The 113,140-nt window shown below is 62.4% G+C and carries 110 protein-coding genes and 1 tRNA gene (1 of these 111 only partly in view); 71 read left to right on the forward strand and 40 right to left on the reverse strand.

The genetic code is table 11. The features are described 5' to 3' along the window. Positions 1–108: 108 nt before the first annotated feature. The 11 genes from ABRA89_RS01320 (at position 109) to ABRA89_RS01370 (ending at position 10,744) form a co-directional block, all read left to right on the forward strand. Positions 109–528 (forward strand): tripartite tricarboxylate transporter TctB family protein, encoded by a 420-nt coding sequence (locus tag ABRA89_RS01320; RefSeq protein ID WP_349939643.1) that lies wholly within the window; start codon positions 109–111, stop codon positions 526–528. A 13-nt stretch (positions 529–541) separates the two neighbouring features. Beyond that, positions 542–2,071, forward strand: a complete 1,530-nt coding sequence (locus ABRA89_RS01325; protein WP_349939644.1) for a tripartite tricarboxylate transporter permease — start codon at positions 542–544, stop codon at positions 2,069–2,071. Between the two features lie 23 nt (positions 2,072–2,094). After that, entirely contained in the window at positions 2,095–3,147 is a 1,053-nt protein-coding gene (locus ABRA89_RS01330; protein WP_349939645.1) for a LacI family DNA-binding transcriptional regulator, read from the forward strand. 376 nt (positions 3,148–3,523) lie between these two features. Continuing rightward, a complete protein-coding gene (locus tag ABRA89_RS01335; protein ID WP_349939646.1) occupies positions 3,524–4,273 on the forward strand; it encodes a GntR family transcriptional regulator in 750 nt (249 codons plus the stop codon). A 19-nt stretch (positions 4,274–4,292) separates the two neighbouring features. Then, entirely contained in the window at positions 4,293–5,480 is a 1,188-nt protein-coding gene (locus ABRA89_RS01340) for a cytochrome P450 (protein ID WP_349939647.1), read from the forward strand. A gap of 79 nt (positions 5,481–5,559) precedes the next feature. After that, complete coding sequence (locus ABRA89_RS01345) at positions 5,560–5,883, forward strand: 2Fe-2S iron-sulfur cluster-binding protein (protein ID WP_349939648.1); 324 nt, start codon at positions 5,560–5,562, stop codon at positions 5,881–5,883. Position 5,884: 1 nt separating this feature from the next. Continuing rightward, positions 5,885–7,135, forward strand: a complete 1,251-nt coding sequence (locus tag ABRA89_RS01350; protein ID WP_349939649.1) for an NAD(P)/FAD-dependent oxidoreductase — start codon at positions 5,885–5,887, stop codon at positions 7,133–7,135. Between the two features lie 71 nt (positions 7,136–7,206). Continuing rightward, the gene (locus ABRA89_RS01355) at positions 7,207–8,226 is read left to right on the forward strand and encodes a TRAP transporter substrate-binding protein (protein WP_349939650.1); all 1,020 of its coding nucleotides are present in this window, start codon (positions 7,207–7,209) and stop codon (positions 8,224–8,226) included. 19 nt (positions 8,227–8,245) lie between these two features. Next, a complete protein-coding gene (locus tag ABRA89_RS01360; protein ID WP_349939651.1) occupies positions 8,246–8,737 on the forward strand; it encodes a TRAP transporter small permease in 492 nt (163 codons plus the stop codon). Next, complete coding sequence (locus ABRA89_RS01365; RefSeq protein ID WP_349939652.1) at positions 8,734–10,038, forward strand: TRAP transporter large permease; 1,305 nt, start codon at positions 8,734–8,736, stop codon at positions 10,036–10,038. Before ABRA89_RS01360 ends, ABRA89_RS01365 begins: the two co-directional genes overlap by 4 nt. 145 nt (positions 10,039–10,183) lie before the next feature. Further along, positions 10,184–10,744 (forward strand): invasion associated locus B family protein, encoded by a 561-nt coding sequence (locus tag ABRA89_RS01370; protein ID WP_349939653.1) that lies wholly within the window; start codon positions 10,184–10,186, stop codon positions 10,742–10,744. Positions 10,745–10,854: 110 nt separating this feature from the next. On the opposite strand, the gene ABRA89_RS01375 is transcribed toward ABRA89_RS01370, so the two are convergent. Next, the gene (locus tag ABRA89_RS01375) at positions 10,855–12,231 is read right to left on the reverse strand and encodes a diguanylate cyclase domain-containing protein (RefSeq protein WP_349939654.1); all 1,377 of its coding nucleotides are present in this window, start codon (positions 12,229–12,231) and stop codon (positions 10,855–10,857) included. 615 nt (positions 12,232–12,846) lie between these two features. Between ABRA89_RS01375 and ABRA89_RS01380 the strand changes: the two genes are divergently transcribed. The 3 genes from ABRA89_RS01380 to ABRA89_RS01390 all read left to right on the forward strand — a co-directional run bounded on the left by ABRA89_RS01380 (position 12,847) and on the right by ABRA89_RS01390 (position 16,280). After that, positions 12,847–13,170 (forward strand): hypothetical protein, encoded by a 324-nt coding sequence (locus ABRA89_RS01380; protein ID WP_349939655.1) that lies wholly within the window; start codon positions 12,847–12,849, stop codon positions 13,168–13,170. Between the two features lie 28 nt (positions 13,171–13,198). Continuing rightward, entirely contained in the window at positions 13,199–13,633 is a 435-nt protein-coding gene (locus tag ABRA89_RS01385; protein WP_349939656.1) for a hypothetical protein, read from the forward strand. Between the two features lie 427 nt (positions 13,634–14,060). Then, the gene (locus ABRA89_RS01390; RefSeq protein ID WP_349939657.1) at positions 14,061–16,280 is read left to right on the forward strand and encodes a methyl-accepting chemotaxis protein; all 2,220 of its coding nucleotides are present in this window, start codon (positions 14,061–14,063) and stop codon (positions 16,278–16,280) included. Positions 16,281–16,347: 67 nt separating this feature from the next. On the opposite strand, the gene ABRA89_RS01395 is transcribed toward ABRA89_RS01390, so the two are convergent. Both ABRA89_RS01395 and ABRA89_RS01400 read right to left on the reverse strand, forming a co-directional pair. Further along, a complete protein-coding gene (locus ABRA89_RS01395) occupies positions 16,348–16,722 on the reverse strand; it encodes a response regulator (RefSeq protein ID WP_349939658.1) in 375 nt (124 codons plus the stop codon). After that, the gene (locus ABRA89_RS01400; RefSeq protein WP_349939659.1) at positions 16,719–20,129 is read right to left on the reverse strand and encodes a chemotaxis protein CheB; all 3,411 of its coding nucleotides are present in this window, start codon (positions 20,127–20,129) and stop codon (positions 16,719–16,721) included. The genes ABRA89_RS01395 and ABRA89_RS01400 overlap by 4 nt, the downstream gene beginning before the upstream one ends. Positions 20,130–20,283: 154 nt before the next feature. On the opposite strand from ABRA89_RS01400, the gene ABRA89_RS01405 reads away from it, so the two are divergent. After that, positions 20,284–20,829 (forward strand): PAS domain-containing protein, encoded by a 546-nt coding sequence (locus ABRA89_RS01405; RefSeq protein WP_349939660.1) that lies wholly within the window; start codon positions 20,284–20,286, stop codon positions 20,827–20,829. Positions 20,830–20,915: 86 nt separating this feature from the next. On the opposite strand, the gene ABRA89_RS01410 is transcribed toward ABRA89_RS01405, so the two are convergent. Next, positions 20,916–20,990, reverse strand: a tRNA-Gln gene (locus tag ABRA89_RS01410). Between the two features lie 309 nt (positions 20,991–21,299). After that, positions 21,300–21,764 (reverse strand): phasin, encoded by a 465-nt coding sequence (locus ABRA89_RS01415; protein WP_349939661.1) that lies wholly within the window; start codon positions 21,762–21,764, stop codon positions 21,300–21,302. A 284-nt stretch (positions 21,765–22,048) separates the two neighbouring features. Here ABRA89_RS01415 and ABRA89_RS01420 point away from each other — a divergent pair, with 284 nt between their 5' ends. Next, complete coding sequence (locus tag ABRA89_RS01420) at positions 22,049–26,101, forward strand: sensor histidine kinase (RefSeq protein WP_349939662.1); 4,053 nt, start codon at positions 22,049–22,051, stop codon at positions 26,099–26,101. Between the two features lie 142 nt (positions 26,102–26,243). On the opposite strand, the gene ABRA89_RS01425 is transcribed toward ABRA89_RS01420, so the two are convergent. Then, positions 26,244–26,897 (reverse strand): class I SAM-dependent DNA methyltransferase, encoded by a 654-nt coding sequence (locus ABRA89_RS01425; protein ID WP_349939663.1) that lies wholly within the window; start codon positions 26,895–26,897, stop codon positions 26,244–26,246. A 719-nt stretch (positions 26,898–27,616) separates the two neighbouring features. Here ABRA89_RS01425 and ABRA89_RS01430 point away from each other — a divergent pair. Beyond that, positions 27,617–28,660: a Fe(3+) ABC transporter substrate-binding protein gene (locus tag ABRA89_RS01430; protein WP_349939664.1), complete on the forward strand. Its 1,044-nt coding sequence runs from the start codon at positions 27,617–27,619 to the stop codon at positions 28,658–28,660. 97 nt (positions 28,661–28,757) lie between these two features. Then, positions 28,758–30,446 carry an ABC transporter permease gene (locus tag ABRA89_RS01435; RefSeq protein WP_463671231.1) on the forward strand — a complete coding sequence of 563 codons (1,689 nt, stop codon included), beginning with the start codon at positions 28,758–28,760 and terminating at the stop codon, positions 30,444–30,446. Positions 30,447–30,469: 23 nt separating this feature from the next. Here ABRA89_RS01435 and ABRA89_RS01440 read toward each other — a convergent pair whose 3' ends face one another. Both ABRA89_RS01440 and ABRA89_RS01445 read right to left on the reverse strand, forming a co-directional pair. Then, entirely contained in the window at positions 30,470–31,033 is a 564-nt protein-coding gene (locus tag ABRA89_RS01440) for a TadE/TadG family type IV pilus assembly protein (protein ID WP_349939666.1), read from the reverse strand. Then, complete coding sequence (locus ABRA89_RS01445) at positions 31,033–31,569, reverse strand: TadE/TadG family type IV pilus assembly protein (protein ID WP_349939667.1); 537 nt, start codon at positions 31,567–31,569, stop codon at positions 31,033–31,035. Before ABRA89_RS01445 ends, ABRA89_RS01440 begins: the two co-directional genes overlap by 1 nt. Positions 31,570–31,773: 204 nt before the next feature. Here ABRA89_RS01445 and ABRA89_RS01450 point away from each other — a divergent pair, with 204 nt between their 5' ends. From ABRA89_RS01450 to ABRA89_RS01510, 13 genes are all read left to right on the forward strand, one after another. Then, positions 31,774–32,715 carry an NUDIX hydrolase gene (locus ABRA89_RS01450; protein WP_349939668.1) on the forward strand — a complete coding sequence of 314 codons (942 nt, stop codon included), beginning with the start codon at positions 31,774–31,776 and terminating at the stop codon, positions 32,713–32,715. A 179-nt stretch (positions 32,716–32,894) separates the two neighbouring features. Further along, positions 32,895–33,896: a quinolinate synthase NadA gene (gene nadA / locus ABRA89_RS01455; protein ID WP_349939669.1), complete on the forward strand. Its 1,002-nt coding sequence runs from the start codon at positions 32,895–32,897 to the stop codon at positions 33,894–33,896. Positions 33,897–33,970: 74 nt separating this feature from the next. Continuing rightward, positions 33,971–35,587 (forward strand): L-aspartate oxidase, encoded by a 1,617-nt coding sequence (locus ABRA89_RS01460; RefSeq protein WP_349939670.1) that lies wholly within the window; start codon positions 33,971–33,973, stop codon positions 35,585–35,587. 30 nt (positions 35,588–35,617) lie between these two features. Beyond that, positions 35,618–36,490 (forward strand): carboxylating nicotinate-nucleotide diphosphorylase, encoded by an 873-nt coding sequence (gene nadC, locus ABRA89_RS01465; protein ID WP_349939671.1) that lies wholly within the window; start codon positions 35,618–35,620, stop codon positions 36,488–36,490. A gap of 221 nt (positions 36,491–36,711) precedes the next feature. After that, the gene (rplU, locus tag ABRA89_RS01470; protein ID WP_349939672.1) at positions 36,712–37,014 is read left to right on the forward strand and encodes a 50S ribosomal protein L21; all 303 of its coding nucleotides are present in this window, start codon (positions 36,712–36,714) and stop codon (positions 37,012–37,014) included. A 112-nt stretch (positions 37,015–37,126) separates the two neighbouring features. Further along, positions 37,127–37,396 (forward strand): 50S ribosomal protein L27, encoded by a 270-nt coding sequence (rpmA, locus tag ABRA89_RS01475; protein WP_349939673.1) that lies wholly within the window; start codon positions 37,127–37,129, stop codon positions 37,394–37,396. 134 nt (positions 37,397–37,530) lie between these two features. After that, positions 37,531–38,103, forward strand: a complete 573-nt coding sequence (locus ABRA89_RS01480) for a GNAT family N-acetyltransferase (protein WP_349939674.1) — start codon at positions 37,531–37,533, stop codon at positions 38,101–38,103. A gap of 4 nt (positions 38,104–38,107) precedes the next feature. After that, positions 38,108–38,662, forward strand: a complete 555-nt coding sequence (locus tag ABRA89_RS01485; RefSeq protein WP_349939675.1) for a DUF3833 family protein — start codon at positions 38,108–38,110, stop codon at positions 38,660–38,662. 44 nt (positions 38,663–38,706) lie between these two features. Next, entirely contained in the window at positions 38,707–39,762 is a 1,056-nt protein-coding gene (obgE, locus tag ABRA89_RS01490; RefSeq protein WP_349939676.1) for a GTPase ObgE, read from the forward strand. After that, positions 39,759–40,913: a glutamate 5-kinase gene (proB, locus tag ABRA89_RS01495; RefSeq protein WP_349939677.1), complete on the forward strand. Its 1,155-nt coding sequence runs from the start codon at positions 39,759–39,761 to the stop codon at positions 40,911–40,913. The genes obgE and proB overlap by 4 nt, the downstream gene beginning before the upstream one ends. Further along, positions 40,913–41,419 (forward strand): DUF6653 family protein, encoded by a 507-nt coding sequence (locus ABRA89_RS01500; protein ID WP_349939678.1) that lies wholly within the window; start codon positions 40,913–40,915, stop codon positions 41,417–41,419. The genes proB and ABRA89_RS01500 overlap by 1 nt, the downstream gene beginning before the upstream one ends. A 68-nt stretch (positions 41,420–41,487) precedes the next feature. Then, on the forward strand, positions 41,488–42,780 hold the full coding sequence (locus ABRA89_RS01505) for a glutamate-5-semialdehyde dehydrogenase (protein ID WP_349939679.1): 1,293 nt from the start codon (positions 41,488–41,490) through the stop codon (positions 42,778–42,780). 53 nt (positions 42,781–42,833) lie between these two features. After that, positions 42,834–43,433 carry a nicotinate-nucleotide adenylyltransferase gene (locus ABRA89_RS01510; protein ID WP_349939680.1) on the forward strand — a complete coding sequence of 200 codons (600 nt, stop codon included), beginning with the start codon at positions 42,834–42,836 and terminating at the stop codon, positions 43,431–43,433. A gap of 43 nt (positions 43,434–43,476) precedes the next feature. Here the strand turns inward: ABRA89_RS01510 and tilS are convergent, their stop codons facing one another. Together tilS and ybgF are read right to left on the reverse strand one after the other, a co-directional pair. Next, complete coding sequence (gene tilS / locus ABRA89_RS01515) at positions 43,477–44,859, reverse strand: tRNA lysidine(34) synthetase TilS (RefSeq protein WP_349939681.1); 1,383 nt, start codon at positions 44,857–44,859, stop codon at positions 43,477–43,479. 13 nt (positions 44,860–44,872) lie between these two features. Then, the gene (gene ybgF, locus ABRA89_RS01520) at positions 44,873–45,793 is read right to left on the reverse strand and encodes a tol-pal system protein YbgF (RefSeq protein WP_349939682.1); all 921 of its coding nucleotides are present in this window, start codon (positions 45,791–45,793) and stop codon (positions 44,873–44,875) included. A 552-nt stretch (positions 45,794–46,345) separates the two neighbouring features. Between ybgF and ABRA89_RS01525 the strand changes: the two genes are divergently transcribed. Together ABRA89_RS01525 and ABRA89_RS01530 are read left to right on the forward strand one after the other, a co-directional pair. After that, a complete protein-coding gene (locus tag ABRA89_RS01525; protein WP_349939683.1) occupies positions 46,346–47,902 on the forward strand; it encodes a putative bifunctional diguanylate cyclase/phosphodiesterase in 1,557 nt (518 codons plus the stop codon). Between the two features lie 250 nt (positions 47,903–48,152). Further along, positions 48,153–48,293: a hypothetical protein gene (locus ABRA89_RS01530; protein WP_349939684.1), complete on the forward strand. Its 141-nt coding sequence runs from the start codon at positions 48,153–48,155 to the stop codon at positions 48,291–48,293. Positions 48,294–48,355: 62 nt separating this feature from the next. On the opposite strand, the gene ABRA89_RS01535 is transcribed toward ABRA89_RS01530, so the two are convergent. From ABRA89_RS01535 to ABRA89_RS01545, 3 genes are all read right to left on the reverse strand, one after another. After that, positions 48,356–48,850: a hypothetical protein gene (locus ABRA89_RS01535; RefSeq protein ID WP_349939685.1), complete on the reverse strand. Its 495-nt coding sequence runs from the start codon at positions 48,848–48,850 to the stop codon at positions 48,356–48,358. Between the two features lie 105 nt (positions 48,851–48,955). After that, positions 48,956–49,288, reverse strand: a complete 333-nt coding sequence (locus tag ABRA89_RS01540; protein ID WP_349939686.1) for a hypothetical protein — start codon at positions 49,286–49,288, stop codon at positions 48,956–48,958. A 172-nt stretch (positions 49,289–49,460) separates the two neighbouring features. Then, positions 49,461–50,495 (reverse strand): acyl-CoA desaturase, encoded by a 1,035-nt coding sequence (locus ABRA89_RS01545; protein WP_463671232.1) that lies wholly within the window; start codon positions 50,493–50,495, stop codon positions 49,461–49,463. Positions 50,496–50,654: 159 nt separating this feature from the next. Here ABRA89_RS01545 and ABRA89_RS01550 point away from each other — a divergent pair, with 159 nt between their 5' ends. Further along, positions 50,655–51,014: a metalloregulator ArsR/SmtB family transcription factor gene (locus tag ABRA89_RS01550; RefSeq protein ID WP_349939965.1), complete on the forward strand. Its 360-nt coding sequence runs from the start codon at positions 50,655–50,657 to the stop codon at positions 51,012–51,014. A 105-nt stretch (positions 51,015–51,119) separates the two neighbouring features. Then, on the forward strand, positions 51,120–51,779 hold the full coding sequence (locus ABRA89_RS01555; protein ID WP_349939687.1) for an RNA-binding protein: 660 nt from the start codon (positions 51,120–51,122) through the stop codon (positions 51,777–51,779). Between the two features lie 118 nt (positions 51,780–51,897). Here ABRA89_RS01555 and pal read toward each other — a convergent pair whose 3' ends face one another. The 5 genes from pal to tolQ all read right to left on the reverse strand — a co-directional run bounded on the left by pal (position 51,898) and on the right by tolQ (position 56,448). After that, positions 51,898–52,428 carry a peptidoglycan-associated lipoprotein Pal gene (gene pal / locus ABRA89_RS01560; protein ID WP_349939688.1) on the reverse strand — a complete coding sequence of 177 codons (531 nt, stop codon included), beginning with the start codon at positions 52,426–52,428 and terminating at the stop codon, positions 51,898–51,900. Between the two features lie 333 nt (positions 52,429–52,761). Then, positions 52,762–54,027, reverse strand: coding sequence for a Tol-Pal system beta propeller repeat protein TolB (tolB, locus tag ABRA89_RS01565; protein ID WP_463671243.1), 1,266 nt, complete (start codon positions 54,025–54,027; stop codon positions 52,762–52,764). Between the two features lie 114 nt (positions 54,028–54,141). Next, a complete protein-coding gene (locus ABRA89_RS01570) occupies positions 54,142–55,221 on the reverse strand; it encodes a hypothetical protein (RefSeq protein ID WP_349939690.1) in 1,080 nt (359 codons plus the stop codon). Between the two features lie 9 nt (positions 55,222–55,230). Continuing rightward, a complete protein-coding gene (gene tolR, locus ABRA89_RS01575) occupies positions 55,231–55,686 on the reverse strand; it encodes a protein TolR (protein WP_349939691.1) in 456 nt (151 codons plus the stop codon). 36 nt (positions 55,687–55,722) lie between these two features. Further along, entirely contained in the window at positions 55,723–56,448 is a 726-nt protein-coding gene (gene tolQ, locus ABRA89_RS01580; protein ID WP_349939692.1) for a protein TolQ, read from the reverse strand. A gap of 1,448 nt (positions 56,449–57,896) precedes the next feature. Here tolQ and ftsH point away from each other — a divergent pair. The 9 genes from ftsH (at position 57,897) to ABRA89_RS01625 (ending at position 66,676) form a co-directional block, all read left to right on the forward strand. After that, the gene (ftsH, locus tag ABRA89_RS01585) at positions 57,897–59,831 is read left to right on the forward strand and encodes an ATP-dependent zinc metalloprotease FtsH (RefSeq protein ID WP_349939693.1); all 1,935 of its coding nucleotides are present in this window, start codon (positions 57,897–57,899) and stop codon (positions 59,829–59,831) included. 118 nt (positions 59,832–59,949) lie between these two features. Continuing rightward, positions 59,950–60,876 (forward strand): histone deacetylase family protein, encoded by a 927-nt coding sequence (locus tag ABRA89_RS01590; RefSeq protein ID WP_349939694.1) that lies wholly within the window; start codon positions 59,950–59,952, stop codon positions 60,874–60,876. 33 nt (positions 60,877–60,909) lie between these two features. Further along, positions 60,910–61,182 (forward strand): exodeoxyribonuclease VII small subunit, encoded by a 273-nt coding sequence (locus ABRA89_RS01595; protein WP_349939695.1) that lies wholly within the window; start codon positions 60,910–60,912, stop codon positions 61,180–61,182. A gap of 184 nt (positions 61,183–61,366) precedes the next feature. Then, a complete protein-coding gene (gene dxs, locus ABRA89_RS01600) occupies positions 61,367–63,286 on the forward strand; it encodes a 1-deoxy-D-xylulose-5-phosphate synthase (RefSeq protein WP_349939696.1) in 1,920 nt (639 codons plus the stop codon). 105 nt (positions 63,287–63,391) lie between these two features. Beyond that, positions 63,392–63,475, forward strand: coding sequence for a DUF4160 domain-containing protein (locus ABRA89_RS01605; protein WP_349939966.1), 84 nt, complete (start codon positions 63,392–63,394; stop codon positions 63,473–63,475). Between the two features lie 61 nt (positions 63,476–63,536). Further along, the gene (locus tag ABRA89_RS01610; protein ID WP_349939697.1) at positions 63,537–63,932 is read left to right on the forward strand and encodes a DUF2442 domain-containing protein; all 396 of its coding nucleotides are present in this window, start codon (positions 63,537–63,539) and stop codon (positions 63,930–63,932) included. Positions 63,933–64,002: 70 nt separating this feature from the next. Next, positions 64,003–64,803 (forward strand): TlyA family RNA methyltransferase, encoded by an 801-nt coding sequence (locus ABRA89_RS01615; RefSeq protein ID WP_349939698.1) that lies wholly within the window; start codon positions 64,003–64,005, stop codon positions 64,801–64,803. Continuing rightward, the gene (locus ABRA89_RS01620) at positions 64,800–66,038 is read left to right on the forward strand and encodes a class I SAM-dependent RNA methyltransferase (RefSeq protein ID WP_349939699.1); all 1,239 of its coding nucleotides are present in this window, start codon (positions 64,800–64,802) and stop codon (positions 66,036–66,038) included. The genes ABRA89_RS01615 and ABRA89_RS01620 overlap by 4 nt, the downstream gene beginning before the upstream one ends. Next, the gene (locus tag ABRA89_RS01625) at positions 66,035–66,676 is read left to right on the forward strand and encodes a DedA family protein (RefSeq protein WP_349939700.1); all 642 of its coding nucleotides are present in this window, start codon (positions 66,035–66,037) and stop codon (positions 66,674–66,676) included. Before ABRA89_RS01620 ends, ABRA89_RS01625 begins: the two co-directional genes overlap by 4 nt. Before the next feature lie 12 nt (positions 66,677–66,688). Here the strand turns inward: ABRA89_RS01625 and trmD are convergent, their stop codons facing one another. Further along, positions 66,689–67,378: a tRNA (guanosine(37)-N1)-methyltransferase TrmD gene (trmD, locus tag ABRA89_RS01630; RefSeq protein WP_349939701.1), complete on the reverse strand. Its 690-nt coding sequence runs from the start codon at positions 67,376–67,378 to the stop codon at positions 66,689–66,691. A 266-nt stretch (positions 67,379–67,644) separates the two neighbouring features. On the opposite strand from trmD, the gene ABRA89_RS01635 reads away from it, so the two are divergent. Continuing rightward, entirely contained in the window at positions 67,645–69,234 is a 1,590-nt protein-coding gene (locus ABRA89_RS01635) for a solute:sodium symporter family transporter (RefSeq protein WP_349939702.1), read from the forward strand. A 91-nt stretch (positions 69,235–69,325) separates the two neighbouring features. Here the strand turns inward: ABRA89_RS01635 and ABRA89_RS01640 are convergent, their stop codons facing one another. The 4 genes from ABRA89_RS01640 to ABRA89_RS01655 form a co-directional block, all read right to left on the reverse strand. Continuing rightward, positions 69,326–69,460, reverse strand: a complete 135-nt coding sequence (locus tag ABRA89_RS01640; protein WP_349939703.1) for a hypothetical protein — start codon at positions 69,458–69,460, stop codon at positions 69,326–69,328. Positions 69,461–69,505: 45 nt separating this feature from the next. Then, positions 69,506–69,631 carry a hypothetical protein gene (locus ABRA89_RS01645; RefSeq protein WP_349939704.1) on the reverse strand — a complete coding sequence of 42 codons (126 nt, stop codon included), beginning with the start codon at positions 69,629–69,631 and terminating at the stop codon, positions 69,506–69,508. A gap of 221 nt (positions 69,632–69,852) precedes the next feature. Next, the gene (locus ABRA89_RS01650) at positions 69,853–72,168 is read right to left on the reverse strand and encodes an FdhF/YdeP family oxidoreductase (protein WP_349939967.1); all 2,316 of its coding nucleotides are present in this window, start codon (positions 72,166–72,168) and stop codon (positions 69,853–69,855) included. 138 nt (positions 72,169–72,306) lie between these two features. Next, positions 72,307–72,822 carry a L,D-transpeptidase family protein gene (locus tag ABRA89_RS01655; RefSeq protein WP_349939968.1) on the reverse strand — a complete coding sequence of 172 codons (516 nt, stop codon included), beginning with the start codon at positions 72,820–72,822 and terminating at the stop codon, positions 72,307–72,309. Positions 72,823–72,937: 115 nt separating this feature from the next. Here ABRA89_RS01655 and ABRA89_RS01660 point away from each other — a divergent pair, with 115 nt between their 5' ends. Beyond that, a complete protein-coding gene (locus tag ABRA89_RS01660; RefSeq protein ID WP_349939705.1) occupies positions 72,938–73,621 on the forward strand; it encodes a response regulator transcription factor in 684 nt (227 codons plus the stop codon). A 24-nt stretch (positions 73,622–73,645) separates the two neighbouring features. Further along, positions 73,646–74,101, forward strand: a complete 456-nt coding sequence (locus tag ABRA89_RS01665; RefSeq protein WP_349939706.1) for a cyclic nucleotide-binding domain-containing protein — start codon at positions 73,646–73,648, stop codon at positions 74,099–74,101. 6 nt (positions 74,102–74,107) lie between these two features. Here ABRA89_RS01665 and glmM read toward each other — a convergent pair whose 3' ends face one another. Further along, on the reverse strand, positions 74,108–75,454 hold the full coding sequence (glmM, locus tag ABRA89_RS01670; RefSeq protein ID WP_349939707.1) for a phosphoglucosamine mutase: 1,347 nt from the start codon (positions 75,452–75,454) through the stop codon (positions 74,108–74,110). A 250-nt stretch (positions 75,455–75,704) separates the two neighbouring features. Next, positions 75,705–76,808: a chorismate synthase gene (aroC, locus tag ABRA89_RS01675; protein ID WP_349939708.1), complete on the reverse strand. Its 1,104-nt coding sequence runs from the start codon at positions 76,806–76,808 to the stop codon at positions 75,705–75,707. A 319-nt stretch (positions 76,809–77,127) separates the two neighbouring features. Here aroC and ABRA89_RS01680 point away from each other — a divergent pair, with 319 nt between their 5' ends. Beyond that, the gene (locus ABRA89_RS01680; RefSeq protein WP_463671233.1) at positions 77,128–77,379 is read left to right on the forward strand and encodes a DUF1344 domain-containing protein; all 252 of its coding nucleotides are present in this window, start codon (positions 77,128–77,130) and stop codon (positions 77,377–77,379) included. Between the two features lie 25 nt (positions 77,380–77,404). Here the strand turns inward: ABRA89_RS01680 and ABRA89_RS01685 are convergent, their stop codons facing one another. From ABRA89_RS01685 to ABRA89_RS01695, 3 genes are all read right to left on the reverse strand, one after another. Beyond that, positions 77,405–77,998 (reverse strand): histidine phosphatase family protein, encoded by a 594-nt coding sequence (locus ABRA89_RS01685; RefSeq protein WP_349939709.1) that lies wholly within the window; start codon positions 77,996–77,998, stop codon positions 77,405–77,407. A 60-nt stretch (positions 77,999–78,058) separates the two neighbouring features. After that, on the reverse strand, positions 78,059–78,880 hold the full coding sequence (gene fabI / locus ABRA89_RS01690; protein ID WP_349939710.1) for an enoyl-ACP reductase FabI: 822 nt from the start codon (positions 78,878–78,880) through the stop codon (positions 78,059–78,061). 285 nt (positions 78,881–79,165) lie between these two features. Next, positions 79,166–80,155: a DnaJ C-terminal domain-containing protein gene (locus tag ABRA89_RS01695; protein ID WP_349939711.1), complete on the reverse strand. Its 990-nt coding sequence runs from the start codon at positions 80,153–80,155 to the stop codon at positions 79,166–79,168. A gap of 215 nt (positions 80,156–80,370) precedes the next feature. Here ABRA89_RS01695 and pdxH point away from each other — a divergent pair, with 215 nt between their 5' ends. Both pdxH and ABRA89_RS01705 read left to right on the forward strand, forming a co-directional pair. Further along, positions 80,371–81,009 carry a pyridoxamine 5'-phosphate oxidase gene (pdxH, locus tag ABRA89_RS01700; RefSeq protein ID WP_349939712.1) on the forward strand — a complete coding sequence of 213 codons (639 nt, stop codon included), beginning with the start codon at positions 80,371–80,373 and terminating at the stop codon, positions 81,007–81,009. 25 nt (positions 81,010–81,034) lie between these two features. Beyond that, positions 81,035–81,724 (forward strand): TIGR04283 family arsenosugar biosynthesis glycosyltransferase, encoded by a 690-nt coding sequence (locus ABRA89_RS01705; protein ID WP_349939713.1) that lies wholly within the window; start codon positions 81,035–81,037, stop codon positions 81,722–81,724. Between the two features lie 18 nt (positions 81,725–81,742). On the opposite strand, the gene ABRA89_RS01710 is transcribed toward ABRA89_RS01705, so the two are convergent. Next, positions 81,743–81,934: a hypothetical protein gene (locus ABRA89_RS01710; RefSeq protein WP_349939714.1), complete on the reverse strand. Its 192-nt coding sequence runs from the start codon at positions 81,932–81,934 to the stop codon at positions 81,743–81,745. 105 nt (positions 81,935–82,039) lie between these two features. Between ABRA89_RS01710 and ABRA89_RS01715 the strand changes: the two genes are divergently transcribed. Together ABRA89_RS01715 and ABRA89_RS01720 are read left to right on the forward strand one after the other, a co-directional pair. Beyond that, the gene (locus ABRA89_RS01715; RefSeq protein WP_349939715.1) at positions 82,040–82,951 is read left to right on the forward strand and encodes a LysR substrate-binding domain-containing protein; all 912 of its coding nucleotides are present in this window, start codon (positions 82,040–82,042) and stop codon (positions 82,949–82,951) included. A 50-nt stretch (positions 82,952–83,001) separates the two neighbouring features. Further along, the gene (locus ABRA89_RS01720) at positions 83,002–83,607 is read left to right on the forward strand and encodes a TIGR04282 family arsenosugar biosynthesis glycosyltransferase (RefSeq protein WP_349939716.1); all 606 of its coding nucleotides are present in this window, start codon (positions 83,002–83,004) and stop codon (positions 83,605–83,607) included. On the opposite strand, the gene ABRA89_RS01725 is transcribed toward ABRA89_RS01720, so the two are convergent. The 3 genes from ABRA89_RS01725 to ABRA89_RS01735 form a co-directional block, all read right to left on the reverse strand. Beyond that, on the reverse strand, positions 83,604–84,323 hold the full coding sequence (locus ABRA89_RS01725) for an NAD-dependent deacylase (protein ID WP_349939717.1): 720 nt from the start codon (positions 84,321–84,323) through the stop codon (positions 83,604–83,606). The two genes, ABRA89_RS01720 and ABRA89_RS01725, sit on opposite strands and share 4 nt — an antisense overlap. Positions 84,324–84,327: 4 nt before the next feature. Continuing rightward, the gene (tldD, locus tag ABRA89_RS01730) at positions 84,328–85,743 is read right to left on the reverse strand and encodes a metalloprotease TldD (RefSeq protein ID WP_349939718.1); all 1,416 of its coding nucleotides are present in this window, start codon (positions 85,741–85,743) and stop codon (positions 84,328–84,330) included. Between the two features lie 102 nt (positions 85,744–85,845). After that, positions 85,846–86,427, reverse strand: a complete 582-nt coding sequence (locus tag ABRA89_RS01735) for an invasion associated locus B family protein (protein ID WP_349939719.1) — start codon at positions 86,425–86,427, stop codon at positions 85,846–85,848. Positions 86,428–86,934: 507 nt separating this feature from the next. On the opposite strand from ABRA89_RS01735, the gene coxB reads away from it, so the two are divergent. The 12 genes from coxB (at position 86,935) to rnhA (ending at position 96,794) form a co-directional block, all read left to right on the forward strand. Continuing rightward, positions 86,935–87,855, forward strand: a complete 921-nt coding sequence (gene coxB, locus ABRA89_RS01740) for a cytochrome c oxidase subunit II (protein ID WP_463671234.1) — start codon at positions 86,935–86,937, stop codon at positions 87,853–87,855. 34 nt (positions 87,856–87,889) lie between these two features. Further along, a complete protein-coding gene (gene ctaD / locus ABRA89_RS01745; protein ID WP_349939720.1) occupies positions 87,890–89,491 on the forward strand; it encodes a cytochrome c oxidase subunit I in 1,602 nt (533 codons plus the stop codon). A gap of 209 nt (positions 89,492–89,700) precedes the next feature. Further along, the gene (locus ABRA89_RS01750) at positions 89,701–90,633 is read left to right on the forward strand and encodes a heme o synthase (RefSeq protein WP_349939721.1); all 933 of its coding nucleotides are present in this window, start codon (positions 89,701–89,703) and stop codon (positions 90,631–90,633) included. Then, positions 90,630–90,776, forward strand: a complete 147-nt coding sequence (locus ABRA89_RS01755; protein WP_349939722.1) for a protoheme IX farnesyltransferase — start codon at positions 90,630–90,632, stop codon at positions 90,774–90,776. Before ABRA89_RS01750 ends, ABRA89_RS01755 begins: the two co-directional genes overlap by 4 nt. A 14-nt stretch (positions 90,777–90,790) precedes the next feature. Then, the gene (locus ABRA89_RS01760; protein ID WP_349939723.1) at positions 90,791–91,399 is read left to right on the forward strand and encodes a cytochrome c oxidase assembly protein; all 609 of its coding nucleotides are present in this window, start codon (positions 90,791–90,793) and stop codon (positions 91,397–91,399) included. 111 nt (positions 91,400–91,510) lie between these two features. Then, on the forward strand, positions 91,511–92,380 hold the full coding sequence (locus tag ABRA89_RS01765; protein WP_349939724.1) for a cytochrome c oxidase subunit 3: 870 nt from the start codon (positions 91,511–91,513) through the stop codon (positions 92,378–92,380). Between the two features lie 87 nt (positions 92,381–92,467). Further along, complete coding sequence (locus ABRA89_RS01770; RefSeq protein WP_349939725.1) at positions 92,468–92,878, forward strand: DUF983 domain-containing protein; 411 nt, start codon at positions 92,468–92,470, stop codon at positions 92,876–92,878. Further along, complete coding sequence (locus ABRA89_RS01775; RefSeq protein WP_349939726.1) at positions 92,875–93,675, forward strand: SURF1 family protein; 801 nt, start codon at positions 92,875–92,877, stop codon at positions 93,673–93,675. Before ABRA89_RS01770 ends, ABRA89_RS01775 begins: the two co-directional genes overlap by 4 nt. 31 nt (positions 93,676–93,706) lie before the next feature. Beyond that, positions 93,707–94,735, forward strand: a complete 1,029-nt coding sequence (gene ispH, locus ABRA89_RS01780) for a 4-hydroxy-3-methylbut-2-enyl diphosphate reductase (RefSeq protein ID WP_349939727.1) — start codon at positions 93,707–93,709, stop codon at positions 94,733–94,735. A 90-nt stretch (positions 94,736–94,825) separates the two neighbouring features. Continuing rightward, positions 94,826–95,200 (forward strand): VOC family protein, encoded by a 375-nt coding sequence (locus tag ABRA89_RS01785; protein ID WP_349939728.1) that lies wholly within the window; start codon positions 94,826–94,828, stop codon positions 95,198–95,200. A 155-nt stretch (positions 95,201–95,355) separates the two neighbouring features. Next, positions 95,356–96,336, forward strand: coding sequence for a homoserine kinase (locus ABRA89_RS01790; protein ID WP_349939729.1), 981 nt, complete (start codon positions 95,356–95,358; stop codon positions 96,334–96,336). Next, complete coding sequence (gene rnhA, locus ABRA89_RS01795) at positions 96,333–96,794, forward strand: ribonuclease HI (protein ID WP_349939730.1); 462 nt, start codon at positions 96,333–96,335, stop codon at positions 96,792–96,794. Before ABRA89_RS01790 ends, rnhA begins: the two co-directional genes overlap by 4 nt. 19 nt (positions 96,795–96,813) lie before the next feature. Here the strand turns inward: rnhA and ABRA89_RS01800 are convergent, their stop codons facing one another. Further along, positions 96,814–97,614, reverse strand: coding sequence for a protein-disulfide reductase DsbD domain-containing protein (locus ABRA89_RS01800; RefSeq protein WP_349939731.1), 801 nt, complete (start codon positions 97,612–97,614; stop codon positions 96,814–96,816). Between the two features lie 197 nt (positions 97,615–97,811). On the opposite strand from ABRA89_RS01800, the gene ABRA89_RS01805 reads away from it, so the two are divergent. Further along, entirely contained in the window at positions 97,812–98,414 is a 603-nt protein-coding gene (locus tag ABRA89_RS01805) for a YqgE/AlgH family protein (RefSeq protein WP_349939732.1), read from the forward strand. A gap of 83 nt (positions 98,415–98,497) precedes the next feature. Here ABRA89_RS01805 and ABRA89_RS01810 read toward each other — a convergent pair whose 3' ends face one another. The 5 genes from ABRA89_RS01810 to thrC form a co-directional block, all read right to left on the reverse strand. After that, positions 98,498–98,806, reverse strand: coding sequence for a hypothetical protein (locus ABRA89_RS01810; RefSeq protein WP_349939733.1), 309 nt, complete (start codon positions 98,804–98,806; stop codon positions 98,498–98,500). 275 nt (positions 98,807–99,081) lie between these two features. Next, positions 99,082–101,976: an EAL domain-containing protein gene (locus tag ABRA89_RS01815; protein WP_349939971.1), complete on the reverse strand. Its 2,895-nt coding sequence runs from the start codon at positions 101,974–101,976 to the stop codon at positions 99,082–99,084. Positions 101,977–102,077: 101 nt separating this feature from the next. Next, positions 102,078–102,680 (reverse strand): GNAT family N-acetyltransferase, encoded by a 603-nt coding sequence (locus ABRA89_RS01820; protein WP_349939734.1) that lies wholly within the window; start codon positions 102,678–102,680, stop codon positions 102,078–102,080. A 9-nt stretch (positions 102,681–102,689) separates the two neighbouring features. Continuing rightward, positions 102,690–104,000, reverse strand: a complete 1,311-nt coding sequence (locus ABRA89_RS01825; protein ID WP_349939735.1) for a M16 family metallopeptidase — start codon at positions 103,998–104,000, stop codon at positions 102,690–102,692. Next, on the reverse strand, positions 103,997–105,406 hold the full coding sequence (gene thrC, locus ABRA89_RS01830; protein ID WP_349939736.1) for a threonine synthase: 1,410 nt from the start codon (positions 105,404–105,406) through the stop codon (positions 103,997–103,999). Before thrC ends, ABRA89_RS01825 begins: the two co-directional genes overlap by 4 nt. Positions 105,407–105,576: 170 nt before the next feature. On the opposite strand from thrC, the gene ABRA89_RS01835 reads away from it, so the two are divergent. Next, positions 105,577–106,155, forward strand: coding sequence for a hypothetical protein (locus tag ABRA89_RS01835; protein ID WP_349939737.1), 579 nt, complete (start codon positions 105,577–105,579; stop codon positions 106,153–106,155). Positions 106,156–106,211: 56 nt separating this feature from the next. Here the strand turns inward: ABRA89_RS01835 and ABRA89_RS01840 are convergent, their stop codons facing one another. Continuing rightward, on the reverse strand, positions 106,212–107,165 hold the full coding sequence (locus tag ABRA89_RS01840) for a formate/nitrite transporter family protein (RefSeq protein ID WP_349939738.1): 954 nt from the start codon (positions 107,163–107,165) through the stop codon (positions 106,212–106,214). Positions 107,166–107,417: 252 nt separating this feature from the next. On the opposite strand from ABRA89_RS01840, the gene ABRA89_RS01845 reads away from it, so the two are divergent. The 4 genes from ABRA89_RS01845 to ABRA89_RS01860 all read left to right on the forward strand — a co-directional run bounded on the left by ABRA89_RS01845 (position 107,418) and on the right by ABRA89_RS01860 (position 112,173). Then, positions 107,418–108,644, forward strand: a complete 1,227-nt coding sequence (locus tag ABRA89_RS01845; protein ID WP_349939739.1) for a lytic murein transglycosylase — start codon at positions 107,418–107,420, stop codon at positions 108,642–108,644. A gap of 134 nt (positions 108,645–108,778) precedes the next feature. Next, positions 108,779–110,158 (forward strand): ChaN family lipoprotein, encoded by a 1,380-nt coding sequence (locus ABRA89_RS01850; protein ID WP_349939740.1) that lies wholly within the window; start codon positions 108,779–108,781, stop codon positions 110,156–110,158. Positions 110,159–110,322: 164 nt separating this feature from the next. Beyond that, positions 110,323–111,177, forward strand: a complete 855-nt coding sequence (dapD, locus tag ABRA89_RS01855) for a 2,3,4,5-tetrahydropyridine-2,6-dicarboxylate N-succinyltransferase (protein WP_349939741.1) — start codon at positions 110,323–110,325, stop codon at positions 111,175–111,177. Between the two features lie 192 nt (positions 111,178–111,369). Beyond that, complete coding sequence (locus ABRA89_RS01860; protein WP_349939742.1) at positions 111,370–112,173, forward strand: phosphodiester glycosidase family protein; 804 nt, start codon at positions 111,370–111,372, stop codon at positions 112,171–112,173. Positions 112,174–112,179: 6 nt separating this feature from the next. Here the strand turns inward: ABRA89_RS01860 and ABRA89_RS01865 are convergent, their stop codons facing one another. Continuing rightward, entirely contained in the window at positions 112,180–112,902 is a 723-nt protein-coding gene (locus ABRA89_RS01865) for a lytic transglycosylase domain-containing protein (RefSeq protein ID WP_349939743.1), read from the reverse strand. A 151-nt stretch (positions 112,903–113,053) separates the two neighbouring features. On the opposite strand from ABRA89_RS01865, the gene dapE reads away from it, so the two are divergent. After that, positions 113,054–113,140, forward strand: the start of a protein-coding gene (gene dapE / locus ABRA89_RS01870; RefSeq protein ID WP_349939744.1) for a succinyl-diaminopimelate desuccinylase. Its footprint extends 1,125 nt past the window's final position; the window shows 87 of its 1,212 coding nt (coding positions 1–87); it begins with the start codon at positions 113,054–113,056; its stop codon lies beyond the right edge, outside the window.

Here is a 113,140-nt window from a genome sequence, read left to right on the forward strand (position 1 = left end):
CCATCGGCGTATTCCGGCCGATCGGCTCGGCCTGGAGGTCGCGGGCCCGGCTGCGCAAAGGCGATACGTAATCCCTGGCCGACAGCGACATGCGGGAGGAGGAGCCCCATGGGGGGACTGACCCAAGTCAACATCGATTTTTCCACGTCGCATCTGGTGTTTCCGATCATCATCGGCTCGATGCTCGCTTTGATGGGCCTTGCGATCCTCCTGCGCGATCGCCGCCGCATCGCGGGTGCCGGGCGGTACTGGGCGGATCTCCTCGGGACGATGGACAAGCTCCGCTTTTTCGGCACTATCGTCATCACCGTCGTCTATTTCATGACGATGGATCCGATCGGCTACCAGTTCCCGAACACCGGGCTCGGCTTCCTCATCACCTCGATCCCCTACGTCTTCCTCGTAGGTGTTCTCTATCTCCATCACCGCACGGCCCGCGCGCTGGTGCCGATCGCGATCATGGCGCTCGTCGCGCCGGTCCTGGTCTGGTGGCTCTTCACAAATGTCTTCTACCTGACCCTTCCCTGAGGACCTGCCGACCATGGAACTCCTCGAACTCCTGACGCCACTCTTTCTTGGCCTTGTCGTCGCCGGTACGGTCGTCGGCATCGTCTTCGGTGCCGTTCCCGGCATGACGGCGACCATGGCCGTGGCCGTCTGTCTGCCGCTCACCTATTCGCTCGGTCTCGAAAATGGCCTCGCTCTGCTCCTCGGCCTTTACGTCGGCGGCATTTCAGGCGGCCTCGTGCCGGCGATCCTGCTCGGCATTCCGGGCACTCCCTCCTCGATCACGACCTGCTTCGACGGCTATCCGATGAGCAAGCAGGGAGAAGGCGAGAAGGCCCTTCGCATCGGCATCTTCTCATCGCTCGTCGGCGGCCTCGTCAGCCTTCTGATCCTCTATCTCTTTGCGCCGCCGCTCGCCGATTTCGCGATCAAGTTCTCCTATGTCGAGAAATTCCTGATCATCCTCTTCGCGCTCACCGTCATGGCGGCGCTCTCGAAGGACATGCTGATCGGCATCTTTTCCGGCTTCCTCGGCATCTTCATCAGCCTGATCGGCACCTATTCGGTGGATGTCGGCGGCAATGGCGAGTACCGGCTGATCCCGCCGGGCATGGAATATTACCTCGACCGTGGCTTCTCGCTGCTTCCCGTCCTCATCGGCCTCTTCGGCCTCGCCGCGATCCTCGAGGAAGCCGAAGCCGGGGTGCCGGAGGGCCAGAAGGCCGAGGATGTGAAAATCGGCAAGGAGAGCAGTTTTTCCTTCAACATCTTCCGGGGTCAGATCACCAATCTCGTACGCTCCTCGTTCATCGGCACCTTCGTCGGCATTCTGCCCGGCGTCGGCGGTTCGGCCGCCTCGATCCTTGCCTATTCCAACGCCAAGACCTTTTCGAAGACTCCCGAAAACTTCGGCAAGGGCGAGCCGGCTGGCATCATCGCTTCCGAATCCGGCAATAACGGCCTCACCGGCGGCGCGCTCGTCCCGCTCCTGTCGCTCGGCATTCCGGGCGATTCCACGACCGCACTGCTCATCGGTGCCTTCACGCTGCAGGGCATCCAGGTCGGACCACTGTTTATCGGCAACAATCCGACCACCTGGAACGCGATGATCGTCGCGATGCTGCTCGCCAATCTGGTGATGTTCGCAGTCATGTATTTCGCGATCCGCCATGTGGCGATGATCGTGACCGTGCCGAAACAGATCCTCTTCCCGATCATCCTCATGATGTGCGTGATCGGCGCCTATACGATCAATTACGGCATCATGTTCGACGTCTGGACGCTTCTGATCTTCGGCGTCTTCGGCTGGCTTGCGATCAAGCTCAGGCTGGAGATCGCGCCCTTCGTCATCGGCTTCATTCTCGGGCCCTCGGCGGAGGTCTATTTCGTCAAAAGCCTGGAATCTTTCGGCGACCTGACAATCTTCTTCACAAAGAGTTGGATCGCACTGGTGCTCTGGGTTCTCATCGTCGCTTCCATCGCGGGCTCGATCATTCTATCGAGACGCGCACGGCGTGATGCCGAAACCCTGAAGGACCCGGCCGGTGGGAGTGCGATCCGCTGACCGAAGGCTGACGAAGGTCGCGCGTGGACGGAATAGAAACGGTATCGAAATCGAAGCAGCCGCGCACTCGGCCCAACCGGAGCCGCGGCGGCGTGACGATGGCGATGGTCGGCCGCATCGCGGGCGTCTCCCAGGTTACGGTATCCCGCGCGCTCAGCGATCCGACGAAGGTTTCGGCCGAAACCCTGCGGCGGATCGAGACAGCGATCGAGCAGACAGGATTCGTGCCGAACGCGCTGGCAGGCGCGCTCGCTTCGCGAAAAAGCCAACTCATTTCGGCCTTCGTCCCGTCGATCACCAACATCGTCTACACCATGATGATGCAGGCCTTTTCCGAACGTATGCGCGCAGAGGGCTACCAGATTCTCCTCTCCGAGACCGGCTTCGAGCTGGAAACCGAGGAGAAGCTGATCGCGACCCATCTGGCGCGCCGGCCAGACGCCGTGCTGCTAACCGGCATTCATCACAGCGCCCGCACGCGGCGCATGCTGCTTGCGATGGACGTTCCCGTCATCGAGATCTGGGACATGACGGACACGCCGATCGATGCCTGCGTCGGCTTCTCGCACAAGGAAGCGGGCGAGGCGGTCGCAGCCTTCGCCGTGGAGGCCGGCTATCGCAGGGCCGCGTCGATTGCCGCAACGGACGAGCGCGCCAAGCGCCGCCAGAGCGGCTTTGCCGGCGCTTTCGAGGCCGCCACCGGACAGAGCGTGCCGACGATCGATTCCGGCTGGCAGAGCAGCATCCGGGCCGGGCGCGACGCACTTTCCAGATTGATCGATGAAAAAGGCTTTGAGAGCGGCCTGATCGCCTGTAGCTCCGACCTCCTCGCACACGGTGTTCTCGTCGAGGCAACGGCTCGCGGCCTCAAAGTCCCCGACACGATCGCGATCTTCGGCTTCGGCGACCAGGACTTCGCCGCCCACATCGCGACTCCCCTTACCACGATCAAGATCGACCGCTCCGAACTCGGCTATGCCGCCGCGAGCATCATGCTCGACCGGCTGACGGCGAAGACCTCGGGTCCGGTCATCCGCGATATCGGCTTCGAAATCATCCGCCGCGCCTCGGCATGATCTCTGATTTCAGTCACTGCGCATAGTCTGACCAACAGGTTTGCCCGTTGCTGGGCGCGTAACCGGCCATCGCTGGACCGAAACGAGGTCTCGGTGCCCGCGATGTCGATCAGACGCGTCGCGCCGTGATCAGTTTTGGATACATTTTTTGACTTCGTGGCTTGGCGTGCACTCTGGGGCTTCGTCGAAGCACCCCAGTTGTTCCGGCAAGACAAAGCATTTAGTCGAATTTGGACTGATTCCAAAAAATCTATGGCTCTCGTCTTGAAAAATCGATTGCCTGAAATGTATACATAATGACGCCTGACTTGGGAGGGTCATGCACTGTTGCCTTGCGACATGTGAGACGCCTCTTGCTTTGAAAGGACGTTTTCACGTGCGGCAGCGCGGAACCAACCAGAACCAGCCGCAGGCCCAGTCGCAGAGCGCGATCATGGAATTGCGCGATCTGATCCTGACTGGCGAGCTTGCAGCCGGCGAGCGGCTCTACGAGGTCAAGCTTGCCGAGCGTCTCGGCATTTCCCGCACCCCGCTTCGCTACGCCTTCTCACAGTTGGAACTGGAGGGGCTGCTCGAGCGCAAGTCGACCACCGGCTATGTCGTCCGCAGCTTCACCTTCGATGACGTTGCGGACGCCATCGAACTGCGCGGCGTTCTTGAGGGGACGGCCGCAAGGCTCGCGGCCGAGCGCGGCGTTTCCAAGGATGATGCGGCCGCCGTGGCCGTACTTCTGTCTCGTATCGACGACGCCCTTGGCGCGGACGAGAGCGAACTCGATCTCGACGCCTATCACGATGCCAACGAGGCCTTTCATCACCACCTCGTTTCCCTTTCGCGCAGCGATATCCTGCGCCGCGAGGTGGAACGGTCCGCCCGACTGCCCTTCGCCTCGCCCAGCGCATTCCTGCAATGCCAGCGAGCCGTGCCCGAATTTCGCCGGTCCCTGACCGGTGCGCAGATCCAGCATCGCAGCGTTATGGACGCGGTGATGCGCCGCGAGGGCGCACGGGCCGAGGCCCTGATGCGCGAGCATGCGCGCCTTGCCCGCACCAATCTCGAATATGTCATCAATCGCGACCGCAGCCTGATGAAGACCGTACCCGGCCTCGCGCTGGTGGTCGGCTGACCGTTTGGAAGGAAGTCCAATGCTCAAGGAACTGGACCATGCGCCGATCGACGAAGACATCACGATCGAGCAGCTGACCGTCGATCCCTATCCGATCTACAAGCGCCTCAGGGCCGAGGCGCCGGTCGTGCGGGTGAAATCGGTGGGGCGGACCTTCCTTACCAAATGGGCCGACACCAAGCATGTGAAGGACAATCCGGAGCTGTTCTCGTCGAACGATCCGAACACGCCGATGAAGCCAGCCTTTCAGGCTCACACCCTGATGCGCAAGGACGGGCCCGAGCACATGGCCGAACGCATGGCGATGGCGACGTCCTTCATGCCGAAGACCATCAAGGACCATTGGGGGCCTCTCTATGAGGAGATTGTCGCCGACTATATCGGGCGGCTTCCGCGCGGCGAGACGGTCGATCTCTTCTCCGATCTCGCGGGGCCGGTCGCGGCGCGCATTCTCGCTCATATCCTCGGCATTCCGGAAGCCACCGACGAGGAAATGCAGCGCTGGTCCCAGACGCTTATGGATGGCGCCGGCAATTTCGGCTGGAAGCCGGAGCCCTTCGAGGCGACCGACAAGGCCAATGCCGAGATGAACGCGCATTTCGACCGGATGATCGAGAAGCACAAGGCCGATCCAAATCCGTCCGCCCTCTCCACCATGGTCAATGCGGAGAAGCCGATCCCGAAGTCGCAGATCGTCGCCAACATCAAGATCGCCATCGGCGGCGGCATCAACGAGCCGCGCGACGGGCTTTCGACAATCCTGTTCGGTCTTCTGACGAACCTCGACCAGCTCGAAGAGGTGAAACGACAGGAAGCCTGGGGTGCCGCCTTCGAGGAAGGCATCCGCTGGGTGGCGCCGATTTCAGCGAGTTCGCGCCTCGTCACGGAGGATACCGAAATCCGGGGTCATCTCATCCCCAAGGGCGACACGGTGATGACCATCCAGGCCTCGTCGAACCACGACGAGGAGGTCTTCGAACACGGTGACCGCTTCGACGTCTTCCGTAAGAAGAACCCGCACCAGTCCTTCGGCAGCGGTCCGCACCATTGCGCGGGTGCCCACATCGCCCGCCGCACCGTCGGCAAGATCATGCTGCCGATGCTGTTCGACCGCTTTGCCGACATGAGACTGACCGACCCGGACGTCGTCAAATGGCGGGGATTTGGCTTCCGCGGGCCAATCAACCTTCCGGTGCAGTTGAACTGACCGCCGGTCATCGACCGGGACGGACTTTCACCGAACCTGGACCGATACAAGAAATGCACTGAACGGGAGAAATGCAACTATGACGAAGATCATCTATGTCACCGCCGACGGCACGCGCACCGAGGTCGATGCCAAGGACGGCGACAGCGTCATGCAGACCGCCGTTGCCAACGACATCGACGGTATCGTTGGCGAATGTGGGGGCTCCATGATGTGCGCGACCTGCCATGTGTATGTGGATGAGGCCTGGGCAGAAAAGGCCGGCGAGCGCAACGACGGGGAGATCGATCTTCTGGAATGCGCGGCCTCCGAAATGTCGGAGACCAGCCGTCTTTCCTGCCAGATCAAGATATCGCCAGAGCTCGAAGGCCTCGTCGTTCACATGCCCGAGGCGCAAATCTGACATGGCGGATCGGATCGTCATCGTGGGCGCCGGTCATGCCGCCGTTCAGCTCGCCGCGAGCCTGCGCCAGGAAGGGCACGAGGGACCGATCACGATGATCGGGGACGAACCGGGTCTGCCCTATCAGCGCCCGCCGCTTTCCAAGGCCTATATGAAGGACGGCGATCCCGACCGGCTGATCCTCAAGCCGGAAAGCTTCTTTGAGAAGAACGATATCGACCGGCGTGAGAGCACGCGCGTCGTCTCTGTCGATCGAAGCGCCCGATGCGTTGTCATCGAGGATGGCGAGCGGCTCGACTACGATCATCTCGTCCTCGCGACCGGCGCGCGGAACATGCGCCCGCCCATCGAGGGCGCCGATCACGAGAGCGTCGTGGAACTGCGCAGCCTTGCCCATGCGATGGATATCCGCGAGCGTCTCGAGAAAGCCAAGCGCGCAATCGTCGTCGGCGGTGGCTTCATCGGTCTGGAATTCGCCGCGATGGCCGAGGCCGCCGGCGTATCGACGACGGTAATCGAGGCAGGTCCGCGGCTGATGGCTCGCGCGGTGTCGCCGGCGATTTCCGAGCGCTTTCTCACTCATCACCGGGCAAGCGGCACCACAGTGCTGCTCGATGCTGCGGCGACGAAAATCTCCGCGCCCGAGGGCGGTGCGGCCGATACGGTCAGCCTCGCGGACGGCTCCGAGATCGAGGGCGATCTGGTGCTTGTCGCGACCGGTGTCCGGCCGAATTCCGAGCTTGCTGCCGAGAGCGGCCTCGAAGTTGGAAACGGCATCGTCGTCGATGAAGGGCTTGCATCGGATGACCTTGCGATTTCGGCGATCGGCGACTGCGCGGCAGTGCCGGGCCCGCTTGGCGCTCATCAGCGGCTGGAATCGGTTCAGGCCGCGACCGATCAGGCCCGGCACCTCGCCAAGCGACTGATGGGCAAGGCGGATGGCGGCTACAGCGCGGTTCCCTGGTTCTGGAGCGACCAGGGCTCACTCAAGCTGCAGATCGCCGGCCTGACCGCCCACGCCGACAGCTGGCACGTGATTGGCGAAGCGGACACCGTGATCGGCTTCCGCGAAGGCCGGCTCGTTTCGGTCGAAACCGTCAACCAGCCGGGTCCGCATATGGCCGCCCGCAAGCTGCTCGCCTTGGAGGAAATTCCGTCGCGGGACGACGTCGCAGCCGCCGGTTTCGATCTGCGCGCCCTCTCCAAGGGTGAAGCGAACACCAGACTCCAGGCGTCGACGGCGTCTGGGTAGAGGAAAGCCGCGATCGGCCCGGGCCGGTCGCCTATCGCGTTTCGAAAACGCTCAATCGGGAGGACAATCGCATGCTGTCATTGAATACGAAAATACTTGGGGCCGCGGCAATTGCCGCCAGTCTTATCGCAGGCCCCTCGCTTGCCCAGGAGACCCATCTCAAATTCGCCCACTGGGCGGCTCCCGAACACACCCTGAAACCCACGATCATCGACCCGCTGTCCGAAGGGCTTACGGAAGCAACGGACGGCGAGCTTGTCGTCGACGTCTATCCGGGCGGCGAACTCGGCCCCGGCCCGGCAGAGCAATACAAGCGCGCGCTGACCGGCGTCGCCGACATGGTATGGGGCCTGCCCGGCTACACTTCCTCGCAGTTCCCGCTGTCGATGATCGTCGAATTGCCCGGCGTCGTCGAAGAGGCCGGCTCAGGCTACGAGGCGGTCTGGAACGTCTATGACGACTATCTCACAAGCGAATTTCCGGGCACGCGTCCGGTCGCGCTCTGGGCAAGCGAGCCGAACATTCTCATCCTCGGCGACAGGCAAGTACGCACGCTGGACGATCTCGCTGGCCTGAAAATCCGCGTCTCCGGCTCCAATCCCGGTCGTCTGATCGAAGCGCTCGGCGCGACGCCCGTGCAGATGCCGGCGACGGAAATGTACACCGCCCTTCAGACCGGCCTTATAGACGGGGTTCTCACCGGCGCCTCGGCGGTCGGCGACTTCCGCCTTAACGAGATCGCGGACGTTTATGTGGAAGGCCCGCAGCTCGGCAATATCCTCTTTTACGTCGTCCTCAATCAGGCGAAATACGACAGCCTCACCGATGCCCAGAAGCAGGCGATCGACGCCACCGCCGGCAAGGAGCTTTCCCGCTCCGGTGAAGAGGGCTGGAACGCCGCCGCCGACCGGGTGCTCGACGAACTGCGTGAGACCGAGGGCAAGACCGTGATCACGCTTTCTGAGGAAGAAAGCGCGCCCTTCGATAAGGTCGCAACCGAGGTCCGCGAGAGCATCATCGCCGATCTCACAGCGCAGGGCCTGCCGGCCGAAGAGGTGCTCGCGGCCATGACCGGCCAGTCGAGCCAGTAAGACGCGAGGTCGCCGGCAGATGTTTTCCCTCATCGAACGCGGGGTCGGCCTTCTGGTCGGCCTCGCGGCGCTGCTCGGCGGCGTCGCCCTCGTCGTCATCACGGCGGTCGTCTGCATCGACGTCGCCGGACGCTATTTCGGCTCCCCGCTCTTCGGCGCCCGTGACATCGTCCAGGTCGCGGCTGTCTTCGCCGTCTTCGGCGGCATGGCCTATCTCGACCGGAGGGACGGCCATATCCAGGTGGACGTTCTGCAAGGCGTCTTTCCGGCAGCGCTCAACCGTGTGCTGACAATCGTAGGCTATGCCGTCGGCGCCGTCGCGTTCGGCCTCATCGCCTGGCAGATGTGGGTCGCGGCCGGCTATTCCGTCATGCTGAACTCCGCGACCAACCTCCTGCGCATTCCGGAGGCGCCGTTTCAGATCGCGCTGGCGGTCCTCAGCGCTATCGCGGTGCTTCAGATGCTGCTGCGCATCGTGCAGATCCTCACCGGACGCAAGGACGGCAAATGAGCCCTGAACTGATCGGCGTCACGGGTCTCGTTATCCTGCTCGCCCTCCTCGCGCTCCGCATTCCGGTCGCTTTCGCCATGTTCGCGGTCGGTCTCGGCGGGCTGTTCATCCTCAACTCGCCGACTGCGGCTCTCAGCCTGTTGTCGAGCGAGACCTATTCGCTCGCCACCTCCGCCGATCTGGTGATCATTCCGCTGTTCATCCTGATGGGCAATATCGCGACCGAATCCGGCATGAGCCGAAAGCTTTATGACGCGGCTTATGCCTGGGTCGGCTGGATCAAGGGCGGGCTTGCCTCGGCGACCATTCTCGGCTGCGCCGGCTTTGCCGCCCTGTCGGGCTCGTCCGTCGCCTCGGCGCTCACCATGGGCCGGGTCTCTCTCGCCGAGATGGAACGGTTTAACTACTCGCCGCGCCTCGCGACCGGCGCGGTCGCCGCCGGCGGCACGCTCGGCATCCTCATCCCGCCCTCCACCGGCTTCATCGTCTACGCGATCCTTACCCGGCAATCGATCGGCCAGCTCTTCCTCGCCGGTGTCGTTCCCGGGCTCATCCTGACCGCTCTCTTCATCGCGACGATCTGGCTGCTCTCGACCATCAAGCCCCATTACGGTCCGGCGGGGGAGAAGACGTCCCTTCGCCAGAAGGCAGAGGCGAGCCTCGGCGCACTGCCGATCACCCTCGTTGTCCTCATCACCATAGGTGGCATCTATCTCGGTGTCTTCTCGCCTGTCGAAGCGGCCGCCGTCGGCGTCGCCCTCGTGTTCGTCTTCGGCTTTGCGACGCGCGGCCTGTCGATGCGCGGCTGCTTGAACGCGGTCATGGATTCCGTGGCAACCTCCGCCGCCGTCCTCCTCATCCTCGTCGCGGCGAATGTCATCGGCCCGTTCCTGGCGCTGAGCCATATCTCCACGACCATCGGCAACGGCCTGACCGCCCTCGATCTCGGTCCGTACGGGACGCTCGCCATCATTCTGGCGACCTATCTCGTACTCGGCTGCTTCCTCGAAGGCTTCGCCATGCTGGTCCTGACGATGCCGATCTTCTTCCCGGTCATCACGGGTCTTGGTTTCGACCCGATCTGGTTCGGTGTCGTCGTCGTGCTGACGCTCGAAATGGGCCTCATCACACCGCCGGTCGGCATCAACGTCTTCATCGTCAAGTCTGTCGCGCCAAAGGTCCCGTTGAACGAGATCTTCGCAGGCGTTCTTCCGTTTCTCCTGTCGATGATCGCACTGGTCGTCCTCCTGACGGTCTTTCCATCGCTCGTTCTCTTCCTGCCCGAAACCATGCTGAGATAGGTGGCTGGCTGTCGCATCACGTGTTTGAAATGACGAGCCGGAGATACAAGCGCACGTACAGCCAACCGCAAATCCGTGACCGGACAAGACTGTTCGTTTCTTGGAACATCTTGTTGTAAGCCCTCTCCGAACAGGGGAGCCTCCGATGAAACCGCACAATCTTCTCGTCCGTATCGTCCTCGGCCTCACGCTGACGGCCATGGCCGGACCGGCCTTCGCCGCAGACGGTCCCGAGCGGTCCTGGTCGCGCAACGCCTGGACAGCCGAATTCGAGGCGGGGGAATGCCGTCTGCGAACCGGCAGCGACGGCAAGGGCGATTTCGTGATCTCATTCCAGATGGGCGGCTTCGACGGTGCCGCGGACTATCTGCCGATCGTCTACAGCAATCTGCCGCTGCCTCTGAGAAAGGATGACACCTACGAAATCCTGATCGACGGGCGTGCTACGGAATTCGGCTCGGAGATGTGGTTCTATGACGGGCAGGACGCTTTCGATCGCTACATGGTCGGCGCCTCGCTGACCGGCGGCTTCGTGCCCGATCTGGTCGATGCGTTCCGACAGGGCGATACCGTTGCATTCCAGGTCGAGCCGAACGGGAAAGCGCCGTACATCGCAGACGACTTTTCGCTTTCCGGGTTTTCCGCGACCTATCTGAAAATCTCGGAATGGTGCCATTTCGACCCCGACAACCTGTTCCGCTCCTGAGAAGGAGCGGATGCCTTCTTCTGGCTGTAGCCGATTGGGCCATCACGAGATGTTCGACGACCGGGCGCCATTCCCAACGATGAAGACTTCGGAGTGACCGCTCGGAACGGCTATTGGTTGAAAGCGCGATGTGCGGCCCGTGGCTTAGACGCTTCGACGGTCTTTTCGGCCAGGCGGTCTTCATCCGCCGGCGATGGGAAGTAGACGCGGCCCTTGCCGTTTTTCTTGCCGAAGTAAAGCGCGGCGTCTGCGTGGCGCAGCAGGTGTATCGGGTCGGCCTCGTTGCGGGTCGCGGTCGCAACGCCGATGGTTGCGCTGACCTCAACCGTAAGTGTGTCGTCGATCTGGATCGGGCTTTCGATCGCCGCGATCAGCCCCGTCGCGAGTGCATGGATCGGACTTGGTTCGGTCTGCGCAAGCAGGATGATGACGAACTCGTCGCCGCTGAGGCGTGAGGCATAGCTGAGATCCGAGAGCGTATAGCGCATCCGGTTCGCGACGGCCTTCAGAACCCGATCGCCGGTCTCGTGACCATGGGTGTCGTTGATCGTCTTGAACCCGTCGAGATCTAGATAGAGGATCGAGAATCCCCCACCGTTCGCCTCGCACATCCGCGCGGACGTCTCCAGGCGGTGGATGAGACCGGCCCGGTTGGGAAGACCGGTGAGCGGATCATGGCTGGCGCGGTGTTCGCTCGCTTCGATCATCCGGGTAGCGGTATTGGCCTGCCGGACGATCTGCCTCATCAAAAGCGCAAAGCCGACGGCAAGAAGCGCCCAGAGCGGAACCGCGAAGTGCATCATCGTATCGCCCGGCCGGTTGCCTTCCCAAGACAGCTCGCCGATGGTCTGGCCGTTCTCGCTGACCAACGGGATCGATACAGTGCCGCTCGATCCGAATGCGAGATCGGGCAATCCGTGTGTCTCTGCAAGAGTATCGAGAACCGTGGGGCGGAGAAGCTGGACCAGCAGAAGAAAATGCGGGGCGACCCCCGGCGGCACGGTTCCCTCGTCCGAGGCGACGGGTGCGATCGCGGCGATGGCCGGCGTTCCTTCAAAACTGACGAGACCGCTCATCGAGGCGGTTCCGGGTCTGAGTGCGTCCAGCGCGCTGGCGATATCGGCGCTGAATCGGGGGCTATCTGCGCTTTTGTTCGCGGGCACATCCGCACTGACGAAGACCGGCCTGCCATCCGCATTGATGATGAAGGCCATATCGATGGCGAAGTTCTTGCGTAACCATTCGCCGATATTCCTTTCTGCCCAGTCCGCATCGAATTCGATGACCATATGCTGGAGCGCGTCCGTCCAGGTGCTGTAGTCGACGGCGATCGCCGCTAGACTCAGCCCCTGTGCGTCGAGGGCGTTCCGCGCCAGCTCCATCTCGCGATGCTGGGCGGAGCGGGTCTCGTAGTGGCCGACGGCGATGATGACGGCGAGATGAACGACGAGCAGCACGCCCACGAGCCCCGCGGCCAGCTTCGTCACTCGAGCAAGAATGCGTCCGTAAGCGTCTTGGGTTTGGAACATGATGCGGCCGAAAAGAGACGTTCGGTGCTTAGCCAGAAAAAGCTGAACGAGTCGTAAGAGGTTTCGCGGGAAATGCGAGGTGATCAAACAGCTCGGACGTTTGCTGCTTTTTGGGAATGGAGATTTGCGCGCGGACGGTCTCTTGCGTGATCGAGTAGGTTTTTACTGCCGCAAGTCTCACGCTCCTGAAGCGATTTGCCATGACTTGCAACGTGACGTCGTTTGTCAGCGCTGGAGATCTTCAAACATCATGAAATTTGCGTTTCTTCTCCGATGTCGGCGGACATGACCCTGTTCGACGAAATTACTCCCGTGCGGCGAAACGCGGGAAGCGATCCGGTTCTCTGGCTTTTGTTGGATGCCTTGGAGACCGATCTCACCCTCACAACGTCGGTCCTCCAGAATATTCGCTCCGGTAATTCGCACCCGTCGAGGGCCGGTTCCTGTATCTCTCAGTGAAATTCTTAGAAAAAACCGCTCGCTTCATCAGGATGGATGATGCCGGGAGGGCGGAGAGCAGTGCATCTTTCCACCATGGAGGGTTTGAGGCTCTTTCAGGGAAAGGAAATCCAAATGCGAACCAGGACGCTCTTCATCCGTGCCATCGGTGCCGTCGCTCTTTCGGCGGCTGTCGCCATGCCCTCCAATGCCAACGCCCAGAATACGTTTCAGGGCTGCGGCTGGTACGCGATCTTCGCCTGCTCGAAGTCCCAGTCGGTCGCCCGGCGGGCCGCCGGCAACGGGTTCCTGACGATCCGCACCAACGACTATCCGAACTTCCGCAACGGTTTTTGGTGCGCGGTGGATGGGCCGTTCGATCGCGGCACCGCCCTGTCGCTCGCCAACAGCGCGAAGCGTGACGGCATTCGCGACGCCTATGCCAAGCGCGGCTGTTGAGTTGGCGGCGAGATCGGGCGGAACGACGATGACATCATTCCGAAGCCTCATGGCCGCAGCGTTTTCGTTCGGCTTCATCGCCTTCGTGCCGGAAGCCCGTGGCCAGGGCTGCGATACGGCGGTCTATCAACACAACGGCTCACGCATGTTGATTCATGCTTGCAGCAGTGGCGGCATCACGATCGGATATGATCGGCCAAGACAGGGAATGCGCGCCCAGGGCGTTCGGCCGGGAACGATGCTGTTCCGGGGTCGCTTTTGGGGTTCCGGAGGCCCGAACCTTAGGCGGGTCAGAGGGACGGCCCATCTCTTCAAGCGGGGCTGCAATCCCGCCGGTTACGAAGTTGAGGGCTACTGGATGGAGAACAACACCCTGCAGATAGGCGGTTGGGCACCGGTCCGAAAGAACGGGTGCAGGGTCTCCGGCACCCGCATGGACGACCTCGTCTTCACGCCGCGCTGATGGACAGGAACAACGGCTTGGGTGGCGCTTGGCGACCCGGCCGTTTTTCCCATCGCGCATCGGCTCGAATCAAGCCTTGCCTGCCGGGTTTGAACGCGCATACCGAGGCACCCAGCGGGTGGATTTCGGCCTTCTCGCCATTTTTTTTTGATCGACAGGTCCGCCGGGCTGGCCGGACTTGCCGAAGCCCGCAATTCCGCCGAGATGCCAAGAATTGCTTGCATTCAATAACAATTTGCCCTCGCCGTCGACGATGTTCGCGCACCTGGTGCATCTGTCCGGTGCTCTCGGCCTCAAGCTTCACTAACCACATGTAAACAATTGTAGATTAGCTGGTAAGCGATACGGGTTGGGCCATCGCTTCAGTCCATCTTTGGTTCGTGTTCGCGGACGCCGCTTGCTCCGTCCGCACTGGAGATCTCTGACTGTGCGTGTCCGCTCTCTCTCCGCCAAGTTGATGCTGGTCGCCGGCGGGTCCGTCGCATTGATCCTCGTCGGCTCGATCGCTCTCTCAGGCTGGCATGCCAGCGAAAGCACACGCGAACTCGTCTTCGAGCAGGCACAGGCGCAGGCCGACTCGGTGGCCAATTCCATCTCCACTCAGGTTGCCCTTGCCGCTTCCGCCGCCAAGGCGACCAGCGGCGCGATCGGTGCCGCGAACGCGGTGGGCATGCGCGAGCGTGAGACCGTGATGGCCATGCTGCGCGCCAATGTGGAAAATTACGACGTCGTCTTCGGCAGTTGGATGGCCGAACGCCCGAATGCCTTCGACGGTGCGAGGCCGGAGGAGGGCGCCGCGCCGCTTCCTGGAGCCAACGAAGACGGCGTCTTCGCGCCATATTGGACGCGCGCCGCCGATGGCGGGATCGAATTCTCCACCTTCGCAGCCGATTACGAGGCGGCCTGGTACAAGCTCGCTTCCGAAAGCGGCAAGGGCGCGATCACCGAGCCCTACATGGCCTCCGAGGTCAAGAAGCTCATGACCTCCATCGCCTTCCCGGTCTTTGTTAAAGGACGCGAGATCGGGGTTGCAGGTGTCGACATCAGCCTCGATACGCTGAGCAAGCGACTGGAAGCGATGCAGCCTTTCGGCGACGGGCGTGTGCTGCTCGTCTCAGGGGCCGGCAACTGGCTGGTTCCGCCAGAGCCGGACCTGATGATGAAACCGTATGAGGGCGCAGGCGCGAAAGAACTGACTTCCGCCATCGCCGACGGAACGCCCCGTGTTCTCAACGGGGTGCAAGGCACTGGCGGTACTTCGGTGGAGCGCATCATCTTCCCCTTCGCGGTGCCGGAAGGTGGTGCGGTCTGGGCGACGGTCATCGACATCCCCACCGAAACCATCGCGGCCCCGATCCGCACCGAGGTGCTTTCCATGGTCGGCGGTGGTCTTCTGATCCTGCTCGTTGCTCTCGGCGCGATCTATGCGGCTTCCGTGCTTTTCGTGCGCCGTCCACTCGGTCAGCTTCTGGGCTCGGTTTCGCGGCTCGGCGAAAAGGATTACACGACGCCCGTCGCCGATCAGGCGCGCAATGACGAGGTGGGGGCCGTCGCGAAGGCCCTGGAAGGGTTCCGCCACGCGCTTGCTTCCGGCGAGGCGGCAGAAGGCGCCGCCCTTGCCTCTCGGATCGAGACAGAGCGCGAGCGAGAGGCCAGGGCCGGTGCGGAAAGGGCCAAGGCGGAAGAGCTCGAGCAATTCGTGGCGCAGATCCGAAGCGCCTTCGACAAGCTGGCTCTCGGCGATCTCACGGTCAGGATGACAGGGCGCATCGCTCCCGAATACGAGGCGATCCGCGATCAGTTCAATCATTCGATCGAACGGTTGGAAGGAGCCGTTGGCGCTGTCGTGACGTCGATCTCCTCGATCCGCGGCGGCCTCGACGAGATCAACATGGCGTCCAACGATCTCGCCAAGCGCAGCGAGCAGCAGGCGGCGGGGCTTGAAGAGACCACAGCAGCGTTGACGGCGGTCGCGCAGGCCATCCACGAAACCGCCGAAAGCGCCGAGAGAGCGCGCTTCTCGGCCGAAACCGCCTGCGGCAATGCAGAAAAAGGCAGCCAGGTCGTCGGCAAGGCTATCCAGGCGATGGCTGCGATCGAACGATCCTCCGAGGAGATCGGGAAGATCATCGTGGTGATCGATGAGATCGCGTTCCAGACCAATCTGCTGGCGCTCAATGCCGGCGTGGAGGCGGCGCGCGCAGGCGAGTCCGGTCGCGGCTTTGCCGTCGTGGCACAGGAAGTGCGGGCTCTCTCGCAGCGCTCGGCTTCGGCAGCGCAGGAAATCAAAGCGCTCATTTCCCAATCGGGCGATGAGGTCGGAAGAGGGGTCGAGCTCGTAACCGCCTCTGGCAAGAGCCTCGAAGAAATCGTGGGACAGGTCTCGGCGATGACAAAGGAAGTGGCAAGTATCGCGCGCACAGCGCATGATCAATCCGTCAGCTTGCGCGAGGTCTCCACCGCTGCCGACCAGATGGATCGGATGACCCAGCAGAATGCAGCCATGGTAGAAGAGACCACGGCGGCGACCCAGACGCTGAGCTCGGAAACCAATACGCTGGGACGCTTGGTTGATCAGTTCCGGACTGGGAGCTCCAGGAATAAGATCATCGAGGAAAGCCGGCCTGTTCGGCGCAGGGCTGCATGACGCAGCCGTCCTCTTGATGGCGGACCATCGAGCCTCTCAAGCTTTCCCTGAGCATTTCGAGGCGGCGCTATTTCGTCTCCTGGACGGCCACGAGGATGCTGACCAATCGCTCAGGCGTCGATGGTTTTGCGCAGAAGCCGGCATTCGGATAGCGCTTGGAGAGTTCTGCCGGATTGATGTGACCGGAATGGAAGACGATCGGAATATTGCGGTCGCGGATCACGTCCGCCACGGGAAAGACCTCGCCGTCCTCCAGCCGTACATCGAGAATGGCGATGTCGAAGCTTGCCGAGCCTAGTGCATCCGCCGACTCACGCGATGTCGCGAATGGACCGATGACCTCTCCACCCGCCAGTTCGACCGTGTCTGTCAGATCCATGGCGACCAGCGCCTCGTCTTCGGCGATGAGGACCCGTAGACCTCTCAGATGACCGGCGCTCAAGCCACACCCGGGACGACAAGTTTCATACGGCGTTCCTTCCTGTCTGTTTCGACCTCATAGGTAGCGCGCAGCTGGCTGATCGAAAACTGCACGAGCCGCGATCCGAATCCCTGCGGCGTCGCGCCCTCCGTTGGCACTGCGGACTGAAAGCCCTCGCACCAGTCGAGCAAGAGCTTGCCGTCGTCGGTCGTCATCCACGAAATCTTGAGGCCAGTGCCATCATCGCTGAGGCCACCGTACTTGGTGGCGTTGGTCGCCCATTCGTGGATCATCAGGGCGAACGCCGTCAGCTTCTCGACGGTTACCGTCACATCCGGCCCCTCGATGGTGACGTTCTCGCCCGTCTTGAACGGTTCGAGCACAGCCGTGATCAGGTCCTTCAAAAGGACGCTGCTCGCTCCCGCCGTCGACTGGGTCAGGGAATGGGCATTGCCCAGAGCGGTGATGCGCTCGCGCACGTTGCGGGCGAGTGCTTCGACGCTATCGGCGTTTCGCGCGGCTCCCGAAACCATGCTCGCGATGACCGCAAAGAGGTTCTTCACCCGATGGTTCATCTCACGCAGCATGAACTCACGCTGCTCGGAGAAGCGCGCTTCGCGAGTGACGTCGATCGAGACGCCGAGGATCCGGCCTCTTCCCGGCCCGGCGACCAGGCGACCAGAGCCCTTGAGGTGGACGAGACTTCCGTCCTCGCGTTCCACGCGAAACGACTCTTCGAACGGGCCCCCTGCGGACACCGTGCGCTGGAGCGCGTCTGCCACCCGCTTTCGGTCCTCGGAGTGGATCATCGACATCATCGATTCGAGGCTTCTGGTTTCTTCCGCTTCGATACCGAAGAAGCCGAATTCGGTTTCGTCCGCGACGATGCGCTCTTCGTCGATCCGGTATTCCCATATGCCGATGCCGCCCACGCGCACTGCCAGCCTCAGCCGTTCGCGCTGTTCTTCGAGCGCGGCCTGCATGTTGAGGATTTCCGTCACATCGGTCAGCACGATGGACGCGCCGTCGATCGTCCCGTCGATCAGGCGGTAGGGCATGATGCGCATGGAAAAGCGGGCCGACCCGTCCTTCAGCGCCACCGAACGCAGGACCGGTTCTCCACTGGCGAGGACCGAACGGGCCTCTTCCAGAAAGCCTTCTTCCGAAAGATGGCTCGCGACATCGGACAGGTGGCGGCCGCGATCGCCGTCCTGAAGCGGAAAGGCGTCGATCGCCGCTTTCGTGAAGCTTCTGATCCGAAGATCGGAATCGACCACGACGACGGCGAGGCGGGTCGATTCGAAGAAGTTGCGCAGGTCCGAATTGGCTGTCGTAAGCTGGTCGACCTTGGACTTGAGCTCGTCGTTGACGGTCGAGAGTTCCTCGTTCGTCGACTGAAGCTCCTCGTTCATCGACATCATTTCTTCGTTGGAACTCTTCAGTTCCTCGTTCGCGGTCTCAAGTTCTTCCACCGCGCCGCGAAGCTTGTGGCGTGTCTGCCTGAGTTCTTCTTCGAGTTCGTGGGTCGCATCCTCCGTCGACCGCAGTTCTTCCATGTCCTCGTCGCTCGGATCGAAAGCCGAGGTGTCACGGAAGACGATGAGCGCGGTCCCGTCTGGCAAAGGGTCCGCTATGACCTCGAGCCGTTGCTGGCCGAACTCCGCCTGTACGGTTACGTCCCGTGCGATCGTCCGCTTCTTGTCGTCGATCGCCTGACGCAGGAGCGATGGCAGCACGTCCCGCAGCCCGGGACGCGCGACCGATGTGACAAAGATGCTTCCTGCATTGGAGTGGGGGAACTCCAGATATTTCGACAGTCGGCCGGTCGAATACAGCATCTCGCCATCCCGGTCGGCGACGACGGTGGCCGGGGCATATCGATCGAGGATGCGCCTTGCCGACGAACTTTCCTCCGGAACGTCCGACGAGTGTTCTTCCGACCGTGTCCGCGATGGCGACGGAAAGGAACTGCGCCGATCGGGTGCCAGACGGATGGGGTAGGGGGTTCGCCCTTCCAGCCGCCGGAAAATCCGTGCCGGACGGTCGAGGTCGGCGAACATGTCCTCGTGGCGGCCGATACTCTCCGAAGGGCCGAGGAAAAGCGTGCCACCGGGCTTCAGCGCATAGTGGACGATCGGAAAGACCTGTCGCTGCAGCTTGTCGTCGAAATAGATCAGGACATTCCGGCAGGACACCAGATCGACACGTGAAAACGGGGGGTCCTTGATCAGGCTGTGCAAGGAGAAGCGGATGATGTCGCGAACCTTCGCGCTTATCTGCAAGTAGCCTTCGTGGGCGATCGTATGATTCTCGCGCAGCTCCTCGGGAATATCCGCCATCGCCGAGAGCGGATATTTGCCTTCCCGGGCGATCGCGAGCATCCGGTCGTCGATATCGGTGGCGAAGACCTGCACGAAGGGGCGATCGCTGCGCCCGCGCAGGGCGTCGGCGAAGAGGATTGCGATCGAATAGGCTTCCTCGCCGCTGGAACATCCTGGCACCCAGATGCGGATTTCATCGTTCGCCCGTGTCGACTCGACGAGGGGAAGGACGACCTTTTCCTTCAGGACCTCGAACATTTCCGGGTCGCGGAAAAACCGCGTCACGTTGATCATCAGGTCGCGGAACAGGGCGTCGCATTCTTCCGAAGACGAGCGGATCCGGTCGAGATAGCTCTGCGGCGTTTCGATCCCGAGAACCTTCATCCGCCTTTCGATGCGGCGAACCAGCGTCGTCCGCTTGTAGCCGGAAAAATCATGGCCGATGACGTCGCGAAGCGCCCCGCACATGTCGTCCACATGTTCGGCGACGACCGCCGCTGCGCCTTCATTCGGTCCCTCGGCACCGTCGCGTTCGAAGAATTCCTTCAGGCATCCGATGATCGAACCGGGCGCGCGCACGAAGTCGACGAGGCCCGTTCCGACCGCCGAAACCGGCATGCCGTCGTATTTTGCGGTATCGGGATCCTGCGCGATGCAGAGGCCGCCGTGCTCCTTTACCGCTCTCAGCCCGGTCGTGCCGTCCGCGCCGGTCCCCGACAAAATGACACAGGCCGCGTTCGGGCCTTGATCCCGCGCCAGCGATTCGAAGAAATCGTCGATCGGCCGGCGCAGGCCCCTCGGCTGAACAAAGTCCGTCAGTTCGAGGCGGCCGCTTTTGATTTCGAGCCTGCGGCCAGGTGGGATGACGTGAACCTCGCCGGCGCGCACGACTTCCCCGCCCTCGATCTGCCGGACGGGCATAGAGGTACAGCGGCCGAGAAGCTCCGAGAGCAGGCTTTCATGCGTGGGATCAAGATGCTGGACGATGACGAAAGCGAAGGGCGTGTCCTGGCCAGCTGCCGTCAGCATCTCGCGGATCGCTTCAAGGCCGCCGGCCGAAGCTCCCACGCCGATCACGGGAACCGCGACCAAGGTCTGTGCGTCCACGCAAAAATCCTTCTTGATCGTTCCAGAGGAGCGGTAATGACGCGCCGCGCCTGTTCCAGGTGCTGACGCGCACTACCATCTCGCACCTTAAGGGGCGGAGCTAAAAGGTTTTTTCGCTGCCCGGCCAACGAACATCGAGATAAGAGGAAAGGCCGTGACCGCAAGCCTGGAGTCGTCGCTGGCGAAATTCGCCGAGGAAGCAAGGGTCGCGGTCACGATCGCCGAAACCGGCGCGCCGGATCTGCCACTCAATCTCGTCAATCCGCGGTTCTGCGAGCTCTCCGGATACGAGGCGGACGAACTCATCGGCAAAAACTGCCGTCTTTTGCAGGGCACTCTGCGCGATCAGCCGGGCCGTCACGAAATACGCCGTTTCCTGACCGATCCCGCGACGACATCGATCCGCACGACGCTGATCAACTTCCGGAAGGACGGAACTCACTTCGTCAATCTCGTCCTGATGACAAAGCTCTCCGATTCACGCGCCCGGGTCCGCTACATCTTCGCCTCTCAATTCGATGTGACCAAGATCGCGGAAGAGCAGATGCTGGGTCACGACGAGACGCTTCAAGAAGAGGTGCAGCGCATCGGCTCGCTCGTCCGCGAGCACCGGCACATGATGAACACCTCCTTCGAGACCATCGCGAACTCCATGGCGCAGATTGCGAAGTCCCGCATGGCTCTCGACGAAAGCGTCTGATGCTCTGACCAACGGTCGGCCAGAATTCGCGCGTTGCGACCCGGTGAGCCGCGCGCGTCATTAAAGCGCATGTCTTGAAACGAGCCTGGCTGGGGCGGCAGGATTCGAACCTGCGAATGGCGGCACCAAAAGCCGCTGCCTTACCACTTGGCGACGCCCCAACGGTCATGGCCGCTCAAGAGAGCTTAAGCGGCTGCGCGGCCTCTATAGGAAAGGTGCGCGGTCTTGTAAATCGCTTCCGCTGCCGTTCGACTGGCAGGGATGCCGCATGGGCTAAACTGAAGTTTCTTGAATGCCGCCCGGTTCGAGCGCTCAGGAATGGGCACAAGAAAAATCCGTCCCCAAAATACAAAATCCCGGCAGTAGGCCGGGATTTCATGCGATCTCTAAAGCGGCCGGCCCGACCATGGGGCCGGGTATGGCCGGTCGTCCGAAGGCCGCCGAGAGAAACCGATAAAGTGTCGGCTGACTTACTTGGAACCCTGCTTGGAAGCCTTTTCGAAAGCTTCCTTGCCCGGCTTCATCATTTCCTGCGCGACGCTCTGCGTCAGCGTCTGGATTTCCTTGGCCTGGGTCGTGTTGAGCTCGGCCTGCTGGCGCAGATAGGACGTCTGCATCTCGATGACTTCCGAGAACGACTTCGCGCCCATCATGGCGTCGAGGTGCTTGAAGCCGAGATCGGCGTTGGCGCGCATGGCGTCGAGAGCCTTCTTCGAAAGCTGAAGCGAGCCCTGATGCGCGTTTTCCATGGTGGATTCGAGAGCCTTCGTCGCCTCGTCCGCTGCGGAGCGCATGCGGCCATAGGCTTCCTTCGACTGCTCCATGGACTTCTGGGTCATGGCGCGGAAGGTTTCGGTCATCTTGGCCGGGTCCATGCCCATCATCGCCTGCGCGTTGCCGAGGCCGAACGGATCGTTGTTCTTGGCGTCTGCCATCGAGTCTCTCCTGTCTTCATGACTAGTTGTAATTCAACATCGTTAGCCGGGGTATGTTCCTTACCGGCCATCTCTGCCTATTCTTATAGCAACCATTTTTGTGCATTGCAACATAGATCGTCGGCATTTTGCTCAAACCCCACGCGTTAAGACTGATCCCGGGAAAACGGCGGTCTGTCGTCGCTCAGCATGGCCTTTGAGCGGTGTGCCTATTATGAATCATTCGTTAAGCACACACCTCAAGTCGAGCCCGGCATGATGAGATCAGCGGAGGCCAAGAGACCGTGACGTCCGGAGACCCAAGCCGCGAAACTCTGCCAGATACCCTGGCGGTGATGACGCACCCCCTCGTGCGGGATGCGCGGCGCTCGGGCGGCTGGGTGCTGGCGGCGAACGCCGACCTGTCGCATATCGTCTGGGCGAGTGAAGCCGCCGCGACCCTGTTCGGCCTCGCGCCCGGTCCGCAGATGGATGGAAACGCCGAACTCGCGCAGAAAATCTCTGCTGCACTGCAAAATGACGTGAGCGTGCGTCTCCATGACGCTGAGTTCGGTGCCGGAACGGAAATCTCCACCCAGCGGATCGTCGTCGGTTCAGGCGGCCGCGAATGCGTACTCGTGATTTCGGCCTCCGGAGACGCTCCGGCTCGGAGCCGCGAAGCCCTTGTCGCGCTTTCCGAGATCGGAAATCAGCCGATTGCGATCTGGAGTTCGGAGCGATCCTGGTTTGATGCAGGGTTCGGTGCGACCGAACAGGTCTACCTGGAGGATCTGTATGATCTGAAGGATGGGGACGCCGATCTCGATCTGGCCTTTCTGCCGAACGGGAAGACGGCCGGCCTCGCGAAGATCAACCGGCGGCTCATAGCGGTTTGGCACAAGGATGACAGCCGGCTCCTGAGCTTCGATTTGGAACCGGCTGCAAAGGGCGACCAAGACACGGGCGCTGAAGGCCACGTGGACGAGACCGGACAAAGCATGGCCGGACACCACGATGGTACGGAAGCGGACTGGGCTTCGACAGAAGGCGGTTCCTTCACCCGCGAGATCGAGACCATCAAATCCGTCAGCGGATCGCTTCTGAGTGCAGCCGGTGCTGCGCTCGGCGGAGCTGCTCTCGGACGGCTGGCCGGCGCCGGGGAAAAGAATGAAGACAATGACGTCGACGACGCTCTTCATTCTCCGGCTGACGACACGCCTGAGAGCTCGCAGCCATCCGAGGAGATGGCCGGCGCGCTTCCCGTATCGTCCAGCGATGAAGCCATCGAAGAGAACGCCCGTGAGAACGCCGAGCCGACGGAAGCGCATCCCGACGAGGTGATCAGCCAGCACGCCGTCTCTTCGGAAACCGACGAACAGGAAAGCGGTACTCCGTCGATCCCGTCTTCCAACACGGAACAGCCATCAGGCGCGCCGGTGTCCATTTTGACCTTTATTGCCGGCGGGATCGGCGCTGCGGCGGCCTATCACTATTCTCAGAAGGAGCGAGAAGAGACGGCCGGCATCAGTGATGAAGCCGTTGTGCATCAGCCAAGCCCGGAGTCCGGCGATGCCGATCTCCCGGTCATTGCCGACGATGCCGAAGCTGAAGGCCGCGACGCGAAAGCATCGGAAGCAACGACGGAGCCTGCGGCAGCTGTGGTCGCAGGTGATGTCTCGACCGACGACACCGCGCCATACCAGCAGAGCCCCGGCTATCAGACCGAGCAGACCGCCGCGGAAATATCGAAGCGCCAGGACCCGGTCCGTTCGAACTGGTCGATGCCCGATGCGGCAACCCTTGCCGCTTCAACCAGTGTTTCCGGTTCTGAATTCGGTGCGAATGCCGAGAATGACGAGAAGGTCGAACCCACCGGCGACAAGGCGGCAGCCGAACCCGCTGCAATGGATAACTCCGCCGAGCCAATGTCAGAGCGCGCGGGCGACACGTCCGAAGCTCTGCCCGACGAAGGTGAGGGAGTGGTTTCCGAATTCGTCCCCGACTTCTCCGCCGATCCGACCCGCTTCGTCTGGCGCCTCGATCACGAGGGTCGCTTTCACGCCCTGTCGCAGGAATTCGCGGCGGTGGTCGGGCCGCGCGCGGCAGATGTGATCGGCATTTCCTTCGCCGATCTGAGCGAGGCTCTCGACCTCGATCCGCATAACGAGATCGCACCGCTTATTGACCGGCGCGAGACCTGGTCGGATCGCTCCGTGTTCTGGCCGGTCGAGTCGAGCGACAAGCGCGTACCGATCGACCTCGCCGCATTGCCGGTCTTTTCCCGTGACCGCAGCTTTGATGGTTTCCGTGGTTTTGGCGTCGCTCGACCCGCTGATGCGCAGGACGATCCCGAGGCCTGGGGCTGGCAGCTTGCGACCGGTGCGACCATGCACGAGATCGTCGCGGAGGCGGTGCGCAGCCGTCCGAGCGAGGAGCTCGATTTCGGCGTCGATGAAGACGCCGACCCATCGAGCGAAGAGATGACGTCCGAAACCGGCCGCAGTCTTGAAAATGACGACGATCACGTCGTCCAGCTCGCCGAGCGACGGATGCGCCGTGACGCGCCCCTCAGCGACGAGGAGGCAGCCGCCTTCCGCAAGATCGGGGTCGCGCTGTCGGGTGGTGAACGCAGTGCCGATCTCGACGAAGCGATCCAGATCGCCAAGCAGAAGATCGCGCTTTTCGGTGGCACTGCGCCGTCCCCTGCCGACATTCATCCGGACCCAGCAGACGCAGCGGGTTCGGCGCATCGAGACGAGGCCACTCAAAAAGGCCGGCCAAACAGATCCGTCGCGGCCGATCTTCAGGCCTATTACGGCCGGCTGCCGGTGCCGATCCTCGTCCAGAGCGGCGACCATACGGTCTTCACGAACGACGAGTTTGCCGATCTGACCGGCTACAGGGATGCGACCTCTCTGGCCGCTGCCGGCGGGCTCGATCATCTCTTCGAAGAAGGTGCGCGCAGCGAGTGCGTGCGCCTTCTCCGGGCGAACGGCAAGACGATCGATGTCAGGGCCCGCATGCAGCGCATCGCCATGGGCGGCAAGTCCTTCCTGGTGATTTCGTTCTTCGCGACGCCGCGCCTTACCGTCACCGATCTCGCCTCTGTTCCGGCGCCGGAGCCCGACGAAATAAGGGCCCCGGAAACGCCACAGGCCTACGACCCGCAGGATCGGTTCGCCGACCTGATAGCGAGTGTAGAAGCCGCGGGCGCGGCGGTTCTGGTGCTCGATCATGAAGGTCAGGTCGAGGCCGCCAATGATCTTGCCAGCGAATTGTTTGCCGCGACCACCGAGCTCGAAGCTGTCGAAAAGGACGCCGAAACCGGAGCGGAAGGGCGCGGTCAAGACGCGGCTCCGATTGGCCTGCTCTTCACGGAACTCTTCGAAGGCGAGAGCCGGTCTCGCGCCCGCGATCTCATCCGAGAGGCCTCGCTCGGGTTTCAGGAGGCGCGAGCCGGCGGTGATGTCGATCTGACGATACGTCTGAAGGATGGTGGGACGCTCGATCTGACAGCCGTTGCCGAACCGCTGGAGGCCGGCGGCTGGTGCGTCGTCATGCGCGATCTCAACGAGACCGCCGCAAAGGCGGCAAAACCGCGCGAGATCGACAACGATGCTGAGGCGGCCCGTCTTCGCGCCGAGGATGAGTCCTTGCGCAAGACGCAGTTCCTTGCATCCGTCAGCCATGAAATTCGCACGCCCATGACGGCGGTCCTCGGCTTTGCCGATGCGATCGAGAGCGAGGCCTTCGGGCCGATCGGCAATCCGCGCTATCTCGATTATATCGCCGATATCAAGCGATCGAGCCGCCATGTGCTCGACCTCGTGAACGATCTTCTGGAATTGTCGAAGGCCGAAGCTGGCCGGCTGGAGCTCAACTTCAGGACCGTCGCGCTCAATCAGGTTGCGGGCGAGGTCGTCTCGATGATGCAGCCGGTCGCGGGCAGCGCGCGCGTGGTCCTGCGCTCCAACCTGCCGCCATCGGTGCCGCCGGTCATCGCCGACGAACGCTCGCTGCGCCAGATCGTGACCAATCTCATCCAGAACGCGATCAATTCGACGCCGGGCGGCGGCCAGATCATCCTGTCGAGCCAGTATCGGGAGGATGGCAGCGTTACGCTGCGCTGCCGCGACAATGGTGTCGGAATGACCGAGAAGGAATTGGAGCTCGCCAAGCAGCCCTATGGGCGGGTGAAAGCCGAGGGCGGTATGGATCGGGTCGGTACCGGGCTGGGCCTACCGCTCGCCTATGCCATGGCCGAGGCGAACGGCGCCGCGATCTCGATCGAGTCAGTGCCGCAGCACGGAACCATGGTGGAACTACGCTTCACGCCAGATCGTGTGGTCACGGGCTGACGAGCGGCCTCGATCGATCGAAAGAGGTAGCCACCACGGATATCCAGGCACGACAAAGCCGCGAAGCGTCGTGAACGCTCCGCGGCTTTGTCGTTATAATCGACCGATCAGTCGGGCAGTCTGGACTCTGCCTTGCCGTGAGTCAGGTGCTCGCCGGCTTGCGGTAGATCCAGTAATGGGCGCCTTCTTCCTCGATATAGTCGGCATTCGGCAGGCAGCCGAGGCTTTCCAGCTTGCCGTCCTTCACGAAGCGGTCGGCGGTGCCGCGATAGTCGCAGCCCTCGAGATAGCTGTTGCGCGTGGAGACCACCATCACGCCGCCCTCGTTCAGATAGTCGGCGAGACGCAGGAGCGCGTCCGGTTCGACATGGCCGAGGGTGAGGACGCCGCAGCAGACCATGAGATCATAGCGCCGCTTGAGCGGGTTCTTGTGATCGACATTGAGATCGACATCGGCGGCGAGCTTGTCGTAGGCGCCGGTCTCGTCGGCGATTTCCGTCATCTCGGCCGACAGGTCGAAGCCGTCGACGTCCACGAAGCCGCGCTTCTTGAGCTCGATACCGGCGAGCCCCGTGCCGCAGCCCGCGTCGAGAACGCGGATATCGGCCAGTGGACGCTTGATGTAGCCGCGCGCGACAGTGGTTGCGACATCGGCGATGACGCCCGGCCCACCATAGCGCTCGGACGCAACGTCACTATCGTATTCGCGCGCCCAGTCGGCATAATATTCGCGCAGGGCCTCGGTGTCTCCATCGAGCTTGTGGGATGTCTTGATGCTTTCGACGCGTTGATCCAAAATGCCGTCTCCTGGAAATGTCCATTTGGGTTCTCCAGCGACATAGCACCCTAAAATTCAAATGAGAGCCTTGAAAATAAATTATCTTTCGACTATCCGATATGAATGCTTTTTTGAGTACGAAATCAAGAATCCTTTTTTAAAATAATGTTCTCGTGATCACCGTTTATTAGTTTTTGAGACGCGAATGTTTTCTATCTTTTATTTACTAGGTTTTGAAGTATAGAGTGTAAGAAAATCTATTGTTCGTAATCAACGCATATCAGCGGGTTCAACTTGCGAGTGCCGCGTCCCCATGCCGATTTTCGGTTGCTTTTTGCGCTGTCGTCGGTTCCCAACCGGTCGCACGGTCGGGGTGAGCGAAGCCGCATTGAGTCGTTATGGTTCTTTAAGGGCAACTTGCTTCCCCTTGACCCAGGCCGCGTTGAAAGATCGCTGTGGCCGTCGAGCGTGACAAGAAGATACGCGTCTGTGTTCCCGGCTATCATCCTCTATTCGCTAAAGTTTCGCCAGAAAGTTAGAACAGTTCAAGTTTAGAACTGTTCTAAACCGTTGTTTTTGCTGAATTTTTCTGGCCGGAGTGCTTGCAAGGCGCGCTTTGGTCAGGCAAATCCGTCCAAAGGAATACGCTTCCGGCGCCGGGCTCCCGCCCGCGCGCACGACGTGTTCCATCATGCCCGCACCCAATCGTAGTTTGACCGCAAGGACATGACGACCCCATGAGATTCAACACATCCATCGGCGCCGCCGCACTGACTGCCGCCAGCATCGCCGCCCTTGCCCCGAGCGCCGCTTCTGCCGCCGACGTCAACATTTACACGTCGCGCCAGCCGGAGCTGATCCAGCCGGTGCTCGACGCCTTTACCGAAGAGACCGGTCTGACGACCGCGACGATCTTCATCGACAAGGGGCTCGAACAGCGCATTTCCGCCGAGGGCGCGAACTCACCGGCCGACCTCATCATGACCGTCGATATCGGCAATCTCGATGCCGCCAAGCAGGCCGGGGTCACCCAGGCCGTCACCGGCGAAGAGATCAACGAGAACATTCCGGCCGAATTTCAGGACGCCGATCACCAGTGGTTCGGCCTGACCGCCCGCGGCCGTGTCGTCTACGCCTCGAAGGAGCGCGTCGAGACCGACGAGATTTCTTACCAGGATCTGGCCTCGGAGGAATGGCGCGGCCGCCTCTGCACCCGCTCGGGCCAGCATCAGTACAATGTCGCGCTGATCGCCGCCTATATCGAGCATTACGGCGAGGATGCCGCCCGCGAATGGGTCGCCGGTCTGCGCGACAATCTTGCCCGCCGGCCCGAAGGTAACGACCGTGGTCAGGCCAAGGCGATCTTCGCAGGCGAATGCGATATCGCGCTCGGCAACACCTATTATGTCGGCAAGATGATCACCAACGAGGAAGAGCCCGAGCAGAAGGAATGGGCTGATGCCATCAAGGTCATCATGCCGACCTTCGACAACGGCCTCACCCATGCCAATATTTCGGGTGTCGCGCTCGCCAAGAACGCGCCGAACCGCGACAACGCCGTTCAGCTGATGAATTTCCTGTCCTCGGACGAGGCACAGAAGATCTATGCGGACGACAATTACGAATATCCGCTGGAGCCGGGCATCCAGGCCTCGGAGCTCGTGCAGGGCTTCGGCGAGTTCAAGAAGGACGACATCTCGCTGTCCGATATCGCCTCGCATCGTGACGAAGCCTCGCGCATCGTCGACGAGGTCGCCTATGACTCCGGTCCGCAGAGCTGATATCAGCCAGCCTCCGTTACCTGGCGCCTCGCTCGGATTTCCGGGCGGGGCGTTTTCCATGTCTGGCCCCTCGTTCCAACCCCAGCACCGCTGATCGATGTCCGCAATTGCCCCGTTCTTGAAACCGGACCTCAGAATCCGTCGTCGCCTGAGACGCGGAACGGGAACGCGCTGGCTTGTGACCGCGGGCATAGTCGCGCTTCTTACCGTATTGCCGGTTTTTGCCCTTGTCGTTATCGCACTCTCGTCGGGCGCGAGCGACAACTGGAGCCATCTTCTTTCGACGGTCCTTCCCGAGGCGACCCGCGTCACGATCCTTCTGATGATCGGCGTTGCGCTCGTCACAGGCACTGTCGGCGTCGTCACCGCATGGCTGACGGCGAGCTTCGATTTTCCCGGACGCCGCTTCTTCTGCTGGGCACTCGTCCTGCCGCTCGCGGTTCCGACCTATATCGCCGCTTATTGCGTGACGGAGTTCTTCCATTTCGCCGGGCCCGTCCAGACCGCGATCCGGGACATCTTCGGCTTCACCTCCAGCCGTGACTACTGGTTTCCAGACGTGCGCTCGCTCTGGGGCGCGGTGCTGATCCTGTCGAGCGTCCTTTATCCCTACGTCTTCCTCACGGTGCGGATCGTCTTCCTGATGCAGGGACGCAAGGCGGCCGATGTCGCGCGCACCCTCGGCGCGGGGCCGGGCGGAGCCTTCCTCAAGGTTCTCCTGCCGATGGCGCGGCCGGCGATCGCCGTCGGCGTGGCGCTCGCGCTGATGGAAACGGTGAACGATATCGGCGCGGTGGAATTCCTCGGCGTGAGAACGCTGACCTTCTCGGTCTATTCCACATGGCTCAACCGGGGTGATCTCGCAGGCGCCGCCCAGCTCGCGCTCGCAATGCTTATCGTCATCGTGGGGCTCGTCATCCTGGAACGTGCGGCTCGGCGCGACCAGCGCTACAGCCTTGCGCGCGGCGACAACGCGGCTGTCGGTCGCCTGACCCTCGGCGGTTGGGCATCCGGGCTCGCGGTCGTCGCCTGTACGCTGCCGATCGCCTTCGGCTTCGGCATCCCGGCCTATATTCTGGGCGATTACGCCTCCCGCCGGCTCGATCAGTTTGCCGATCCCGCGCTCTGGTCGGCGCTCGAAAACACGGTGATCGTCGCGGGTTCAGCCGGTCTCCTCACCGTCGTCGCCGCCTTCATGATGGCCTATGGAGTCCGGCTCACCCGCTCGCGGCGCCTTCTCGGTCTCGTGCGGCTCGGCTCGCTCGGCTACGCCGTGCCGGGCACGGTGCTGGCGATCGGCGTCCTCATTCCGCTTGCGGCCTTCGACAATGCGCTCGACGCCTATCTGCGCGCGAATTTCGGCATCTCGACCGGCCTGCTGCTCTCCGGCTCGGGCGCGGCGATCGTCTATGCCTGTTTCGTGCGGTTCATGGCGATGGGCTACGGCGCGATGGAGTCGGGCTTCGCGAAGCTCTCGCCGCATCTCGATCATGCCGCGCGCACTCTTGGCCATGGACCCGGCAACACCTTGCGGCAGGTCCTCCTGCCGCTGATGACGCCGGCGCTTCTCACTGGCTTCATGCTGGTTTTCGTGGATTCGGTGAAGGAGCTGTCGGCGACGATCCTGCTCCGGCCGTTCGACTTCGAGACGCTCGCAACCTTCGTCTATGCCAGCGCCTCGCGTTCGGCCTTCGAGGATGCCTCGATCGCAGCTCTTCTGATCGTTATCACCGGTATCCTCCCGGTCATCGCGTTGACGCGCACGATCCTCAAACAGGCATCCTGATCCCGGTTTGGTGGCCGGTCCACTCAGCAGTCGCTGCAGGGAATATCCGTGGAAAGCCGGGGCACGACCGCGAACTGTCGGTCGATATCGAGGCTGGAAGCGATCACGCTATGCAGCAGCGGGGACTCGTGCGTGTAGCGCGTGTCCACGATGATGAGGAACTTGCTCGGATTGTCCTTCAGTTCATCCGGCAGCTGATAATCCGAATCCTTGGCCAGTCCTCCGCCGCCGTCCTTTTTCGACCAGGCCACCGTGCCCTTGCCGTTCTCGTCGATCGCGATGCCGGAAATCGTCACCTCGAACTTGGTATAGTCGAGCGGATACATGATGGCCTTCGAGACCGTGAAGATCTTGTTCAGTTCGGACGACGAAACCGAGCGTGTGCGCGAGACGAGATCGCCAATGGTCTCGGCGGCGGTGTTCGCCTTGGTTGCTCCCTCATAGATCTTGGAGCCTTCGAACATGCCGAGATAGATCAGGACGAAGAGCGGCAGGACCATTACGAATTCGACGGCGGCTACGCCTGTGTTGTCGCGCCGTAGGCTGGCAAGCGCGGATCGAAAGCGTGGCAGGATCGGGCGGGTCATCAGAAGGGCTCGTTTCTGAATGCGGCAACCGAGGAGATGATGAGCTTGCCGTCGTCATCACCCGAAATGCCGTGGAGGATCGAGGTCAGCCATTCCCATTTGTAGTAGACCCGAAGAACACTGATCTCCTCGCTGTCGCCGAGGTTGTACCCGAACTTGTCCGGGTCGTAGGTGAGGTCGATGTCGGAAAAGGTGTCGAAGGTCTGGAGGTCGATCTCGAGCTTGTCGCAGGCAAGGTAGAAAGAGACCTTGTCACAGACGAGAGTGCGAAACTCTTCTTTGTCCGGCGCATCCTCGCCCTTGCTCTGCAACTGACCGGTCAGGATCTGTCGCGCGACGCCCTGAACCCCGTTCTCGAGCACGATACCGGCGGCGAAGACGATCGCCGTCTCCAGGATCGCGAAGACCAGTGTAAAGAACGGCAACGCGCACAGCATGAATTCGATTGCTGCGACACCCTCTTGGTCGTCGCGCAAGCGTTTGAACAGGCTGCCGATCGTTCGGACGTTCTTTCGATGACAAGCGGTCTCTTGCATGGACCTCTCCGTGGATTCAGCCCGTTTATGGCCGAAAGGCCTCAATGAGCGGTGAATCCCCCTGCCGCAAAGGCCGCGTCTTGAATTCGTCGTTACCGGAGAATGAATGCCGCGCCCTTTGTCGGGCTTCTTTACCAGCACCATCATTGCTATCTGCAAAAAGGAGAACGGGGCGGCGGAACAGGCGATCAGATTCCGATGAGCATGGCTGAACGAGCGGACGGAGCTTTGGAGCTTCAGCCCCATCAGGGGCAGACCGTCGGCGTCGGGCTCAACGCTGTCGTGATCGCCTTCGACGATGCCGGTCCGCGCGTGCTTCTGGCCAATTCCGGAGAGGACGGAGCCTCGGCGCTTCCTGCCGGTCCGCTCGAAGCCGAACACCGCACCCTCGAAACCGGCGTCCGAAGCTGGGTGGAGCGCCAGACCGGCCAGCCGCTCGGTTTTGTCGAACAGCTCTATACCTTCGGTGACAAGAGCCGGCCCGGCACACGACGCTTCGTCTCGATCGCCTATCTGGCGCTCGTGCGTGGTGCGGCCGAGGAGCGCCGCGCCGCCGGTTGGGCCGATCTCTATGCCCACTTTCCTTATGAGGACTGGCGCGAAGGCGCACCGGGATCGATCGCCCTCCTGCGCGAGGACCTTCAAGAGTGGGCGGAAGCTGCCGGCCCGGGATTGAAACGCGGCCGTCTCGCTCGCATCGCCTCGGCGTTCGGCGACGATGGCGATCGTTGGAACGAGGAGCGTGTGCTCGAGCGCTACGAGCTCCTTTATGAGGCGGCCCTCGTCGCCGAGGCCGGACGCGACCGGGGCTGCGAAGTGCGGGCGAAGGGCGATACCGGCGCGCCGCTCGCCCTTGACCACCGCCGCATGCTGGCGACGGCGATCGGGAGGCTGCGCGCGAAGATCAAGTATCGTCCTGTGCTCTTCGAGCTGATGCCCGACGAGTTCACCCTGTTCGATCTCCAGCGCATCGCCGAAGCGCTCTCAGGCGTGCGACTTCACAAGCCGAATTTCCGCCGCCTGATGGAGAGCCAGGGCCTGATCGAGGAGACCGGCCGGCTTTCGACCCAGACCGGCGGGCGTCCTGCCAAACTCTTCCGCTATCGTCCCGAAATCACGATGGAACGTCCCGCCAAAGACGCCTGAAGCCAAGGGCTCGAATCGGCGATGAGGCGGGTGTCGAGGCAGCACCTCGTGCGCTTTCCAGCCTTTCGGCTTGCATTCCGGTACTTATGCTCATATGTAGCATAAGCCGGCTCGGGAAGGGCCGAATGGTAACCCGCGTCCCAAGGCTCCGGTCCGGTCGCGGATGGAGGTGACCCGCGATGACCGAACTCGTTCTCGAACGACCGACTGCCAGAACGACGGATGCGCTCTACGACAAGGTGAGCCGCTTCATTCCACGGCCCGAATGGTCGACTATGGAAGACGATGTTCAGGCGATCCTGGATCTAAAGCGCGAGAAAAACGCCGTCATCCTGGCGCACAACTATCAGACGCCGGAAATCTTCCACACGGTCTCCGACATCGTCGGCGACTCGCTGGCGCTCGCCCGCGAGGCGGTGACGACCGATGCCGACGTCATTGTCATGGCCGGCGTCCACTTCATGGCCGAGACGGCGAAGCTCCTCAATCCGGAGAAGACGGTGCTCATCCCGGACATGCGCGCCGGCTGTTCGCTCGCCGATTCGATCACGGCCGAGGACATCGCGCTCCTTCGCCAGAAATATCCGGGCGTTCCTGTGGTCACCTATGTGAACACCTCGGCCGAGGTGAAGGCGGCCTCCGATATCTGCTGCACGAGCGGAAACGCCCATGCCGTCATCCGCTCGCTCGGCGTGCCGCGCGTCCTGATGCTGCCCGACGAATATCTCGCCCAGAACGTCCAGCGCGATATTCCGGAGGTCGAGATTCTAACCTGGGCCGGCCATTGCGAGGTGCATGAGCAGTTCACCCCGCAGGATATCCGCGACATGCGCGAGGCCTATCCGGGCGTGACGATCCTCGCCCATCCGGAATGCCCGCCGGAGGTGGTTGCCGAGGCCGATTATGCCGGCTCGACGGCGAACATGTCGGATTTCGTGGCCGAGAAGAAGCCGGCCCGCGTCGCGCTCATCACCGAATGCTCGATGAGTGACAATGTGGCGGCAGCGAACCCTCAGACCGAATTCGTCAAACCGTGCAATCTCTGCCCGCACATGAAGCGGATCACGCTCAAGAACATCCGTTCGGCGCTGGAGAACATGGAGCACGAGGTCATCGTGCCGCAGCATCTGATGGCCCCGGCGCGCCGGGCCGTCGAACGGATGCTCGAAGTTCGGAACTGAGCCATAGGCTCTCCGGCGGCGCTCGATCCCGCGCCGCCATCCCTTCCTTGTCCAGCCTCGAGGAGGCAAGCGACATGACCTTTCATCACATCCCCAACCACTTCGACGGCGTGGCGCCGAAGCGCGAAACGCCGGCCCTCGTCATCGGTGCGGGCGTCGCCGGCCTCACCACGGCGCTGAAGCTTGCCGAGCACGGTCCCGTCACCCTCGTCACCGCAGCGCCGCTCGGCCTTGAAGCCGCGACCGACTGGGCACAGGGCGGCATCGCCGCTGCGTTTGGCGAAGACGACGGACCCGAGGCTCATGCCCGCGATACAATAGCCGCCGGTGCCGGCCTCACCGCTCCCGAAATCGCGCTTCTCGTTGCGACCGAGATCTGCGATGCCGTGCGCTGGCTGGACCGCCTGGGCGTGCCCTTCGACCGGAATGGTGAAGGTCACCTCGCGCTCGGGCTGGAAGCTGCCCATTCGGCCCGCCGCATCGTCAAGGCGGGCGGTGACGGAACGGGCCATGCGGTTCTGAAGACGCTGGTCGAGACGGCGAAAGCCGAGCCGCAGATCACGATCCTCGAACGCGTCGTAGCGACCTCTCTCCTTATGGATGGCGAAGGACGCGTGTCAGGCGCGCTCTGCCGCGCGATCGATGGCGATGCCTTTGGCATTGCAGCCAAGGCGACCGTGCTTGCGACCGGCGGGCTGGGCGCACTCTTTGCCCAGACGACGAACCCCTCGGGGGCCACCGGCTCGGGCCTCGCGCTCGCGGGCCGCGCCGGCGCGGTGCTGCGCGACATGGAATTCGTGCAGTTCCATCCGACTGCGATCGACATCGCCGCCATGCCCGACGCGCCGCTGCCGCTTGCAACCGAGGCCCTGCGCGGGGAGGGGGCGATCCTCCTCAATGGCAAAGGCGAACGCTTCATGGCAGATGTGCCCGGTCGCGAGCTCGCTCCGCGCGACGTGGTCGCCCGCGCGATCTTCGCCGAGCGCGCAAGGGGCGAGACCGTCACGCTCGACGCCACCCATCTCGGCGTTTCGATCGCTAAGCGCTTTCCGACCGTCACCGCGCTCTGCCGCGCCAACGGCACCGATCCGGCGGTCCAGCCGATCCCGGTCGCGCCCGCCGCGCACTATCACATGGGCGGGATCGAGACGGATGCCCTCGGGCGCTCCTCCGTGCCGGGCCTCTGGGCAGCTGGCGAATGCGCCTCGACGGGCCTGCACGGCGCAAACCGGCTCGCCTCCAATTCGCTCGCCGAGGCGCTGGTCTTCGGCGCGCGGATCGCTGCCGATATCGCGGGCTTCCGGCGCAAGGCACTGCCGCACCGGCTGTCGCTCGCAGGTAGGCCCCTGCGTTCGCCGAAGGAGCGCGAGGCGAGCGACGCGCTCTTTGAAGTCCGCGCGATCATGGCCCGCGATGTGGGCGTCTCGCGAGATGCCGAAGGGCTCGACCGCGCGATCGAGGATCTGACCCCGCTTGCGGCGCAAGGCTTCGCGACCGCGGAGATCGGTCTTGCCATCGCAAGGGCCGCAAAGGCGCGCGAGGAGAGCCGGGGCGGCCATTTCCGCACCGACCACCCAGAGGAAGGCCCAGCGGTTCACAGCCGCACGCGCCTCGGCGATGCCGTATCCCACGGTGATCCGCATCCGGCCGCCTATCCGGCAGAGGTCCGCCTACCCGAACTCGCACGCTGAGCACATTTTTTCGGAAGAGACTTCAATCCCATGTCAGCATCGTATTCCGCCGCCATGACCGGCCCCTCGCGCTTTCTGATCGAGCCGATCCTCCGCGCGGTGCTCCACGAAGACCTCGGCCGGCGCGGCGATGTCACCTCGGAGGCCGTCATCCCGGCTGATGCCCGCATGCGCGGACAGATTGCAGCCCGCAAGCCCGGCACGCTCGCCGGTATCGAGGCCGCTCGCCTTGCCTTCGAACTGGTCGATCCGTCTATCAGCGTCGAATTCGTCTCGGCGGATGGCGCCTCCTTCGAGCCGGGCGATGCCGTCCTGCGCATGGAGGGGCCAGCCCGCTCGATCCTCACGGCCGAGCGCGTCGCCCTCAATCTCCTCTGCCATCTGTCCGGCATCGCGACGGCGACCGCCGATCTCGTGACGGTCGCCAAGGCCCACGGCAAGGCCGATATCGTCTGCACGCGCAAGACGACGCCGGGCCTGCGCGCTCTCGAAAAGCACGCCGTGAAAGCCGGTGGCGGCGGCAATCACCGCTTCGGCCTCGACGACGCGATCCTCATCAAGGACAACCACATCGCCGTCGCGGGCTCTGTCTCCGAGGCGATGAAGCGCGCGAAAGTCTACGCCGGCCACCTGCTGATGATTGAGATCGAGGTCGACACGCTCGAACAGCTCGAAGAGGCGATGGCGCATAAGCCGGGAGCGGTCCTTCTCGACAATATGAGCCCCGAAACGCTGCGCGATGCCGTGCGGATCGTCGACGGCCGCGCGATCACCGAAGCCTCGGGCGGCATGACCCGCGAAACCGTCGGCCCGGTCTCGGCTGCCGGCGTCGACCTCATCTCGGTCGGCTGGCTCACCCATTCCGCCCCGATCGTCGATCTCGGGCTTGATGAAATCGGGTGATGTGCACCCACTTGCGGTAAAACCTGCCGGCGATCGACCTCTCGCGCTTGACGTGCCGGTATGTCGCGCTTATAGCACGACCTGAACGAAAGGCTGGGGCGCAATCTGCGCGGTCCAGCCTTTTAGTGTCTTAAACGTCAACCGACTGAACAAGAAGACGGCCCGGCCGGCCTGCCTCGGCAGGATCAGGCATGAGAGCCGATCAGACGAACGGAGATAAAATGTTCGCAGTCATCAAAACCGGGGGCAAGCAGTATCGCGTTGCCGCCGATGATCAGTTCACCATCGAGCGTATTCCGGGCGAAGCCGGCGACAAGGTGGAACTGGCTGAAGTCCTCATGGTCGGCTCCAAGATCGGAACGCCGTTCGTGGACGGTGCCAAGGTCACCCTGGAAATCGTCGAGCAGACGCGTGGCAAGAAGGTCATATCCTTCAAGAAGCGCCGTCGCCAGAATTCCAAGCGTACCCGTGGCCATCGCCAGGACCTGACCAAGGTTCGCGTCGCCGACATCGCAGGCGCGTAACCGGAAATTTCGTCGAGGCGATCCAAAAACGGGTCGCCTGAACTGATCAAACGCATAGTCTGGGCTGAACACGAGCCCATCGGCCTCGCAAGCGAGGCAAGGAGAGTTCGAAATGGCACATAAGAAAGCTGGCGGTTCCTCGCGCAACGGACGCGACTCAGAATCGAAGCGCCTTGGCGTGAAGAAGTTCGGCGACGAGCAGGTCATTGCCGGCAACATCCTCGTGCGTCAGCGCGGTACGCGATGGCACCCGGGTGTGAACGTGGGAATGGGCAAGGACCATACGCTTTTTGCAAAGGCGGATGGCAAGGTCGTCTTCCAGAAGAAGGCGAACAAACGAACCTACATCTCGATTCTCCCGGCGGCCGCCGCCGCTGAATGACCGGTGTTCTCCTGAACGCCGGCGTCCCACCGACCCGGCGTTTCTAGGAAGCCCGCCAAAGGCGAATTCCGACAGAAAACGAAAGGGGAGATGGGCCGCCATCTCCCCTGATTTCGTTTCTGCTGGAGGCCAAGATGAGAGACGAACTGACATGCGCAGGCGATGACGACGAAGAATTAAGAACCCGGCGGCTCGTCCTGCGTACGCCCTCGATGGTGGATGCACCGGCGATCGCGCGGCATCTGTCGGATTACGACGTCGTTGCGATGCTCTCGCGGGTCCCATGGCCCTACGAGATGGAAGATGCCAAAGACTTCCTCCGCGAGATTGCGAGCCGTCCGGAGAACGCGATCTTCGCCATAACCCTGCGCGAGAGCGGCGAGCTCATCGGGATCGGCGGCCTGCACCGGGCGCAGAATGGTCGCGCCGAACTCGGCTACTGGCTGGGACAGGACTACTGGGGCGCTGGATACGGCACGGAGGCCGTGCAGAAGCTGATCGATCACGGCTTCGAGGTCCTGAAGCTCGATCGGATCGACGTCTCCTGCCGGGTGGTCAACGATGCCTCACGGCAGCTTATCCGCAAGTGCGGCTTCGCCTTTGTCGGACCGGGCATGATCGATTCTCTCGCCTCGGGCCGGGTCGCCAGTGAGCATTATATGCTCGACAAGAGCTCATGGCGCTCGATCCGGATGTGGGGACGTTGAAGATATGAAGGCTGTCGAGCTTCTCGTTCTGGCGGGCGTCGCGATGATTATCGCGGCATCGGCCCCGTCGGTCGAGGGCGCGAGAGCCGCATCCGATGACAGGAAGCATTCGCCTCTCTCCTTTTTCGACGGAAAGTCGTCGTCGAAGGGGACGGTCACCACGCTGTTCGTCTCGACCGAGGCCTTCACGGCCCGCTTCGATGGCAAATACAGCGAAGGGGAGCTGAAACTCGACGAGCGGTTCACCTTTTCGGATGGAGAGGCCCTGCAGCGCTGGGATCTCTTCGCACACCGCGACGGCTCGATATCCGGCACGGTGACGACGGGCATCGCAGACGGGACAATGACGGAGCCGAGGCCGGTCTCCGGCGAATACGACCGGCAGCGCCTCGTCCTCGACTATGACGGCTTCGCGCCCAACGGTTCTGACACGCTGTTCCACTTTCATCACGTCATGCAGCGCGAGCAAAATGGCACGATGACAAACGACGTGACGGTTTCGAAATACTATCTGCCGCTCGCAAGTTCGGACGTCACCTTCTATAAGCCGGGTCGCTGAGCGCGTCCGAACAGACCACCACACCGAAGGACTGAAGAGCCGCCATGAAATTTCTCGACCAAGCCAAAGTCTACGTCCGCTCGGGCGATGGCGGGGCGGGATCCGTCTCGTTCCGGCGCGAAGCGCATGTTGAATTCGGCGGACCGGACGGCGGCGATGGCGGCCGCGGCGGCGATGTCTGGGTGGAGGCCGTCGAAGGCCTCAACACCCTCATCGACTATCGCTACCAGCAGCATTTTAAGGCCGAGACCGGCGTCCACGGCATGGGCCGCAACCGGCACGGACGCAACGGTGAAGACATCACGCTGAAAGTGCCGGCGGGCACCCAGGTCTTTGCCGAGGACAACGAGACACTGATCTGCGACCTCGAAAAGGTCGGCGAGAGGAAGAAGATTGCTGCCGGCGGCAATGGCGGTTTCGGCAATGATCGCTTCAAATCTTCCGTCAATCAGGCCCCGCGCCACGCCAATCCCGGCCAACCCGGCCAGGACCTGACGATCTGGCTGCGGCTGAAGCTGATTGCCGATGCCGGTCTCGTTGGCCTGCCCAATGCAGGCAAGTCGACCTTCCTCTCGACGGTGACCCGCGCGCGGCCGAAGATCGCCGACTATCCCTTCACCACGCTCCATCCCGGCCTCGGCGTCGCCAAGATCGATGCGACCGAATTCGTCATCGCGGATATTCCTGGCCTCATCGAAGGCGCCCATCGCGGCGTCGGGATCGGCGACCGTTTCCTCGGCCATGTGGAGCGTACCAGCGTGCTTCTGCATCTCGTCTCCGGCAACGAGGAGGACGTCGCTCTCGCCTACCGCACCGTGCGCGGCGAGCTCGAAGCCTACGGCCACGGCCTGACGGACAAACCCGAAGTCCTCTGCCTCAGCCAGGTCGACACGCTCGACGAGGAGGCCCGCACCGAAAAGCTCGCAGCCCTCAAGGAAGCCTCCGGCAAGACGGCGCTTCAGCTCTCGGCCGTCAGCCGCGAGGGACTGACCGAAGTGCTCCGCCGGCTCGCCGCCGAGATCGCCGCTGACCGACAGGCTCCCGAGGAAGAACCCGACGAATGGCGGCCCGACCTTGCCTATGGGGACCCCGACCGATGACTTTTCCGCTGTCCAAATACAAGCGGATCACCATCAAGATCGGCTCCGCGCTGCTCGTCGATCGCGGTCGCGGCCTGCGCCGGGTCTGGCTGGAATCCCTTTGCGAGGACATCGCACGCCTTGCCGAACGTGGGCATGAAATCCTCGTCGTTTCCTCCGGCGCTATCGCCATGGGCCGCACGCTTCTGAAGATCGCGCCCGGCCCCCTGAAGCTTGAGGAGAGCCAGGCGGCGGCTGCCGTCGGCCAGATCGCGCTGTCGCGCACCTATTCGGAAATGCTCGCCCGGCACAATTTTGAGGCCGGCCAGATCCTCCTCACCTTCAACGATACCGAGCATCGCCGTTCCTATCTCAACGCCCGCGCGACCATCGGCACGCTGCTCTCCATGCGCGCGATCCCGGTGATCAACGAGAACGATACCGTCGCGACAGGCGAGATCCGCTATGGCGACAACGATCGCCTCGCCGCCCGCGTCGCGACCATGATGGACGCCGATCTCCTGATCCTCCTCTCCGATGTGGACGGCCTCTACACGGCGCCGCCGGCCAACGACCCAAACGCTCGCCATATTCCGGTCGTGGATCGGGTCACACCGGAGATCGACGCCATGGCGGGTTCCGCCGGCTCGGAGCTCTCACGCGGCGGCATGAAGACCAAGATCGACGCCGCCCGCATCGCGACCGCCTCGGGCACCGACATGGTGATCACCCTCGGCAAACGGCTCTATCCCCTGTCGGCGATCGAGGACGGCGAGCGGCTCACCCATTTCAAGGCGAACGGCAATCCGCAGACCGCGCGAAAGCGCTGGATCGCCGGGCACCTGTCCACCAATGGCTCGGTCACGATCGATGCCGGTGCACTGAGAGCTGTCCGCTCCGGCAAGAGCCTTTTGCCCGCCGGCATCGTCAAGGTCACCGGCACCTTTCGCAGGGGCGATGCCGTCGCCATTCTCGACCAGAAGGGAAGGGCGGTTGCCTGCGGTCTGATCGCCTATGATTCCGAGGATGCGCACAAGATCGCGGGCCTTCGCTCCGACGCCATCGAGGACGCGCTCGGCCATGAGGGGCGCGGCGCGATGATCCATCGTGACGATCTGGCGATCACGGGAGCAGAGGGTGCCACGAACACGGAACTGGAAGAGGCCCGGTAATGGACGTCTTCCGGGCCAGCGAACGGCTGATGGGCATGGACGATGCCGCTTGGGCCCGGCACGCGAACCCGCTCAGCGTCTGGAGCCGTGTCGCAATTCTGCCGGCGCTCGCGCTCGCCGTCTGGTCGCGGGAATGGATCGGCTGGTGGGCGCTTATCCCGGTGGCGCTGGTCATCGCCTTCATCTTCGTCAATCCTCGCCTCTTCCCGCCGCCCGCCTCGACGGACAACTGGGCATCGAAAGGCACTTTCGGCGAGCGGGTCTTCATCGCCCGCCGCAAGCACGCGATTCCGGCCCATCACGAGAGGATGGGGCTGGTTCTTTCGGCCGTCAGCGGGCTTTTCGCGGCCGTCCTCGTCTATGGCCTCGTCGTCCTCGATGCCTGCGCCACCGTCATCGGCATGCTCGGAACCGTCGCCGCCAAGCTCTGGTTCGTCGACCGCATGGTCTGGCTCTACGAGGACATGAGGGATACCATGCCGGCCTACCGAAACTGGCTTCGATAACCGAATAGTTTTGAACGACAATGCGCCCCGAACGACGAGAAGGCGCGAGAACCAACGGACCGGATACCATGCTCGACACCGTCAAACGTGAGGCTCAGGACGCCTCGATCACCGATCTGATGCACGACATGGGCGTGCGCGCCCGCGCAGCCGCCCGCGTGCTCGCGACCGCCTCGACGGAGCAGAAGAACACCGCGCTCCAGAAGATGGCGGATGCGCTGGTCGGCTCGCTCGGCACCATTCTCGCCGAAAACGAGATCGATGTCGCGCGGGCTCAGGAAAAGGGCTCGCCGGCCTCCTTCATCGACCGGCTGACGCTGAATGCCGCCCGGGTCATCGCCATGTCCGAGGGCCTGCGCTCGATCGCCGAACTCCCCGATCCCGTCGGCGACGTCATGGCGTCCTGGACCCGGCCGAACGGCCTCGACATCAGCCGCGTGCGCACGCCGCTTGGCGTCGTCGGCGTGATCTACGAGAGTCGGCCCAATGTCACGGCCGATGCCGGCGCGCTCTGCCTCAAATCCGGCAATGCCGTCATTCTGCGCGGCGGCTCGGACTCGGCGCATTCTTCCGCCGCGATCCATGCAGCGCTCCGCGCCGGGCTGATCGAGGCGGGCCTTCCCGAGCACGCGATCCAGATCGTGCCCTCGACGGACCGCGCTGCTGTCGGCGAGATGCTGGCCGGCCTTTCCGGCAATATCGACGTCATCGTGCCGCGCGGCGGCAAGAGCCTCGTCGCCCGCGTCCAGTCCGAGGCGCGCGTGCCGGTCTTCGCCCATCTCGAAGGCCTCTGCCATGTCTATATCGATGGCTCCGCTGACCGCGACATGGCGGTGAACGTGGCGGTCAATTCCAAGATGCGCCGCACCGGCATCTGCGGCGCGGCCGAGACGCTGCTTGTCGATCGCAAGGCGAAGGACACGCTCCTTGCTCCCGTGCTCGATGCGCTGGCCGAGAAGGGCTGCGAAATTCGCGGCACCGACGAAGTTTGCGCGATCTACAAGGGAGCAAACGCGTCTTCGGAAGAGGATTTCGCGACCGAATACCTCGACTCGATCATCTCCGTTGCGCTCGTCGACGGGGTCGAGGATGCGGTCGAGTTCATAGAGGCCCATTCCTCCCACCACACCGAGGCGATCATCGCCGAGGACGAGGCGGCGGTCGAGACCTTCATGAACGGCATTGACTCCGCGATCCTCCTCCACAACGCATCGACCCAATTCGCCGATGGCGGCGAGTTCGGAATGGGCGCCGAGATCGGAATCGCGACCGGCAAGATGCACGCGCGCGGGCCCGTCGGCCTCGAACAGCTGACCAGCTTCAACTACCGCGTTCGCGGCTCCGGGCAGACAAGGCTCTGAGCACCATCACAGGCGCTTCGACCAGCGATCCATTGGGCGGCTTTAGCGGCCTGATGCCCTACGACCTGAAGATCCCCATGGCTGGCCGCGGGCAGGCGATCGGCCTTTACGGCGGCTCGTTTAACCCGCCGCACGAGGGGCATCTTCTGGTCGCCGAGCGGGCAATCAAGCGGCTTTCGCTGGATGCCGTCTGGTGGCTGGTCACGCCCGGCAATCCGCTGAAGGATCATGGCGAGCTCGAGCCGCTCGCCGCTCGTCTCGATGCCGTGCGCAATCTCGCGCTCGGGCCTCGCCACCGGGCGACCGCCTTCGAGGCGGCCTATCATGTGCGCTATACGGCCGACACGATCCGCATAGCCCGTGAGCGCGCGCCGCATATCAACTTCGTCTGGATCATGGGCGCCGACAGCCTGACGAGCTTTCACCGCTGGCAGGACTGGCAGACGATAGCAGAGACGGTTCCAATCGCCGTCATCGACCGTCCGGGCGACACGCTCTCCACGCTCTCCTCCAAATTCGCGATCCGCTACGAACGCTTCCGCGTGCCCGAGCACGAAGCCGGCACACTCGCCTTCCGTCCAGCACCGGCCTGGACGTTCCTGCACGGGACGCGAACCGCGATGTCATCCACGGCACTGCGGGGCAAGGTCTGACGCCCAGCTCGCCTATTTGAAATCGAGACTTGCCGGCGCGCAGTCAGACGGTCCGATTGGCCGTCTCGTTATCCATCGGAAGGTCGGCGAGGCACCGCCATCGGACCCGGCACCGGACGTGCCCGAACGGCCTTGTATCCATTCCGCGCCTTTGCTCCCGGTCCGCGACTTCGGCAGTCGTTGCGAGAACCGCGCCATCCGCCGCCACAAGGGCAGGCATCGTGCGATGCCGGGAATTGCCCCGGCCTGTGGAGCCATACGATGCAAGAACTGCGTTTCGCGCCGCCGCCAGCTTCTTTTCGTCCTCCGACAATTCAATATCGAAGCGCTCGTCGAAGACGAGGCGAGGGGGCAGCCAGGCTTCGGCGATCACCGGCGGACCGGCCCGTCCGAATTCGCGCTGAAAGAGGATTGTCGCTCCGTCCGAGCGGACCAGCGTACCGCCGAGCGTAGTGGCGAGTGCTGAATTCTCCTGGTTGAGCCTCTCTGCCAGCCGCCCGATCGCGGCGCGCTCCGCCGGGTGCGCGTTGCCTCCGATGGCGCGGACGATGCGCGCCAGCAGGTCCTCCCCAAGATCGTTCGGCAGGTTTCGGAACCCCGGCTCAGCCAGGGCCACGCTGCCCGCTTCGTCGTCGAAGACAAGCTGATCCTGCTCCATCATGACCGTGATTTTACGGGCCAGCTCCTGCTCGCCGCGGCTCCTGCGACCCTCTGCCTCGCGCTGGATCGCGACGATCTCCGCAATCCGCTCCTCCGACATTGCTGCGATGTCCTGACGATGCCGCACGCGCGCGAAGCGACGGTCCTCGTTCGAGGGATCGGCGACCGCCGCGATGCCGGCCTCGACGAGAACTTTCCGCAGGCGGTCTGGTGTTTCCTCAAGAAAAGGTCGGACGAGCGCCAGACCGGGTTCCAGATCACGGCATCCCCGCATTCCGGCAAACCGGCTCTGCCGATGGCCCCGCTCCATCGCATGAAGCACGGTCTCGATCTGGTCGTTCAAATGATGCGCGGTCAGAATGGCGGTCGCACCGATGCGATAAGCCTCATCGGCCAACAACCGGTACCGTGCCGTGCGCGCGGCCGCCTGAAGATTGCTGGCTCTGTTCCAGCCTGCCCAGACCAGGACTTCATGCGGTATGTCGAAGCGTTTGCAGACCTCGGCGACATAGACCGCTTCCTCGCGTGCCTCGGGCCGCAAACCGTGATCGACTGTCGCCGCATGGATCGCAAAACCGGAGCGCGACAACCGACTCGCCAAGAGAAGAAGCGCGAGAGAATCCGGCCCGCCCGAGACGGCGACAAGAAGCCGAGTGGGCGCCTTTTTTTGACCCGCCAGCTGGCATTGAAACCGCAGCAGATCTTCAAGATCGCCCGGCGACAGCGGTTCCGTGCCGGGCAGCGCTTCCGGATGATAGAGTTTCAACGACCGGGAGCGGTCAGCACTGTGCGTTTTTCTGCTCTTCGCCGAGCTTGCGGCGCACGGAATCGCTCATCTGCGGATAACGATCGCCGACTTCGCGATAGGTGATGCACGCTGTTTCGTCATTACCGAGGGCGGCCAGCGACATGCCGAGCTTCAGCATCATATCCGGCGCCTTGTCGGCTTCCGGATTGTCTTTTTGTCCATTCAGGAAGACTTCGGCCGCGTCGGCATAGAGCTGCTGCTGATAGAGGCTTTCGCCCAGCCAGTATTGCGCGTCGGCGGCGTCGGGCGCATCCGGGTAGGTCTGCACATATTGCCGAAACGACTGCTCTGCGTTCGCATAGTCGCCGGCAAGAAGCTGATCATAGGCCTCGTTGTAGACCGTGCCGGCATCGCCCGAGGCTGCGGCGACAGGCTGGTTCGAGGTCGCAGGCGGCGTGTTGCCGCGGTCTCCCGATCCACCGGAATCGCCGATGATCCCGGCGATATCCTCATCCGAAAATCCGTCCGTCGGTGCGGCTGCGGTGTCCGATCCCGCGCCACCGTCAGCGCCGGTACTCGTCCCTGTATCAGTGCCGAGATCGCCGCGCTGATCGGGAAGACCGTCGCCGGAGCCCGCCGAGCCTGCGCCTTGCTCAAGGTCCTGAAAGCGGAACTCGTTGTTTTCCTGGGCGCGGCGCATGTCCTCCTGGGACTGCAACAGCTGGAAGGAAAGTTCCTCGACCCGTCCGTTCAGCCGGCGAACCTCGTCCTCCAGCCGCTGGATACGCGACAGGACATCGCCGGACTGCGCCAGTACGACCGGAGCATTGCCGGCCTGCGAGCGCTCAACGGCTTTGGGAGCGGCTGGCATCGTAAAGGCCGATGCCGCGGCAGGTGCTGTCAAAAACGCTGCCGAAGCGAGAACCGCAACGAGGCTCGGACGGCGAAACATGGGTGAACTCCTTCAGGTGAATGGCTTGTGGTCACCGGGTGAACGGGCGATTCTCAGCTTGTCCCGTTCATACTAGGTCGGACCTTTAGCAGTTCGACGGAATTCAAGCCAAATTCAGGCGAAAAGCGGCCGGTCTTCGGATGCCTCGCTATTCAGCGATCGTCGATCTTGCGGAATTCACGCTCTCCAAATGGAAAATGGGGTTGTTGAAACGCCAGCCTCCGTCCCACCGCCAGTCTGTCGGCCTTGTCCGAAAGTCAGTCGAAATTGAGTAAACTTGAATATTCGGCATGTTCTTTCTCGTATCGGCTTTGAAATGTAGCGGAGAGTTTTCCAAAAATTGCTGATGCAGTCTGTGTAATAATTGCATACAGAAGCTCCGGCCAACAACTGCGCTCATACTACGAAACTGGCCCATTAATTTTTGTCAGGTCGGAGGCAATGTCGAGGGGCTAATTATTATAGCGATTTCATCTCTCGTCTTCCTAAAAGAAAGAAATCATAAGCACTTTAGTGTTTTCATGCTCCGATCGCGCTGACTCCGGGATCATCATGAAGATTTTTCAGAATGCGGCCTCACGAGAGATTTTGATTCTGTCCGTCTTTGGACTGGTGATCTGGGGGCTTGCCCACAACTACGACGCATTTGATTTCCTGGCTCAGTTTCTTGAGAAGCACGAGCGCTGGGAACTCGACGAGATCATCTTTGCTATCCTGTCGGCAGGTCTCATGGGTTTCGTCTATGCTTGGCGCCGCCTGAGAGAACTCCGAAAGGAAACAAGGCAGCGTAATGCGGCGGAGCTCGAGGCGGCATGGTTTGCCTATCACGACCCACTGACACAGCTTCCAAACCGCCATTTCATCGACGCGCGCCTCGCCGACGGGAACTGGGGTATCGCGGAGGTCGGGTCGGTCATTGCCGTCGATCTCGACGGCTTCAAGAAGGTCAACGATCTCGTGGGCCACCATGGCGGCGACGAATTGCTCGTCGTCGTCAGCCAGCGCTTGCGGAGCGCGTGTCCGACAGAGGTCATTATTCGGCTCGGCGGCGATGAATTCCTGCTGCTCACATCGGCTATCGGTGAGGACGCGAACGGTCTCTGCGATCAGATCATAGAGATCCTCGCCGCGCCGATCGTGATCTGCGGTATCCAGGTCGATGTGGGTGCCTCAATCGGGTTTGCACCCTATTGCAAGGTCCGTGGTTTCGAGGAGGCGATGCAGCAGGCCGATATGGCGATGTATGCCGCCAAGCGTCGGGGCCGTAACACAGTCTGCGCTTTCGAACCCAGCCTTCAGGATGCGCAGGTCGAGCGTGTCGAAATCGAGCGCGCGCTCCGCCATGCGATCGACGAGCATCAGATTCGCCTCCACTACCAGCCGCTGATCGACCTGGGAACGCAGCAGGTCCGGGGCTTCGAAGCACTGGCCCGGTGGACTCTCGAAGACCGCACGTCGATTCCGCCCTCGAAGTTCATCACAATCGCCGAAGAGGCGGGGTTGATCACCCGTCTTTCCGAGCAATTGCTGAGACAGGCATGCCTCGACGCCCTTACTTGGCCAAGCGATTTCTACGTCGCCTTCAACCTCTCTCCGATGCAACTTGCCGACCACCTTCTCGGTCTGCGGATCATTCGCATCCTGTCGGAGACGGGCCTGCCGCCCCATCGTCTTGAGGTGGAAATCACGGAAAGCGCGTTGATCCAGAATCTTCAGACCGCGAGGACGATTATCGATGAGCTTCGGACGGCCGGTATGACTGTCGCCATAGATGACTTCGGTACTGGCTTCTCCAGCCTTTCGCAGCTCGCCAATATCCCGTTCGACAGGATCAAGATCGACCGCAGCTTCATCGGTTCCTTCGAAGCCAACGCCAAACAGGCGAAGATCATGCGGTCGATCGTCGAACTCGGCCAGGGGCTGAACGTGCAGACGACGGCGGAGGGGATAGAACTCAAGAGTCAGTATGAACACCTGAGCCAGATCGGCTGCGTGCACGGGCAGGGTTACCTCTTCAGCAAGCCCCTACCAGCCGACCGTGTACCCGCTTTTCTTAAAGAGGCCGGTCAGCACAACGGATCTGCGAGACAACGCCAGATCGCCGGATAGGCGATCTCGGAAACTGTCAAAACATAGTCGCCACGATGACGCGACCTGACTGCGGATGATCCGCGGAAGCGCTTGCTGAACGGCGCAGGTTTGCCGCTGTTGACACCCGCGGCAGCCGTGCGCATCGGCGCGCGATTTTCAGGTTGACGATAAAAGCAAAGTATCCCCGACGAGTTGAAACTTTGCCGGATTCGGATCGTACGGTGTTGGCCATAAAAGGTGTTAAATCCTTGACTTGGAAGGCGAACCCATGCGTTCCCCGGCCAATGACAATCGCACGTTCTTCTCCAGATCGATTGCCGTCTTCGTTGCTCTCGCCTGGAGGGCGATCACTATTCAGCTCGCCGTCTTCTGGTCGTTCGTCGGCATGTGGATCTACGATTTGTTCTGAAATGAGGACGCGATTTCAGCACAAGCTCGCCCGTTGATTGCCGGACGCATTCTCCCGGCGCTTCAGAGAAACAAAAAGCGCAAGACAAAGACGACCGCGATCGGCACGGTCAGCAATGTCCACCATTGCCTGTGAAGGCGGATCGCCTCCAGAACGAGAAGGCTGTGGATGATCGGCATGAGATTGAAGGGGCCGAAAAGCTCGCCCTCAAATCCGCCGAGCGTTTCGATGGCAACGACCAGCGTCATCGCTGCGGCTAGCCCCACAACCCCGATCGCCGCCTTGTTCCCGTCATATGCCGGCACCGGCTCGACCGCATCCGGAGCAACGCCCACGTCCTCCATGATCGTTTTGGCCGTCTCGTAATCGCTTGCCCGCACCATGACCGCGATTCCGCCAAGCTGGATCTGTTGCCGCATCGCAAGGGCGCCGGCCTGCTTGGAGACGTGAACGAAGAGGCCATAGGCTTCGAGCCGGGACGCGAGCACCAAGGCGTCGCTGCCATGCTCAAAAATCTCGAGATTCACCAGGCGATCGCCCGAGGGTTTCGCTCCCATTCCGCCTTCTTCTTCCAACTCTGCGGCCCGAATTTTCCGCCGGACGAACCACGCGAGCCTATCGCTCGGCATTTGGAGCGGTGGTTTGTGCCATCGTGCATCCCCTCAAATATCGAGAAGGGACGGGACGAAATAGAGGATTGTAACCGCAGCGACCGCGACCAAAAGGACACTGCCGATCACCACCAGTGAAAGCTGGCGGGTCGTCAAACCGATACCCCACCGACCGCCAATGAGCCCGACGGCTATCAGATAGACAAGGGAGGAGACGAGAGGCTGCTGAATATCCGCCAGCTCTCCGGCAACCAGCTGCACGATCGAGGCAAGTCCGGCGGCGAGCGCGCCTTTCCACACCGGCGCGCCTGAAAGCCGCGCGCCAAGCGCGGCGCCGGCAGTTCCGCCAACCAGGCTCACAGCCAGGATCGCATACTCATTCATTCGAAAATCGTTTGTCGGAGAGGGGTGGCGAGCTGATCGGCACACTGCCTTCACGGTCGGCACGATGCGATATTTTGGTCGCGAAATTCAACCTCAGAGATGCCAAAAATTGCCAGCGGACGAAGTGCCAAATCCATCCACTGCGCCATCGACATCTGCCGAAATCCCTCGTTCACTGGCCGCAGGCAGCTGTGCAGCATGCGTTTTGGAGCGGCCCCTCACTGACGGCGCGCCGACATCGGACAGCCCCCTTGCAGGTTCGCAGACATGTCCGCGAAACATACGGCCCGGCCTCTGGCATCCGTTGCAACCCGTCGCGAGCCTGCGTGTTCTCGGGCAGCTTCACTTCAGCGGCGAGACCGAGTGCGATCAGCGCCTGGATGAAGGTCCATCCGAGATCGATCTGGCCGTCTTCCAGGCCAAGGCGCGCCGATTGCGGGAAGGCGTGGTGGTTGCCATGAAAGGCTTCGCCGAAGGTGACCAGCCCGAAAGAAGGCAGGTCGTAGCCCTGAACCGCGACGTCGTCGACACTCCAGCCCTGGTGGCCGCGGCGATGGGCGAAATGGCCGATCAGCCAGTGGCCGGTCAGCGAGACCGAAACGCGGACCGCAATCCCCCATACCAGCCAGCTCCAGCCGCCGATGGCGAAGAACAGGACGGCCCAGGGCAATTGCTGCGCCATCCAGGTCCGTTCGAGGAACCGATAGAACCGGTCGTCATGCACGGGTTTTTCGATGACGAAGGTGGGCGGATGGCGCAGGCTGACCGCGCAATGCATCTGCCACCACGCATCGACGAAGAACGAGCGACGATGCGCATGCAGCGGGTGGCAGTCGCGTTGACGCTGTGCCCAGTCGCGGATGTCATGCGCATGGATCATGCCGAACGGCCCGGCCATGCCGACGAGCGTACCGAGATAGACGAGGATGTATTCCACCGTCTTGCTGGTCTTAAACGAGCGATGAATGAGGAGGCGGTGCATTCCGACGGAATGGCCGGCGCAGATGGTGATCGCCGTCGTGACGACGAAGAGGATGAACGCGTCCCAGCTGAAGGTGAGGGGGCCGAGAACCAGCGCGCCCAGCGTCATGAGACCGGTCCAGATGGATTTTGTCGGCACCCAGATCACATCGCCATCAGTGGCACTGCTCTTCGGGCCTGCGATCATGCGTTCGGTTGAAAGGGTTTGCGTCGTGACCGCGGTCATCGTCACCTCCAGGTGTCACATCGCTCCGCGCTTGCAAAATGGCTGGCCAGAGAGCATTTAGGCCATAAGCTAAATATCTATTCGCCTAAATTAGATAATTAGGCAATAGTCTAATTATGCATTGAGGTGGACGTGGCAGAGCGGAACCCGGACGAGTTGATGGAAGAAGCGTTGAGTTCGAACGGCTCGTTCCAACGTGTCTTCGAAGCGCTGGCATCGGCCCCGCGCCGGCGCATTCTGGCCTATCTGGCCCATACGTCGATGACAGCGGGCGAGATCGCGGCGCGCTTCGACATATCGAAGCCCTCAATCTCTCAGCATCTAGGGGTGCTGGAGAATGCCGGCCTGATCGCCAAGAAGCGACAAGGCCAGTTCATTCATTATTCGATCGTGCCCAACAACCTTGCCAATACGCTGAACGGCTTCGTGCAGGACGTCTGCCCGGTGGCGCGCCCCCTCAAAAAGGAAAGCCGGCAGATTGCAAATACGAACGTCGATGGGCAGGAAGAAAACGGCTAGCATCAACTCGATCGCTCCGACGTCGGACATCTCCCAAAAGGGCCCCAAAGCGGACACCCGGTAAGAGCCTCTGCTCGTGGATTCGAAACCGCGGGACACCATCGAATGAACGACGAACTTGATTTCAGCAGGGCTTGGACGCTGCACAAGCCTGATGGGCTCGACCAGCTTTGCCTCGGCCAATTGCGACTCGGCATGACGCGCGAGGAGGTGGCGGCCGTTGCCGCCCCCTACGGCCCGGTCGAGCGGGTGGAAGATCACGCGACCCTCTCCGCTGGCATGGCTGCCGGTTTCGAGGATCTTGCAAAGTTCGGTTTCGCACCGGAAGAAATCGCCGACGCCAAGGCGGCCTGGGAGGCTGGGGCGGACACAACCGCCGACCTGATCATCGAAGACCGTGGTCTCGGCGCGCCCTCCCTCGACTATGTCGGCGGTCGTCTGTCGCGGGTCGCGACCGACCATCATTGCACGCAGCTCACACTGCTTGGCCGCCCAGTCTATGAGTGGGACGGGTTGGAGCTGCTTGCCGCGCTGGAGTCGATGGAAACGGGCGAGCCGCTCAGGGAAGGCGATACCGTCTTGTTCCCGCGTCTGTGCGTAACGGCGATGGGCTTTTACGGAGATCGGAATGACGGCACGACTGGCCTTCTGGACGATCCCGACGATCCCCGTATCCGCCATCTCATTCTGGAAGCCTATAAGCCGGTTATCGGTGCCCCAGCGCCTATATCCGTCACGTTCCGCAGCCCATCACCAGCGACATGAACCCGTGGCACGGTGCCGTTGAGGAGGGAGCGCCGTTCGCCAACCCTTACACGAAAAACGGGCGCCTCCCGAAAGAAGCGCCCGCTGAGAGTCGTGTGAAGCTGTCGAACGTGCCTGATCAGCTGCCGGCGCCGCCGAGGACCGTTACGGCGCGCCGGTTCTGCGACCAGCAGGAGATGTTGTCGCACACCGCCACCGGCCGTTCCTTGCCGTAGGAAATGGTGCGCATGCGGCCCGCATTGACGCCGAGCTGGGAAAGATAGTCGCGCGTGGCGGCGGCGCGGCGCGCACCGAGCGCAAGGTTGTATTCGCGGGTGCCGCGCTCGTCCGAATGGCCTTCGACGGTGATCTGATACTGCGGATACTGGTTCAGCCACTGGGCCTGGCGCTGCAACGTCTGCTGTGCGTCGGCTGTGATCGCCGAAGAATCCGTCTCGAAAAAGATGCGGTCGCCGACATTCACGGTGAAGTCCTGCGAGGAGCCCGGAGCGCCGCCTGCGCCACCCTGACCGTTCATCCCGGCCCCGCCAAGGCCAAGTCCTGCGGCGTTGTCCGGCAGGGCGTCCTGCTTGTTGGCGCAGCCCGCGACCATCAGCCCGGCAAGGGCGACAATTGCAAGGCGGCTCTTCAGAATGCGCGAGAGGCTCATGGCCAACTCCTTCGAAGGCTGTCGTTTCTCTTAACCGGAGGCTTACCGCGTTTTCGCTTAACGCCCCCTTAAAGCAGACCGGATCGCGACCTGCTTTCACCCCTTGGTTAACGGCCCCCAAGCCATTGGCGGGATTGATTGTCTTCCCTATGCCTAAGGCATTGTGCTGCGTTGCGAAAGGCAAAAACCGTTAGACGATTCGCGATGCGTGCCCGCAACAGCCAAGAGTTTAGTGCGACGAGGCTTGCGCGAGCCTGACACTGCCGCGCCGCAAAAAGGAAGGCCGGCGCCTATCGGCACCGGCCTCGTTTCATCAAGATCACGTTCTTGCGATCAGCCGAGAACGGGCGACCAGGCCGGATCGGACGCGAACCCGTTGGTCGGCACCTTCTGCTCGTTGCGACCCGACAGGTCGATCGACCACAGCTGCGGTCCGCCGCCACCCTTCTGGTCGCGGAAGAACATCAGCACGCGGCCGTTCGGTGCCCAGGTCGGGCCCTCGTTGTGATAGCCCGTCGTCAGAATGCGCTCGCCCGAACCGTCCGGCCGCATCACGCCGATCTGGAACTGGCCGCCCGACTGCTTGGTGAAGGCGATCAGATCGCCGCGCGGCGACCAGACCGGCGTCGAATAGGAGCCGTCTCCGAAAGAGATGCGCTGCTGGTTCGAGCCGTCGGCATTCATCGTGTAGAGCTGCTGGCGCCCGCCGCGATCGGATTCGAAGACGATCCGCCCGCCGTCCGGCGAATAGGAGGGCGATGTGTCGATCGCCGCCGTGTTCGTCAGCCGCTGCGTGGCGCGTGAGCGAAGGTCCATGGCGTAGATATTGGCGTTGCCGTCCTGTTGCAGGCTCATCACCACCTTCTGGCCATCCGGCGAGAAGCGGGGCGAGAAGGTCATGCCCGGGAAGTTGCCGACGATCTCGCGCTGGCCTGTCTCGAGCTGGAGGAGATAGACCCGCGGTTCGCCGTTGCCGAAGGACATGTAGGTGATTTCCTGCCGGTTCGGCGAGAAGCGCGGCGTCAGCACCAGGTCCTGGCCCTCGGTCAGATAGCGCAGGTTCGCGCCGTCCTGATCCATGATGGCGAGGCGCTTCACCCGGTTCGCCTTGTTGCCGCTTTCCGACACGAAGACGACGCGGCTGTCGAAATAGCCGTTCTCACCGGTGATCTGCTTGTAGATAGCGTCCGCGATGATGTGCGCGATGCGCCGCCAGTCGTTCGGATCGGCATAGAACTGCTGCCCGTCCATCTGCTGGCCGGCGAAGGTGTCCCACAGGCGGAACTCGACGCGCAGCCGGCCATCGGCTTCCCGCGCGACCCGGCCAACGACCAGCGCCTGGGCATTGATCACGGTCCAGTCCTGGAAGCTCGGCGAGGTGTCTGGCGTCAGGCCCGTCTGGATGAAGGCGGCCTTGTCGATCGGCTTGAAAAGACCAGAGCGCTTGAGATCCGCTTCGACGACGCTCGAAATCTGGGCGCCCAGGCCGTCCTGCGACTGAAAATCGGTGATGGCAATCGGCAACGGCTCCACATTGCCGCCCGTAATGTCGATCGTCACCCGCGCCTGTGCGGCTCCAACCGCCATGAAGCAGGCCATGCCGAGGGCGACCAGCGCCGCGGAAAGGGTCCGCATGATGCTCGTCCGGGAGAAGTCCATTGTCGTCCTGTCCCTAAAAAAGGTTGTCGTTCTGGCGCCTGTCGCGGCGCGTCGTCAGTAGCTGTCGCCGGGCCGGAACTTGAAGGCCAGCTCCGACCAGTCGTCGTAGTTGTCGGCGGAAAGCTGGTAGCGTCCAGTTTCGGCACAAATGCGAACGGCGCGCACGGCACTGTCTTCATAAGCGCGCCGTGTTGCAGGATCGCCACCCGTCGCCGTGGCGCGGGGCCGCGACTGCAGCGTTCCATCCCGTTCCAGTTCGAGAGAGATCTCGATGACGATGCCCTCCGAACCGAACGAGCCGGTGGGCTCGTACCAGCAGTCCTTGGTCGCCCGGCGAAGGGCGTCTATCTCGCTGGCGCTCAGCGTCGTCCCTGTCGTCTGGCGCCCGCCGAGCGCGGCCGTCTGCTGCTGGCGCTTGGCGCCACCACCGGCCGACTTCTCCTTGTTGAGAAGCGCGGCGATCTGGTCGGCATCGAAGGTTTTTTCCTCGGACTTCGTCTCGGTCGGCTTTTCCGGCTCCGGCGTTTCCTTGGGCTCCGGCCGCTTCGGCGGTTCCGGCTTGGCTTCGGCCACCTCAACCGGCTTCGGGCGTTCTGGCTTGTTCTTCGGGCGCGGCACGTTCTGCGGCGGAGCCGGCTCCGGATCGGGTTCCTCGGCCGCCTGCTCGATCGCCTCGCTCACGGGGTCCGGGGCGGGCGCCTCGGGCTCGCTTTCCGCTTCCTGCGGCTCGGGTTCCGGTGCAGGCGTCGGTGCCGGCTCGGGAACGGCCTCTGGCTCCGGCACCGGATCGGGCAGGGCCGGCTCCGGCTGGGCTTCGGCCGCCGCCGTCTGAACCGTCTCGCGCGGTGCCGCTCTTGGAGCCGGCGCGGAATCGAGATCGACTTCGTTTTCGCCGACATTCTCGGCTTCCGGCACGGGTTCGGAGGTGTCCTCGGTCGACTCCGGCGCGCTTTCCTCGGCCATCGGTGCGTCTTCCGCACCGCGCACCATCTGCGAGAACTCCTCGACCGAGATGATATCGACCGGCATGCTGTCGTCGGCAATCGTCATGGGGTCAGGCGCCGACAGGGCCCAGAGACCCCAGGTCAGCACGACCCCGTGTACGAGTGCGGATGCGGTGAGCCCGGTCTTCATCGAGGGCCTTTACGCGTTTCTCTCTTGATCGGTCACGAGACCGATATTGCGGAAGCCTGCGGCGGAAATCCGCGCCATGATCTTCATGACCGTCCCGTACTCGGTCGTCCGGTCGCCGCGCACGAAGATGCGCTCGTCATAGCCGGTTTCCGCGATCGCCTTGAGCTGATCGACGATGTTGTCTGGATCGACCTCGTTGTCGTTGAGATAGACCGTTCCGGCCTCGTCGACCGCGATGGTGATCGGCGTCGTCTCCGAATTGATCGCCTTGGCCTGGGTCTCCGGCAGCTTGATCGGCACGCCGACGGTCAGCATGGGCGCCGCCACCATGAAGATGATGAGCAGCACCAGCATCACGTCGACCATCGGCGTCACGTTGATCTCGCTCATCGGCGCGCGGCGGCGTGAGCCCCGTCCCCGGCGGCGCGAGCCGCCTGCGCCTGATGATCCTGTCGACATGCCCATGATTGTTCGCCTCTCGAAGCCGAGATTGGGTTGGGATTAGGCCGCGTTACGCACGTTCTGCCGCTCGTCGATCTGCCGCGACAGGATCGAGGAGAACTCGTCGGCAAAGGACTCCATTCGCAGGCCGATCTTGCCGGCATCCGCGGAGAGCTTGTTGTAGGCGATGACGGCCGGGATCGCGGCGACGAGGCCGATCGCGGTGGCGAGAAGCGCCTCGGCGATACCGGGGGCGACGACCGCAAGCGAGGTCTGCTGCGAGCCGGCGATCGCCTGGAACGAGGTCATGATACCGATGACGGTGCCGAAGAGGCCGACGAAGGGCGCTGCCGAACCGATGGTGGCGAGGAAGCCGAGCCGGGACTCAAGATGGTCCATCTCGCGGGCGAGCGTCACGTCCATCGCCTTCTCGATGCGCTGCTGCAGGCCGATCGGCGAGCGCGCACCTTTCTCGAAGCTCTTCTTCCATTCGCGCATGGCGGCGACGAAGACCGCGCCCATGCCGGACGGTTTGCGGTCGACCAGCGCCTGATAGAGCTCTTCCAGCGAGCGGCCCGACCAGAACTGGTTCTCGAAATTGTTGAGCTGCCGGCGCATGGCGGCGTAGCGCATCGTCTTGTCGACGATGATCGCCCAGGTCCAGACCGAGGCGGCGATAAGCCCGATCATGACGAGTTTGACGATGAAGCCGGCTTGCCAGAAGAGATCCCACATCGAGACCCCGGCTGCATGGTTCAAGCCTTCGGTGACGATATTGTCGCCCATAGTCCCCAATTACCCCTTGCCGGCGGCTGGTCTTCGCGTCTCGCGGTTGACGGTGCCCGATGCTGCCGGGCGAGACCGTTCGCCGCTTCAGGACCGTCCCAGCTCCCCCCGAGCTGAGCCGTCCATGTCCCGCGAAGTGTTTCGGTCGGTTCGAACTTCTGATCCGGCGCGAAAACTGCCGCTTGTCTCAAATGCCGTTCATCCACCCCTGCCATTCCCTTATCGAAACGAATTCGGTGAAAGAATGGCGGGCAGCCGGACGCCCGGCCCCGCCGCGATTATGAAATGATTATGGTTAACGGGTGGTTAGTCGCGGATGGAAGCTGCCCCACGTTCCTCATTCACTAACTCAAAAGAAGAGAGGGCGCATGGCGCAGGCAGCCCGGCACGGTAACTCACGATGGGAATGCCGTCCTATCCCTCTCGTCATTCCGGGCTTCCAAACGCGCCTATCGCCCGTCCTCCATGAATCTCACATCCTTGTCGAAGGCAGTGAGCGGAAACGCCCTTACCTCCTTCGTCATCCCGGCCCACGAGCCGGGATCCATTCCTCTTGCCTCTCCGCGAGTATGGTGGTGCCGCCGCCACCGAAGTCAGGGAGGGCAGGCCTCCGGCATGGATCCCGGATCAAGTCCGGGATGACGAAGCTCACTGAAATCGAAAAATCCAAAAATCTTATCCTCACCCTCTGAGCCACCCGCATAATCCCCCTCGCCACGCACCCAGGGGGCACGGGTGATCGCCGGGATCGCTTCGGGTGCATGGCTTGCGGGTCTGCGGCGGTGTTCCTTCCGGAGGAACAGCGCCCCGGACGCCTCGCGGCTCCGTTGGTCCCTCGCGTATTACGGCGCGGGTGCGGATCGGTCCGCTTGAACGGGAAGCCGGCAAGGCTCCCCGTGAAGCACCAGCAGCCGCCGATGGTTTGGGCCAAGCCCGACGCGAAATCGTCCGAACGGCACCTGCACCTCGGAGCGAGGCGGGCCAGCCGACGGAGGAGGACGCATCGGGCAAGGCAGGAGCGATCGGCGAAGCGAGCGCGACAAATCCCGTGCGGAGCGCCGGAGGTGAGCCGCATACAAAAAGTTTCGGAGGGCTTGCCTCCGGCGCTTCGCCGCCCTCTTCGGACGGCATGGAAGGGCGTGTTGAGAACTCCGGTCGTAACGGGCGCGGAGAGGAACGGCATGTCTTCATTCCAAGGGGCTGGACAAACGGCGAGAAGCCGGGCCGAACCGGCTTCAATTCTGCGTCAGACCGCTTGGTAACCCCGTTGCCGACTTCGGGGTGACGCGCGTCATCTTCGTGTTATGCCTTGGGTTCGATCCGGCGTTGGGCTCGCACTCGGCCATTTCGCCGCAAAACCGCCGCTTGCCATTGGCAAGAGGAGGGGGAATACTTATTTCCGAGGACGTTGCGCGGGCGGTACTCGCGCCGCCAGGCCAGGACGACTGATGAATCAGAACTTCCGTAACTTCGCGCTGTGGGCCATCATCGCCCTTTTGCTGATTGCGCTGTTCCAGCTGTTTTCCAACGGCTCGCAGACCGCGAACTCTCGCGAAATTCCCTATTCGCAGTTCCTCTCGGACGTCGATTCGGGCCGCGTCACCTCGGTCACCATTCAGGGTCAGAAGATCACCGGCGCCTATAACGACGGCAGCCAGAACTTCCAGACCTATGCACCCGACGATGCCAATCTCGTCGAGCGGCTGGAAAGCAGTCAGGTGCGGATTACGGCTGCGCCCCCCGGCGACGATACCAATCCGATCTGGTCGATGCTTCTGTCCTTCGGCCCGATTCTCCTGATACTCGCCGTCTGGATCTTCCTGATGCGCCAGATGCAGGGCGGTGCCGGCGGCAAGGCGATGGGCTTCGGCAAGTCCAAGGCCAAGCTCCTGACCGAGGCCCATGGCCGCGTCACCTTCGCGGACGTCGCAGGCGTGGACGAGGCCAAGCAGGACCTCGAAGAGATAGTCGAGTTCCTCCGGGAGCCCCAGAAGTTCCAGCGCCTCGGCGGCAAGATTCCGCGCGGCGTGCTGCTCGTCGGCCCTCCGGGCACAGGTAAGACGCTGACCGCACGTGCCGTCGCGGGCGAAGCGGGCGTGCCCTTCTTCACGATTTCCGGTTCGGACTTCGTCGAAATGTTCGTCGGCGTCGGCGCGAGCCGCGTCCGCGACATGTTCGAGCAGGCGAAGAAGAACAGCCCGTGCATCATCTTCATCGACGAGATCGACGCGGTCGGTCGTCATCGTGGCGCCGGTCTCGGCGGCGGCAATGACGAGCGCGAGCAGACCCTGAACCAGCTTCTCGTCGAGATGGACGGCTTCGAGGCGAACGAGGGCGTCATCCTCATCGCCGCGACGAACCGTCCGGACGTTCTCGACCCGGCGCTGCTGCGTCCCGGCCGTTTCGATCGTCAGGTCGTCGTGCCCAACCCGGACGTCACCGGCCGCGAGAAGATCCTCAAGGTCCACACCCGCAACACGCCGTTGGCACCGAATGTCGATCTGAAGACGATCGCGCGCGGTACGCCGGGCTTCTCAGGTGCCGATCTCGCGAACCTCGTCAATGAGGCCGCGCTGATGGCGGCCCGCCGCTCCAAGCGCCTCGTCACCATGCTCGAACTCGAGGATGCCAAGGACAAGGTCATGATGGGTGCCGAGCGCCGGTCCATGGCCATGACCGAGGACGAGAAGAAGCTGACGGCCTATCACGAGGCCGGTCACGCCCTCGTCGGCATCCATGTTCCGGGCAACGATCCGCTGCACAAGGTCACGATCATTCCGCGTGGCCGCGCCCTCGGCGTCACCATGAACCTGCCGGAACGCGATCGCTACGGCATGCGCAAGAACGAGATGGAAGCCCGTCTCGCCATGATCTTCGGCGGCCGCGCGGCCGAGGAGATCATCTACGGCGAAGAGAACGTGACGACGGGTGCCTCCAACGACATCCAGCAGGCGACCAACATGTCGCGTGCCATGGTCATGGAATACGGCATGTCCGACAAGCTCGGGCGTCTGCGCTACAAGCAGAATCAGGACGAGGTGTTCCTCGGCCATTCTGTCGCCCAGCAGCAGAACATGTCCGAGGAGACGGCAAAGCTGATCGACTCCGAAGTGCGCGGGATCGTCGAGGTTGCCGAGAACAAGGCGCGGCAGATCCTTAACGACAACATCGACCAGCTGCACCTCCTGGCGAAGGCGCTGCTCGAATACGAGACGCTGTCGGGCAAGGAAGTCGACGATCTGCTTCACGGCCGTCCTCTGACCCGCGATATGGGTGACGACACGCCGCCGAGCCGTGGTTCCTCGATCCCCAAGGCCGGAACGTCCCGTCCCAGCCACGGCGGCGAGACCGACGAGGGCGGTATGGAGCCACAGCCGACCTGATCCAGACTTGGATGTTCCTATTTAAAGATCACGCGATGCCGAACCTCTCGGCATCGCGTTTCTGTTTGAACGCGCGGAAAAATTGCCAAGCGCCCCTCTGCGGGCTAGGTCTCGTAACATGCTGACGCGCTACTATCATCATCCGATCTTCGTCGAGCATCTCACCGGTCCGGGCCACCCCGAACGGCCAGAGAGGCTGGTCGCTGTCGAACAGGTCCTGGAAGACGAGAGCTTCCAACTTCTCGACCGCGAACTCGCCCCCGAAGGGGAATTGGAATCGATCACTCGCTGCCATCCGCACAAGTTCGCCGAAGCGGTCGCCAAGGCGATCCCGGAGGAGGGCCTTGCGCGGATCGATGGCGACACGATCATCAGCCCGAAGAGCTTCACGGCCGCGCTGCATGCCGTCGGCGCCGCGACCGCCGCAGTGGACGGAGTCGTTGCCGGTAAATGCAAGAACGCCTTCGTCGCGGCCCGCCCGCCCGGCCACCATGCCGAAAAGACGACGGCGATGGGCTTCTGCCTGTTCAACACCGCCGCCATCGCCGCCCGCCACGCCCAGTCGGTTCACGGCCTTGGCCGCGTTGCCATCATGGATTGGGATGTCCACCACGGAAACGGCACGCAAGACATCTTCTGGTCCGATCCGAGCGTGATGTACTGCTCGACCCATCAGATGCCGCTCTATCCGGGTACGGGCGCGAAATCCGAGACCGGAGCCGGCAACATCGTCAATGCGCCGCTTTCGGCGGGTGATGGGGGCGAGAAATTCCGGGAAGCCTTCGAGACCCGCATCCTGCCGGCGATCAATGAATTTCAGCCGGATCTTATCATCATCTCGGCCGGGTTCGACGCCCACTTCCGCGATCCGCTCGCCAATCTCAAGCTGACGGACGCCGATTTCGACTGGGCGACCGGCAAGCTGATGGACGCTGCCGCGACCCATTGCGACGACCGGCTGGTGAGCGTGCTGGAGGGCGGCTACGATCTGCAGGGGCTCGCCGTTTCGGTGAAGGCCCATGTCAAACGGCTGCTCGAAGGCTGAGCCTTCGCCGGGACGAACAAGTAAAGAGATTTCATGGCCGACGAACAGACCGACGACATCCCCGCGGACGATTCCGACATCAAGCGCATGACCTTCGAACAGGCGATGGCCTCTCTGGAGCGGATCGTCAGCGATCTCGAACGCGGCGACGTGCCGCTCGATCGCTCGATCCGCATCTACGAGCGCGGCGAGAAGCTGAAGAACCACTGTGACCGGCTGCTGTCCGCGGCCGAAGACAAGGTGGAAAAGATCAAGCTCAACCGTGCCGGCAAACCCACCGGCACTGAGCCGCTCGATACGGACTGAACGGAGCGGGCAAGGGGTTCGCTACCGAACGGAGCGCAACTTTCGCAGGACGGATGCGATTTGACGCAAGAGCCTGAAACCCGAAAGGCTTGATCGCGACCCCCACTACACGATTTAAATGTCGAACGGTTCCAGAGAGCCAGATAACCTGGCCGGCCGATACGAGTTAAGAGGTTCTTGCGCAGTGTCCCAAACCTTGAAGACGCCGCTCCTCGACCAGATCGATACGCCCGCTGATCTGCGACGGTTCAAGGAAAAGGACCTGAGCCAGATCGCCGACGAGCTTCGTGCCGATCTGATCGACGCCGTCTCCCAGACCGGCGGACATCTGGGCGCAGGCCTCGGCGTTGTCGAACTGACCGTCGCCCTCCATTACGTTTTCAACACGCCGGACGACCGGTTGATCTGGGACGTCAGCCACCAGGCCTATCCGCACAAGATCCTCACCAAACGCCGCGAGCGCATGCGCACCGTGCGCCAGGAGGGCGGGCTTTCCGGTTTCGCAAAGCGCACCGAGAGCGAGTACGACCCCTTTGGCGCGGGGCATTCGTCGACCTCGATCTCGGCTGGCCTGGGCATGGCCGTCGCGCGTGATCTGGCGGGCGGAAAGAACAACGTCATTTCGGTGATCGGCGACGGCGCGATGAGCGCGGGCATGGCCTATGAGGCGATGAACAATGCCGGCGCACTCGACGCGCGCCTCATCGTCATCCTCAACGACAACGACATGTCGATTGCCCCGCCGACGGGTGCGATGAGCCATTATCTGGCCCGGCTCGTTTCGGGCAAGACCTACCGGACGCTTCGAAACCGGGCGCGCGACTTCACCCAGAAGCTTCCGGATTTCTTCCGCGAAGGCGCCCGCAAGACCGAGGAATATACGCGCGGCTTCTTCACCGGCGGCACGCTCTTCGAGGAGCTGGGCTTTTATTACATCGGCCCGATCGACGGTCACGACCTCGACGCGCTGGTGCCGGTGCTGAAGAATGTGCGGGACGCAGAGACAGGGCCGATCCTCGTCCATGTCGTCACTAAGAAGGGCAAGGGCTACGAGCCGGCCGAGAACTCCGCCGACAAATATCACGGCGTTTCGAAGTTCGACGTCATCACTGGCGCGCAGTCCAAATCGAAGGGCAATGCGCCGAGCTATACGAACGTCTTCGCGTCGAGCCTCATCGAAGAGGCGCGGCACGACGACAAGATCGTTGCGGTCAATGCGGCGATGCCGGCGGGAACCGGCCTCGACAAGTTCGCAGATGCCTATCCGACCCGTACTTTCGATGTCGGCATTGCCGAACAGCACGCGGTCACCTTCTGCGCGGGGCTTGCGACCGAGGGCTACAAGCCGTTCGCGGCGATCTACTCCACCTTCCTGCAACGCGCCTATGACCAGGTCGTGCACGATGTGGCGATCCAGCATCTGCCGGTCCGCTTCGCGATCGATCGCGCCGGCTTCGTGGGTGCCGACGGGGCGACCCATGCGGGCTCGTTCGACACGGCCTATCTCTGCCCGCTGCCCGGTTTCGTGGTCATGGCCGCGAGCGACGAGGCTGAATTGCGCCACATGGTGCGCACGGCTGCGGCCTATGACGAGGGGCCGATCTCGTTCCGCTATCCGCGTGGCAATGGCACCGGCGTCGATATGCCGGAGCGTGGCGAGGTTCTCGAAATCGGCAAGGGCCGGCTGATCAAGGAAGGTTCGAAGGTCGCGATCCTCGCCTTCGGTACGCGGCTTGCGGACTCTCTCGCTGCCGCCGAAGAGCTAGACGGTTACGGGCTGCCGACGACTGTCGCCGATGCGCGCTTCGCCAAACCCCTCGATACGGACTTGATCGAGCGTCTCGCCAAGAACCATGAGGTTCTGATCACGGTGGAGGAAGGCTCGAGTGGTGGCTTCGCCTCCCAGGTGCTTCAGCATCTCGCCAGCGTCGGGCTTCTCGACATGGGCCTCAAAATCCGTCCGATCGTCATGCCGGACAGTTTCGTCGACCACGGGAACCCGACGAAGATGAACGCCGACGCCGGCCTCGACAAGGCGGGCATCGTCTCGACCGTGTTCCGTGCGCTTGGGCGCGAGGAGAAAGAGGCCGCGAAGCGGGCGTGATGGCCGAAGCGCGCCACGACCGCAGCCAGCTTTCATTGCGAAGCGGGTGATAGGCAGCTTATGGTCGTTGTTTTACGCTCGGGCGGTCTGCGTGTGGTAATCTAGCTGGACGACCATGAACCGGCGCACGTGCATGTTCATGGAGACGGAGAAGCGAAGATCGATATCTCGGGCGACGATCCAAGGTGAATCTCGAACCGTATGACGCGTGGCGAACAGCGGAAGGCGGCAGCGCTCATCAAGTCCTATCATGCCGAGCTTCTTGACCGCTGGAGGCAAATCCATGGATGATTTTGAATTCAGCGAAGCAGATATCGAGGCAGCGGAGCGTGCCGCGAAAGTCAGCGATCGCTTTCGTCCGCTGCCCCGCTCCGTCAGGTATGATGCCGCCAGCGGACGGGTTGTCGTCGATTTCATGAACGGCTCCGTTTTCACGGTTCCTGCCCGCTCCCTGCAAGGCCTCCAAAATGCGTCGGACGAAGCCTTGGCGGAGGTGGAGCTTCTCGGCGAAACCGGCCTGCGCTGGGTATCACTGGATGCGGATTTCCGAATCGAAGGGCCCATGGCCGGTATTTTCGGCACGGCTCGGTACATGGAAGAGAGAAAGAGCAAAACGCATGATGCAGCCGCGACGGATGCTGCCTGAACTGCTTTGATAAAACCCGATCAGGCTTGCGAGCTTGCACCTTGCCCGTCGCCGGATCACATTCGCGGCAATGACCACATTCGATTCGCCCTTCGCCGACCTGCCGGACACTGGGTCCGGCTCGACTATTCGCCTCGATCAGGCGCTGGTGGCGCGAGGGCTGATGCCGACGCGCTCCCGAGCGCTCGATGCGATCAAGCGTGGTGGGGTGACGGTGGACGGGCGCCCGGCGCGGAAGGCGTCGCTCATGGTTGCAGCCGATGCCGAGATCGCCGTGGACGATCCGGCGGCCGGTTACGTCTCGCGTGCCGCGCTGAAGCTGATTGCGGGGCTCGATGCCTTTGCTATCGATCCGGCTGGGCTCGATTGCCTCGATATCGGGGCATCGACCGGCGGTTTCAGCCAGGTGCTTCTGCAACGTGGCGCCGCGCACGTAATCGCGATCGATGTCGGCCATGATCAGATGCATGCGAGCCTGCGCGAAGAGCGAAGCCTGACGGTGATCGAGGGCCTGAATGCCCGCGATCTGACGGAGGACGATCTGGATGGACATGTGCCCAATCTTCTCGTTGCGGATGTCAGCTTCATCTCGCTGACTTTGGCGCTGCCGCCCGCTTTGGAATTGGCGGAGGATGGCGCGCGAGGTCTGTTTCTCGTGAAGCCGCAATTCGAGGCGGGCCGGGAGGCGATCGGCAAGGGTGGCCTGTTGAAGGAACCGGAGACGGCTGGCGCGGTGGCCCAGGGCGTCGCCGATTGGCTCGGAATGCAAGAAGGATGGACGGTCGACGGGTTGATCGCCTCGCCGATCGCCGGAGGCGACGGCAACCGCGAATTCCTGCTCGCGGCGACTAAACGTGGTGACAAGGCATGAGCCGCGAAGTCACCATTGAGCGGCTTGGGGCCCAAGGGGACGGCATTGCCGAAACCGGCAATGGCCAGCTATTCGTGCCTTTTACGCTGCCGGGAGAGGTGGTGCGCGCCGATCTCTTCGAGGGGGAGAAGCGCGGAACGCCGCTGGAAATCCTGAAGGCATCTGATGAACGCGCCGAGCCGCCCTGTCCGCATTTCGGAACCTGCGGCGGCTGCGAGTTGCAGCATGCTTCGCCGGCCTTTTATGCCGAGTACAAGCGTGGAATCGTTGTCGAAGCGCTTTCTCGCCACGGGATCGAGGCCGATGTCGCCCCGCTGGTGACCTGCGCGCCCGGCACGCGGCGACGGGTGACGCTGACGGCTGTGCGTGCCGGTTCGAAAATGCTGCTCGGCTTTCACGAAGCCCATTCGGACCGCGTCGTGTCGATCGGCCCCTGTCCCGTTGCGATGCCCGGGATTGTCGAGGCTTTGCCCGCGCTCGAAAAGCTGGCGACCATCCTGATCGACCGGAAGGCGCCGCTGAAGCTCACGGCGACGCAGACCGACACAGGGCTCGATATCGCCGCGAACGACGCTGCAAAGCTATCTGAGGAGCGTCACCGGCAGGCGGTGTCCCATGCGCTAGCCTCGAAATTCGCGCGGCTGACGTCGAACGGCGAGGTTTTGGTCAAAGCACGACCGCCGCAGGTTTTCTTCGGCGGCATCGCTGTCGAGCCGCCGCCGGGTGGTTTTCTGCAGGCCGTGGCCGCCGCCGAGGACGCGATGGCTGAGCTGGTGCTCGGTCATCTCGCAAAGGCCAAGCGCGTCGCCGATCTCTTCGCTGGATCGGGAGCCTTTACGCTGCGGCTTGCGAAAGGCGCGAAGGTGCATGCGGTGGAAGGCGAAGCCGGCGCGCTGGCTGCTCTCGATTCAGCCGCGCGGCAGGCATCCGGCCTGAAGCCGATCACGCAGGACAGGCGCGATCTCTTTCGCCGTCCGATGACGGTGAAAGACCTTAAGCCTTACGACGGTGTCGTCTTCGATCCCCCGCGAGCGGGCGCCGAAGGCATCGCCAATGCACTTGCCGGGTCGGCTGTGAAGCGCGTCGCCGCCGTTTCCTGCAATCCGCAGACGCTCGGCCGCGATCTGCGCATTCTCATCGATGGCGGCTATAAGCTCAAATCGGTAACGCCGATCGATCAGTTCCTCTGGTCGCACCACGTGGAAGCAGTCGCACTTTTGGAGCGTGGTCGGTGACTGATTTCCTGACCCAGTACGGCTACGGCTTCATCGTCGTGGTCGTTTTGCTGGAGTCGGTCGCAATGCCCTTGCCGGGGGAAAGCCTCGTCGTCGCGGCTGGAATGCTGGCGAGCAGCGGCAAGATGAACATCTTCCTCGTACTCGGCGCCTCTTTTCTTGGCTCGATCCTCGGCGACAATATCGGCTATTTCGTCGGGCGGCGCTACGGACGTGCGGCAATCGTGAAATGGGGAGATCGGGTCGGCTTCGACGAGGACAAGCTGACCATGGTCGAGGAGAAGTTCCAGTCCTACGGCTTCGTTATCGTTCTCATCGCGCGCTTCGTCTTCATCTTGCGCCAGCTCAACGGCTTCGTTGCCGGCATGATGCACATGCGCTGGCTGCAATTCCTGCTTTATAATTCGATTTCCGCAGCGCTCTGGACGGCAGCCTATGGCTTGACGGCCTACTACTTCGGCAAGGCGCTGACGCATTTCCTGGAGGAACAGTCGACCTGGGCGATCATCGCGATTTCAGGCTTGATCTGCGCCATCGGCATGTTCGGCACCTACAAGGTGCTGTTCGACGCCAAGAAGGAAAAGAACGCGAAAGGAACGCAGAAGAACGGGCGGGAAGAACGCGAAGAGACCGTCTGAAACGGCCCGCGTTCAGCGTTTGTCGCCCGGAAGGTCCGGTCGCCGCTCGCGGGTGATGCGTTCGGCCTCGGCGCGGCGCCATTTCTCGACGGCGCCGTGATCGCCGGAGGTGAGAACCGGCGGGATCGTGCGGCCCTCCCATTCGGAGGGACGCGTGTAGTGCGGATGCTCCAGCAGCCCGCCCTCGAAGCTTTCATGTGTGCCGGACTGCTGGTTACCCATGACACCGGGAAGCAGGCGCACGACCGCATCGAGCAGGGTGAGGGCGGCCATCTCGCCGCCCGAAAGCACATAATCGCCGATCGAGACTTCCAACAGATTGCGCGCTTCGATGACCCGTTCATCGACCCCCTCGAAGCGGCCGCAGAGGATGAGAGCGCCGTCTCCGGCCGCGAGATCGCGGACGAAGTCCTGCGACAGGGGGCGGCCGCGGGGGCTCATCATCAGCCGGGGACGCATGTCGCCTTCAGGGCTTGCCGCGTCGATCGCATCGGCGACGACATCCGCGCGCATCACCATGCCGGCACCGCCTCCGGCAGGCGTATCGTCCACCGCTCGGTGCTTGCCGCGCCCGAACTCGCGGATTTGCCGGGCTTCCAGTGACCAGTCGCCACGCTCCAGCGCCTTGCCGGCCAGCGACAGACCGAGAGGACCGGGAAACATTTCCGGGTAGAGCGTCAGGATCGTTGCGCGAAAGGTCATGGAATGCCGCTTAGTCGACCGCATGGGTTCTGAAAACAGGAAAATGAAGCGGCTTAGACGTTGCGACCGGCAAGCGTGACGTCTGCTTCCGCCGAGACCCATGACCAAAGCGAGCAGGCGATTGCCGCGTGGTCGCATTGCACCACCATGGATTTCCGTGCAGTTTCCGATATCTACCGGCGCGCAAACGATAACAGGCTTTTGCCGACTATCCGAAAAATCGGGCGTGGCGTTCAAATTGCCTTGCATGTGCTCAGGGAGGAAACATGGGCGCGCTCAATATACTGGTCTTTCTGGGATTCACCGCGCTCGTCGGTATCCTGTCCTACATCTGGACGCGAGGAACCGACGAAGAGCATTCGGACGGTTACTTTCTCGGCGGACGCTCGCTGACAGCGCCGGTCATCTGCGGCTCTCTGCTTCTGACCAATCTTTCCACCGAACAGATCGTCGGACTCAACGGCCAGGCCTTCTCCGACGGCATCCTCGTGATGGCCTGGGAGACACTTGCCGCGATCGCGATGGTGGTGACGGCGCTCGTCCTTCTGCCACGCTATCTCTATGGCGGCGTCGCGACGATCCCGTCATTCCTCGAAGAGCGCTACGACAACCAGACGAAGACCATCGTCTCGGCCCTGTTCCTGTCGGGTTATGCGATCGTCCTGTTACCGATCGTGCTTTATTCCGGCGCGCTCGCGCTCTCGACCATGTTCGACGTGCCGCAGCTTCTGGGCGTCGGCGATACGGCCGCGCTCTGGATCACGGTCTGGGCGATCGGCATCGTCGGCTCGATCTACGCGATTTTCGGCGGGCTGAAGGCCGTTGCGGTGTCCGATACGATCAACGCCGTCGGTCTCTTCACGGGCGGTCTTCTGGTTCCTGTCTTCGGCCTTCTCGTCGTCGGCGAGGGCTCGATCAGTCAGGGGCTCTCGACGCTCTGGAACGAGCATCCCGAGAAGTTCGACGCGATCGGCGGGCCTGACTCGTCGATACCCTTCGCGACGATCTTCACCGGCATGATGCTGGTTCAGCTGTTCTATTGGGGCACGAACCAGGCGATCATCCAGCGTGCGCTGGGCGCAAAGAACCTGAAGGAAGGCCAGAAGGGGCTTCTCTTCGCCGCCTTCCTTAAAATTCTCGGGCCGATCATCGTCGTCCTGCCGGGTATCATCGCGTTCCACCTCTTCCCGGATCTCGAAACGCCGGACGAGGCCTATCCGACGCTGGTAACCGAGGTTCTGCCCTTCTACCTCGTCGGCTTCTTCGCGGCGGTGCTGTTCGGGGCAATCCTGTCCTCGTTCAACTCTGCGCTGAACTCTTCGGTGACGCTGTTCGGTATCGACATCTACCGACAGTACATCAAACAGGACGCGACAGACCGGCAGGTCGTGCAGGCCGGCAAGTATTTCGGCATCGTTCTCGCCATCGCCTCGATGACGATCGCGCCGTTCATCGCCAATGCGCCGCAGGGCCTGTTCGGCTATCTGCAGGAGGTGAACGGCTGCTATTCGATCCCGATCCTGACGATCATCCTCGTCGGCATCTTCACGAAGCGCGTGCCGCCGATCGCCGCCAAGGTCGCGCTCGCCTCAGGCGTGATCCTCTACATGATCAGCCAGTTCGGGCTGAAATTCGCGGTCGGCGAGGACAGCTATCCTCACTATCTCCACGTGATGGCGATCCTCTTCGTGCTCAACGTCATCATCATGCTGATCATCGGCAAGATGCGGCCGCGCACGAGCGACTTCGTGGCTCGAGAGAGCGGTGCCGTGGAGATGACGAGCTGGAATCTGGCTTGGCCTCTCGGCATCGTCGTCATCCTTATCGTCGCCTCGACCTACGTCATCTTCACCTGAGCTGGCGGGCCTGAACGAAAAAGCCGCGGAAAGCTTCAAGCTCTCCGCGGCTTTTCATGTGTCTAGACAGGTACGTGCGAAATGCGTCGGCTTACTTGCCGCTGCGGGCGCGCTCTTCGCGAAGAATCTGTCCGATGCGCGGTGCGCGATTGTGGGAATCGCGAACGAGGTCCGAGAAGAATCCGCGTACGCGGCTGCCGAAAGTGTTGTTCTGACGATTGGTCATGGTTGGCTCCTGGTATGTTTCGTGTTTTCGAAAGATCGGGTCGGCTTATTTGCCGTGGCGCTGCCTGGTCTGCTCAAGGGCATGTTCCAGGCGCTGGGTCCGGTTGCCGGACTCGCGGACGAGTTCGCCGAAAAAGCCGCGGATACGGTTCGTGACGGTGGGCTTGTTCATGGCGTGACCCCTTTTCTCTCGATTTCTCATCTTTGTTGACCTTCATATGCGCCTTAGTGGGACTCGGGAGAAGGCGCGCAATTCGAAAGCTTCTATGCACTGGGTGTGACCCTCGTATTTGCCGCCGTTCACGAATTCTCAGGCTTCTTCTATAGCCACAAAAAAAGCCCGCATCCGAAGGTGGATGCGGGCGGATCAGGATCGGCTATGAAGCGTTTGGCTCAGCTCGCGGCGCGCTTCGTGATCTTTACCGGTATCGATTTTGCCGCCGGCACATGGGCCCGCCGCGAATGGTGCCAGAGCGGGATCAGGCCGTTCAGCTCCGGGAAATAGCCGGCGCAATTACCGTCCGGGATCTCCCAGGCATGGACGCGGTAGTCCTCAACCTTACGGGAAACCCCGTCGTCCGCCACCGTCTCGATGTCGATCCGATCCCGATCCGTGATGCCAAGCCGCTTCATGTCGGCTGCGTTCATGAGAATGATCATCCGCGTGCCGTCGATACCGCGCAGGCGGTCGTCATAGCCGTAGACCGAGGTGTTGAACTGGTCGTTCGAGCGGACGGTCATGAGCTTGAAGACATTGGGAGAGGTCGTGTCGATATCCGGATCGACGTCGAAGCTTTCCGGCGTCAGAAAGTTCGCCTTGCCAGTTTCCGTCCGCCATTCGCGTTTACAGGCGCCGATGTCGCGGTGGAAGCCGCCGGGTTGGCGGAAGCGCTCGTTGAATTGGCGGAAATCATCCGGGTAGGCGCGTTCGATGGCATCGCGGACCTTGGAATAGTCGGCGACCCATGCGTCCCACGGAACGCTCGACTTGCCGCCGATCGTCGCCTTTGCGAGTTCGGCGGTGATCTTCGGCTCGGAAAGGAGTTCCTTCGAAGCCGGTTCCGTCTTGCCGAAGGAGGCGTGGATGCAGGCGGTGGAGTCCTCGACCGAGACCGTCTGATCGATGCCGTTCTGCGTGTCGCGTTCCAGCCGTCCGAGGCAGGGAAGGATGTAGGTGTTTTTCGCGGCCAGCAGATGGTTGCGGTTCAGCTTGGTGGAGATCTGCACATTGAGGCGCATGTTCCGCCACGCCTTCTCGATGGCGGCGGTCTCGGGCACGGCGCGGGAGAAGTTGCCGCCGAGGCAGACGAAGCCCTTTACCGAGCCATCAAGAATGCCCTGGCAGGATTCCACCGTATCGAGGCCTTTCTCCTTCGGTACCGTGAATTCGTAGAAGCTCTCGAATCTGTCGACCGGGATGAGGTCAGGCTTTTCCGTGATGCCGACGGTGCGCTGGCCCTGAACGTTGGAATGGCCGCGGATCGGCGAAATGCCGGCGCCCTTCTTGCCCATCATGCCGCGCATGAGGAGCAGATTGCAGAGCATCTGCACGTTCTCGATACCGTGGCGATGCTGGGTGAGGCCCATGCCGTAATTGGCGATGACGCGCTCGGCCCTGGAATAGACGCGGCCAGTGTGTTCGAGGTCGGCGCGCGTCAGGCCCGAGCAGCGCTCGATCTGGGCCCAGTTGGCATTTCTGACGAAGCTTTCAAAGGCTTCGAAGCCGTGGCAGTGCTCTTCGATGAAAGCGGTATCGAGGACGCTCGGTTTGCCGGCCTCTTTTGCCGCGTCGTCGAGGGCGAAGACGGCCTTGGCGATGCCGGTCATTGCCGCGATGTCGCCGCCGCATTTGAGTTGATAATAGTCGCTCGACATCTTGGTGCCCTCGTCGGGCGAGAGCATTTCCAGCGGATGCTGCGGGCTCTTGAAGCGCATCAGCCCGCGTTCCTGCAACGGATTGAACGTGATGACCGGAGCGCCGCGCTTGCGCGCTTCCTGCACCCAATGGAGGAGGCGCGGGGCGTTGGTGCCGGTATTGTGCCCGAAGAAAAACATCATGTCGCAGGCATCGAAGTCTTCGAGCGTGACGGTACCGACGGGTGAACCGATGGACTCCGGCAGGCCGACCGAAGTCGACTCGTGACACATGTTCGAGGAATCGGGCAGGTTGTTCGAGCCGTAGATGCGGGCGAAGAGCTGCCACATATGCGAGGCTTCAAGTGAGGCGCGACCGGAGACGTAGAAGACGACGGATTTCGGGTCCATGTCGTTGAGTTCGGCGCCGATCTCCTTGAAGGCCGTCTCCCAGGTCACCGGAATGTACTGATCGAGACTTGCGTCGTATTTTAGCGGCGTCGTCAGCCGGCCCTGCTTTTCCAGATCGTGGTCGGTCCATTCGAGGAGTTCGGAAACCCTGTGCTTGCGGAAGAATTCGCGGTCACAGCGCTTGGGCGTGATTTCCCATAACGTCGCCTTGGCGCCATTCTCGCAGTATTCGAACGGTCGCGGATCAGCTGGCTTTGCCCACGAACAGGAGCTGCATTGATAGCCGTCGGCCTTGTTCTGGCGTTCCAGGGTCGCCCACACGGTCGAAGTCAGAAGGCCTTCCTGGACCGATTTGTCGACGAGGGACTTGACCGAGCCCCACCCGCCGGTCGGGCGGTCATAGGGTTCAATCGTCGGATTGTCCGTGTTCTCGCTGCGATCCATCGGATTGTCGCTCCTCGTCTTCTCGCCGGCAGCATTGAATGTCACGCCACGCCCTGGTGAGGTAACGCGTCAGCCAAGGTCCGGTTCGAAAGGCCCGATCGTCGCAGTCGTTTGCCGACTGGCTATCTTCACAATCGCCTAACGCTCGACCACCAGCCTGCGTCCGGATCTCAGGAACGGTGAGATCTTCGCCATGTCCTTCGGCGCGATCGCGATACAGCCTTCCGTCGGCGGATAGCCCGGTTTTGCGATGTGAAAGAAGATGGCGCTGCCACGGTGGCGGGCCCGAGACCGGATGTTCCAGTCGAGGATGACGACGAAATCATAAAGGCGGTCGTTGCGGACCATCGCCTCGCTGCTGGCCGGGAAGGGCAGGCGGACCGGCCGATTATAGGCGGCGTGGCGTGGGGCGTCGCACCAGCCGTCGTCGGCGCGGGTCAGTTGGTTCGGCAAAATGCTTCTCGGACGAGGCATCCGCCGATGCCGATGGCGCGTAGCTAAAAGCGGCATTGCGGCGACCGGTGTGGCACCATCGCCTTCACGCTTGAAGATTGTCGTGGAAGAACGGCCCAATGCACATTGTATTCTGTAGGGTCCGGCGGCAAGAATACCGCGTTGTGGGGAGAGTGGCGAACGGCGTGCAATCAGCGACATATTATTTTTACGAGCGCGAATAATTCGTTTGTCAAGCAAGACGACATATCTATGTGATCACAATGTTTGACCGTCGGGGCGAAGTGCGTCCCGAGATAGCCATGATGAAAGACGCATGAACCAGCGTACTATCCTCATCGTCGATGACGACGACGACCTGCGGCAGACCCTTGCCGAACAGCTGGCGCTGCACGAAGAGTTCAGCGTAAGCCAGGAGGCTTCCGCCTCCAAGGGCATCCAAGCTGCGCGCGCCGGTGTGATCGACCTTCTGGTGATCGATATCGGTCTGCCGGATATGGACGGGCGCGAGGCCGTGAAAGTGCTGCGCAAGGGCGGCTTTAAGTCGCCGATCATCATTCTCACCGGGCAGGACGCGGATGCCGATACGATCCTCGGCCTCGAGGCCGGCGCGAACGACTATGTGACGAAGCCTTTCCGCTTTGCGGTTTTGCTCGCGCGTATCCGCGCCCAGCTGCGCCAGCACGAGCAGAGCGAGGACGCCACCTTCCAGGTGGGGCCGTACGTGTTCAAGCCGAGCCAGAAGCTGCTCGTCGACGACAAGGGTACGAAGATACGTCTGACAGAGAAGGAAACGGCGATCATCCGTTTCCTCTATCGGGCGGACCGCGGTGTCATCACGCGCGACGTGCTTCTCGAAGAGGTCTGGGGCTACAATTCCGGCGTCACCACGCACACGCTGGAAACCCATGTCTATCGCCTGCGCCAGAAGATCGAGCCAGATCCGTCCAATGCACGGCTGCTCGTCACGGAATCCGGCGGTTACAAGCTGGTTCCGTAAGCGCTTCGAACGGAAGGACCGGCGGTGAGCCTTCAAAGCGATATCGCTATCCTCCGAGGCGTGACGCTGTTCGACGATCTCGATAACGATGCTCTGCGCCTTCTTGCATTCGGCGCGGAACACAGGCGCTTTCCGGCCGGCGATACGATCTTTCGTGAGGCCGCGATCGCGGATGCGGGTTTCGTCGTTGCACAAGGAACCGTGGTTCTCTCCACCGGCAAGGCGGATAACCCGAAGCTCGTCGGTGCCTATGGCCCCGGAACCCTGCTTGGGGAGATGGCGCTGATCACCGATACGCGCCGGCCCGCGACGGCGCGAGCCGAGACGCAATGCGACCTCCTGCGGATCGGCCGGGCGCATTTTCGGCGACTTCTCGAGGAATATCCAAGCTTTGCGGCCGGGCTCGAAGCCCGGCTGCGTGACCGGTTCATTCAGATGACGCGGCAGCTCGCCGCTATGGAAAACCGGTTCAGCGACTGACGAGACTCAGGCCGCTACGGAGCGAAGCGTGTCGCAGATGTCGTCGACCACGTCTTCCACCAGCTGCGGATCGTCGCCTTCCGCCATGACGCGGATCAACGGTTCGGTGCCGGACGGGCGGATGACGAGACGGCCGGAATTGCCGAGGCGACTGCGGCCGGTCTCGATCACGGTCTTGACCTCGTCTTTTTCCAGCGGCGTGCCGCCGCCGAAGCGCACGTTTTTGAGGAATTGCGGCACCGGCTCGAAGCGCCGGCAGACCTCCGAAACCTTGCCGCCCCGCTGCTTGACGACGGCGAGCACCTGAAGCGCCGAGATCAGGCCGTCGCCGGTCGTGCCGTAGTCGGAGAGGACGATATGGCCCGACTGCTCGCCGCCGACATTGTAGCCGTGCTCGCGCATGTGTTCGACGACGTAACGGTCGCCGACCTTGGTGCGGGCGAGCAAGAGGTTCTGGGCTTCTAGGAAGCGCTCCAGGCCGAGATTGGACATGATGGTGGCGACGATGCCGCCAGCGGCGAGGCGGCCGTCGTCGTTCCAGCTCTCGGCGATGACCGCCATCAGCTGATCGCCGTCGACGATCTCGCCGCGCTCGTCGACGACGAGAACGCGGTCCGCGTCACCATCGAGGGCAATGCCGATATCAGCGCGGACTTCCTTCACCTTGGCGACGAGCGCGTTAGGCGAGGTGGAACCGCAGTCGCGGTTGATGTTCGTGCCGTCCGGGCTCGTACCGATCTCGACGACATCGCCGCCGAGCTCCCACAGGACTTTCGGCGCGACGTCGTAGCCTGCGCCGTTGGCGCAGTCGATCGCGATCCGCAAACCGTCAAACGAGAGTTCGCGGGGCAGGGTGCGCTTCGCAAACTCGATATAGCGATCGTGGACGCCGTCGATACGGGTCGCGCGGCCCATGCCGGAACCAGTCGGCATCCGGTTGGTGAGGTCCTTTTCGAGGAGGGCTTCGATCTGGCTCTCGATCTGGTCCGAGAGCTTGTAACCGTCGGGCCCGAAGAGCTTGATGCCGTTATCTTCGAACGGATTGTGCGAGGCCGAGATCATGACGCCGATATCGGCGCGCAGCGAGCGCGTGAGCATGGCGACGGCTGGCGTTGGCATCGGGCCGAGCAGGAAGACGTCCATGCCGGCGGCGGTGAAGCCCGCCACCATGGCGTTTTCGAGCATGTACGAGGAGCGGCGCGTATCCTTGCCGATGACGACCCGGTGGCGATGTTCGCCGCGATGGAAGACGAGCCCGGCGGCCATGCCAACCTTGAGGGCGACCTCGGGCGTCATCGGAAAGCGGTTCGCCTTGCCGCGAATTCCATCCGTGCCGAAATACTTTCTCGCCATGGTCGTCTCCGAAATCCTGTTGCATGCGCCGGGCGGACGCGTGCCATCCGGCGTTTTCATTGTCGCCGCAACAGCAAACACATTGCGCCGATTGCTTGGCAATCAGGCATGCATGGATGGGTTTGCGCTCAAGTGTGGGATTTCTAGCACGTTCGCGAAACGCGGAGGCCGGCTTTCACGAAGCGTGGTGAATGCAAAGCGACGGATGAAATGCCGTGTCGGTCAAGCGCCGGGCCGGGCGCCGTCGGCCTCAGATGCGGCCGGTCTGTCCGCGATGGCGCAGATAATGGTCGGCGACGGCGCAGGCGACCATGGCCTCGCCGATCGGAACGGCACGGATGCCGACGCAGGGGTCGTGCCGGCCCTTCGTGACCACTTCGATCTCGTTGCCATCCCGGTCGATCGAGAGTCGTGGCGTCAGGATGGAAGAGGTGGGCTTGACGGCAAAGCGGGCGACGATAGGCGCCCCCGTCGAGATGCCGCCGAGAATGCCGCCAGCGTGGTTCGCCTCGAAGTTCGGCTTTCCGTCCGGCCCCATGCGCATCTCGTCGGCATTCTGGGTGCCGCGCAGCGCGGCGGAGGCAAAGCCGTCGCCGATTTCGACGCCCTTCACCGCGTTTATCGACATCAGCCCGGCGGCGATATCGGTGTCGAGCTTTGCGTAAAGGGGCGCCCCGAGACCGGGGGGAACGTTCTCGGCGACGATCTCGATGATGGCGCCGACGCTGTCATGGCTCTTGCGCATGGCGTCTAGATAGTCAACGAAGATCGGGATGGAGTCGGCATCGGGCGTGAAGAACGGATTGTCCTGCCGCTCGATGACGGACCAGTCCCATGCGCTGCGATCGATCGCCTTTTCGCCGATCTGGACGATGGCGCCGCGCACTTTCATGTCCGGCACGATCTTGCGGGCGATGGCGCCTGCGGCAACGCGCATTGCTGTTTCGCGGGCAGAGGAGCGACCGCCGCCACGGAAGTCGCGCAAGCCGTATTTCACGTCATAGGCATAGTCGGCGTGGCCCGGCCGATATTGTTTGGCGATATCGCCGTAATCCTTCGAGCGCTGGTCTACATTGTCGATGTGGAGCGCGATTGGTGTGCCTGTGGTGACCATGACGTCGGGATCGGTCTCGTCGGAGATGACGCCCGAGAGGACAGCGACTTCATCGGGTTCGCGGCGCTGGGTCACGAAGCGCGAGGAGCCGGGCCGCCTGCGGTCGAGCTCGGCCTGGATGTCGCGCAGCGTAAAACGCAGTCCGGGCGGGCAGCCGTCGATCGTAGCGCCGATCGCGGGGCCGTGACTCTCGCCCCAGGTGGTGACGCGGAAAAGATGCCCGAAGGTATTGTGCGACATGGTTAATCAGATCCGAAATGCCGGCGCGCCAAGCCCTCGGCGCGCGTCTGAAAGCTCGTCTATGGCAGGGCGCCGGGCAGCGTCAAACCGGATTCACGAATTCGTCACGGCGCGATACCCGGAAATGCCATAATCGCATACCCATCTAACGGTGTGCAGCGCTTGAAGCAGCGAGACCGGCGAGACGGACGAACGTGGGGACGTTCTGAAATCTTGCTTCGCTTGCGACAGCCCAATGCAGCAGGCGTTTGCCGATCGGGTCTTTCGCATGGTGGAGGATCGGAACGGCTTAGCTCAGAGTGTTCAAGAGGTGGGTTACATGTCACGACGTATCGTCGCATTCTTCGCAAGCTCATTCCTGTGTGTCGCGATGACCATTCCGGCCAGCGCGGTCGAGGCGGAAGGCTTCGTTCTGGAAGTGAACGAGGAATCCGAGCAGATGCAGCTTTCCGACGGCAGGACTTATGATCTGCCGAAGAACTTCGACTATCGCGCGGTCGTGCCCGGCATGCCGGTTCATCTGATCTACGACGAAGCAAACGGCCACAATATCTATCCGTTCTCGGCCTGATTCGTCTGTGAAAGACGCGCTGGTTTCAGAGCCAGCGCGTACCATGTCGGTCGAAGGTGAGGACGCGATCCTGGGGCACGATCGTCATGGCCGCATCTTGGCCTGACAGCCCGCCATATTCCTTGAGCACCGCGCGGCTGACTCCGCCATGGGAAACGAGGATCGTCTTCGGCTCAAGTTCGGCGAGAAGTGGGCGTATTCGTTCGAGCAGTTCGGCGTAGGACTCAGCGCCCTTTCCCGGGCAGCGGTAGTTCCACTTGTCAGCTTCGCGGTCCGCCAGCACCTTCGGGTTCGTTTCGCCTATCTCCGCCAGTGTCGAACCTTCCCAGTCGCCATAGCCGACCTCGACAAGCCGATCGTCGGTCTCGAAGTCGTCGATATCGAGGCGGAGTTCCCTTCGGATGATCCGCATCGTCTCCTGGGCGCGCCCGAGAGGCGAGGCGATATAGCGGTATTCGCCGGCGCTCATTCCCAGAAGATTGCGAAAATATGTGCCGTTCCGCTTGGCCTGCGATCGCCCGAGCTCGTTGAGCGGAACTTCGCGCCGCCCTTGGAGGCGCTCCTCGGCATTATAGTCCGTCTGCCCATGACGGCAGAAGTAGACGTCGTCGACGATCATCGCTCGCGGGTGCCCTGATCTCGTTGCGGTGACCGGCCGGTCAGTCTTAGGATTACGTTGCTACTCGTCCTTCACGACCGAAATATCGGGCGCGTCGACGGCCTTCATCCCGACCGTGTGATAGCCCGAATCAACGTGATGGACTTCGCCCGTCACGCCCTTGGACATATCGGAGAGGAGATAGAGCGCGGACTGGCCGACCTCGTCAGTCGTGACGGTGCGCTTCAGCGGAGAATTGTATTCGTTCCACTTCAGAATGTAGCGGAAATCGCCGATGCCTGAGGCCGCGAGCGTCTTGATCGGGCCGGCGGAGATCGCGTTGACGCGGATCTTCTGATTGCCGAGATCGACCGCGAGATAGCGGACGGAGGCTTCCAGTGCCGCCTTGGCGACGCCCATCACGTTATAGTGCGGCATGACCTTCTCGGCGCCGTAATAGGTCAGCGTCAGCATCGACCCGCCATCGCTCATCAGTCGCTGCGCGCGGGCGGCGACCGAAGTGAACGAGTAGACCGAGATATCCATCGTGGAGAGGAAGTTGTCGCGGCTCGTATGGATGTAGCGGCCCGTGAGTTCCGCCTTGTTCGAATAGGCGACGGCGTGGACGAAGAAGTCGATCTTGCCCCATTTCTCGCCGAGATGATCAAAGATCGCATCGACGCTTTCGTCGTTGCCGACATCGCAGTGGCCGGCGACATAGGCACCGAGTTCTGCCGCAAGCGGCTCGACACGCTTCTTCAAGGCGTCGTTCTGATAGGTGAGGGCAATTTCCGCGCCCTGATCGGCGAGCGCCTTGGCGATGCCGTATGCGATCGACCGGTTGTTGGCGATGCCCATGATCAGGCCCCGCTTACCTTTCATGAGACCGGTCATTTGGGTCATTACGCCTCTCCTTGCCGCGAAGCACCGCGGGATAGCCTATCGTTTACACGTGCGGGTATGGCACAGGGCCGCAGGCCCTTCAAGAAACGGCGTGGAGGAGGGTGAACACCGTTTATTGCAACTGTTTCGAAGAAGTGCGGAGGCTCGACCGGCCTGGAGAGCAAATTGAGGCTGTCGATCGATCACCGATCCGGTCGCTCAGCGGTGTCGAGGCCGCGCATGCAGGCTTTCAGGGTCGGCGGAAGCCGAAGAACCGTGTTTCCCTCGGGACAAGGCCGGGGCGGATTATTCCGCCATCGGCTCCTTCGAGAACTCGCGTTCCAGCACCGCGCGAAGCGGATCGTCCTTGTCCGGCAATGCAATTCGTGTGGTGACGAGGAGATCGTTGCGCGTTCCGATCTTGGTCGAAAGGCCCTTGCCCTTGAGGCGGAAAGTGCGGCCCGAATCGGTCCAGGCCGGGATCGTAAGATTGACCCGGCCTTCCAAGGTATCGACGGCGACCTTGCCGCCTGTCACTGCCGTTCGAAGCGGAAGCGAGACGTCGGCGCGCAGATCGCGGCCATCGACGCGGAAGCGATCGTGCGGCAGAATCTTGATACGGACGAGCGCGTCGCCTGCCTGCCCGTGCGGACCCGGCGCCGGCTGACCCTGGCCGCGAAGCCGGATCTGCTGGCCGTCTTCCACGCCGTCAGGCAGCTTGATCGCGAGTCGCTTGCCGCTGGAGAACTCGACCTCGATCTTCTTGTCGGCGACGATGTCTTCGAGCGAGATCGAAAGCGAGGCTTCGATATCCGCGCCCTTGCGGGAGGCTTCGCGCGCAGCCGAGAAGCCGGCGCCAGCGGGGCCTGCACCTGCACCTGCTCCCGGCCGCTTTGCCCCGCCACCCGCTCCGCCGAAGGCCGAGGAGAAGAAGTCGGAGAAGATCGTCTCGGCGTCGAACTGGGAGCCCGCGCCGCGCGAAGAGGAGAAGTCGAACCCTCCCTGGCCGGCACCCGGGCGCGTGCGTGAGCCGAAGGGGCTGCCGCCACCGCCTCCGAAGCCCTGGAACTTCGGCTTGCCTTCGGCGTCGATCTCGCCGCGATCGAACTGGCCGCGCTTTTCCTTATCGCCCAGAATCTCGTAGGCCTGATTGGCCTCGTTGAACCGGCTCACTGCGGTCTTGTCGTCGGGATTGGCGTCGGGGTGGTATTTCTTGGCGAGCTTACGGAAAGCGGATTTGATCTCCTTCTCACTCGCCGATTTCGCAACACCGAGTACGGAGTAGGGATCGCGCATCGCGCTCTTCGTCCTTGTTCAGATGGATATCGATCGGCCTGCGAATGACGGGCCAGTGGTTCACATGAAAGACATATGGGTTGAAACCGAGGCCATTGAAAGGGCTGATTCGGCCATGTTCGTGGCAGGGCTGAATGCCAGCACGAAGGCTTTGGAGAATGGCCGCGAACCGTCTATCTGAGGGCGGCACAGGACCTGCGAGGAGAGAGTTTGCGATGAGCGAAAAGAGGGCGGAGCGGATAGGTGATGTCAGGCTCGGCGGCGAGCCGGTGGGCGACGATCCGTTCGCGCTGTTTTCCGAATGGTTCGAGGCGGCGGATAAGACCGAGGTCAACGACGCCAACGCGCTATCCCTCGCGACCGTGTTCCCGGATGGACAGCCGGACGTGCGGATCGTGCTTCTGAAGGGCTTCGATGAGCGGGGCTTCGTGTTCTACACCAATTTCGAGAGCGCGAAGGGCCAGCAGATCCTCAGCGTCCTGCGGGCGGCGATGGCGTTTCACTGGAAGTCCCAGCGTCGTCAGGTGCGGGTGAGGGGCGCGATCGAGATCGTCTCCGACGAAGAGGCTGACGCCTATTACGCATCGCGTCCGCGCGGCAGCCGGATCGGCGCCTGGGCTTCGGAGCAGTCGCGACCGCTGGAAAGTCGCGAAGCGCTGGAGGCGCGGGTGAGAGAACTCGAAGGGCAGTATGGTGAGGGGGACATTCCGCGCCCTCCGCACTGGTCGGGCTTTCGGCTCGTTCCGGTGGCGATCGAGTTCTGGCAGAACGGTGAATACCGGCTGCACGACCGCGCGCTCTACGAGCGGGCTAGCAAGGATGCGCCTTGGGTGATCACGCGGCTTTCTCCTTGAGAGAATGGGCCGTGAATGGGGATCGATGAACGGCACACTCTCGATCGTGATGCCGGTCCTGAACGAAGCAGCGACCATTGGCTGGGCGCTTCAGGGTGCCCGGCAGGCATGCCCCAATGCCGAGATCGTGGTCGTGGACGGAGGAAGCTCCGACGGTACAGCCGACCTGGCGCGTGATCTCGCCGACCTGGTGGTTTTGTCGAAACCCGGCCGGGCGCGGCAGATGAATGCCGGTGCGCGGGCCGCGTCAGGCGATGTCCTTCTCTTTCTCCATGCCGATACCCGCCTGCCTCCGGACGCTGAAGAGCGTGTTTGGGAGGGGCTCGCCGGCATCCATGAATGGGGCCGTTTCGATGTGCGGATCGAGGGGCGCCCAAGGATTCTGTCGCTGGTCGGCGCGCTCATGAACCTGCGATCGCGGCTGACAGGTGTTGCGACGGGTGATCAGGCGATCTTCGTGCGAAGAGCCACCTTCGAACGGGTCGGCGGCTTTCCGGACATTCCGTTGATGGAGGACGTCGCCCTCTCGAAGAGTCTGCGGATCATCACGCGCCCCTCATGCCTTCGTCTGAAAGCGGTCACCTCCGGCCGCCGCTGGGAGGCGAACGGTCCGCTGCGGACGATCCTCACCATGTGGATTCTGCGGCTGGCCTATGTCGGCGGCGTATCGCCGGAGCGTCTTGCCGAACTCTACGGCCGGCTGAAGGCGCGGTGAGAACGGTCTTCTCGACCTTCATCGCACCGTAAAGCTTCGCGCCCGAGCAAGGAGTGGCCGCGCAGTCTCCTCCGCGAGGGTCGCCGGCAGGCCGATATCCCGCCGCTGCCAATCCGGCATGTCCTCCACCAGACGCTGAAGTGCATGGCGTTGCCGCGCTAGACGACGCGAGCGGCGATAAAGCTTCAAGAGATCCGTCGGTGTGGTCATCCTGGCCTCCTTGAGCATCACGGAACTGCCGTCATGCGTTCGATTGACCGGAAGCTAGGTGGCGGTTATCATTCAATCAAACGAATTCTTTCAATGGTAAATTCAATGAATTTGAATATTCAAACGCAGGGCTCGACCCCTGCAACCCCGCTGCTCGACATCGACCTCTTGAGGAGCTTTGCCGCGATCATTGATGAGGGCAGCTTTTCCGCCGCGGCGGAAAAGGTCGGGCGCTCACCCTCGGCAATTTCCATGCAGATCAAGCGGTTGGAGGAGATGACCGGCGCTGAGCTCCTGAAGCGCGACGCCCGCTCCGTGAGGCTCACGAGTGAGGGCGAGATCCTGCTTGGCTTTGCCCGTCAGTTTCTCGAGCTCAACAGAAAGGCGATCGGCGCTCTCGGCCGCCCGGAACTCGAAGGTCAGATCCGTCTCGGTCTTCCCGACGACTACGGCGAGACGGTGCTGCCATACATGCTGCGGCACTTCTCCGAGCGCTATCCCTCGGTCGTCGTCGACGTGACCATGCAGAACACGCGCGAGACGCTCGATCTGTTCGATCGTGGCAAGGTGGATGTCGCGGTGTTTTCCTTCGATGAGGAGGGCACGAATGCGGTGGGGGCAGAATGCCTGTTTACCGATCCACTCGTCTGGGTCGGTGCGCGGGGCGGGACGGCGCATCTTCGCGACCCTCTGCCGCTCTCCATGTGGGATGAAAGCTGCGTGTGGCGCCGATGCGCCGTCGCTGCTCTGGAGAGCGTCGGACGGCCCTGGCGGATCGCCTATACATGCGCCCACACGCCGGGCCAGCGGGCCGCCGTGCGCGCCGGGATTGCGATCGCGCCGGTCTCTCGCATCTTCGCCGGGGATGACGTGAAGATCCTTGGCGAAGAAGACGGTTTGCCGCCCATGAGCGACTATTCGATCGGCATGAAACTGCGAGATGAACCATCCGAACAGGCGAAGGTGATCGCCGACCATCTGCGCGCCTTCTTCCGCGAATTGAGGGAGAAGCGGTAGGTTCGGTTGGCTCGTTTGAGGCGACAGTTCGATTGATATAGGCGCAGGTCATGCCGCAGTTTGATCGCCCTACCGTCGTCATCTTCGCCAAGGCGCCGATCCTCGGAATGGTGAAGACGCGGCTTGCGAGGACGATTGGTGACGCGGCGGCGCTCGCGCTTTACGAGACGCTGCTGCTGCGCACAGTCGAGGCGCTGAAGGATCAGCGCTGGGACACCGTCATCGCTGCAACGCCTGACGAAACCCTCGAGGACGATCGATATTGGCCTCATGGCGTGAGGCGAATTGCGCAAGGCGGCTGTGATCTTGGCACGCGGATGTTCCGGCCTCTGAAAGATGCTCGACCGAGTGCGCCGATCATTATAGTTGGCAGCGATATTCCGGGCTTGGCGAAACCGCAGATCGAGGCCGCTCTCGACGCGTTGAAGACGAGGCCCTACGTCTTCGGCCCAGCGTGCGATGGCGGGTTCTATCTCGTCGGCGCTTCCAAGGAACCGTCTCCTGCTATCTTCCGCGATGTCGAATGGTCGGCGGAAACAACCTTGAAACAGGTGCTGGCCAATCTGCCTCATGGGTCGGCTAAGATGATCGAAACTCTCGACGATCTCGACGATGCAGCATCGCTGGAGCGGCATCGAAAGAGCGGACGGCTCTAAGCCTTCGCGCCGGCGAGGATTTCGTCGACGAAGGTTGGAACCAGCTGGCTCGCTGGCCCATGCCGCGCCTCGTCGAACTGGAAGCTGCCGTCGGACGGTTCGAGATTGAGTTCCAGCGTTCGGATGCCGAGGCGCCGGGCTTCTGAGACGAAGCCGGCCGCGGGATAGACCGCGCCGCTGGTGCCGATCGAGACGAAGAGGTCGGCTTGTTCGAGGCGCTCGAAGATCAGCTCCATATGGTGGGGCATCTCGCCGAACCAGACGACGTCGGGCCGCAGGTTGCCGGTGTCGCCGCACGCCTGACAGGTCTCGGTGATGTGCAGATCGCCGTGGTGTTCGCGCGTACCTCCGCAGGTCGCGCAGAGCGAGCGGCGAAGGCGGCCGTGCATGTGGATGACGTGTTCCGAGCCGCCGCGCTCGTGCAGATCGTCGATGTTCTGGGTGACCAGCGTGAGGTTGCCGGCGAATTCGCGTTCAAGACGAGCGAGCGCTTCGTGGGCGGGGTTCGGCGATACGCCGTTTAAACCTGCGCGTCGGGCGTTGTAGAAGGCCTGAACGCCTTCGGGATCGCGCGCAAAAGCTTCCGGTGTGGCGACATCCTCCAGCCGCACTTTCGACCAGAGCCCGTCCTTGTCGCGGAAGGTCGCAACGCCGGACTCGGCGGAAACGCCGGCGCCTGTAAGGATGAAGATGGATTTCGGGCCTTCCAGGGCCAAGCGATCAGGCCTCCGTTCCGCCGACGGTGATCTGGTTCATCCGTAGATGCGGCTGGCCGACGCCGACTGGGACGCCTTGGCCGTTCTTGCCGCACATGCCGATGCCGGTGTCGAGGGCGACGTCGTTGCCGACCATGGCGACGCGGTGCATGGCGTCCGGCCCGTTGCCGATCAGCATGGCGCCCTTCAGCGGCTCTTCGACCTTGCCGCCCCGGATGCGATAGGCCTCGGTGCAGCCGAAGACGAACTTGCCGGAGGTGATGTCCACCTGCCCGCCGCCGAAGGAGACGGCGTAGATGCCATCGTCGACCGAAGCGATGATCTCGTCCGGCGTATATTCGCCGCCGAGCATCATCGTGTTGGTCATGCGGGGCATCGGCGCATAGGCGTAGGACTGACGGCGGCCGTTTCCGGTTGCCTTCGCACCCATGAGCCGCGCATTTTGCCGATCCTGCATATAGCCGACGAGCTTGCCGTCCTCGATGAGAACCGTGCGATTCGTCGGCGTTCCCTCATCGTCGATCGTCAGTGAGCCGCGCCGCTCGGCGATCGTGCCGTCGTCGACGACCGTGACGCCTTTGGCCGCAACTTGCTGGCCCATGAGGCCGGAAAAGGCGGAGGTCTTCTTGCGGTTGAAGTCGCCTTCGAGGCCATGGCCGACTGCCTCATGCAGCATAACACCCGGCCAGCCGGCGCCGAGCACTATGTCGAAAGCGCCAGCGGGGGCGGGCACCGCGCGCATGTTGACACGGGCCTGGGCGAGGGCCTTGTCGGCGATCGAGCGCCAGGTGTCCTCCACCATGAATTCACCGAAGCCCGTGCGACCGCCCGCGCCGAAGGAGCCGGTTTCCTGCCGTTCGTCGTCACCGCAAACGACCGAGACGTTGAAGCGGACGAGCGGGCGGACATCGCGGACAAGGCGGCCGTCGGCCCTGAGAATTTCGACCACCTGATACTGCGCGCCGACGGTCGCAGAGACCTGCCGCACGTCCTCGCCCTGATCGCGCAGATATTTGTCGACCGCTTGCAGGAGCTTCACCTTCTCCTCGAAGGTGGGCGAACCGATCGGGTTTTCCTCGCCGTAGAGCTTGGCATTCGTTCCGACCGGCGGCTCGGCATAAATGCCGGCATAGCCTGACTTGACCGTGGATACCGCGTCGGAGGCGCGTTTCAGGGCCTTGATGGAAAAATCGTCCGCATGGGCGAAGCCCACCGCTTCGCCGGCCACGGCCCGGAGACCGAAGCCCTGGTCGATACCGAAATTGCCGGACTTTAGTCGTCCGTTGTCGAAGGCGAGTGATTCGCCTTCGCGGTATTCGAGATAGAGTTCGCCGTCATCCGCGCCGCGGAGCGTCTCGTCGAGAACCGACTGGAGTTCGGCCTGTGAGACATCGAAGCGGTCGATGAGGGAAATGGACATGATCGGTGCGGCTCCGGTTGACGGGCATGGTCGTTCAAGGCTGCGAAGATAGGTCGTTCGCGTCGCTCTTTAAACCAAGCCCGGTACGTTGCCTGATGCGGCCTATTCCGTGGCTGGGGCCGGCGCGTCCTCCTCGCTCGGCTCGGGCTTCGGCAAGGCTTCAAAGGCAGCCGTGAAGCCTTCGAGAGAAACCGGAATGCCGATTCCCTGCTCCGGCGTCTGGAAGAAGGAGAAGGTCGCCTCCGTGCCTTTCGAGAGCTTGTCGATCAGGATTTCGTCCATGGCGACGTCGGCGACGCAGCCGGTGTCGAAACAGCGCAGGAACGGCGTGATCCCGATGAATTCGCCGTCGATATGAAGGCGAAGGCCGTTCGGGAGGATGATGCCCAGCGGCGCGCGGGCTCGCAGGATGGTGCCCGTACCGTCTGCAAGATGGAGAATCGAAACCGCAAAGCCGATCTCCTCCCGGTCCGGCGGCAGCACGATCTGTCGCATAAGGCATTGCTCGCGGGGAGCGCCGGCGGGGGTCGAACAGACGATACCCCAGGCGCCATGCTGGGACTTCAGCCGTCCGATCGGCTCGGAGGCGAACTGCGCGCCGGCGCTGCCGAGACCAGCGGCAAGAAACACAGAGGCGAGAATCAGGCGTTGGAGACCGGCGAAGGCGGCGAGCGAACGTGGCATCGAGTCCTCGGGAGATGGTGACGGACGAAACAGGGCCCTTGAGATCAGCGCTGACCGGAATGATGCGGCAGGAAGATGGCCCGATCCTGACATCTTCGCTTTTGGTATGAGGCGTCTTGCAGGGCGACCGCCAAAGCAGGTGCTCTCACCAAGCTGTTCGCTTATTGCGGTCAGCGGACGTTCCGGCGATTGAAAAACCGGAATGTCAGATAAACCAACGGCCTATGCTGCCAACTCACACCGGTCGGCCACTCGTTCAGCGGCTCGATCAGGAAGGCTCTGAAATATGCGAATTTTCGCATGTGTGAGAGGCTATGTCGCAATGGAATGGGTCTAAAAGGTGTTGCGAGTTCCCGGATTTCGTGGTTGAAGCGCACAATCCACGTGGCTGGATGAAACGCGCAATGCCGGGCCCGACAGCGCCGGCTCCTTAAAAACGCGGACCCTGATCCCAGCCAACGGTTTGAAGGACTACCCGGCCGGGCTGGCCGGTTAAGGAGGAAAAGCGTGAGAGCTTGGAGCTTGACGGCCGCACTATGGCTGACCGGAGCGGGGGCAGCTTTTGCCCAGGATGGCGGCGACCTTGTGGTCGGCAAGCCGCATCCCTGGCAGATGGGGCTGCAAGAGGCATTCTCGCCGATCGAAGAGCAGATTCACTGGTTCAACAACTATTCGCTCTTCTTCGTCATCCCGATCACGATCTTCGTCGCCGCGCTCCTTGCGTGGTGCATCTTCAGGTATCGCGCCAAGGCCAATCCGAATCCGTCGCGGACCGCGCATAACACGACGATCGAGGTGGTCTGGACGCTCGCGCCGGTGATCATCCTTCTGATGCTGGCGATTCCGTCCTTCCAGCTTCTCACCGCCCAGTACAATCCGCCGAGCGCTCCTGAGCTGACCGTCAAGGCGACCGGCTATCAGTGGTATTGGGGCTACGAATATCAGCCGACCGAGACGAGCGAGAGCGAAGCCGAAGAGACCGCGCCGGAGCCGGTTTCCTTCGAATCCTATCCGGTCGACGAGTCCTCGATTGCCGATACCAAGGGCGACATCGAGACCTATCCGCGCCTGCTCGCCGTCGACAACGAGATGGTCGTACCGGTCGATACGGTCGTGCGCATCATTTCGACCTCGGCCGACGTCATCCACTCCTTCGCCGTGCCATCGCTCGGCGTGAAGGTCGACGCCGTTCCGGGGCGCGCCAATGAATACTGGTTCCGGGCCACCCGCGAAGGCATCTTCTACGGCCAGTGTTCCGAGCTCTGCGGCACGGCCCATTGGAACATGCCGATTGCTGTCCGCGCCGTATCCCAGGAGCAGTACGACGCCTGGTACGAAGCCGCGCGGGAAGACGTCGCCGGTGCCAATGAGCAGCTCAATGCTTCCATCGAGGCCTCGCAGGCCGAGCGCGCGGTTGCGTCGCGCTAACCGAACTCGTCAGGTTTAGGGAGACCTCAATACGATGGCTTATGAAGCCGCACACGGCGCCCATGACGATCACACACCGTCTTTCTGGGTTCGCTGGTTCTACTCGACGAACAACAAGGACATCGGTGTCCTCTATCTGATCTTCGCCATCATCGCCGGCGTGATCGGTGGTGCCCTGTCGATCGGCATTCGTGCCGAGCTTCAGGAGCCCGGGATGCAGATCTTCTCGGACCCGCAGATTTTCAACGTCTTCACGACGGGCCACGGCCTGATCATGATCTTCTTCATGGTCATGCCTGCGCTGATCGGCGGCTTCGGCAACTATTTCGTGCCGATCATGATCGGTGCGCCGGATACGGCCTTCCCTCGCGTCAACAACATCGCGTTCTGGATGCTGCCGCCGTCCTTCCTCCTCCTGATCGCCTCGCTCTTCGTCGAAGGCGCGCCGGGCTCGAACGGCGCCGGCACGGGCTGGACGCTCTATCCGCCGCTTTCGACCTCGGGCCATCCGGGACCCGCCGTCGATCTCGCGATCTTTGCGCTTCACCTTGCGGGCGCGTCCTCGCTGCTCGGTGCGATCAACCTGATCACGACGATCCTCAACATGCGCGCTCCGGGCATGACGCTGCACAAAATGCCGCTCTTCGTCTGGTCGCAACTCGTCACCGCGTTTCTGCTGCTCTTGTCGCTGCCGGTACTCGCCGGTGCGATCACGATGCTCCTGACGGACCGCAACTTCGGCACGACATTCTTCGCACCTGAAGGTGGCGGCGATCCGATCCTCTACCAGCATCTGTTCTGGTTCTTCGGTCACCCGGAAGTCTACATTCTGATCCTGCCGGCTTTCGGCATCGTCAGCCACATCATCTCGACCTTCTCCAAGAAGCCGGTCTTCGGCTATCTCGGCATGGCCTACGCCATGGTCGCGATCGGTGTCGTCGGATTCGTCGTCTGGGCGCACCACATGTATACGAGCGGTATCTCGCTCAACACGCAGCGCTACTTCGTGTTCGCCACCATGGTGATCGCGGTGCCCACCGGCATCAAGATCTTCTCCTGGATCGCCACCATGTGGCACGGCTCGATCACGTTCCGCACGCCGATGCTGTTCTCGATCGGCTTCATCTTCCTGTTCACCGTGGGCGGTGTGACGGGCGTGAAGCTCGCCAACGCCGGTCTCGACCGCGTGCTGCACGATACCTACTACGTGGTGGCCCACTTCCACTACGTGTTGTCGCTCGGCGCCGTCTTTGCGCTCTTCGCGGGCTGGTACTACTGGTTCCCGAAGATGACCGGCTACAACTACAATGAGATGATCGGGAAGATTCACTTCTGGATGACGTTCATCGGCGTGAACATCGTCTTTTTCCCGCAGCATTTCCTCGGTGCCGCCGGCATGCCCCGCCGCTATGCCGACTATCCGGATGCTTTCGCCGGCTGGAACTACGTGTCCTCGATGGGCTCCTATCTCTCGGGTCTTGCGGTTCTCGTCTTCCTCTATGGCATCTGGGAAGCCTTCTACCGCAAGCGCGTCGCCGGCGAGAATCCATGGGGCTCGGGCGCGACGACGCTGGAATGGAAGCTGTCTTCTCCGCCGCCTTTCCACCAGTGGGAAGAGCTGCCGAAGGTCAACTAAGGCCGCTGGCCTCGTCCAACGACCGAAAGATCGAAGCCCGGCCGGATACGGTCGGGCTTTGACGGATCGCAGACCGGGCGCTGCCCGGACTTCCGCAGCGCCGCTCGAACTGGCGCGGGAGGTGATGCCGCACCAAGCGTGGGGCGTCTCCGTAGAGGGCGATCCAGAGTTTCTTTGAGTTTACGGGTGACGGGAATCCGCTCTTGTCGATGATCGAGACCAACAGCCTGCCGGTGGCACCGCAAATCTCGCTGGCCGAGCCACGCGACTACTTTGCGCTTCTCAAGCCGCGCGTGATGCAGCTCGTCGTGCTGACGGCTGTCTGCGGCATGGCGATCGCGCCGGGCTCGATCAATCCGCTCCTCGCCATCATCTCGATCCTTGCGATCGCGGTCGGAGCGGGCGCCTCCGGCGCGCTCAACATGTGGTACGACGCCGATATCGACGGCAACATGGCCCGCACGCGGCTCCGTCCGATTCCATCCGGCCGTATCGCACCGGATGCGGCATTCGGCTTCGGGATCGTGCTTTCGATCCTCTCCGTCATGACGCTGGGCCTGGCCGCCAACTGGTTCGCGGCCGGCTTCCTTGCCTTCACCATCTTCTTCTACGTCGTCGTCTATTCCATGGGCCTGAAGCGCTCGACGCCGCAGAACATCGTGATCGGGGGTGCCGCCGGCGCGTTCCCGCCGATGATCGGCTGGGCCGCCGTCACAGGCGATGTGTCAATCGAAGGCATCGTTCTCTTCCTCATCATCTTCCTCTGGACGCCGCCGCATTTCTGGGCGCTGGCGCTGTTCAAGATGAAGGAATACGGCAATGTCGGCGTGCCGATGCTGCCGAACGTCGCCGGTGAGAAGACGACCCGCCGTCAGATCTTCGCCTATTCGTTGCTTCTCGCCCCCATAGGCGTCGCTCCCTTCGCGATGGGCTTTGCTGGACCGGTCTACGGCGTCGTTTCGGTTGTGATGGGTGCGCTCTTCCTGAAGAAGGCCTATGCGGTTCTTCAGATGCAGGACGGTGACCAGCTGATGATTCCGGCCAAGAAGCTGTTCGGCTTCTCCATCCTCTATCTTTTCGGGCTGTTCGTGACCCTGCTTGCCGAAACAGCGGTGATGGGTCTCGTCGGAGTGCTGGCTTGACCGGGGACGAGAAGCAAGAGACGGTTAAGCTGACGCCGGAGGAAGCCAAGGCGCGGCGGAAGCGCTCTGTCGCGATCGCGGTGACGCTCTTCGTTCTGGTCGTGATCTTCTATATCGTCTCCATCGTCAAAATGGGTGCGTAATGGACAGCGGGAACTTGAAACCACGGCAGGATGAGAAAGCGAAACGGCGCGGGCTGATCATCGCCGCATCCTGCACCGCCTTCATCTTCGGGATGGTCGGTGCGGCCTATGCTTCGGTTCCGCTCTACCAGCTGTTCTGTCAGGTGACCGGCTATGGCGGCACGCCGCAGCGCGCGGATGCCAACGAGCTTCAGGTCGGCGACGAATCCATCGAGGTGCGCTTCGACGGCAATACCGCGAAGGGCCTGCCCTGGACCTTCCAGCCGAACGACCGCGCGATGAAGGTGCGGCTCGGCGAGACATCGGAGACGACCTATCATGTCGTCAACAATTCCGATCGACCGATCACCGGCCAGGCGCTCTATAACGTGACGCCGGATGCGGCAGGCATCTATTTCAACAAGATCGCTTGCTTCTGCTTCGACGAGCAGACGCTGCAGCCGGGCGAAAGCGTGGAAATGCCGATCACCTTCTTCGTTGATCCGGACATCCTGAGCGCCGAAGAATTACAGGGCGGCTACGCGATCACCCTGTCTTATACCTTTTTCCCGGTCGATGATCCGGCCGAAGTTGCCAAAGCACCGCAATCGGAGTCTTCCGATCGGAGCGAAGGCGCTTTATGAACGTGGCAATTCGCAATGTCGGGAGTCGTGGCCCGGTTTGCGAGAGAAGAAAAGCTGAAGACGCCGGGTCGCCTCGGAGCGAGGACGGCGCGTTGAGTGAGGAGACGCGGCATGGCTGACGCACACGCCAAACATGACTACCATATGGTGGACCCAAGCCCGTGGCCGCTGATCGGCTCGGTCGGCGCCTTCATCATGCTGTTCGGCGCTGTCGGAATGTTCCGCTGGAGCGGCGGTCAGGAATTCAACTTCCTGGGTCTCCCGTTGGCAACGCCCTGGGTCTTCGTCCTCGGCCTCGCGATCGTGCTCTACACCATGTATGGCTGGTGGTCGGAGACGGTGAAGGAAAGCCTCGAGGGCAAGCACACCCGCGTCGTCTCGCTGCATCTTCGCTACGGCATCATCATGTTCATCGCCTCGGAGGTGATGTTCTTCGTTGCATGGTTCTGGGCCTTCTTCGATGCCAGCCTCTATGCGAACGAGGCCATCCAGCAGTCGCGCACCGAGGTGCTCGGTGGGCAGTGGCCGCCAGCAGGTATCGAGGTGATCGACCCGCTGCATCTGCCGCTCTTCAACACGATCACGCTGCTTCTCTCGGGTACGACCGTCACCTGGGCGCACCATGCGCTGCTGCACGGTGATCGCAAAGGCCTGATCACCGGTCTCGCACTGACCGTCGCGCTCGGCGTGATCTTCTCCTATGTCCAGTACTATGAGTACCTCCATGCGCCGTTCGCATTCTCGGGCTCGATCTACGGTGCGACCTTCTTCATGGCGACGGGCTTCCACGGCTTCCACGTGCTGATCGGCACGATCTTCCTGATCGTCTGCCTGATCCGCGCTTCGGTCGGCCAGTTCACTCCGCAGAAGCATTTCGGCTTCGAGGCGGCCGCCTGGTACTGGCACTTCGTCGACGTGGTCTGGCTGTTCCTCTTCTTCGCCGTCTATGTCTGGGGCGGCTGGGGCGCAGAGTTCCACTGATCCGGCAAGACCGGGTAAGCTTCGAGGAGGGCGGTGCCGCAAGGCCCGCCCTCCTTCGTTTCGGTTACATGAAAAGGGCCTGAACCCATGAGCCAGTCTGCGGGCAACGAACCCGAACCGATCCCGACAGGGCTCAAGGGACGCTGTCCGCGTTGTGGCGAGGGGCGGCTGTTCTCAGGCTTTCTGACGCCCGCAAAGAAATGCGACGAATGCGGGCTCGACTTCCACTTCGCCGATTCCGGCGATGGCCCGGCGGTGTTCGTGATCCTGATCATCGGATTTATCGTCTGCGGCCTCGCCCTCTGGCTGGAGGTCGCCTACGATCCGCCGCTCATCCTCCATTTCGTTCTCTGGGTGCCGCTCACGGTTATCCTCGCGCTGCCGCTCCTGAGGATGCTGAAGGGCGTGATGATCACGCTGACCTATGCGAACAAGGCCCGCGAGGGACGTCTCGAAGGCGAAAGCCGCTCGGAATCGGGACCGGACGGAAGCGCATGAGCGCGCCCAACGCTGGGGAGGCGGTCCTTCCTGCCAATCCGGAGCCGATGGGGCGGACGAAGTTCACCATCGCTCTCTCGCTTTGCGTTCTTGGGATCGCGATCCTCATGGGGCTCGGCACATGGCAGGTCGAGCGTCTCTTCTGGAAGGAATCGTTGATCGAAAGAATCGATGGGCGGATCGACTCGGACCCGATCTCGCTCGACGCTGCGATTGCCGAGTTCCAGGAGACTGCCGACGTCGACTACCAGCCGGTGACATTGACCGGACGGTTTCTGGAGGGCGGCGAGCGCTATTTCTTTACGACCTTCGATGGACAGACCGGCTGGAATGTCTACACGCCGCTGCTGACCGCCGACGACAAGCTCGTCATCGTCAATCGCGGTTTCGTGCCCTACGAGCAGCGTGAACCGGAAACGCGGCCGGGCAGCGAGGCCAATGGTGAGGTGACGGTCGAGGGGATCGCACGCAATGCGCCGGAGGAAAAACCGGGCTATTTCGTGCCGGAAAACGATCCCGAAGAAGACACTTTCTTCTGGCGCGATCTTGGGGCGATGTCCTCTGGTCTGGCAACCGATGCAGGCGTCGATCTTGTGCCATTCTTCGTAGATGCAAAACGCAATCCGAATTCCGATGCGTTGCCGATCGGTGGACAGACGATCGTGACAATTCCCAACAATCACCTGCAATATGCCTTCACCTGGTACGGCATCGGCGTCGTGCTCATCGTGATGACCGGCATTCTTGTCGTCCGGCAGGTGCGGGCGCGGCGCGGCCAAGCTTCGCGGGGCGCTTGACAGGGAAGGGGCGCATGCCTTCATTCGCACCATGACCGTACTCGATATGCCTTCGCCGACTGCCGCCGCGACCAAACGCGCGCTCACGCTGAAACTCTGTGAGCCGCGGGGCTTCTGCGCCGGCGTCGACCGGGCGATCCAGATCGTGGTGCTCGCGCTCAAGAAATACGGTGCGCCGGTCTATGTCCGGCACGAAATCGTGCACAACAAATATGTCGTCGACGGCCTGCGCGACATGGGCGCTGTCTTCGTAAAGGAACTGACCGAGGTGCCGGACGACGGCCAGCCGGTCGTCTTTTCCGCACATGGGGTGCCGAAGTCCGTGCCTGCGCGGGCGGAAGCGCGCGACATGTTCTATCTCGACGCGACCTGCCCACTCGTCTCCAAGGTGCACAAACAGGGCCTCCGGCATGTGAAGCACGGGCGCCACGTGCTGCTGATCGGCCATGCCGGACATCCGGAGGTGGTCGGGACGCTCGGCCAACTGCCCGAAGGCACCGTGACGCTGATCGAGACGGAGGAGGATGTCGCAGCCTTCGAGCCGGCGGACCCGTCTGCCCTCGGCTTCATCACCCAGACGACGCTTTCGGTGGACGATACGGCGGGTGTCGTGAAGGCACTTCAGGCCAAGTTCCCCGATATGCAGGCGCCTTCCTCGGAATCGATCTGCTATGCGACGACGAACCGGCAGGATGCGGTGAAGGCCGCGGCGGTCGATACCGATCTCTTCGTCGTCGTCGGGGCGCCGAATTCATCCAATTCCAAACGCCTCGTCGAAGTTGCCAAGCGGTTCGGCTCGAAGGATGCGATGCTTGTCGAGAGCGAGCGCGATATCCCTTGGGATCAGCTGAAATCCGGCTCCACTCTCGCGTTGTCCGCCGGGGCGTCCGCGCCTGACATTCTGGTCGATGAGATCATTGCCAAGGCGCGTGAAGAGTTCGAGGTGAACCTCGAAATCGTGCAGACGGCCGAGGAGAACGAACTCTTCCCGGTGATGCGCTCGATCCGCGACATTCCCCTGACCGACGCCGACATGGCTTTCGTGAACGGCGCCGCCTGACGGCTTCGACAGGTGAAAACCGGCAGACTTACGACTCGGTGCTGCAACCGCTATTCTCGTTGTCGGTGCTGATCGACGGGAGAAAGTCTCATGGCTGGTCATGGGCAGGTTCACTGGAACGAGCTGAATACGCATGACCCGCAAGCCGCAATGGCGTTCTACGGTGCGACACTCGACTGGACGTTCGAAACAGTACCGTTCGACGAAGACACGAACTACTACATCATCCTCTCGGGCGGGCAGCGCGTCGGCGGCATCTTTCACATGCGTCATCCGATGTTCGACGGCATTCCGGAACACTGGTTCACGCATATCGCGGTCGATGACATCGAAAAGCGCTTAGCGCTGGTCCGGGAAAAAGGCGGGGTGATCACACGCGAGCCATTCGTGGTGCCGAATGTAGGCACCATCGCGGTGCTACAGGCAGCGAGCGGCTCCTATTGCGCGTTTATCGAGCCAGTTTGACTGTTCGGAACGAAAAAATAGTGCGTCATACCCAATGCGTTCCCGTGTTCGGTGGTGAGTTTTCATCTTGCGATGCAAAGCGTCCTCGGTGCAGATGAACGCGAAACTTCGCTCGTGCTGCGCGAGCGAAACGAATGTGAGCCCGGGGTGAAATCTTGGCCGTCTATACCGATGTCGGCGAGGCCGAACTTTCGACCTTTCTCGGCGATTACGATCTCGGCCAGGTGCTGAGCTATAAGGGGATCGCCGAGGGCGTTGAGAATTCGAATTTTCTCCTGCGCACGACGGGCGGTACCTTCATCCTTACCCTTTACGAAAAGCGGGTCGAGAAGAACGATCTGCCGTTCTTTCTTGGGCTGATGGAGCATCTCGCCCAGCATGGGCTCTCCTGTCCTTTGCCGGTCCGAAAGCGTGACGGCAAAACGCTGGGCGAGCTTGCCGGGCGGCCCGGCGCGATCTTCACCTTTCTGGAGGGCATGGGGGCACGGAGGCCGACGCCCGCCCATTGCCGAGCCGTCGGCTCCGCCATGGCGCGGCTGCATGCCATCGGCGCGAGCTTTCCGATGACGCGGGTGAACGGACTTTCGATGCAGGCCTGGCGGCCGCTTTTCGCATCCTGCCCGGACCGGGTGGATGAGGTCGAGGCAGGTCTCAGCCAGGAGATCGAGGGGGAACTCGATACGCTCGAAGCGCAGTGGCCGAGCGATCTGCCGTCAGGCGTCATCCACGCCGATCTCTTTACCGACAACGTCTTCTTTCTCGGCGGCAATCTCTCCGGCATCATCGACTTCTACTTCGCCTGCAATGAACTGCTGGCCTACGACATTGCCATCACGCTCTGCGCCTGGTGCTTCGAGACGGATGGAAGCTTCAACCTGACAAAGGGCGCGGCGCTACTGAACGGCTATCAGGCGGTGCGCCCGCTGGAGGAAGCGGAAGTCGCCGCTCTGCCGATCCTCTGTCGCGGTGCCGCCATGCGCTTTCTGCTGACGCGGCTTTACGACTGGCTGACCGTGCCGGACGGCAGCTATGTGGTGAAGAAGGACCCGCTCGAATATCTGAAGAAGCTGCGCTTTCATCGCAGCGTCGATAGTGCCGGCGAATACGGATACCAGCCGGTGGAGGACTTCAATTGAGCGCTGAGAACAGGGTCGAGATCTACACGGACGGCGCCTGCTCGGGCAATCCGGGCCCCGGCGGCTGGGGAGTTCTCCTGCGCTTCGGCGAGCATTCGAAGGAGCTCAAGGGCGGCGAGGCGAACACGACCAACAACCGGATGGAGCTTCTGGCCGCCATCGAGGCGCTGTCGGCCCTGAAGCGCCCCTGCGCCGTCGATCTGCACTCGGATTCCTCCTATATGCGCGACGGCATCATGAAGTGGATCCACGGCTGGAAGAAGAACGGCTGGAAGACCGCCGACAAGAAGCCGGTGAAGAATGCCGAACTCTGGCAACGCCTCGATGAGGAACGTGCCCGCCACGACGTGACCTTTCACTGGGTGAAGGGCCATGCAGGCCACGAAGGCAACGAGCGGGCGGACCAGCTCGCGAATGACGGGATGGAACCGTTCAAGAAGAAGGCGCGGTCGGCTTAGCGCGCCGACCAAGCGCGCCTTATTCGGGCTGGATTACCGTCGTCAGGCCCCTGTCGCCATCGTCGAAGACAGCCATCAGCACCGGGTTTGCAGCGTCTTTCGGCCGCTCGTCGATCGGGATGCGAAATGTCGTCTGCTCGTCGTCGCGCGCCGAAACTTCCGCTTCACCGAAATACCAACCCTCCGGGCCGAGAACGAAGGCATCGCTCACCGAGGCGTTGGTGCGAAGCCCGAGTTCCAGCGCATCGCCGTCGATCGAGGCCGTCACGTCGCTGGCATCGAGTGTCTGTGGGAGCCCGTCGAACGCGGTCTCGACCGCTGCCGCCCCATCGGGGCTTACGGAAAGCTCCGCCTGAACCGGCACGCAGATCGCCTCGCAGACGCCCAGAAAGACATCAGCAATGATCGCACCATCGATCGTTTCTCCTTCGCCGGGCGTCAGCAGGAAGGGTAGGGCGAGATCGTGCTTGTAGCCGTTGGCGCGGGCAAGGTCCTCCCCAAACCGCTGCGGAAGCGGGGCTAAGACTGCGGCCTTGCCGATCCCCTCAGTGCGGGAAAAGTCGATCTGCGGGGGAATGCCGGAGGGACCGGGATCGAGCCAGTAGGTCTTCCAGCCGGGCTTGAGATCGATCTTCAGTGCACCGCGCACGATGCCGTGGGCGGCCGGAGGTTCGGCGACGAGGGTGAGCGTCGCAAAATCGTTCTCGACGACGTTTCCGGGCGCGGGTTCTACCGCCAATGCCGTGCCGGCCATGGTGAAAAGAGCGGTGAACGCAGCGGTGAGCGGGATGCGGGCAAAGGTCGCGAAGCTTCGCTTCATATCGGGTCGCCTTTCGCTGGAGGGGAAATGAACCCCTTCGGACGCGGACATTCGCACAGGTCGTGCGGCACCGGCCATTCATGTCTTCGTGTGCCGCACCGCCCATGTTCCATCAATTACAAGGCTTTTGCAGGCTGGCAATCCACTGCGTTCGGTGTCACCTTAAGGTTCGCTCACATTTGTATGGAGGTCGACCCGTGCGTATCGACGAGGTGGCTGACGAAACGACGACGTCGCTGGAAGGGCATTTTCTGATTGCCATGCCCGGCATCGAAGGCGAGCCCTTCGAGCGCACGGTGATCTATCTGTGCGCCCATTCATCCAGCGGGGCGATGGGCTTCATCATCAACAAGCCGCAGCCGACGAGTTTTTCCGAACTCCTGACCCAGCTTGGCATCGTCGAGAGCGAGGACGACATCCGGCGTCCGGTGGATGGTGCGGAAGTGTCGGTCTGCCGGGGCGGTCCGGTGGAGCAGAGCCGGGGCTTCGTGCTCCATTCCGCCGATTACGATTCCGAATCCACCGTCACCGTCGATCACGAGATCGCACTGACGCCGACGACGGATATCCTGCGGGCGATATCGCAGGGCTTCGGTCCGAAGACCGCGATCATGGCTCTCGGCTATTCCGGCTGGGCGCCGGGCCAGTTGGAGGAGGAGATCGCCCAGAACGGCTGGCTTACCTGCAAGGCCGATCTCTCGATCATCTTTTCCAATGCGCTCGAAGACAAATACGACCAGGCGCTGGCGCTGCTCGGGATACAGCAGGCGTTTCTCAACGCGGAGGCGGGGCACGCTTGAGGAGCGATTTAGTGGACGAGGATGGTCTCGAACGTATTGCGGCATTCAGCCTGATGAGCGACCGACCCTCGGTAAACGTAGTTTTAGCCGCCTTTGGCATTTATGTCTTCGATCACTTCTCGCCAAATAAAATACAGCGAGACAGGGTAGTCGCGTATAGCCCGCCTAATCTTCGCATTCTTGTTAGTTCTCTTAATCAAAGTTACCGAAAATAAAATTACAGTCACCGCATACCAGCTGCACGCGATGCTGGCATAAGCCGTAACCATTAATGCATTGTAATAAAATCCGCTTGTTCCATCATGTTTTACAGCCAAGCCGATTAATATCGTTGCGAAGAACGCGGCAATGGAAATTGCAAGAAGAGCGAGTGTGGTTTTGCGCGAGATCACAGAGTTCTTCGTATTTACTACTTTAAATCTATAAGAAGCCGTTATGGCAAGACAATAGCCCGTGCGCGTACGGATATTTTGTCAGGCCGAAGCGCAGTTCTGTTATTGTGCGTGGCTGGAGTAACTGTTGGATCTTTATACAGTTTGCTCCGCTACTGAAGAGGCTATCTCAGACTAGACTCTTCGCTTCGTTCTGACTCTTTACGCTAAAAAGCCACTGCTCGAATAGTGAACGCAGATTTTGTCCGATGGCGGAAAATCACTTCGAAGTAGTCTCACGCCGTGCGTCGCAGCCCCGGTTCCTTGCTCACCAGCATCCGCCGCGCTTCCTCCTGGCTGAGCGGCTTGGCGTAGAGGAAGCTCTGGGCGTATTCGCACTTCATCTGGCGGAGGGTCGTGACATCGGCTTCCGTCTCGACGCCTTCCGCGACGATCTTGAGGCCGAGATCGTGGGCCATGGTGACGATGCTTTTCAGGATCACCGGGCGCTGCGGCTGGGAATTGTGCTTCAGGAAAGACTGGTCGATCTTCAGCGTGTCGAACGGGAAGCGCATCAGATAGGCGAGCGAGGAATAGCCCGTGCCGAAATCGTCGAGTGACAGGCCGACGCCGCGCTCGACGATGCGCTCCAGAAGCTGGGCGGAGCGCTCCGGATTGTCCATCACGAGCGACTCGGTCAGTTCCAGCTTCAGCGCCGAAGCCGGCAGACGGTAGCGCTGGAGAACGGTGTCGACGTCGGCAATGAGATCCTGGGTGATCAGCTGCCGGCTGGAGACGTTCACCGACATGAAGAGCTTCTGATTGCCGGTCGCGCGATGCCAGTCGCTGAGGCGCTTGGCGGCCTCCTCCAGCGCGAACTGGCCAAGCTGGACGATGAGGCCCGAGCGCTCGGCGAGCGGCACGAATTCGGCCGGCGAAATCTTGCCGCGGCGTGGGTGGTCCCAGCGCAACAGGGCCTCGAAGCCGGCAATCGACTCATCCTCAAGCGCAACGATGGGCTGGAATGCAAGTGCCAGTTCATGCCGCTCGAAGGCGCGGCGCAGGTCCGTTTCGAGGGCGAGGCGGTTGGAGCCGATCGCCTTGTAGGCAGGACGGAATGGCTCGATCCGGTCGCCGCCCATGCGTTTAGCCTGATGCATCGCAAGATCGGCTTCGGTAAGCGCTTCGGGGGGAGTCTGGTCGGTAGACCAGCCCGTAAGGCCGATCGAGGCGGTGAGGACGATGTCACGCTCGGCAAAGGCGATCGGCGCACGGATCGCCTCGCGCATATACTCGGCGAAGCTTGCGACTGCGTCCGAACTGGTTTCGGAGACGAGGATCGCGCCGAACTGGTCGCCGGAAAGGCGGGCGAGCGTGTCCTGCGGTTTGAGCGTACGCTTGAGGCGACGGCCGATCGTAAGAAGGATCGTATCGCCGGTTGCGAGGCCATAATCGTCGTTGACCTGCTTGAAGCGGTCGATGTCGATGACGAAGACCGTCGGCGAAATATCATCGTTATGGGCGGCGAGGCAATTGATCGCCTCCAGCCGGTCCATGAAGACTTCGCGGTTCGGCAGACCCGTGAGCTGGTCGACGAGGGCGTCCTGCAAGAGGCGATCCTCGGCCTTCTTCGCCGAGGTGATGTCCTTCAAGGTGCCGACGCAGCGCATCACTTCGCCATCGGTGCCGAGCATCGGGCGGGCGCGCAATGCCAGCCAGTGATAGTGGCCGTCGCCGTCACGCACGCGAAAATCCTGATGCATGCGGCCGCGCCGATGTTCGAGGATGGTGTCGAGGGTCAGCTTGAAACGGTCGCGGTCGTCCGGGTGGAGGACCGGGAGCCAGTTGCGCGCCGGGCCGTTCATGGCGTCGACAGGGAGGGCGGAGAGCATATCGCCCTCGGAGTCGATGAAGATGCGGTCGCGGATCACATCCCAATCGAAGACTGCATCGCCGGAACCGGCGAGGGCGAGGGACCGGCGCTCGAGATCGGAAACGAGGCCTTGCGCGAGCGTGCCGCCGGCAAAGCCGTGCTGCATCACGGTGAAGCCGATCAGGAGCACGATCAGGACGAGGCTGCCGCCGAGCGCCGGCTGGATGATGTCGTTCGAAATGGCGCCCGTCACGGTCATCCACGCAGCCCAAATCCAGACGATGAGCAGGAGCCAGGTGGGCAGCAGCATGACCGCGCGGTCGAAGCGCTGGATGCTGAGGGTGATGATCGCGGCGAGGCCGAGCGCGGCGGTGATCGCAAGGCTGACGCGCGTGATGCCGGCGGCCGAAACCGGATCCACCAGTGTATAGGCGCCGATCGCGCCGACGGCGGCGAGCACGACGCCGGAGCCGATGGTCAGATAGCCGTGCCAGCGGTTGAGGCTGAGATAGGCAAACAGGAAGAGGATCAGCGTGAAGAGGAATGCCACCTCCACGCCGGCGCGCCATATGGGCTCCTGACCCGGCGCGAAGGGCATCAGCTTTTCCCAGAACTGAAAGTCGATGCAGATATAGGCGAGCACCGACCAGGAGAGGGCGGCAGCAGCCGGGAACATCGCCGAGCCCTTCACAACGAAGAGGATCGTCAGGAAGACGGCGAGAAGGCCGGCGATGCCGAGGACGATGCCGCGATAGAGCGTGAAGGCGTTGACGTTCTCGCGATAGGTGCCGGGTTCCCAGAGACGGACGTCGGGCAGGCGGTCCGCGGTGAGTTCCGCGACGAAGGTAACGATGGCGCCCGGATCGAGCGTGACGAGAAACTCGTCGGCCTCGCTTGAGATCTGCCGTTCCAGCGCGAAGCCCTGGCTGGGCGTGATCGCCGCGACGCGCTGCGATCCGAGATCGGGGTTAAGGACGCCCGAGCCCGCAAGCGTGAAATGCGGGGCGACGATGAGCCGGTCGATCTGCTCGTCGCTCTCGTTAGTGAGCGCGAACACCGCCCAGTCGCCGTTCGCTTCCGGTGTCGTCGCATCGATCTCGATGCGACGCACGATGCCTTCCGGGCCGGGAACGGCTGACACCTGAAAGCTGCGCCCGGCATTGCGATAGATTTCCATCGCGGGGCGAAGGTCGATGACGCTCTCGTTCGGCGAGACGGCCACGACGTCGAGCGCGCGGGCGGGCTGGGTGAGGGCGGCAAGGCTTGCGAGCGCCGCGAAAAGAATGAGGCAGCCGCCGAGCCACGCGCGAAGAGCCATGCCGGCGCGCGACAGAAGCCGCCGCCGGTGATCACCGTCGGTCATGAATGGGGCTCGTGAAAGCGACACGACGTACTCTGTACTCCCAACTCGCGCTCTCTTCATCCGTCCATCGCGCCCGATCGCGGCCATTCTTCGGCAAGCAGCGAATAGAGGCAATGATCTTCCCATTCTCCGGCGATCTTGAGATAGCGCCGGAGCCGACCTTCGTAGGTGAAGCCACACCGCGTCAAGAGACCGATGGATCGCTCGTTGGTCGGAAGACAGGCCGCCTCGACCCGGTGGAGGTATTCCATGTCGAAGCCGAATCGGGTGACCTCCCTCACCGCTTCGCGCATAAGGCCTTGGCCCGCATATCGTTCACCCATCCAGTATCCGAGCGTCGCGGCCTGTGCCACGCCCCTTCGGATATGGCCGAGCGTCAGTCCACCCATCAGGCGTTTTTCATTTTCATCGAAAATGAAGAAGGTGAAACTGTTATGGGAATGGGCCTCACCGTAATAGCGCCTGAGCCTTGCGCGGAATGCGTGGACGGAAAGTTCGTCCCGGCTCCATTCGGGTTCCCAGGGCCGAAGAAAGGAGGCGCTTTCCGCACGAAGTGCCGCCCATTTGCTGTAGTCGCTTCGCCTAGGAAGCCTCAAGAGCACCCGATCGCCCCTCAAGACCGGGCATTGCGGTCTCAAGATGGCATCGAGCAGGTGCATGGGAGCGCGTCAGGCCATGCCCGCGATGCCTTGATGGCGGGCCGAGCCCGTTTTCAGCGGCACGGCGAGAGCTTCGGCGGAGGCGAGACGGTCGAGCTTGCCGATCGCGGCAAGCGTCGGCTGACTGTCGAGGAAGAGACGACCGGCGACATCCTTGAGACGTGCCGCGTCGATGGCCGCGAGCCTGTCGAACAGTTCCTCGGTCGAGATGATCGCGCCGTTGAACATCAGCTGGCGTGCCATCTGGCCGGCCCGCACGGCAGGGCTTTCCTGTCCCATCATCAAGCTAGAGCGCATCTGAGCGCGCGCCCGGTCGACCTCGATCGCGGTGATATCATCGCTCGCCTTGGCGAGTTCCTCGACAATGGTTTCGCCCAGTTCCTGGAGCTCGTCCTCGCCGGTGGCGGCGTGGATGCCGAAGAGACCGGAATCGGAAAAGCTCCAGTGGAAGGCGTAGATCGAATAGCAGAGGCCGCGCCGCTCGCGAATTTCCTGGAAGAGACGGGAGGACATGCCGCCACCGAGAACCATGGAGAGAACCTGCGAGGCGTAGAAGTCCCGTTTGTAATAGGGCCGGCCCTCGAATCCGATCAGAAGCTGGGCATCGGCGAGATCGCGGCTTTCACGATACTCTCCGCCGGTATAGCGCGCCGCGCCGCGCTGGACGTTGGCCGGTTCGAGGATGGGGCTCTTGCGGTGCTCGAAGAGGCCGGAGACCTGGGCGACGATCGCATCGTGATCGACGGCACCCGCCGCCGAGACGATGAGCCGATCCGGCCCGTACTGGCGGTCGAGATAGGTACGCAGATCGTCGGGTGAGAAGCTGCGGACGCTTTCGCGTGTGCCGAGGATCGGACGGCCCACGATCTGGCCGGAAAAGGCGGTCTCCTGGAAATGGTCGAAGACGATGTCGTCAGGGGTATCCTCGGCGGCACCGATCTCCTGCAGAATCACATGCTGCTCGCGTTCGAGTTCGACCGGATCAAAGCGCGAGTTCAGCAGGATGTCCGAGAGGATGTCGAGCGCCAGCGGAACGTCGTCTTTGAGGACGCGGGCGTAATAGGAGGTCGACTCGACGCTGGTGCCGGCGTTGAGCTCACCGCCGACATTCTCGATTTCCTCGGCGATGTCTCGCGCGCTCCGGCGAGCCGTGCCCTTGAACGCCATGTGTTCGAGCAGATGGGCGATGCCGTGCTCGCCTTCGTTCTCGTCGCGGGCGCCGGCCTTTACCCAGAATCCCAGCGCGGCGCTTTCGAGATTGTCCATCTTGTCGGTGACGACGGTCAGGCCGTTGTCGAGCCGCGTGATCCGCTGGGTCATGCGACCTCCGCGCCGTTGCCGGCGCGCGAGCGCTGCCGGATGAAGTCTTGCAGCTCATCGAGATCGTTGGCGATCGTGTCGAAGCGTTCCCGCTTCTGCATGAGGCCCGCATGGCTCGGCGGCAGCTGCGGGGCCTTGCCGCAGGCTTTCTCGACGGCATCCGGGAACTTCGCGGGATGGGCCGTCGAAAGCGTCACCATCGGGGCTTCGCCAATCAGACCATCCGCAACGTTGACGGCAACGGCGGTGTGCGGGTCGAGGAGATAGGCCTGGTGGGTCAGAACCGTCTTGATTGTGTTGGCTGTTTCGACCTCGCCGCTGCGCCCGGCGTCGAACTCGTTGCGGATCGTCTCGATCACCGCATTCGGCAGAGTGAAGGCGCCGGACTGCGCCAGCTGCTGCATCAGGCCGCGCACGAGATCGGCGTCGCGACCGCTCGCCTCGAAGATCAGTCGTTCGAAGTTCGAAGAGACCTGGATATCCATCGAGGGCGACATGGTCGCTTCGACGCCGTCGGTTTCGTAGCGGCCGCTCTTGAGCGTGCGGTCGAGGATGTCGTTGGCGTTGGTCGCGACGATCAGCCGGTCGATCGGCAGGCCCATGCGTTTTGCCGCGAAGCCGGCGAAGATGTCGCCGAAATTGCCGGTCGGCACCGTGAAAGAGACCGGCCGGTCCGGCGCACCGAGCGAGGCTGCCGCGGTGAAGTAGTAGACGATCTGGGCCATGATCCGGCCCCAGTTGATCGAGTTGACGCCCGACAAGCCGACATCGTCGCGGAAGCGCTTGTCGTTGAACATTGCCTTCACGAGCGCCTGGCAGTCGTCGAAGGTGCCGTCGACCGAGACGGCGTGGACGTTCGCGGCGTCGCTTGTCGTCATCTGACGCTGCTGAACGGGCGAAACCCGGCCGTTCGGGAAGAGAATGAAGATATCGGCGCGTTCACTGCCCGCGAAGGCCGCGATCGCCGCGCCGCCGGTATCGCCAGAGGTGGCGCCTACGATGGTCGCGCGCTGGCCGCGTTCGGCCAGAACATGGTCCATCAGCCGCGCGATGAGCTGCATCGCGACGTCCTTGAAGGCGAGCGTCGGGCCATGGAAAAGTTCGAGCAGGAAGTGATTCGCGCCGATCTGCACGAGCGGGGCGACCGCCGGATGCGGGAAGGTCGCATAGGCCTCGTCGATCATGCGCTTCAAATCGTCGGCTGCGATGTCTTCCCCAACGAAGGGTGCCATCACTTCATAGGCGATTTCGCTATACGGCCTGCCGCGAAATGAGCGGATCGTCTCCTGCGTCAACTGCGGCCAGGCATTCGGGACATAGAGCCCGCCGTCGCTGGCAAGCCCCGCCAGCAGCGTATCGGCGAATCCGAGGCGGGGTGCCTCCCCCCGTGTGCTTACGTAATCCACGTTGTCTCCCAGTGCCGGCGTCTTTCGATCGCTTCTTTTAAAGCGCGGTCTGCCTTGGCATTGTCATCTTGCGGCGTAAAAGCCTTGATTCTCTTCAGTTGCCGGCAGGTCGCATCCGGCATTACGGCCTGATATAGACCTTCGGCCAAGGGAAAGGGAAGAACCGATCGATGATCCAGAGTAAGCCGCCCCTCACGCTCCGTCGCTCCCATCTGTCGCTTGCCGCAGTCTTGACGAGCGTAGTGCTGGCCGCCTGCTCTTCGGCAAATACCGGCGCAGGGCTGGAGGAGACGGCTGCGAGCGTCGGCACGCCGCCGGTTCCGGCAAATCAGCCGACCGGCTTTGCTTCCCTAGGCACCCCCGCGTCCTATTGCCCTGCCGTCGAGGTTCGACAGGGTACGGGTGTCCTCGACAAGGACGAAGGCAGCGAACTTGCCTTTAGTGCCAATATCATCGGCGCGCAGAGCACCTGCCGGATCGTCGACGGGCAGCTGCGCATGAAGGTAGATGTCGGCGGACGCATTGCGCCGGGGCCGGCTGCGCCCGGTGCCGTGCAGCTTCCGCTGCGGATTGCCGTTTTGCGCGGTGACGATGTGATTTATTCCGAACTCGGGCGGGTTCCGACGACGGCGACCGCCGGAGGCGATGCTCAGAACTTCACCTTTACCGACGATCGAATCGTGTTCGCCGAGCCGAAGGAGCAGAACATCAAGGTGTTCACCGGCTTCGACGAAGGCCCGCCGGAGTAAGTCCGAGCGCCCGACTGCTCTCGGGCGCTCTTTTTGTCTTTGGTGGAAACCCGACCTCAGTTCCCTTTGTCGTCGAGTTCGTCCGCGACCTGTCCATAGCTGATCAGCGCGAAGAGGGCCGATCCGCCGAGGACGTTTCCGATCAGCGCCGGCAGATGGAAGCCGATCAACGTGTCCAGCAGGCCCCGCTCGCCGATGAAGACCAGCGTGAAGGCCTCGACGGAACCAGCGACCACGTGCGCGAGATGGAAGAGGGCGATCAGCGAGGTCAGAAGCGCGATCACGATGAAGCCCGAGCCTTTCGCCGATGGCATCAGCCAGACGACTGTCGCCATCAGCCAGCCGGCAGCGATACCGCGCAGAAGAAGGTGATGGAACGTCCCCGTCGTCGCATCCCTCGACACCTCGATGGCGGCGGCGACGATCTCCGGCGTGTCGAGGATGTCCACCGCAATGCCAAGCGCAAAGACAGCCGTTCCAACCATATTCGCGACAAGCACAATGGACCAGAGGCGTGCGACCGCGAAGAAACCGCTCGGCTTCGGTCGTGCCAGCAGGGGGAGCACGGCCGTCAACGTAATCTCGGTGAAAAGCTGCTGGCGTCCGAGGATGACGATCAGGAAGCCGACGGAATAGCCGATGCTTTCCAAGAGCGGCGTCCAATCCGCCTCCGGCAGGTAGGCGCGCATGGCGGCCTGAGTGTAGACGGAAAAGCCGATCGAAAGACCCGCGGCGAGACCTGACCACCAGAGCGATCGATAGGGGCGCGTCAGCTCGTCCTCGCCCTCCTGCCGCACGATCTCGTAGACCGCGAGCGGGCGCAGTTTCATGCGGTGATCGACCTCTTCCAACTCGCCTTGTGTCAGCGACGAGCCCTCATGCTCGAGCCGGTGTTCGGTCACCTCGCTGGCGTGACGTTGTCCGCCCCGCGCGAATTGCTGGATCGCCTCCTTGTTGAGGTCTCGATCTTCCCGGACGGGCGTTCCGGGGTCGTTGGTCTTCTCGGTCATTCACTCGCCATTTTCGTGAAACAGTGTACGAAACCGCCTGCAGCCTAAGGCCGCGCGGTTTCGGTGTCAGTCGACACTTAGTTCTTCACGCGTGATGTTCGACACCTCGTGGCGGATGGCCGCTATGAACGGTGAGGCACGCCAGTGTGATCGGATGGCCGATCCGCAGCAATTCGCGCCCGTTCTGGGCAAGTTCTCCGCGTTAGACAGGCTTCGTTCAAGTCGCTCGGCTTTTCAGGATATGACGGGTTCATGCGCTTTCTGCTGACAGTCTTCGCCACCTTCTTGCTGGCATTCGGTCCTGCGGCTGCCAATCCATCCATGGATGCCGGCTTCGCCAAGTTCCTGAACGATGAAATCTGGCCTGAAGCCGAGGCTCGGGGCGTGTCACGCGAAACGTTTGATCGGGCGTTCCAAGGCGTTTCGCCGAACCTGGAACTGCCTGACCTGCAATTGCCGGGCTCCAGCGAAACCGTCGAGGAGATCAACTTCCAGGCCGAATTCAAGGATGGCTCGGATTATCTGTCCGAACGCGCGGTCGCTGGAATGGTGCGCGCGGGCCGGGAACTGCTGGGTCGGCATGGGGAGGTGCTCGCGCGGATCGAAAAGCGCTACGGTGTTCCGGCACCGATCATCATCGCGATCTGGGGCCGTGAATCGGCGTTCGGCAATGCCGAGATCCCGCATAACGCCTTCGAGGTGCTCGGCACCAAGGCCTGGCTTTCCCGGCGCAAGGAGATGTTCCGGGGCGAGCTTCTGGCCGCATTGGAAATCGCGGAGAACGGCGACAGGCCGGTGGATGAAATGCGCTCCTCCTGGGCCGGCGCGCTCGGCCAGCCGCAGTTCATGCCGTCGAAGTTTCTGAACTATGCCGTCGATTTCGATGGCGACGGCAAGCGCGACATCTGGAATTCGGTGCCGGACACGCTGGCCTCGATCGCGAATTATCTGAAGGAACATGGCTGGCAGACCGGCCGCGACTGGGGCTTCGAGGCGGATATTCCCATGGCGGTGTCCTGCACCACCGAAGGTCCCGATCAGGGTCGGCCGATTTCGGCCTATGTCGAAGATGGTGTTTCGCGGGTATCCGGCCGGACTTTTCCGGATCACGAGATCGGCGAGACCGGCCATGTCATGATGCCGGCGGGGCGGATGGGGCCGATGTTCGTTGCGACGCCAAACTTTTACGTGATCAAGGCCTACAACAATTCCGATCTCTACGCCCTCTTCGTCGGCCATGCCGCCGACCGGATGATGGGCTCCGGTGCTTTCTCAAAGGCGTGGAAGGCGTCTGACAGACTGACGCGCGGTGATATCGCGAAACTTCAGGAAAAGCTTGTGGCGAAAGGCTTCGACGTCGGCGGCGTCGATGGTCTGGCCGGTTTCAAGACGCGCCGGTCCATTGGAGCGGTCGAGAGCGAACTCGGTCTTCCTGAGACCTGCTGGCCGTCGCGCAGGCTGGTCGAAGCCCTTCGATGAGCGATGGGAAAATACGGGTCTCACCGCCGCGAACGGGATTGTAATATTTTCGCCACATCTTCTGTTATGTATGGTGAACGCGTGCTGGGGAGCGCGCGAATTTGAAGCATTGGGGATGCAGTGGGGAATTTCTCTTGAAGCGCCGGGTTCTGATCGTCTCGCTCACCGTGAGCGTCATCGGCGCGTCGAGTATCGCATTCGCCGACCGGGTTACGGCCCTGATCGACCAGCTGCCGATGCAGACTGCCGATAACGGCTTTTCTGTTCCGGACACGGCACCGACGCTGAATTCTCCTTTCAAGGCACAAGGCCGGGACGTGACGATCTCCGTTGCGACCGCAACTCCTTTCGGTGGCGATGACGGGACCGCATCCGGTGCTGTTCAGGCTTTGCAGTCGATTGCGGAGCGCAATCCGGGGGTCGCGCTGAACTCTCCCGAGCTTCTCGGAAACAGCGAGCTTGCAACCGCGTATCGGGAGACCGGTTCAGCCTTGCTGACAACGGTCGCATCCGAAAGGCCCGATACAGCGGTATCCGAGGCTGAAGCGCCACGCTCGCTCGCTACGAAGCTTTTCGACGAGGACGACCGGACCTGGCGTTCGGCGATTTATGCCGACAGCCCGCTGGTGGGCTCGATCGTAGCCTCCGACGGCTCGCCCAGCGACACCGAAAGCCTGGTGAAGGCTGTGAAGGGCGCGCGCTATGTCCTTCTCGGCGAAATTCATGACAATCCGGATCATCACCGGCTTCAGGCTGGTATCATTCGCGACGCGGCAAGCAAGGACAGCACTCCGGCGGTCGTCTTTGAGATGATCCCGGAGACGTTCTCCGATGTTCTGGAAAACATCGACGATACGACCGAGGTCGATCTCTCTGATATCGCCAAGAAACTCTCCTGGAGCGAGCGCGGCTGGCCGGATTTCTCGATTTACGCGCCGGTGTTCCAGGCGGCACTCGACAACAACCTGCCGATTGTCGCGGGCAATCTCGACCGTGAAACCGTGCGAGATCTTTCCTCCGATGCAGGTGAGAATATCCCGGCCGCAGACCGTGAGCGCCTGGGGCTCGACCTGCCGGTCGAGCCGGCTCTTGCACAGGATCTTTTGGCCGAGCTGAAAGCTGCCCATTGCGGACTTTTGCCGGACGAGGCGCTGAAGCCCATGGAACTTGCCCAGCGCCTGCGGGACGGCGCGATGGCCGCCGCCATGATCGATGCGGCCGGCGAAAACGGCTCGGCTCTGCTGATTGCCGGTTCGGGCCATGCCCGCGAGGATCGGGGCGTACCCGCAGTCATCGAAGGACTTACCGGCAAGTCCGACTCCGTTGCCGTCCAGATGGTCGAGATCGCTGGCGTCGATGCCGACGAGGTCTCCGACTACGGCATGTCGAACGAGACGCCTGCACCGTTCGATTTCACGATCTTCACGCCGAAAGCGAACGACACCGATCATTGCGCCGAACTGGAAGCGATGATGATGAAGCGCGCCGGCGAGAAGACCGAAGCGGCCAACTGAGCCCTTCATTTTCCTTTTTCAAAATCTGATATGCCCGCTCGGTATCGGTCGTTTTGTGGCGTCCGGCACGATTGATTAGGCTTTTGGCTTGAACTAGGGTCCGCGCCGATTCCGAGCGGACATTGGTCCGCTTTTCCGTATATTGAAACGATAAGGACGACGCGATGAGCGCCACGGATCACAGCGCCCTCGAAAAGACGATCGAAGCCGCATTCGAAGATCGCGCTTCGATCTCTACATCGACCACCGGCGAGGTGCGCGAGGCCGTCGAGGCATCGCTGGAAATGCTCGACAATGGCACCGCCCGCGTCGCTTCGCGTGGCAGCGACGGCCAGTGGACGGTCCATCAGTGGCTGAAGAAGGCCGTGCTCCTCTCCTTCCGCCTCAACGACATGCAGGTGATCGAAGGTGGCAATGGCGGTTCCGTCTGGTGGGACAAGGTGCCGTCCAAGTTCGCCGGATGGGGCGAAAACCGCTTCCGCGAGGCCGGCTTCCGCGCGGTGCCGGGCTCGATCGTGCGGCGCGGCGCATTCATCGCCAAGGACGTCGTCCTGATGCCGTCCTTCGTCAATCTCGGGGCCTATGTGGACGAGGGTTCGATGGTCGACGGCTGGGCGACGGTCGGCTCCTGCGCGCAGATCGGCAAGAATGTGCATCTCTCCGGCGGCGTCGGCATCGGCGGCGTTCTGGAGCCGCTTCAGGCCGGTCCGACGATCATCGAGGACGGCTGCTTCATCGGCGCGCGTTCGGAAGTCGTGGAAGGCTGCATCGTGCGCGAGGGCTCTGTGCTCGGCATGGGCGTCTATATCGGCAAGTCGACCAAGATCGTCGATCGGACGACCGGCGAAGTGAGCTATGGCGAGATCCCGCCCTATTCGGTGGTGGTCGCGGGCTCGATGCCGGGCAAGCCGATGGCAAACGGTGCGCCGGGGCCGAACCTCTACTGCGCCGTCATCGTCAAGCGCGTCGACGAGCAGACCCGGTCGAAAACCTCGATCAACGATCTGCTTCGGAACTGATCAAGACGCGCTGATCGACCGCAGAGGAACTGGACGAAATCCGGCCCTCTGTTCCATGGTCATTCTCGGGCTTCGGCCCGAGAATTCGGTGCCGCGGTGGTGCTTGTTCTGACAGACAAGGTCTCCCGCCGGCGCAATCACGCTTTGTCAAGACTGGATTCCCGGATCGGTGGCCGGGAATGACGGATTGAAGTGACGTTCTTCAGCCTTTCTGTCCTCGTGGAGCCGCACTTGAAAAAGCTCTTCTCGTTCACGTTTCCAGCAGTTCTCGCGACTGGGTTCCTCAGCTGGCTGGTTCCCGTGCCCGGTATTCCGGACGGGCACGAGGGCATATGCCGGATCGCAATGGCAGGGTCTGTCGAGACGATCCTTTGCGAGGTCCCGCTCTCGTCATTCGATCTTCACCTGCGGGCGGTCGATGGTGCAGGCAAGCCCTACGAGACGTTCGAGAAGGCGGCGGCGAGCCTGTCCGGCGATGTCGCACTCGCCATGAACGCCGGAATGTATCACGAGGATCGTGGACCCGTTGGTTTGACCGTTCAGGAGGGTCAGACGGTGAAAAAAGCGGTTCTTGGAACGGGGTCAGGCAATTTCTCGATGCGGCCTAACGGCGTCTTCTACATCGAGAACGGCCGCGCCTTCGTGCGCGAGACCGAGCGCTATCTGAAAGAAAACCATACGCCGGAGCTTGCAACGCAGTCCGGGCCGATGCTGCTGATCGACGGGAAGGTGCACCCGCGCTTCATCCCGGATTCGGACAGTCGCTACGTGCGCAACGGCGTGGGCGTCAGCGAGGATGGGCGGACAGTCTATCTCGCGCTCACGCGCAAACCGATCAATTTCTACGACTTCGCCCTGTTCTTCCGAGACACCGTCAGCGTGGAGGATGCCCTGTTCTTCGACGGACAGGTCTCGAGCCTCTCATACCCGGCGGCGAACATCGCCTACCGTCGGGATCGGCTGGGCCCGATGCTTCTCGTCACGAAGAAGGACTGACCGCGTTCAGGACCCCGTCGAGGTCGCAGGCGTCTCGACGCTGCGGCTCGAGACATTGGTCGTCGGCGCGGACTCTTCGGTGGCCGTCGTCGTAGGCGTTGAAGCCTTGCGCTTGGCGATCTCGGCCATATGCGCCTTCACCTTGGAGCAGTAGCTGGAGGCCGAGCGGGTCATGCGGGTCGCGCGGTGACCGCCCTTGTACTTCATCGCCGTACGGCAGACGTCGTGATCGGCCTTGTCCCAGGCGCCCTTCAGATATTTCATGCCGTAGCGCAGATTGGTGTCGGCATCGAAGAGGTCGCTGGCAGAACCGGAAAAGCCCATGGCGCGGGCCGTGGCCGGCTTGATCTGCGACAGGCCGTAGACGCCGGCGCCCTTGGCCTTCGGATTGTACCGGCTTTCGACGCGCACGAAGCCGTAGGCCATTTCCACGGGAATGCCGTTCTCCTCGGCGTGCTTCTCGATCAGCGCATCGATTGCGGCGCTTCCCGATACGGTGCCCGCTTCGGCGGCCTGAGCGATTTCCCGTGCCGCGATTTCCCGGTCACGCGTGAAGACCTTTTCGTCGCTGATCGCCGCGACGGCCGCCTCGCTCGGCGCATCGGCGGGCCGTGCTGTCGGCAGGGGCGCGGCGCTTTCCAGAACGGAAGCCGCATTCGGTACGCAGGCGGAGAGAGACATCGCAGCGAGGGCGACCACGATGAGAGGGGCGCGGGAAGAGCGGAGCATGGGAGGGGTCCGGCTTGTTAACTTTGTCTGATCCGCTCGGCTTTGATCGCGGCAAATCGGTGGCGGTTGCGCGGCCGGTCGCATTCCCTTTCGCGCTGTGGCAAAGACGCATCGTCAGGCCCAGCCAGAAGTACCACCGAACGAGCCGCACATGCCTTCCGTTGCCGATCTGACCGATCCCGCCGCCGTCTTGAGCGAGCTAATCCGCTGTCCCTCTGTGACACCGGCCGAGGGCGGT

It is taken from the genome of Fulvimarina thalattae (assembly GCF_040239565.1).
Classification (GTDB): domain Bacteria; phylum Pseudomonadota; class Alphaproteobacteria; order Rhizobiales; family Rhizobiaceae; genus Fulvimarina.

What these genes read in the sequence shown, in the direction of transcription:
- ABRA89_RS01320 (WP_349939643.1), top strand. Translation starts at nt 109, where the DNA reads ATGGGGGGACTGACCCAAGTCAACATCGATTTTTCCACGTCGCATCTG.
- ABRA89_RS01325 (WP_349939644.1), top strand. Translation starts at nt 542, where the DNA reads ATGGAACTCCTCGAACTCCTGACGCCACTCTTTCTTGGCCTTGTCGTC.
- ABRA89_RS01340 (WP_349939647.1), top strand. Translation starts at nt 4,293, where the DNA reads ATGCTCAAGGAACTGGACCATGCGCCGATCGACGAAGACATCACGATC.
- ABRA89_RS01345 (WP_349939648.1), top strand. Translation starts at nt 5,560, where the DNA reads ATGACGAAGATCATCTATGTCACCGCCGACGGCACGCGCACCGAGGTC.
- ABRA89_RS01350 (WP_349939649.1), top strand. Translation starts at nt 5,885, where the DNA reads ATGGCGGATCGGATCGTCATCGTGGGCGCCGGTCATGCCGCCGTTCAG.
- ABRA89_RS01355 (WP_349939650.1), top strand. Translation starts at nt 7,207, where the DNA reads ATGCTGTCATTGAATACGAAAATACTTGGGGCCGCGGCAATTGCCGCC.
- ABRA89_RS01360 (WP_349939651.1), top strand. Translation starts at nt 8,246, where the DNA reads ATGTTTTCCCTCATCGAACGCGGGGTCGGCCTTCTGGTCGGCCTCGCG.
- ABRA89_RS01365 (WP_349939652.1), top strand. Translation starts at nt 8,734, where the DNA reads ATGAGCCCTGAACTGATCGGCGTCACGGGTCTCGTTATCCTGCTCGCC.
- ABRA89_RS01370 (WP_349939653.1), top strand. Translation starts at nt 10,184, where the DNA reads ATGAAACCGCACAATCTTCTCGTCCGTATCGTCCTCGGCCTCACGCTG.
- ABRA89_RS01380 (WP_349939655.1), top strand. Translation starts at nt 12,847, where the DNA reads ATGCGAACCAGGACGCTCTTCATCCGTGCCATCGGTGCCGTCGCTCTT.
- ABRA89_RS01385 (WP_349939656.1), top strand. Translation starts at nt 13,199, where the DNA reads ATGACATCATTCCGAAGCCTCATGGCCGCAGCGTTTTCGTTCGGCTTC.
- ABRA89_RS01415 (WP_349939661.1), bottom strand. Translation starts at nt 21,764, where the DNA reads ATGGCAGACGCCAAGAACAACGATCCGTTCGGCCTCGGCAACGCGCAG.
- ABRA89_RS01430 (WP_349939664.1), top strand. Translation starts at nt 27,617, where the DNA reads ATGAGATTCAACACATCCATCGGCGCCGCCGCACTGACTGCCGCCAGC.
- ABRA89_RS01435 (WP_463671231.1), top strand. Translation starts at nt 28,758, where the DNA reads ATGTCCGCAATTGCCCCGTTCTTGAAACCGGACCTCAGAATCCGTCGT.
- ABRA89_RS01440 (WP_349939666.1), bottom strand. Translation starts at nt 31,033, where the DNA reads ATGACCCGCCCGATCCTGCCACGCTTTCGATCCGCGCTTGCCAGCCTA.
- ABRA89_RS01445 (WP_349939667.1), bottom strand. Translation starts at nt 31,569, where the DNA reads ATGCAAGAGACCGCTTGTCATCGAAAGAACGTCCGAACGATCGGCAGC.
- ABRA89_RS01450 (WP_349939668.1), top strand. Translation starts at nt 31,774, where the DNA reads ATGGCTGAACGAGCGGACGGAGCTTTGGAGCTTCAGCCCCATCAGGGG.
- nadA (WP_349939669.1), top strand. Translation starts at nt 32,895, where the DNA reads ATGACCGAACTCGTTCTCGAACGACCGACTGCCAGAACGACGGATGCG.
- ABRA89_RS01460 (WP_349939670.1), top strand. Translation starts at nt 33,971, where the DNA reads ATGACCTTTCATCACATCCCCAACCACTTCGACGGCGTGGCGCCGAAG.
- nadC (WP_349939671.1), top strand. Translation starts at nt 35,618, where the DNA reads ATGTCAGCATCGTATTCCGCCGCCATGACCGGCCCCTCGCGCTTTCTG.
- rplU (WP_349939672.1), top strand. Translation starts at nt 36,712, where the DNA reads ATGTTCGCAGTCATCAAAACCGGGGGCAAGCAGTATCGCGTTGCCGCC.
- rpmA (WP_349939673.1), top strand. Translation starts at nt 37,127, where the DNA reads ATGGCACATAAGAAAGCTGGCGGTTCCTCGCGCAACGGACGCGACTCA.
- ABRA89_RS01480 (WP_349939674.1), top strand. Translation starts at nt 37,531, where the DNA reads ATGAGAGACGAACTGACATGCGCAGGCGATGACGACGAAGAATTAAGA.
- ABRA89_RS01485 (WP_349939675.1), top strand. Translation starts at nt 38,108, where the DNA reads ATGAAGGCTGTCGAGCTTCTCGTTCTGGCGGGCGTCGCGATGATTATC.
- obgE (WP_349939676.1), top strand. Translation starts at nt 38,707, where the DNA reads ATGAAATTTCTCGACCAAGCCAAAGTCTACGTCCGCTCGGGCGATGGC.
- proB (WP_349939677.1), top strand. Translation starts at nt 39,759, where the DNA reads ATGACTTTTCCGCTGTCCAAATACAAGCGGATCACCATCAAGATCGGC.
- ABRA89_RS01500 (WP_349939678.1), top strand. Translation starts at nt 40,913, where the DNA reads ATGGACGTCTTCCGGGCCAGCGAACGGCTGATGGGCATGGACGATGCC.
- ABRA89_RS01505 (WP_349939679.1), top strand. Translation starts at nt 41,488, where the DNA reads ATGCTCGACACCGTCAAACGTGAGGCTCAGGACGCCTCGATCACCGAT.
- ABRA89_RS01510 (WP_349939680.1), top strand. Translation starts at nt 42,834, where the DNA reads ATGCCCTACGACCTGAAGATCCCCATGGCTGGCCGCGGGCAGGCGATC.
- ybgF (WP_349939682.1), bottom strand. Translation starts at nt 45,793, where the DNA reads ATGTTTCGCCGTCCGAGCCTCGTTGCGGTTCTCGCTTCGGCAGCGTTT.
- ABRA89_RS01525 (WP_349939683.1), top strand. Translation starts at nt 46,346, where the DNA reads ATGAAGATTTTTCAGAATGCGGCCTCACGAGAGATTTTGATTCTGTCC.
- ABRA89_RS01530 (WP_349939684.1), top strand. Translation starts at nt 48,153, where the DNA reads ATGCGTTCCCCGGCCAATGACAATCGCACGTTCTTCTCCAGATCGATT.
- ABRA89_RS01535 (WP_349939685.1), bottom strand. Translation starts at nt 48,850, where the DNA reads ATGGGAGCGAAACCCTCGGGCGATCGCCTGGTGAATCTCGAGATTTTT.
- ABRA89_RS01540 (WP_349939686.1), bottom strand. Translation starts at nt 49,288, where the DNA reads ATGAATGAGTATGCGATCCTGGCTGTGAGCCTGGTTGGCGGAACTGCC.
- ABRA89_RS01545 (WP_463671232.1), bottom strand. Translation starts at nt 50,495, where the DNA reads ATGACCGCGGTCACGACGCAAACCCTTTCAACCGAACGCATGATCGCA.
- ABRA89_RS01550 (WP_349939965.1), top strand. Translation starts at nt 50,655, where the DNA reads ATGGAAGAAGCGTTGAGTTCGAACGGCTCGTTCCAACGTGTCTTCGAA.
- ABRA89_RS01555 (WP_349939687.1), top strand. Translation starts at nt 51,120, where the DNA reads ATGAACGACGAACTTGATTTCAGCAGGGCTTGGACGCTGCACAAGCCT.
- pal (WP_349939688.1), bottom strand. Translation starts at nt 52,428, where the DNA reads ATGAGCCTCTCGCGCATTCTGAAGAGCCGCCTTGCAATTGTCGCCCTT.
- tolB (WP_463671243.1), bottom strand. Translation starts at nt 54,027, where the DNA reads ATGGCCTGCTTCATGGCGGTTGGAGCCGCACAGGCGCGGGTGACGATC.
- ABRA89_RS01570 (WP_349939690.1), bottom strand. Translation starts at nt 55,221, where the DNA reads ATGAAGACCGGGCTCACCGCATCCGCACTCGTACACGGGGTCGTGCTG.
- tolR (WP_349939691.1), bottom strand. Translation starts at nt 55,686, where the DNA reads ATGGGCATGTCGACAGGATCATCAGGCGCAGGCGGCTCGCGCCGCCGG.
- tolQ (WP_349939692.1), bottom strand. Translation starts at nt 56,448, where the DNA reads ATGGGCGACAATATCGTCACCGAAGGCTTGAACCATGCAGCCGGGGTC.
- ftsH (WP_349939693.1), top strand. Translation starts at nt 57,897, where the DNA reads ATGAATCAGAACTTCCGTAACTTCGCGCTGTGGGCCATCATCGCCCTT.
- ABRA89_RS01590 (WP_349939694.1), top strand. Translation starts at nt 59,950, where the DNA reads ATGCTGACGCGCTACTATCATCATCCGATCTTCGTCGAGCATCTCACC.
- ABRA89_RS01595 (WP_349939695.1), top strand. Translation starts at nt 60,910, where the DNA reads ATGGCCGACGAACAGACCGACGACATCCCCGCGGACGATTCCGACATC.
- ABRA89_RS01610 (WP_349939697.1), top strand. Translation starts at nt 63,537, where the DNA reads ATGCCGAGCTTCTTGACCGCTGGAGGCAAATCCATGGATGATTTTGAA.
- ABRA89_RS01615 (WP_349939698.1), top strand. Translation starts at nt 64,003, where the DNA reads ATGACCACATTCGATTCGCCCTTCGCCGACCTGCCGGACACTGGGTCC.
- ABRA89_RS01620 (WP_349939699.1), top strand. Translation starts at nt 64,800, where the DNA reads ATGAGCCGCGAAGTCACCATTGAGCGGCTTGGGGCCCAAGGGGACGGC.
- trmD (WP_349939701.1), bottom strand. Translation starts at nt 67,378, where the DNA reads ATGACCTTTCGCGCAACGATCCTGACGCTCTACCCGGAAATGTTTCCC.
- ABRA89_RS01635 (WP_349939702.1), top strand. Translation starts at nt 67,645, where the DNA reads ATGGGCGCGCTCAATATACTGGTCTTTCTGGGATTCACCGCGCTCGTC.
- ABRA89_RS01640 (WP_349939703.1), bottom strand. Translation starts at nt 69,460, where the DNA reads ATGACCAATCGTCAGAACAACACTTTCGGCAGCCGCGTACGCGGATTC.
- ABRA89_RS01645 (WP_349939704.1), bottom strand. Translation starts at nt 69,631, where the DNA reads ATGAACAAGCCCACCGTCACGAACCGTATCCGCGGCTTTTTCGGCGAA.
- ABRA89_RS01650 (WP_349939967.1), bottom strand. Translation starts at nt 72,168, where the DNA reads ATGGATCGCAGCGAGAACACGGACAATCCGACGATTGAACCCTATGAC.
- ABRA89_RS01655 (WP_349939968.1), bottom strand. Translation starts at nt 72,822, where the DNA reads ATGTCGCTGATTGCACGCCGTTCGCCACTCTCCCCACAACGCGGTATT.
- ABRA89_RS01660 (WP_349939705.1), top strand. Translation starts at nt 72,938, where the DNA reads ATGAACCAGCGTACTATCCTCATCGTCGATGACGACGACGACCTGCGG.
- glmM (WP_349939707.1), bottom strand. Translation starts at nt 75,454, where the DNA reads ATGGCGAGAAAGTATTTCGGCACGGATGGAATTCGCGGCAAGGCGAAC.
- aroC (WP_349939708.1), bottom strand. Translation starts at nt 76,808, where the DNA reads ATGTCGCACAATACCTTCGGGCATCTTTTCCGCGTCACCACCTGGGGC.
- ABRA89_RS01680 (WP_463671233.1), top strand. Translation starts at nt 77,128, where the DNA reads ATGTCACGACGTATCGTCGCATTCTTCGCAAGCTCATTCCTGTGTGTC.
- ABRA89_RS01685 (WP_349939709.1), bottom strand. Translation starts at nt 77,998, where the DNA reads ATGATCGTCGACGACGTCTACTTCTGCCGTCATGGGCAGACGGACTAT.
- fabI (WP_349939710.1), bottom strand. Translation starts at nt 78,880, where the DNA reads ATGACCCAAATGACCGGTCTCATGAAAGGTAAGCGGGGCCTGATCATG.
- ABRA89_RS01695 (WP_349939711.1), bottom strand. Translation starts at nt 80,155, where the DNA reads ATGCGCGATCCCTACTCCGTACTCGGTGTTGCGAAATCGGCGAGTGAG.
- pdxH (WP_349939712.1), top strand. Translation starts at nt 80,371, where the DNA reads ATGAGCGAAAAGAGGGCGGAGCGGATAGGTGATGTCAGGCTCGGCGGC.
- ABRA89_RS01705 (WP_349939713.1), top strand. Translation starts at nt 81,035, where the DNA reads ATGAACGGCACACTCTCGATCGTGATGCCGGTCCTGAACGAAGCAGCG.
- ABRA89_RS01710 (WP_349939714.1), bottom strand. Translation starts at nt 81,934, where the DNA reads ATGACCACACCGACGGATCTCTTGAAGCTTTATCGCCGCTCGCGTCGT.
- ABRA89_RS01715 (WP_349939715.1), top strand. Translation starts at nt 82,040, where the DNA reads ATGAATTTGAATATTCAAACGCAGGGCTCGACCCCTGCAACCCCGCTG.
- ABRA89_RS01720 (WP_349939716.1), top strand. Translation starts at nt 83,002, where the DNA reads ATGCCGCAGTTTGATCGCCCTACCGTCGTCATCTTCGCCAAGGCGCCG.
- tldD (WP_349939718.1), bottom strand. Translation starts at nt 85,743, where the DNA reads ATGTCCATTTCCCTCATCGACCGCTTCGATGTCTCACAGGCCGAACTC.
- ABRA89_RS01735 (WP_349939719.1), bottom strand. Translation starts at nt 86,427, where the DNA reads ATGCCACGTTCGCTCGCCGCCTTCGCCGGTCTCCAACGCCTGATTCTC.
- ctaD (WP_349939720.1), top strand. Translation starts at nt 87,890, where the DNA reads ATGGCTTATGAAGCCGCACACGGCGCCCATGACGATCACACACCGTCT.
- ABRA89_RS01750 (WP_349939721.1), top strand. Translation starts at nt 89,701, where the DNA reads ATGATCGAGACCAACAGCCTGCCGGTGGCACCGCAAATCTCGCTGGCC.
- ABRA89_RS01765 (WP_349939724.1), top strand. Translation starts at nt 91,511, where the DNA reads ATGGCTGACGCACACGCCAAACATGACTACCATATGGTGGACCCAAGC.
- ABRA89_RS01770 (WP_349939725.1), top strand. Translation starts at nt 92,468, where the DNA reads ATGAGCCAGTCTGCGGGCAACGAACCCGAACCGATCCCGACAGGGCTC.
- ABRA89_RS01775 (WP_349939726.1), top strand. Translation starts at nt 92,875, where the DNA reads ATGAGCGCGCCCAACGCTGGGGAGGCGGTCCTTCCTGCCAATCCGGAG.
- ispH (WP_349939727.1), top strand. Translation starts at nt 93,707, where the DNA reads ATGACCGTACTCGATATGCCTTCGCCGACTGCCGCCGCGACCAAACGC.
- ABRA89_RS01785 (WP_349939728.1), top strand. Translation starts at nt 94,826, where the DNA reads ATGGCTGGTCATGGGCAGGTTCACTGGAACGAGCTGAATACGCATGAC.
- ABRA89_RS01800 (WP_349939731.1), bottom strand. Translation starts at nt 97,614, where the DNA reads ATGAAGCGAAGCTTCGCGACCTTTGCCCGCATCCCGCTCACCGCTGCG.
- ABRA89_RS01815 (WP_349939971.1), bottom strand. Translation starts at nt 101,976, where the DNA reads ATGGCTCTTCGCGCGTGGCTCGGCGGCTGCCTCATTCTTTTCGCGGCG.
- ABRA89_RS01820 (WP_349939734.1), bottom strand. Translation starts at nt 102,680, where the DNA reads ATGCACCTGCTCGATGCCATCTTGAGACCGCAATGCCCGGTCTTGAGG.
- ABRA89_RS01825 (WP_349939735.1), bottom strand. Translation starts at nt 104,000, where the DNA reads ATGACCCAGCGGATCACGCGGCTCGACAACGGCCTGACCGTCGTCACC.
- ABRA89_RS01835 (WP_349939737.1), top strand. Translation starts at nt 105,577, where the DNA reads ATGATCCAGAGTAAGCCGCCCCTCACGCTCCGTCGCTCCCATCTGTCG.
- ABRA89_RS01840 (WP_349939738.1), bottom strand. Translation starts at nt 107,165, where the DNA reads ATGACCGAGAAGACCAACGACCCCGGAACGCCCGTCCGGGAAGATCGA.
- ABRA89_RS01845 (WP_349939739.1), top strand. Translation starts at nt 107,418, where the DNA reads ATGCGCTTTCTGCTGACAGTCTTCGCCACCTTCTTGCTGGCATTCGGT.
- dapD (WP_349939741.1), top strand. Translation starts at nt 110,323, where the DNA reads ATGAGCGCCACGGATCACAGCGCCCTCGAAAAGACGATCGAAGCCGCA.
- ABRA89_RS01865 (WP_349939743.1), bottom strand. Translation starts at nt 112,902, where the DNA reads ATGCTCCGCTCTTCCCGCGCCCCTCTCATCGTGGTCGCCCTCGCTGCG.